This is a genomic window from Streptomyces sp. SID13726 (genome assembly GCF_010548375.1).
In the GTDB taxonomy this organism is placed as follows: domain Bacteria; phylum Actinomycetota; class Actinomycetes; order Streptomycetales; family Streptomycetaceae; genus Streptomyces.
The window spans coordinates 743545-858887 of the sequence record NZ_JAAGLY010000002.1 but is presented as its reverse complement, the minus strand read 5'-3'; the positions used below and the strand labels follow the sequence as shown (position 1 = coordinate 858887).

The window sequence follows — 115343 nt, the reverse complement described above, 5'->3', positions numbered from 1 at the left end:
CCAGCCGGTCCAGGAGGTCCAGCGCCTCATGCGCTTCGACACCGTCCCCCGAGCAGACATCCTCGACCGCATCCAGACCGAACCCGCCGGAAAAGACCGACAGCCGGTTCCACAACAGCCGCTCGACCGGGTCGCACAGGCTGTAGCTCCAATCGATCATCCCGCGGAGCGTGCGCTGGTGTCGCGGGGCGGTGCGGCTGCCGCGGCCGAGCAGTCCGAAACGGTCAGGCAACCGGTCCACCATCTGATCAATGGTGAACGACCGAAGCCGGGATGCGGCCAGCTCGATCGCCAGCGGCAGCCTGTCCAGACCGGCACACAACCGGGAAGCTCCCGCGCAGTTCGCGTCAGTCACTCGGAACTCCGGCCGGATGGCGGCGCCCCGGTCCCGCAACAGGCAGAGCGCGTCATCCTCGGACAGCGGCGGAACCAAGAACACATGTTCGCCCGTGATGCCCAGCGTGTGGCGGCTCGTGGCCAGGATGCGCAGCCCGGGGGCCGCCGAGAGCAGAGTCTGAGACAACTCGGCACAGGCGTCGAGCACATGCTCGCAGTTGTCCAGCACGACCAGCGCCCGTCGCGTGGCCAGGAATCCCGCAAGCTGCCGCAACGGTACCTGGGTGGCCACGTCCGGGACTCGCAGCGAGGCCGCAGCCACCTCGGCGACTGCGGCCGGCTCCTGCACGGGGGAGAGGTCCACCATCCACACGCCGTCCGGGTACGCCGTCACCAGTCCGGCGGCCACCTCCAGCGCCAGTCTGGTCTTGCCTACACCGCCCACCCCGGTAAGGGTCACCAACCGTGCTGCATCCAGCAGCCCGCCGACGCTCTCCGCTTCGCTCCGCCGCCCCACGAAGCTCGTGAACGCCGCGGGCAGATTGCCCGCTCGTGACGCTACGGCGGTCACATCGATCACCCTCCCGCCGCGCCCGTACGGTGCCCATCCTCCGGTTCTTCACGGACCAGCGACCGTAACGGACGAAAGCCCTGAAACCTTTCCTTCATCGTACCCAGGGACGGCTGTCAGGAAGGAACCCGGTGGTCCGGTACTGGTTCGCACGGTATCTGTGGGGACGGGGTGTCGCGGAGAGGGGAGGCGTGACCAGGGAGGTGTTCCGCGGACCCAACGGTTCGCGGGCCGCTCCCGCGGCTCCGCATGGCGATCGTGGGCCGGCACAGACGGGAGGGCGTCACTGCTTAAGCGGCTCCGCCGAAGCAGCGACGCGGGTTCTTCACAAGGATCGTGTCGATGTCGTCTTCGCTGAGCCCCTTGTCGAGCAGGGCGGGGATCACGTCCTCGCTGATGTGGCGGTAGTGCCAGCGGGGCGCGGCCTGTGCCTTGTCCTGTTCGCTGATCCAGTCGAAGAAGCAGGCGGCGTCGTGTGCGATGGTGATGTGCCCGACGTAGCCGCGCCGAACCAGTTCGACGATGGTGCGGATCCTGTCCTCGAACGGCAGGAGTACGTCGAGGCCGAACCGGTCCATTCCCAGGAAGGAGCCGGCCTCGGCCAGCTTGCTCAGGTAGTCCACGTCAGTGCTGTCGCCCGAGTGCCCGATGACCACCCGGGACAGGTCCACGCCCTCCTCGCTCAGCACGCGCTGCGCCACGAGCCCGGATTCGGTGTGCGGGTTGGTGTGGACCGTGATGGGCGCTCCCGTCCGGACGGAGCTCTGGCCGACCGCGCGCATGACCCGCTCGACCCCGGGGGTGAGACCGGGTTCCTCGATGGCGCACTTGAGGAACGCCGCCCGCACCCCGGTGGCCGCGATGCCCTCGGTGAGGTCCTTGACGAACAGGTCGACCATCGGCTCCGGGCGGTCGAACATCAGCCCGGGGCCGGTGTAGTGGAACTGGAACGGCACGTCGTTGTACGTGTAGATCCCGGTCGCGACCACGATGTTCAGATCGACCTGCTCGGCGATCCGCTTGATCCGCGGGATGTAGCGGCCCAGGCCGAGGACGGTCGGGTCGAGGATGGTGTCGATGCCCAGGGACTTCAGCTCGTTCAGCCTGGTGACGGCGTCGGCGACGCGGTGTTCCTCGTCCCAGGCCCCGTAGTTCTGCCGGTGCTCCTCACCGAGGACGAACACGTGCTCGTGGACGAGTACGCGGCCCAGGTCGTCGGCGTCGACGGGGCCGGTGGCGGTCTGTACGTCGGGCATCGCGACTCCGATGTGAAGTTGACGTCGAATTCAAGCCAGAGTCGACAGGGTCGTGGTCTCCTGTCAAGCATCGCGGACGAGTTTGTTGAATCCGGCTTCGAGTTCGGATTACAGTCCGGGCGGCGTCGCTCACCGACGTCCCACAGTGCCGTGATGGACCGGAGGGTCACCCATGCCGAAGCCGCTGACGTTGCACCCCACCACCGCCGCCGATCTGAAAGCGCTGGTCGGCGCCGAGCTAGGCCCCACCGACTGGCATACCGTCGACCAGGACGCCATCGACGGCTTCGCCGATCTCACGGGAGACCATCAGTGGATCCATGTGGACCCCGAGCGCGCGGCGGCCAGTCCCTTCGGTTCCACGATCGCGCACGGGCTCTACAGCCTGTCGCGGTCGCCCCGGTTCATGGAGGAGTTGATGGCGTTCGACGGCTTCGCCCACAGCCTGAACTACGGCTACAACAAGGTGCGTTTCGTGCATCCGCTCCCCGTGGACTCGCGGATCCGGATGCGTGCCACCGTGGTCTCCGCGGATGAGGCGGCGCCGGGCCGGGTCCAGCTGGTCACGCTGTTGATCATCGAGGCGGAGGGCGTCGACAAGCCGATCTGCGTCGCGGAGTCCATCGGGCGGTTCACCGAACACGGGGCCTGACCGCGGGCCCGCCGGTCACGGGTCAGGAGCCGGCCGGCGGGTGCAGGGCGAGCGCGTTGAACCACAGCCGGTTCAGGTTCGTCACCAGGCTCTCGAAGGGGATGTCATGGCCGTAGACGTACACCAGGTAGGCCATGCGGCTCATCATCGCGGACAGGGCCAACGAGCTGATCTCGGCGTCCAGTTCGGAGTCGGCCCGACCCTGTTCCTGAAGCCTGCGGATGAGCCTGGTGTTCCGCTCGGCGAAGGCCATGCTGCGGCCGAGCCGAACCGAGCGGAACCTTTCGTCGATCTGTGACACCTGCTCCAGCACGGCCATCAGCCGGGCGTTGCGCCGGTACGTCTGGAGGTACTCGCGGTTGGCCAGGTCGATCAGAGTGCGCGGGTCGTCGACGTCCGAACGCTCCCGGACGTGCGGATGCAGCATCTCCTCCTGTACCTGCGCAACGACCGCCGTGAACACCTCTTCCTTGCTGTCGAAGTAGGTGTAGAAGGAGCCGGACGCGGTGCCGGCGGCCTTGGTGATGTCGCTGATCTTGGCGTCGAGGAAGCCGTCCCGCTCGAACACCTCGCGCGCCGCGACCAGCAGCGCGTTGCGGGTGCGGATGCCGCGCTGGGTGCGGGGGGCGGGTCGCCCGGGCGCGCTGTCGGTCGCCTCGTCGGCACTCACTGCTGTCCTCCCGTCGCTGACGAACGCCTCACCTTATTGAACCCGGCACCGAAATCAAGTTCAGATCACCCTGTCCCAAGAGTTGAATCCGACGTCAAGTTCAGTAATGTGGGACGCACGCCCAGATCTGTCGCGGAAGGACTCCACCGATGCCCGAAGCCGTCGTCGTCGCCACCGCCCGCTCGCCCATCGGCCGCGCCCGCAAGGGTTCCCTCGCGGCCCTGCGCCCCGACGACCTGACGGTGCAGATGGTCCGGGCAGCCCTGGCCGAGGTGCCGCAGCTCCATCCCCGGGAGATCGACGACCTGATGCTCGGCTGCGGCCAGCCCTCGGCGGAGTCGGGGCACAACATGGCCCGGGTGGTCGCCGTGCTCGCGGGCCTCGACCAGGTGCCCGGCGTCACGGTGAACCGCTACTGCTCGTCGAGCCTCCAGACCACCCGGATGGCGCTGCACGCGATCAAGGCGGGCGAGGCGGACGTCCTGATATCGGCGGGCGTCGAGACCGTGAGCCGCTACGACCAGGGTTTCGCCGATGTGCCCGGCACCGAGAACCCGGCGTTCGCCGAGGCCCGCCGACGCACGGACAAGGTGGCCGAGGGCGGACAGGACTGGGCGGACCCCCGGGAATTCGGCGAGCTGCCGGACATGTACCTCACCATGGGGCAGACCGCCGAGAACGTCGCCCGGTTCATGGGCGTGTCCCGGGCGGAGCAGGACGCGTTCGCCGTACGCAGCCAGAACCTCACCGAGCAGGCGATCGCCGCCGGCTTCTGGGAGCGCGACATCACACCGGTCGTCCTCCCCGACGGCACCGTGGTCAGGGCGGACGACGGCCCCCGTGCCGGGGTCACGCTGGACGCGGTGGCCCAGCTCCAGCCGGTGTTCCGGCCGGACGGCACGGTGACCGCCGGCAATTGCTGCCCGCTCAACGACGGCGCCGCGGCACTGGTGATCATGTCCGACGTCAGGGCGCGCGAGCTGGGCATCACCCCGCTGGCCCGCATCCTGGCCACCGGGGTCAGCGGCCTCTCGCCCGAGATTATGGGCCTGGGCCCGGTGGAAGCCTCGCGCCGGGCGCTCGCCCGCGCCGGCATGACGGTCGACGACGTCGACCTGGTCGAGATCAACGAGGCGTTCGCCGCCCAGGTCATCCCCTCCGCCCGGGAACTCGGCATCAGCGAGGACAAGCTGAACGTCAACGGCGGTGCCATCGCCGTGGGACACCCCTTCGGCATGACGGGCGCCCGGATCACCAGCACCCTGATCAACTCCCTGCGGTTCCACGACAGGCAGATCGGGCTGGAGACGATGTGCGTCGGCGGTGGCCAGGGGATGGCCATGGTGCTGGAGCGGCTGTCCTGAGCCGTATGCCCGGAGCCCGGAGCCCGTGAAACCGACGGCCGTACGGCCGGAGGTGCTCGAAGCCAGCGGTGAGGGAGAGCGAGCGCCCGCCGAACCCGGGTTCGTCCGCCTCGCGGCGAGCCTGTCCCCGAAGGAGGTCCCATGCCGAACGTCGCCGATGCCGTCTGGCGCCACGCAACCGAACGCCCGGCGGCGGTGGCACTCCGGGCGCGCGGCCGTACATGGTCCTTCGCCGACCTGCGCGAGCGTGCCGCGGCCTTCGCCGGGCTGCTGCGCGCGGAGGGAGTCAGACCGGGGCACCGGGTCGTCCTGGTCGCGCCCAGCGTGCCCGAGTTCGCCGTCGTCTCCACCGCCGTGCACGCCGTCGGAGCGGTCCTGGTCACCCTGAACACCATGGCGACCGCACCCGAGATCGGGTACGTGCTCGACGACTCGGGCGCCCGGCTGGCGCTCGCCTGGCACGAGACGGCGACCGCCGTCGAGAAGGCCGCCGCCGAGCGCGGACTGCCCCTCCTCGTGCTGCGGCCAGATCTGCCGGTGGGCGGTGGAGCGCCGCTGTCCGAGCCCGTCGGGCGCGGCGCCGACGACACGGCCCTGCTGCTCTACACCTCCGGAACCACCGGCCGTCCCAAGGGAGTCGAGATCACCGTCGACAACCTGGACTTCACCGCCGCGGCGTTCGCCGAGCAGCTGGCCCTGACGCCGGACGACCGGTTCGGCTCCGGCCTGCCGCTCTTTCACGTCTTCGGGCAGGCGGTCTGCCTCAACGGCGCCCTCCGCGTGGGCTGTTCCCTGTCGCTGCTCTCGCCGTTCGAACCGAACGCCATGCTGCGCATGGTCCGCGACGACCGGGTGACCGTTCTGGCGGGCGTACCGACGATGTGGAACGCGATGCTGCACGCCGACGACGACTTCGGCGCCGACGACTTCCCCGCCCTGCGGCTCGCGGGCTCGGGCGGAGCCTCGCTGCCGGGCGAGGTGATCCGCGAGTTCCAGGAGCGCTTCGGCTGCACCATCCTGGAGGGCTACGGCCTCACCGAGTCCACCGGCGCGGGCTCGTTCAACTCACCCGCGCTCGGGCCCCGTACGGGCTCCGTCGGACCGGCGCTGCCCGGCACCACCGTCGAGATCCGCGACCCGGCCGGCGAGATCCTGCCCACGGGCGAGGTCGGGGAGGTCCACCTCAGGGGCCCGCACGTCATGAAGGGCTACTGGAACCGGCCCGAGGCCACCGCCGCGGACCTGCCCGACGGCCGGCTGAGGACCGGGGACCTCGGCCGGCTCGACGAGGACGGCTTCCTCTACATCGTCGACCGCCTCAAGGACCTCGTCATCCGCGGCGGCTACAACGTCTACCCGCGCGAGGTCGAGGAGGTCCTCTACGGCCATCCCGACATCGTGGAGGCCGCCGTCATCGGCGTGCCCGATCCGCACTACGGCGAGGAGGTCGCCGCCGTGGTGACCCTGCGGCCCGGCGCCGCCCTCACCGCCGAGGAACTGCGCGGCTGGGCCAAGGAGCGGCTCTCCGCCTACAAGGTGCCTCATCTGGTGCGGTTCGTGGACGCCCTGCCCAAGGGGAGCACCGGAAAGATCCTCAAGCGCGCCCTCGACTGGGACACACTCCCGGACTGATCCCGGCCTCCCCTTCACACCTCTCGAACCCGAACCGACCGAGGAGCAGCCCCGTGTGGGAACTCACTGACAGGGCCAAGCGCTACCGCGAATACCTGCTCGCCTTCATGGACGAGCACGTCTACCCGGCCGAGCCGGTCTACTGGGCGCAGATGGCGGCCTCCGGCGATCCGCACCACTACCCGCCGATCGTCGAGGAGCTGAAGACCGAGGCGAAGAAGCGCGGCCTGTGGAACCTCTTCCACCCGCACCCGGAATGGGGCCCTGGGCTGACCAACCTGGAGTACGCGCCGCTCGCCGAGATCATGGGACGCAGCCTGCACATCGCCCCCGAGGCGACCAACTGCAACGCCCCCGACACCGGCAACATGGAGGTGCTGACCCTCTTCGGCACCGAGGAACACAAGGAGAGGTGGCTCAAGCCGCTCCTCGCCGGCGAGATCGCCTCCTCGTTCGCCATGACCGAACCCGCCGTGGCCAGCTCCGACGCCTCCAACATCGAACTGCGCATGGAGCGCGACGGCGACGAGTACGTCCTCAACGGCCGCAAGTGGTGGACGTCCAACGCCCTGCACAAGAACTGCCGGGTCCTCATCGTCATGGGCAAGACCGACCCCGACGCGCCCCGGCACCGGCAGCAGTCGATGATGGTCGTCCCGCTGGACACCCCCGGCATCACCGTCCTGCGCAGCCTTCCGCTCTTCGGCTACCAGGACCGTGAAGGCCACGGCGAGCTGCTCTTCGAGAACGTCCGGGTGCCCGCCACCGCGCTGCTCGCCGGCGAGGGCGACGGCTTCATGATCGGCCAGGCCCGGCTCGGTCCCGGGCGGATCCACCACTGCATGCGCTCCATCGGCGCGGCCGAACGCGCGCTCGACCTGATGATCGACCGTGCCCAGGCACGCGTCAGCTTCGGCGAGCCGCTCGCCAACCGGGCCAACATCCAGGACTGGATCGCCGAGGCCCGCGTCGAGATCGAGATGGCCCGCCTGCTGACCCTGAAGACCGCCTACCTGATGGACACCGTCGGCAACCGCCAGGCGCGCACCGAGATCGCCGCGATCAAGGTGGCCGTACCGCAGATGGCGCTGAAGGTGATCGACCGCGCCATCCAGGTGCACGGTGCGGGCGGCCTCAGCAACGACTTCCCGCTCGCCGACATGTACGCCCAGCAGCGCACCCTGCGCTTCGCCGACGGCCCCGACGAGGTGCACAAGCGGACCCTCGCGCACATGGAACTGCGCCGCCGCGACCCCCGGTGGGGCCGGACCGCCTGAGACGACGACCACGACGAGGGAGCACACCATGAGCACAGCCACAGCACACCGCGTCGCCGTCGTCACGGGCGGCGCCCGCGGCATCGGTGCCGCCACGGCCCGGCGACTGGCACGGGACGGCATGTCCGTCGCCGTCCTCGATCTGGAGGAGACGGCCTGCAAGCCGGTGGTCGACGAGATCGAGTCGACGGGTGCCCGGGCGCTGGCCGTGGGGGCGGACGTCGGCGACGAAGAGGCGGTACGGGGCGCGGTGGCCCGGATCGCCGCCGAACTCGGCCCGCCCACCGTCCTGGTGAACAACGCCGGCATCCTCCGCGACAACCTGCTGTTCAAGATGACGACGGGGGACTGGGACGCGGTGATGGACGTGCATCTGCGGGGCTCGTTCCTGATGAGCCGCGAGACCCAGAAGCACATGGTCGACGCCGGATGGGGCCGCATCGTCAGCCTGTCGAGTACCTCGGCACTGGGCAACCGGGGCCAGGCCAACTACTCGGCCGCCAAGGCCGGACTGCAGGGCCTCACCAAGACCCTGGCCATCGAACTCGGCCGCTACGGCGTGACCGTGAACGCCGTCGCCCCCGGTTTCGTCGAGACCGAGATGACCGCCGCGACGGCCGCCCGCATGGGCCTGTCCTTCGACCAGTTGCGGGAGGTGGTGGTCGCGACCATCCCGGTCGGACGCGGCGGCAGGCCGGAGGACATCGCGGCGACGGTGTCCTTCCTCGTCTCCGAGGAAGCCGGATTCATCTCCGGACAGGTGCTCTACGTCGCCGGCGGACCGACGGACTGAGCGCGAACAGCCAAGCGAGAAAGGCGAGATGATGGTCGACCTGGAGCTGGACGAGCTCACCCCACGCGTGTCGGACTTCCTGGCCGGGCACGATCCGCGCGCACTCGGCCGACGGGACTTCCTGCGGGCGCGGTTCGACGCCGGACTGGCGTGGGTGCACTTCCCCGAAGGGCTCGGCGGACTGGGACTGCCCCGAGAGTCGCAGACCCATGTGGACGCGCTGCTCGCCGAGGCGGGCGCGCCCGACAACGAACCCGAGCGCAACACCATCGGGCTCGGCATGGCCGCCCCGACGATCCTCCGCTTCGGCACCGACGAGCAGAAACACCGCTTCCTGCGCCCCCTGTTCACCGGCGAGGAGGTGTGGTGCCAGCTCTTCAGCGAGCCCGGCGCCGGCTCCGACCTGGCCGGGCTCGCGACCCGCGCGGTCCGCGAGGACGACACCTGGGTCGTCAACGGCCAGAAGGTGTGGACCTCCGGGGCCCAGACCTCGCAGTGGGCGATCCTCGTCGCCCGCACCGACCCCGAGGTGACCAAGCACGCTGGCCTGACCTACTTCCTGTGCAACATGAGCGACCCGGGCATCGAGGTACGGCCGCTGCGCCAGATCACCGGCGAGGCCGAGTTCAACGAGGTGTTCCTCACCGACGTCCGCATCCCCGACGCCCAGCGCCTCGGCGCCGAGGGCCAGGGCTGGCAGGTCGCCAACGCCACACTTATGAACGAGCGGGTGACCATCGGCGCCCTCCAACGACCCCGCGAGGGCGGCATGATCGGCGTCGTCGCGGGCACCTGGCGGCGCCGTCCCGAACTGCGCACCCCCGAACTCCACACCCGGCTGATCCGCTTGTGGGTGGAGGCCGAGGCCGCCCGGATCGCGGCGACCCGGCTGCGGCAGAAGCTGGCGGCCGGACAGCCCGGCCACGAGGGCTCGGCGATGAAACTCGGCTTCTCCAGCCTCGCCCAACGGTTGTCCGGCCTGGAGCTCGAACTGCTCGGGGCCGACGGCCTGCGCTACGCGGACTGGACGATGCGCGTCCCCGACCGCTCCGACTTCACCGGCCACGACGCCGGCTACCGCTATCTGCGGGCCAAGGGACTCTCGATCGAGGGCGGCACCTCCGAGGTGTTGCGCAACATCGTTGCCGAGCGGGTGCTGGGCCTGCCGGCGGAACCGCGCGTCGACAAGGACATCCCGTGGAAGGACCTGCCCCGATGAACGACGATCTCGACCTGCTCCACACCGATGTGGAGGAGTCCCTGCGGGACGCAGTACGCACCTTGATGGCACGTCGATGGAGCCCCGAGCGCGGTGTGGCCCGCTACGACGGCGACACCACCGACGAGGGCCTGTGGCCGGCCCTGTCCGGTGAACTCGGCCTGGCGGGGCTGCTGGTGCCGGAGGGGTTCGGCGGCGCCGGTGGCACCGCCCGCGAAGCGGCCGTCGTACTGGAGGAGTTGGGGCGCGCGGTCGCACCCGTGCCCTATCTGACCTGCGCGGTGGTGGCCGCGAGCGTGCTCGTGTCGGTGGGCGACAAGGAACTGGCCGGTGCGATTGCCGACGGCCGGGTGGCCGCTCTGACAGTTCCCCTCAGCGCCAAGCCCGGTGGTCCGCCTTCGCCGGTCACGGTGGCCGGGGACGGCCGTTTGAACGGCGAGGTCCGCGGAGTCGCCGGGGCGCTGGACGCGGAGGTGCTGATCGTCCCCGTTACCGGCGCGGCAGGGACGCAGCTGTGGGCGGTGGAGCGGAACGCCGTACGGGTCACCCCCGTGACGTCGCTGGACATGACCCGGCAGGTCGCGGACGTCGACCTCACCGGTGCGGGCGGCCGCCTGCTCGCCGAGGGCGACACAGCCGTACACGCGGTGGACGACGCCCTCGAACTCGGCGCTGCCCTCCTGGCCTCCGAGCAGGTGGGGCTGGCCCAATGGTGCCTGGACATCACCCTCGACTATGTGAAGACACGTCGTCAGTTCGGCCGGGTGGTCGGCGGGTTCCAGGCGCTCAAGCACCGGCTCGCCGATCTCTACACACAGGTCGAGACGGCCCGAGCGGTGGCCCGGTACGCGGCCGCGACCGCGGCCGTCGGTGATCCGGACCGTGCCGTCGCCGCGTCGGTCGCCCAGGTGTACTGCGCGGACATCGCGGTGCTGGCGGCCGAGGAGTGCGTCCAGTTGCATGGCGGCATCGCCATGACCTGGGAGCACCCCGCGCACCTCTACCTCAAGCGGGCCAAGGCGAACCAGCTGGCCTTCGGCACACCCGGGGACCATCTCATCAGGCTCGCCCCGCTCATCGACCTGCCGGCTTGAGACCCGGTCCGCCGACCGGGGCCATTCCGCCGTGACCGTCTGGCATTGCGCCTACCACAGGCCGCTTTTCCCGTTGGCGCGCAGCACCTGGCCGTTCATGAAAGCCGATGCCTCGGAAGCGAGGAACAGCACGGTTCCCGCGACGTCGTAGGGGAGGGAGTTCTCTCCTCGCGGAGGAGCTCCCTCGGTGTCGCTTCGTCGGCTGGGGACGACGGCGTTGGCACGGATGCCGTGCGGGCCGAGTTCGGCGGCCAGGGCTCGGACGAGGGGTGCCACGGCCGCCTTGGAGGCGCCGTAGTACGTCAGGTCCTCCGTGTCCGCGTCGGTGGTGTCCGAGGCCGTGGTCACTATGCAGCCCGATTTCTGTTCGACCATGGGACGGGCGGCTTCCCGGGCACAGTGCAGGACACCTTTGAAGTTGACGTCCAGCAACCTCTCCACGTCGGCGTCGCAGGTTTCCAGGATGGGGGCCGCGTGGTCGACCTCGTCCAGCGCGGCCAGCACGTCGAGGCGACCGTAGGCGCTCACCGTTCCGTCGACCGCGGCGGCTACCGCTGCGCGGTCGGTCACATCGAGAGCGAGGGACCGTGCGGTGCCGCCCAGCGCGGCTATGAGGGAAGCGGTCCGGCGTGCGGAGGGTTCGTCCTTGTCCGCACAGGCCACCGAAGCTCCGGCAGCGGCGAAGGCGAGCGCGGTGGCGCGGCCGATACTGCTTCCGGCACCAGTGACGAGGACGACACGGCCGGAGAGGTCGTAGAGGTGGGGGGATGTACTCATGTATGGCTCTCTAATTGTTCGTCTTCACCCTTCAAGGCAAGGCGGGGTGTTTGCCGAGAAGGGGCTCTGTGCGTAGGGGGGGGCGGGCAGCCGCAATCGACGGACAGCTGCGTCACGCAGTCACCGGATGCCCGAGAGATGATCTCTCTTTGGGGAAATATGATCACAGGTACGGCATATGGCGAGATGGTCTCCGCGTGAAGTTCTTGTAGGGGATATGTTGATATGTCAACTCGGTCAGGTCACCCGAAGGGGCACCGAATTCCTTGGTCGAGGTGATCGATGGTTTGCTCGTCGGCGGAGCCACCTTGGCTGTTCTCTCCAGAGTCGTGGTCGGGGAGGAACAGAGCCCGACGCGGGTCGCTTCGCGCATCGGGTCCGGCATCGGATTTCTCGGCGGCTCTCGGTCTGTCTGCGTCCCCGGAAGGAGTCGCGGCCGTGGCGACTCCACGCGGCCCCTTCGGGGAAGTGGCGGGCGACGGTTCGGCTCGCACGAGGAGGACTCCAGGAACCGAATGCCCTGGGCAGGGCGCTGTTGCGGGGAGGGCGTGGAGATCACCCGGAAGTCGCGGTGGTCCGAGGAGCCCAGTCACTTGAGGCCGGACGTCGCGCCGCTCGTGACGAATCCGCGTTGCAGGATCAGGAAGAGCACCAGCACGGGCACGATGTACATCACGGAGCCCGCCGCGACCAGGTGGTAGAGGCCGGTGCCGTGTTCGTTGACATAGCCCGTGGCGATCTTGACGGCGAGCGTGGTGCGGTCGTCGTCGAGGAGCAGCGCGGGCGCGATGTAGTCGCCCCAGCTCCAACTGAAGGACAGGATCAGGCTGGTGGCGATGACCGGCCAGGACTGCGGCAGGAAGATTCGCCAGAAGATGCGGATCTGCCCGCAGCCGTCGATGATCGCGGCCTCCTCCAGTTCCTTGGGCATGTTCGTGAAGAACTGCCGGAAGAGGAAGATCAGGTAGGGCGCCCCGCAGAGGCCCCACAACACCCACGGGATGTAGGTGTTGACCAGGTCCGCCTTCGCGAACAGCAGATAGGTCGGGATCAGGGTGATGATCTGCGGGGTCATCATCGTCGACAGCACCAGGCCGAACACGATCCGCTTGCCGGGCGCCTGGAGGCGTGCGAAGCCGTAGCCGGCCCAGGCCGAGGCCAGGGTGATCAGGCTGGAGTAGATGCCCGCGATCACCAGGGAGTTGCGTGCGTAACCGAGGTAGTCGAAGAGGGTCAGGGCCTGGCGGAAGTTGTCGGCGGACGGGTGGTGCGGCCACCAGTGGATCGGTACCGCGCGCAGTTCGGACTGCGCCTTGAATGCGGTGATCAGCAGCCAGCCGAAGGGGCTCAGGAAGAGCATCAGGGCCGCGATCAGCAGCATGTAGACGACCTTGCGTCGGGCCAGCACCATCACTTGCCCCCGATCGTGCGGGACTTGGGCTGCGCCTGCTCCGGTTCCACCGAGTAGAAGACCATGCCCTTGCTCAGCCGGAAGACGAGGAAGGTGACGGCCATGATGAACGCGAACAGCACCCACAGCAGGGCGGAGGCGTAGCCGTAGCGGCCGTTGGCGAAGTACTGCGAGAAGACGTCGATCATGATCAGGTAGTTGCTCTCGGGTACGGCCCCGACGCCCTTGGGGGTGGGGTCGAGCGAGATGAGGAGCGGGACGAAGGTCTGGAGCGTGGCGATGAGCTGGGTGACGACCTGGAAGAACAGCACGGGGGAGAGGAGCGGCAGGATGACCCGGGAGAAGGACTGCCACTGACTCGCCCCGTCCACCCGTGCCGCGTCGAGCAGTTCGCGGGGGATGTCCTGGAGCCCCGCCAACGAGATGATCATGACGTTTCCGCAGCCCCAGACTGTCAGCATGATCAGTACGTAGCGTGCGTAAGGATCCGCCAGCCAGGCGACGCCGTTGATGCCGAGCAGGTCCAGCACGCCGTTGGCCGAGCCGGAGTCCCGGTCGAAGATCAGCTTGAAGGTGAGGGCGGCGCCGACCGGCGGGACCACCGCGGGCAGATAGAGCAGGGTGCGGAACACCCCGCGGCCGCGGATCGGCTGGTTGAGCAGCACCGCGAGGATCAGCCCCGCGATGATCGTGAGCGGTACGGTGATCACGGCGAACAGGCCTGTGCGGGCCAGGGAGTCGAGGGTGTCCGGATCGCTGAAGACCTCCCGGTAGTTGGCGAGGCCCACGAAGCGGGCGTTCGGCGACAGCCCGTCGGAATTGGTGAAGCTCAGCCACAGCGCGTAGCCCAGCGGGAAGACCGTCAGGGCCAGGAAGCCCAGCAGCCAAGGACCGGCGAAGAGATAGAAGGTCCCGGCCCGGCGAGTGCGCGACCGGCGGCCGCCGGGGCGGACGGCCCCTGCCCGCAGCGGGGCATGCGCTTGCGCATCAGGTTCAGTGAGCTGGTCGGTACTCACCCCACCAACTCCTTGCCCCGCGCCAGCTGTTCGTTCATCCGCGAGTTCAGCGTGTCGGCGATCCTGCCCGCCTTGGCACCGGACTTGACCGCGTCGGGCACCACCTTGCTCAGTACGGCGTTCAGGGCGTCCGTCTGCGCGTACGGACTGACCGGCAGCACCGAGAAGTACGGCAGCTCCTTCTCCTGGACCGCGTAGGCCTGCTTCTGGAGTGCGGTCTTCACCGGCAGCTTCGCGCGCAGCGAGTTGAGGGACGGCATGCCCCAGCCATAGTCCGCGCGGTCCTTGGCCGGCTGCCCGGCGAAGTACCACTCGAAGAGCTTCCAGGCGGCCTCCTTGTTCTTGGCGTCCTTGGGCATCCAGAACCCGGTGCCGCCGAAACAGGGGCTGACCCGATGACTGCCCAGCTGCGGGGCGGGCGCGAACCGGGAGACCGCGGACAGCTTCGCGTCGCCCGCGATGATGCCGCCGAACCAGTGGCCGTTGCAGCTCATCGCCATCCGGCCGGCCTGGTAGGTCGGACCGTCCCAGCCGTCCGGGTTGGGGTTGACCAGGTTGGGGCCGATGTCGGCCTTCGTGTAGTCGAGGTACCACTGAAGAGCCCTGAGCGCCTCGGGCGAGGAGAAGTCCACGGTGGCCATGCCGTCGCCGAACAGGCTTCCGCCGGCCGACGCGGTCATCCACATCAGCTGGGAGAGGGCCCCCATACCGGTGGCGTTGAGGCCGTACACCTTCACCTTGCCGAGCCGGCGCTTCGTCAGCCGCTCACCGAGGTCCAGCCACTCGTCGCAGGACAACGGCTCGGTCTCGCTGGGGAGTTCGAGGCCGGCCTCATCGAACAGGTCGGCGCGGTACCAGAACATGGAGTCCTGGGAGTAGTCCCGGGCGAGGCCGTACCGGGGGCCCGAGCCCTGCTTCTCGCCGTCGTAGCGCCACACGTCGTCGGCCGCGGCGAGGTCGGACGCCTTGAGCACCGTGCTCTTGGCGAGGTACGGATCCAGGTCGGTCATCAGACCGCGTGCGGCGAAGTAGGGGGCGTCGGTCGCGCCGATGCCACGGACGACGTCGGGCGGGTTCTTGCTCGCCAGCATCGCGTTGAGCTTGGTGACGTCGTACGTCATGACCCGCAGGGTCACGTCCAGCGTCTTCTCGATGCTCTTCTTGGTCTTCGCGTCCCACTCGTCCGCCTGTGTCATGACGGTGAGCGTCCTGCCGCTCGTGCCTCCGCTCCCGGAGTCGACGGAGGCGGCACAGCCGGACAGGGCGGTGGTGCTGAGGGCGGCGCCCGCGGAGGCGGTGAGGAATCCGCGCCGGTCGAGTGAGCCTCTGGCTGAATCGGGCATGGCGATGAAGCCTTTCAGGAGAACAGGCGAGGGGAGCGGCAGAGGAGAGGGGATGAAGCGCTGGTGCGCACTCGGCTGCCAGGGTTCTCCCGCAGCGCTTCACCGCACGCCTCGCCCACCGCAGGGTGCCGTCGGCACACAGGGGTGGATGTCGAGGGATGAGGGACCGGTCGTACGGCTGTGGCGTCGCGCCCCGCGAACGCCTGCAGCAGAACCGGTTGGAGAAAACTTCGGCGAACGCTAAGGCGGACCCGAGCGCGGTGTCAAGAGGTCGGAACATCCCCGTAACGACCGGGTCGTACCGCCTGCCGAGCCCGCCGGGAACAAGCTTGCCGCAACACTCTTGACGCATCCGGTGTCGCGGTGGCACCGTTTTTGTACCGCTACAAGAAACCGGTTGTTAAACCTGGGTGACGCCTCGAACCAGACGCGCCGATCAGAGACCGGCCAGGGGAGTGCCCTACCTCCCCACGCAGGAACGCGCCGCATCCCCACGCGCACCCCGCATCACCCCAGCGCCCCATCGCGTCACCCCCGACCATTCCACCTGCGCAGGAGTACGTCCGTGCCCAACGCCACCGCGGTCATCAACCTCGACATCGAGGGCCCGACGATCAGCCGGCATCTCTACGGCCACTTCGCCGAGCATCTCGGCCGCTGTATCTACGGCGGGTTCTGGGTCGGCGAGGACTCGCCGGTCCCCAACGAGGGAGGCATCCGCCTCGACGTCGTCGAAGCCCTGCGTGCCCTGGACATCCCCAACCTGCGCTGGCCCGGCGGCTGTTTCGCCGACGAGTACCACTGGAAGGACGGCATCGGCCCGCGCGAGCAGCGGCCCCGCATGGTCAACACCCACTGGGGAGACGTCGAGGAGAACAACCACTTCGGCACCCACGAGTTCATGGCCCTGTGCGAACTCCTCGGCACCGAGCCCTACATCAGCGGCAACGTCGGCTCCGGCACCGTCCAGGAGATGAGCGAGTGGGTCGAGTACCTCACCCGCGACGGCGACAGCCCGATGGTGCGGCTGCGCAAGGCCAACGGGCGCGAGGCACCCTGGCGCGTGAAGTACTGGGGCATCGGCAACGAGACCTGGGGCTGCGGCGGCAACATGCGCGCCGAGTACTCCGCGGACCTTGCCCGCCAGTACGCCACGTACTGCCGTGACCACGGCGACAACAAGCTCTACCGCATCGCCTCCGGTGCCTCGGACGCCGATTACAAGTGGACCGAGACGCTGATGCAACAGATCAGCTGCTTCGGCTGCGAGGCCACCCCGAAGAACTTCTTCCAGGGCCTGTCCGTGCACTACTACACGATCGCAGGACCCTGGGAGGCGAAGGGCAGCGCCACCGTCTTCGGCACCGACGACTACTACCGGACGATGGTCCAGGCCCGAAGGATCGACCGCATCCTCGCCGGACACTCCACGGTCATGGACCTCTACGACCCCGCTCGCACGGTCGGTCTGGTGCTGGACGAGTGGGGCACCTGGTGGGACGTCGAGCCGGGGACCAACCCCGGGTTCCTGTTCCAGCAGAACACCCTGCGGGACGCCCTCGTCGCCTCCACCCACTTCGACATCTTCCACAAGCACGCGGCGCGGCTGCACATGGCCAACATCGCCCAGACCGTCAACGTTCTCCAGGCGATGGTCCTGACGGACGGGGACGCGCTGGTCCTGACCCCGACCTACCACGTGTTCGAGATGAACAAGGGCCACCAGGACGCCACTTCACTCACCGTCCACCTGAACACCGACGACGCCCGACGCACGGTCGGAGACACCGAGCTGGAAACACTGTCCGTCTCCGCCAGTGTCAAGGACGGACAGGTCCTCGTCTCGCTGTCCAACCTGGACGCCGAGGAACCGGCCGAGGTGACGCTCGACCTGCGCGGTCGCGGTATCGGCACCGCCGGCGCCCGCATCCTGACGGCGGACCGGCTCCAGGACCACAACACCCCGGAAGCTCCCGCGGCGGTCGCCCCGCGCCCCTTCGACGACATCAAGGTCACCGAACGCGGTCTGAGCCTGACGCTGCCGCCGCACTCCTTCCTCACGCTTCGGGCCCCGCTGGACTGACCGGGCCGACACGGCCCCCTGCCATGAGTCCGCGCCGTGCCGGTGTCTCTCAGCGGAGCGGATCGCCGTCACTGCGGCTGCGCCCCCAGCCCAGGCGCGGGCGACCCTGTCGGCTCGCCGACTTCGCGGACATCACACCTCACCTCCCTTCGTCGCACCCGCAAGGAGTCACCCATGTCCTCGCCCCTGTCTCGCCGCACCGCGCTCCAGGCCGCCGGTGCCACGGCTCTCGCCGCCGGACTCACCAACCTGACGGCCACGTCGGCGTGGGCCGACGAGGCGGCCGCGACCCCCGCCCCCCAGCTCGTCACCTACCCGGTGCCGACCGGCGTGGGGACCAACACGACCAGCTTCAAGGTGCGGGTGCGCACCGCGCCCGACGGCGAGTGGCAGACCCTCGACGTCTACGCGATGGGCGCCAAGGAGATCAACCCCACCACCGGCTCCGGCAAGGTCTGGGGCTCGTCGATGGCCTACTTCGACTTCCGGGGCACCGTCGAGATCGAGGTGACCTACGTCAAGGGCGGCACCACCAAGGCCCGGGTGCGTCCGGACTCGTACGGCATCACGCCCGAACTCCTCGGCGACACCCTGCGGTTCACGCTCGACCGGCCGAAGGACGTCGTCGTCCAGATCAACGACGAGATCTTCGACTGCCTGCACCTCCTCACCAACCGCGTCGAACACCACGCGCCGGCCGCGGACGACCCGGACGTCATCTACTTCGGCCCCGGCCTGCACTCGATCCCCGGCGACATCCTCTACGTCCCCAGCGGCAAGACCGTCTACCTGGCGGGCGGCGCCGTCGTCATCGGACAGATCAACTTCAACCAGGCTGAGAAGTCCTGTCTCCGGGGCCGCGGCGTGCTGGTGCCGAGACGCACCGTCGGTGGCGTCCAGCTCCAGCAGAGCAAGAAGATCCGGGTTGAGGACGTCATCCTGCTCGGCAACGGCCTCGGCTGCTGGGAGGCCGACGGCGGCCTGGTGAAGAAGGTCCGCGTCTTCACCTGGGGACAGTGGGGCGACGGCCTCCCCCTCTACAGCTCCAAGAACATCACCTACGACGGCTGCTTCGTCCGCAGCTCCGACGACAGCCACTCCATCTACGCCCACCGCGGCGAGTGGTACGGCGACACCCGCAACATCACCATCAAGAACGCCACCCTGTGGGCGGACGTCGCGCACCCGATCAACGTCGGCACGCACGGGAACAGTGACGACCCGGAGGTGATCGAGAACCTGGTCATCAAGAACGTCGACATCCTCGACCACCGCGAGCCCCAGATGAACTATCAGGGCTGCATCGCCCTCAAAGCCGGCGACTCCAACCTGATCAAGAACGTCCGCATCGAGGACGTCCGGGTGGAGGACTTCCGCTGGGGCCAGCTCCTGTGTTTCCGGGTCATGTACAACACGAAGTACAACACCTCGGTCGGCCGCGGCGTCGAGGACGTCTACATCAAGAACCTCAGCTACACGGGCACCCACGCCGAGCCCTCGCTCTTCCTCGGCTACGACGCCGAGCACGCCATCAAGAACGTCACCTTCGAGAACCTCGTGGTCAACGGCGTGGTCATCGCCGACACCATGCGCAAGCCCACCTGGTACTACACCACCGACACCGTGCAGTGGTACGCCAACGAGCACGTGATCAACATGAAGTTCCTGACCACCGCCGAGGCCGAGGCGGCCGCCACGTCATGACCGCCTCCCCGCCGAGCCGCCGGGGTTTCCTCGGCGGCACGGCGGCCCTGCTCCTGGTGGCGGGTGCGAGCGGTCTGCTCGCGCCCGGCACGGCCCGGGCCGCCGACCGCTACAGCATCAGGGCCTTCACCCACCCGGGCCTCCTGCACACCGCGGACGACCTCGCGCGTATGAAGTCCGCCGTCGTGGCGAAGCAGTCCCCGGTCTACGACGGGTACCTCGCCCTTGCCGCGCACCCCCGCTCGAAGTCGACGTACACGGTCCAGAACCTCGGCCAGATCACCTCCTGGGGCCGCGCCCCCAGCAACTTCATGAACCAGGCCGTCGCTGACTCGTGCGCCGCCTACCAGAACGCCCTGATGTGGGCCGTGACCGGTGAGCGCGCCAACGCCGACAAGGCCCGCGACCTCCTCAACGCCTGGTCCGCCTCCCTGACCGTGATCACGGGTGCCGACGGCCCCCTCGGCGCGGGCTTGCAGGCCTTCAAGTTCGTCAACGCGGCCGAACTGCTCCGCCACACCGGCTACGACGGCTGGACGGCCGCCGACATCGCCCGCTGCGAGCGGTCCTTCCTGGACGTCTGGTATCCCGCGGTCTCCGGCTACATGCTCTACGCCAACGGCAACTGGGATCTGACGGCCCTTCAGACCATCCTGGCCATAGGGGTGTTCTGCGAGGAGCCCACGCTCTTCGAGGACGCCCTGCGCTATGCGGCGGCCGGCGCGGGCAACGGCTCGATCGCCCACCGGATCGTCACCGGCGCCGGCCAGGGTCAGGAGGCCGGCCGCGACCAGGGCCACGAGCAGTTGGCGGTCGGGCTGACCGGGGACATCGCGCAGGTCGCCTGGAACCAGGGCGTCGACCTGTGGGGCTACGACAGCAACCGCGTCCTGGCCAACTTCGAGTACGCGGCCCGCTACAACCTCGGGGGCGACGTCCCCTTCACGCCCGACCTCGACCGCACCGGCAAGTACATCAAGACGACCGTCTCCGCGGTCAGCCGCGGCAACCTCCCACCGGTCCACGAGATGGCCTACGCCCACTACGCCGGAGTGCGCGGCCTCGACACCCCGTACACCAAGGCGGCCGTCTTCCGGGGCTCGGGCGGCGCTCGCACAGTGGAGGGCGCCAACGACGACCTGCCCGGCTGGGGCACCCTCGCCTACGCGGGCGCCACAGCATCGGCGCCCAGCGTGCCGACGGCTCCGGCGGGCGTCACGGCGACCGGTGACCGGACGGCCATCACGGTGAGCTGGCTGCCGTCCACCTGGGCCACCGGCTACATCGTCCACCGCGCGGAGAGACCCGGCGGCCCGTACGAGGAGATCGCGACCCGGGTCCAGGGACCGACGTACACCGACACCGACGTACGCCCCGGCCGGATCTACCACTACACCATCACTTCCACCAACTCCCTCGGAAGCAGCGGTCGTTCAGCGGTCCTCTCGGTGGCCGCCGGTCTCCCGGAACCCTGGTCGACCCAGGACATCGGGGATGTGAAGAGCCCCGGATCGGCAGGCTTCGACGGCGAGCGGTTCGTGCTGGAGGCATCGGGAACCGCCGACACGTACCGCCATGCGCACCTGCCGTTGCGCGGCGACGGCAGCGTCACCGCTCGGATCGTGTGGCCGCTGAGCTCCCAGTACTCCAAGATCGGCGTCGGTCTTCGGGCCTCCCTCGACGAGGACGCCGCCCATGCCTCGATGCTGATCCAGGGCCTGCCGCTGCACACCTGGAGCGGTGTGTGGACCGTACGGCCGTCGGCAGGCGCCTCCGTGTCCGCGACCGGCAGCACTCCCGTCCCGTCCTCGCAGCAGACGGCGATCACCACGGGCGCGGGCTTCCCGATCTCGAACCTCGGAGCCCTCCCGGAGTCGGCGACGCCGCTCCGGGCCCCGTACGTCGAGGGCGCGGGCGACGGTTACCGACTGCGGAAGCCGTACTGGGTACGGGTGACCCGCAAGGGCCGCCGGTGCACCGGGGCCATCTCACCGGACGGCATCCGCTGGACCGAAGTCGGCTCCACCGAGGTCGAGTTGGGGCACACGGCCTACGCGGGCCTGCTCCTCACCTCCTGCCTCGGCGTGGACGAGGGGTACGCCGAGACGGGCACGGGTGCGTTCGACAACGTCCGCGTGACGTCGGCGTACGGCCCGGCCTGGTCGGAGCAGAAGCCGACCCGCGTCGTCGGCGACCTGACAGCGGTCTCGGGCGCCGACGCCATCGAGCTGGCCTGGACCGACCCCGACCTCTCCGCCCGCTACAAGGTCCTGCGCGCCACCGACGCGGACGGCCCCTACGCCACCGTCGCGACCGGTGTCGGCCCGGTCGGGTCCGGCACCCGCATCCGGTACGCGGACGCCACCGGCACCCCCGGGACGACGTACCACTACGCCGTCGCGAAGACGAACACCTCCGGACGCGGCCCGCTCTCGGAGTCCGCCGCCGCCACGATGCCAACCCCGGCGGCACCCCAACTCGCCTCCGCCACCGCGGCGTTCACGAACCAGGGCGTCCCGTTCAAGCACCTCCTCCGGGCCTCGCACGAGCCGACCCGCTTCACCGCCGAGGGTCTGGCGGACGGCCTCCGCCTCGACAGCCGCACCGGCCTGGTCCACGGAACCGCCGACGAGACCGGAGAGTTCACCGTGACCACCACCGCGGGCAACGCGACGGGCACAGGCAGCGGAACCCTCACCCTCACCGTGGGCACGCCGCCACCCGCCCCCTGGGCGTACGGCGACCTCGGTGACGCGGTCCTCGACGATCGGTCCTTCGGGACCCTGGGCGTGGTCGCGATCCGCACCCCCGGCAGCACGTCGTACGAGGACGGGACGTTCACCGCGCGCGGCGCGGGTGTCGATCTGTCCGTCAACAACCAGGCCATGACAGGGCAGTTCGTACGGCAGCCCGTCACCGGGGACTGCGAGCTCACCGCCCGGCTGGTCTCCCGTACCGGCGCCGGTGCCGATCAGGTCGGCCTGCTCATGGCCAAGTCCCTGTCGCCCTTCGACCAGGCCGTCGGGGTAATCGTCACCGGCGGGACGACCGCGCAGCTCATGCTGCGCAGGACCGTCGCCGGAAGGTCCCTCTTCACGGGCAGCGCCACGGTCACCACCCCCACCATGCTGCGGCTGAAGCGTACGGGGACCGCCTTCGCCGCCTACGTCTCCACCGATGACGGCGTCACCTGGACCGACCTCGCCTCGGGCGAGCTGCCCGGCTTCGGCGACGCCCCCTACTACGTGGGCCTGGTGGTCTGCTCCCGCACCCCCCTGGCCCTCGCCACCACACAGTTCGATCAAGTCAGCGTCATCCCCGATCAGAGCCGTTCGGACCCCACTTGATTGGAGAAGCACCTCCGATGAGCCGCAACGAACTTCCCCCCACCTCTGGCCAGACCCCCTCCCGCCGCGTAGGCCCGAGCCGACGAGGCGTGCTGCGTGCCGCCGGCGGGCTGGCCGTCGTCGGCGCGCTCGGGGCCGTCGGCACCGGGTCGGCCGGTGCCGCGCCGACGGTGTGGAACCACCCCGGTGGGATCCACCACCCGGGCGACATCAACCGCGCCCGGGTCAAGGTGGCCGCGTTCGCCGACCCGTGGTACTCGACCTGGCAGGTGCTGACCGCCAACGCCCACTCCGCGTCCACCTGGACGGCCAACCCGCAGACCACCGCCTACCGGGGCGCCGGGACCAACAACAACTACACCTACCTGTACAACGACATCGCCGCCGCCTACCAGAACACCCTGCGCTGGCTGATCACCGGCGACACCGCCCACGCGGACTGCGCGGCGGCCATCTGCAACGCCTGGTCGAGCACCCTGACCGCGATCGACGGGCCCACGGACGCGTGTCTGCTCGCCGGTCTCCAGGGCTGGCAGTTCGCGAATGTCGGCGAACTCCTGCGCGACTACCCGGCTTTCGACCTCCCGGCGTTCCAGCAGATGATGCTCAACGTCTTCTACCCGTGGAACAACGGGTTCCTCACGTACCACAACAACACCTGCATCACCCACTACTGGGCCAACTGGGACCTGTGCAACCTCGCCTCCCTCATGGCCATCGCCATCCTCTGCGAGGACGCCGACAAGTTCGACGCGGCCGTCACCTACTACCAGAGCGGCGCGGGCAACGGCGCCGTCGGCCACGCCGTCCCGTTCCTCCACACCGACGACGACGGCTACGCGCTGGGCCAGTGGCAGGAGGCCGGCCGCGACCAGTCCCACAGCGTCATGGGGATCGGCCAGATGGGCGCGGTCTGCGAGATGGCCTGGAACCAGGGCGTCGACCTGTACGGCTACGACGACAACCGGTTCTTCAAGGGAGCCCAGTACGTCGCCAAGTACAACGTCGGCCTGGACGTGCCGTTCACCACCTACAGCTGGGGCAGCGGCCACAACTGCGCGTACAACGAGCAGACCGTGATCAACGACTACGGCCGCGGCACGATCCGTCCGATCTGGGCGATGCTCCACTACCACTACAACCGGATCAAGGGCCTGGACGACAAGTACATCGCCGCCATGTGCGATCTCGTCGGCATCGAGGGCGGCGGCGGAGACTACGGCGCCAACTCCGGCGGCTTCGACCAGCTCGGCTTCGGCACCCTCATGTACCCCAAGTAGCCACCCCACCGCGACACAAGGAACGAGAACAACCATGAGCGGAACCCGCCGCCCCGCCGAGACGGTCATCGAAGTGGACACCAGCGCCCCCGGCACCCCCATATCGCCCGACCTGTTCGGCGTGTTCTTCGAGGACCTCAACTACGCGGCGGACGGCGGGCTCTACGCCGAACTCGTGCAGAACAGGTCCTTCGAGTACAGCTCCGCCGATCATGCCGACTGGCACTCCCTCACCGCGTGGGAGCGGCAGTCAGGATCGCTTGCGGTCTCCACCGACGACCCGCTGCACCCGGCCAACCCGCACTACGCGGTCCTCACCGACGGCACCCTGCGCAACGAGGGCTTCGACGGCATCCCGGTCGCGGCCGGGGCGTCGTACGACCTCGGTCTCCACGCGCGAGGGGAAGGCCGACTGACCGCGCGCATCGAGAGCGCGGACGGACAACGAGTCTACGGAGAAGCGGAATTGGGGCTCCGCACGCCTCGCGCCGACACCTGGACGCAGTACCGGGCCGTCATCACCAGCGGTGCCGAGGACCCCGACGCCCGCCTCGCCCTCACCGCGACCGGCACCGTCCACCTCGACCTGATCTCGCTCTTCCCGCAGCACACCTTCCGGGGCCGACCCGGCGGTCTGCGCGCCGACCTCGCCCAGGCCATCGCCGACCTCAGGCCCAAGTTCGTCCGCTTTCCCGGTGGTTGTCTCGCTCACGGGCAGGGGCTCGGCAACATGTACCGCTGGTCCGAGACGATCGGGCCGCTGCACGAGCGCCGGCAGCAGTTCAACATCTGGCATTACCACCAGTCGATGGGGCTCGGCTACTTCGAGTACTTCCAGTTCTGCGAGGACATCGGCGCCAAGCCGCTGCCCGTCGTCCCGGCCGCCGTCTGCTGCCAGAACAGCGCGGGAACGGGCCAAGTGGGCCTCCCCGAGGAGGAGATGGACGCGTACATCGCCGAGGTGCTGGCCCTGGTCGAGTGGGCGAACGGCCCCGCCGACTCCCGGTGGGGCGCCCTGCGTGTCGCCGCCGGTCACCCCGAGCCCTTCGGCCTTGAATACCTGGGTGTCGGCAACGAGGACACCATCACCGACACCTTCCGCGACCGCTTCTCCCGTATCCACGACGCCCTGCGCGAGCACCACCCCGAGATCACCGTCGTCGGCACCCTCGGCCCGGCCACCTTCGGCGAGGACTGGGAGAAGGGCTGGGCGTTCGCCCGCGAGCGCGGCGTCCCGGTAGTCGACGAGCACGCCTACAAGTCGCCCGCCTGGATGCTGGAGAACACCCGCCGCTTCGACACGATGGACCGCGGGGGCCCGCACCTGTACATCGGCGAGTACGGCAGCTGGCGCAACGACGGGCGCAGCGCGATCGCGGAGGCGGCCTACATGATCGCCATGGAGCGCAACGGCGATGTCGTCCGGCTCGCCTCCTACGCCCCGCTGCTCGCCAAGCAGGGCCACACCCAATGGCTGCCCGACCTGATCTACTTCGACAACACCCACGTCTGGCCCACCCTCAACTACCACGTCCAGCAGATGCATTCGCTGAACTCGGGCGACACCGCCCTGCCCGTCACCGTCACCGACGCGCCCGAGGCTCCGCCGACGACCCCGGACAACCGCCGGTTCACCGTCCACCTCGGCACCGGCGCCGACACCCGCGCCGAGTTCGCCGACGTGGCCCTCGGCCCGCTGGGCGCCGAGCCCGAACCGGCCCCGGACTTCGGTGCCTGGCATGCCGGGTCCGGCAGTTGGGAGTCCGCGGGAGAGGGCCGTATCCGCCAGACCGAGGTGGGCGGCACCTGCGCCGGGCTGCTGCTCGCGGACGCGGCGCCGGGACCGTCGTACACCTTCTCCGTGCGGGCCAGGAAGACGGACGGTGCCGAGGGGTTTGTGCTGGGCTTCGCCGGGACCTCGCCCGGGAACCGGTGCCAGTGGACGCTCGGCGGCTGGGAGAACCAGTCGACCTGGTTGCAGCGTGTGGACGACGACGTACCGGACGACCTCAGCGAGCGTCTGCCCGAGGGGGTCGAGACCGGGCGTTGGTACGACCTGCGGATCGACGTGGATGGCCGGCGCATCCGGTGTTATCGCGACGGTGAGCTGGTCCACGACGTCGAGGACATCCGGCCGCGGCCCGAGCTCCTCGCCGTGTCGGCCGTCCGGGACAGCGCCTCCGGAGACACGATCGTCAAGATCGCGAACGCCACGGCCGATCCCGTCCCGGTGCGGGTCCTGCTCGCCGGTTCGGAGGGTGCCGACTGGTGCGAGCGCACCACTCTCGCCGTGCCGCCGGACGCGGACAGCGGATTCGGACCCGCTCCCGCCGTTCCCGCCGACGACCGGCCGACCGGACCGGTCCATGAGGTGCCGGCCCACTCCTTCACCGTCCTGCGGACCCGCCGGTGAGGCGGGACATAGCATCGGGTGATTCCGAGAGTGCGGACCAGGGGCGAGTGTGACGACGATCCAGGACGTGGCGAAGGCGGCCGGTGTCTCACCGATGACGGTGTCCAACGTCATCAACAACCACCCGAACGTGCGCCCGTCCACACGGGAGCGGGTCCTGGAGGCGATGACCCGGCTGGACTACCGGATCAACGTCGCGGCCCGCAACCTGGCCAAAGGCCGCACCGGAACCATCGGTCTCGCCGTGCCGGAGGTGAACAGCCCGTACTACGGGCGGCTGGCGGCCGGCATCATCGCCGCTGCCGAGCGCCGCAAGCTCCGGGTGAGCATCGAGCAGACCGCCTCCCGGGAGAACGAACTGGACGCGCTGTCCTTGTCCCGTAACCGGCTGTACGACGGGCTCATCCTCAGCGCCGCGGGCATGGGTCAGGCCGACGCCGAGCGACTGAGGGTGGACCACCCGCTGGTCGTCCTCGGCGACCGGATCTTCGGCGGCCCTGTGGACCATGTCGCCATGCCCAACCTGGAAGCATCCCGGGCAGCCGTGGGACACCTGATCGAACGGGGCTGTCGGCGCATCGCCATGCTGTGCGGGGCGGTGGACGAGGTCGACACCTCCAGCCTCCGCCTCACGGGTTACCAGCAGGCGCTGCGGGAGGCGGACCTGGCCCCGGACCCGGCACTGATCCAGCGGGTGGACCGGTTCGGCATGCGTGAAGGTGCCCGGAGCGCCCGGGAGATGGCGGCGAGCGGCCTCGACTTCGACGGAGTGTTCTGCGTGACCGACTCCCTGGCCATGGGCGTACTCAGGGGACTGGCGGACGTCGGCGTCCGGGTGCCCGAGCAGGTGAAGGTGATCGGCTTTGACAACGTCACGGAGAGCGAGTTCTTCATCCCCTCCCTTTCCACCGTCGATCCGGACCACGACGGCATGGCCGAGCGGGCCGTCGACCTGCTGATCAGGCTTATCGAGCGGACCGGGCCCCCGGCGGTGCACGAGGAGCTGGTCGGCGGATTCTCGGTGGTGGTCCGGGAGTCGACCGGCGGCTGACCTGGCTGCCGATACGTCCTCTTCAAGAGCATCACAAGCAAGGGAGATCGCCGTGACTCGTGTGGCCCCGGCCCCGCTCTTCCGTGATCCGGTGTACGACGGTGCCGCCGACCCTGTGGCCGTCTGGAATCGTCAGCGCGCCGAATGGTGGCTGATCTACACCAACCGCCGCACCAGCGTGTCCGGCCCCGGTGTCGCCTGGGTGCATGGCACCGAACTGGGCGTGGCCGCCTCGCGTGACGGCGGCCGCACGTGGACCTATCGCGGCACTCTCACCGGCCTGGAATTCGAAGGGGGACGCAACACCTTCTGGGCGCCGGAGATCGTCTGGCACGAGGGGCTCTATCACCTGTACGCCAGCTACCTTCCCGGCGTACCGGACTCCTGGAGCGGACCCGCCCGTATCCACCACTACACCAGCTCCGACCTGCTGGACTGGACCCACTACGGCGCCCTGGACCTCGACTCCGAGCGTGTCATCGACGCGTGTGTGTTCCCGCTGCCGGACGGCGGCTGGCGGATGTGGTTCAAGGACGAGATGCGGGGTTCCCACACCCATGCCGCCGACAGCCCCGACCTGTACCACTGGGAACCCACCGGACTGGTCGTGGGCCATCGTCCGCACGAAGGTCCCAATGTCTTCGAACTCGGTGGCCACTACTGGATGTTGATCGACGAATGGCGCGGCCAGGGCGTACTGCGCTCGGACGACCTGACCACCTGGGAACACCAAGGGCTGATCCTGGACACGCCTGGCATCCGCCCGGACGACGGCACCATCGGTCTGCACGCCGACGTGGTCGTCCAGGACGGGACGGCGTACGTCTTCTACTTCACCCACCCCGGCACGACCACCCCCTCCGCCGGGGACCGCAGCACTCTCGCCAGCCGCCGATCCTCCCTCCAGGTCGCCGTCGCACGGGTCATCGACGGACGACTGCACTGTGACCGCGACGAGCCCGTACGACTCGACTTGGCTCCCGCGTCCGAGTGACACAACCGCCCGCCGGCAGTTCAACGCGAGAGTCAACGCCGAGGAGTTCCGCCGCTGTGTCTTGTGGCGCCTGCGTGACGAGGGGTGGCTCCGCCCTCATCCACAGGTTTTGACGCAGACCTCGGCGGAACGGCCCGAGTCGCCGTCAGGCCCCGGCTGTTCGGCCGCCGGGGGCGGCTGCCCGGCCGGGTCCTGAGCGACGTCCTTCGGCCCAGCGACCTGGCCGCTACGGAAGATCGGCCATCGGGCTCTCGACCTCACCCGAGGCGACCGCGCCCTCAGAGAGCGGCACGACGATGTCGTCCGCCGCCGAGGCGAGCCCGCGGTGGTTGAGCTGGGCCTGGACGTCCTTGCGGAACCGCACCATGTCGAAGCCCGGGTCGGACTTGCGCTTCGTCCACTCGCTGTGGCCGATCACGCTCTTGGCGGTCCACCGGTAGTGCCGGCAGATCGCGGCCGCCCACCGCACCGCGGCCTGGTACTGGGCGGGAGGGAACGCCTGCCCGTTGCCCGGGTGGGAGATCTCCAGACCGTAGAAGTGGGTGTTGCCGTCGATGGAGTCCTTCACCGGCCGAGAAGGCCGGTCGCCGTAGTTCTCGCGGACGACCTGACGGTAGACCTCGGCGTCGCCGGCGCCCGCGTGGTTGGCCCGGCCGCAGCTGATCATGGTGGCCACGCCGTTCTTCGCGAGGTAGCAGTGGCAGAGCGGGCCGGGCAGATCCGGACGTCCGTGCCAGACGACGTTGAGGTCGGAGGGCGGGTTGCCGCCCGTGTGGTGGATCAGTACGCCGTTCATCGGCGCCCAGTTGCCGGGACGGTGGTGGCTGCGCCATCCGGCGTGCTCGCTGATCCGGAGACCTTCCGCACGCAGCGCCGACAGCAACTGGGCGGCGGTCATGGGAGTGGTGTTGGACATGGGGTGGCTCTCTTCCTGTGTGGGTGATGTGGCGCAGCGGTCGGTCCGGCGCCCGGTGAGTCCGGGGCGAGTCCGCCGCTCGGTCCGCCTGTCGCCGTCGCGGCGTCGTCGGCGGAACCGGCTCGTGTCCTGATGCTTCGGCCGCCGAGGCCCACCGCGGAACCGGTTGCCCGTTGCCTGATCGGGCTGGCCCGGACAACACCCCGCCGAGCTGCGGAAATCACTCAGTGTTTTTGATCGATCACGTTGAGGTGCGCTACGTTCAGGAGCCGTTCGTCCGGAACGCACAGCCCAGGACTCCGGACCGCCGGGGAGGGTGGTGTCGCAGATGGACGACGAGCACGGCGGCGAATCGGCCGGTACGGGCGCGGCCGGCGCGGAGAGCTTCGGTGCCGCACTGCGCCGCCGTCGTGGCCTGGCGGGACTGTCGCTCACCCGGCTGGCGGTACTGATCCACTACAGCCGCAGTCACATCAGCCGGGTCGAGAACGAGGAGAAGCGTCCCAGCGAGAAGTTCGCCCGAGCCTGCGACCAAGTGCTGGACGCCGGGGGTGAGCTGCTGGCCCTCGCGGCGGTACCCGGGCCCACGGAGTGCCCGTACCCGGGGCTGGTGTCCTTTCGTACCGAGGACGCCCGCTGGTTCCACGGTCGGGACCGGCCTCTGGCCGAGTTGCTCGGACTGCTGGGCGACACCGACAGGGCCACCGAGGGTCACCCGGTGATCGTGCTGGGCGCCTCCGGTGTGGGCAAGTCGTCCCTTCTGCAGGCCGGTCTGGTGCCCGCCGTAGTACACGGCGCACTGCCCGCCCGCTCCTGTGGAGCCCCGGCGGTGCTGTACCTCACGCCCACCGCTCACCCGTTGGCCGAGCTGGACCGGCACGCCGCCGTCCGGGCTCTGGACAGCTACGCCCTGGTCGTCGTCGACCAGTTCGAGGAGGTGTTCACCCTGTGTGCCGACACGGAGGAGCGCACCGCGTTCATCGACGAACTGTGCCGTCTGGCCGCGGACGGTCTGCCCGTGGCCGTCGGGATGCGGGCCGACTTCTACGGGCACGCCCTGGCCCACCCCGGCCTCCTCACCGCACTTCGGGTCCGATCCATGCCGCTGGGCCCGATGACGGCCGCCGAACTGCGCACGGCGATCACCGAACCGGCCGCGACGGCCGGGCTGGCCCTGGAACCGGGACTGACCGAGATCCTTCTGCGCGACCTCGGTGCGGGCGGCGACGGCGACCTCGCCTGTGGTGCGGGTGTGCTGCCGCTGCTCTCCCACGCGCTGCGGGCGACCTGGCAGCGGCGAACCGACGGCGTGCTCACCCTGGCCGGCTACGAGCGCACCGGCGGTATCCGGGGCGCCGTCGCCGCCACCGCCGAACGGGCCTACGGTCAGCTCACGGCCGACGAGCGGCTGATCGCCCGGCGAGTGCTGCTGAGCCTGGTGCGCGTGGGGGAGGGCGCGGACGACACCCGGCGCAGGGTCGCCCGCCAGAGCATCGCTCCGGCGGCCGAACCCGCCGCAGTGGCGGTGGTGGAGAGATTCACCTCGGCCCGGCTGCTGACCGCGGACACCGAACACGTCGAGATCAGCCACGAGGCCCTGCTGCGCGCCTGGCCCAGGCTGCGCGGCTGGATCGACGCCGACCGGGTCGTACTCCGCCTTCGCCAACGGCTGGCCGACGACGCCGCGGCCTGGTCAGCGGAGGGCCGCGACGACGGCCTCCTCTACCGGGGCGCCCGCCTCACCGCCGCCGAGGAGTGGGCCACCGGTCACCCCGGCCGGCTGAGCCAGGGCGAGGCCGACTTCCTGCGCACCGCCCGCCGGTACCAGCAACGCGGCGTCCGACGGCTTCGCCGGCTGGTGGGCGCGCTCGCTTTCATCGTCGTGGTCGCGCTCACGGCCACCCTGCTGGCTGTCCTGAAGGGGCGCGAGGCCGCGCAGCAGCGTGACGAAGCCCTGTCCGGTGGACTCGCGGCCCATGCGGACCTGGTTCGGACCACCGACCCGGCCCTCGCCCTGCTCCTGGGGCTGGCGGCCTTCCGCGCGCAGAACACGGAAGCGGCGCGCAGTGCCGTGCTCAGCTCCTCCGCGGTCCCTCACTCGACGCGCTTCCTCGCGGGACAGTGGGCCGCGCGGGCGGCGGCCATGAGCCCCGACGGCACCATCGTCGCCTCAGGCACCCATCAGGGCGCGGTGAACCTCTGGACAACCGCCGCCGATCGGAGCACTGCACCCCCACACCTTCTCCAGGGCACCGGCAGAGCGGTGACCGGGATCGCCCTCGACCGGCGTCACCTCCTCGCGGTCGCGACGGAGCACGGACCGGTCCGGCTGTGGAACGCGCACGACCCCGAACACCCGGTCCCCCTGGGCGTGCTGCCCGACGGGATCACCGACGTCTCGGCCCTCGCGTTCGGCGGCACCGGCCATACTCTGGTCACCGGCGACACCTCGGGTCGGCTCGCGCTGTGGGACCTGACCAGGCCTGGGCACCCGGTTCGGCTCGCGCGGTGGCGGGGTCACAGAGGGCACGCCAGCGCGGTGAACGACCTGGTACTCAGCCAAGACGGCAGGACCCTGGCCACGTCCGGCGGGGACGGAACCACCAAGGTATGGACGATCAGCGGCCGTCGGCCCCCCGTCAACACCGCGACCGTGTCCGACGTGGGCGTCGTCTTCAACCCCGTGACGCTCAGCGCCGACGGACGCACCCTGCTCTACGCCCGGTACGACCTGATGCGCTCCATCCGGGCCGTCGATCTGGACACCGACGGCCGGGCGCTCCGCAGCCGTACCCTCCTCGATCTGCCCAACGCGGTGACCGACCTCGCTCTCAGTCCCGACGGCAGGACCCTCGCCGTCGGCACCCTCGACTCCGAGGCGCGCCTCCTCGACCTCGCCCGAGGAGGGCAAGCCCTGTCTCTGCCCCAGACCGGGCGGGTGGTCGCCGTGGCCTTCGGCCCGGACAACAGATCCCTCGCTGTCGGCACCGCCGACAGCGGCGTCCATCTGTGGACGCGGCTGCCCCGGCTCGCCGGACACCACGGCGCCATCGGCAGGTTTCGGCTCAGCGCCGACCGCAGACTCGGCGCCACCGCCGGCGCGGACCACATCGCCGGCGTCTGGGACCTGTCCCGCCCCGCCGACCCCGTACTGCTCTCCCGAACCCGCTGCCGGGGACGCGCCATCCAGAGTGCGACCTTCAGCCCCGACTCCCGCCTGCTGGCCTTGACCGCCTACGGCCTCGGCAAGGGGAAGAACCCCCAGACCCCCATCTGCCTCTGGGACATCGCCGATCCCCGCGCACCCCGCCTGCGGGGCCAGGTGACGTCCAACGGCCGTAGCAGCGTCAACTGCGCCGCGTTCAGCGAGAACGGCCGCCTCCTGGTCACCGGAGGCAACGGCGGCAACCTCGTCGTCTGGGACATCAGCGACCCCGACGCCCCACGCCAGGTGCAGGATCTCGGCGATGGCCGCTTCGGTGACGTGATGAACCTGCGCTTCCTCCCGCACAGCGACACGCTCGCCGTCGGCACGTACGACGCCGGGGTAGAACTGTGGACGGTCGCCGCGGGTCACCCGGCCCGGCGTATCACGGCATTGCCCGACGCCGTCCAGACCACGAGCCTCGCCGTGAGCGACGACGGCCGGCTGCTCGCCGCCGGAGGCCCCGACCGCCGCACCCGCCTGTGGGACATCGGCGACCCGGAGCACCCCCGCACCCTCGCCTCGCTCAGCGGTCACACCGCCACCCTCGCCGCTGTCGACTTCACCCCGGACAGCCACAGCCTGATCACCTCGACAGGTGCGGCCAGCGACCCCGTACGCCTGTGGTCCCTCACCGCGGATGACCGCCGTCCCCGGCTGACCGCCCGGCTCCACGGCCCCCTGGGCGCCGCCGGTTTCGCCTTCGACGGCACCACCGTCCTCGCCACCACCTCCGGCCGTGTACAGCCCTGGCAGACCGACGTCCCCGCCTTCGCCGACCGGATCTGTCCCCTCGCCGGCGCCCCCATGACCGACCAGGAGGCCTCCCTGTACCCGACCGGGCCACATCGGGCGCCCTGTACGCCTGATGTCAGGAGCCGCTGACCGACCGCGATGAGGTCGTACCAGGTGCGGGTGACGGCTGCGGTCGCTGACATCGGCACCGGACGTTCCTTTCGACGAGTGGCAGGACGCCGCGATCATCGCCCTGCACCGGCCGGGTGGTCCGGTCCCGGGCTAAGGGCAGACGGCACCCACCCCCCACCCTCACCCCCTCCGCCCCGGAAACACCGCCCGAACCTCCCACCCCGCCCCACCCAACGGCCCGGCATCGAGTTCGCCTCCCAACGCCGTGACCCGTTCCTTCAGGCCGACCAGGCCGAAGCCGCCGCCGTGGGCCGCTGCGGGGAGTTGGGTGCCGCCGCGGCCGTCGTCGGCGATGGAGACCTTGAGGCGGCCAGTGTCGTTCTGGAGGCGGACGTCGATGTGGGTGGCGTCGGCCGCGTGGCGGCGGATGTTGGTCAGGGCCTCCTGGACCACCCGGAACGCGGCGGCCTGGATCTCGTGGGGGAGGGCGTCGGAGACGGCCGGGTCGCGGTGCAGGACGGCCTGCTGGCCGGGGAGCGCGAAGCCGTCGATGAGTTCGGTGATGCCCGCGAGGTCTCCGACCGGGCGGTTGTCGGAGGCGTCGGGCCCGGTGTGGCGCAGTACGCCTACCGTGCGGCGCATCGAGGCGAGGGCTTCGGTGGCGGCGCGTTCGATGCCGGCCAGGACGGGGTCGAGTTCGCCCGGCTGGCCGGTGGCCATCATGCGGGCCACCTGGGTCTGCACGAGGATGCCGGTCACGTGGTGGGCGACGAAGTCGTGCAGGTCGGCGGCGATGGCCAGGCGTTCGCTGCGGCGGGTCTCGCTGACGGCGACGGTACGGCGGTAGTCCAGCGAGCGCAGATAGCCCGCGAGTCCGGCGACGAGGCCGATCAGCAGCAGGCCGACCACCTCAAGGCCCAGCACGTCCTCCTCCAGTGAGACGTCGCCGCGCATCGGTGTGAGGAGGAGCGCGACCGCGTCGAGGACCCCGCACACCATGGCCCAGCGCGGCGGACAGTGCCGTACCGCGATGAACAGCAGGCACAGCAGGACGATGACCTCGCCCGGGCCGAGCACGACCGCCCCGTGGATCAGCAGCGAACCGACCGTGATGAGCAGGGAGAGGACCGCGGGGGCGGCCGTGCGCAGCTGCGGTGTGAGCCACTCGGGGCGCCGTCCCACCGGCCACAGCACGGCGGTCTGCCCGACGATCATCAGGGCCAGCGTCGGCCACACCGGGTCCGCCGTCGGCAGCACGCTCGTGCCGTCGGCTCCCGCGTACAGCACGTCGACGACGCCCGCGGCGAGCAGGAGACCGACCCCGAAGCCGCGGGCACAGCCCTGCGCGGTAACAGACCTCATGCGGATCACCGTAGGGCAGAGGCCGTGCGGCGGGATCGGCCGAATGGCCGAGGGGCCAGGGCCGCGCTACGAGCCGTTCGGCCGAGGTGCGCGCCCCCGTGCCCGGGCGAGGGTGGAGCCCGCACCCTCACCACGGACACCAGGAGTACGCGATGCAGCGCAGCAAGTTCCTCGTCGGCGCGGTCGGCGGCGCGACCGCCGTGGTCGCGCTGGGCGGCCTCGGCACCTATCTGCTCGCCGGCACCGAGTCGACCAGCGGCCTGGACAGGTACAGCACCGCCTCGGTCGACGGCCACAAGGCGCTCGCGGCGAACATCGTCGAGGGCCGCACCCAGAGCAGGTACCACCCGCTGCCCTGGGTCGGCGACAAGCTCTCCGCGGTCAGCTGCCCGACCGGTCTCAAGGCCGTGGCCGGAGCCACCCTCACCTGCACCGGCAAGAAGAGCGACGGCGACACCGTCCGCATCCCCGTCCGCGTGACCAAGGCCGACGACAAGAGCGTCACCTGGAAGTTCGAGCGCTGAGAGAGATCATGATGAGCACTGTTCTGGCCGGCCACGGCCTCGTGAAGAAGTACGGCGCCACCACCGCCCTGGCCGGGGTGGACGTCGAGGTCGGCGAGCGCGACTCGCTGGCCATCATGGGCCCCTCCGGCTCGGGCAAGTCCACGCTGCTGCACACCCTCGCCGGGATCGTCCGCCCCGACGGCGGCCAGGTGCTGCTGCGCGGCGAGCGGATCGACAAGCTGGGCGAGAACCGGCTCAGCGCACTGCGCCGCAAGCGGTTCGGGTTCGTCTTCCAGTCGGGCCAGCTGCTGCCTGAGCTGCCGGCCGAGGAGAACGTAGCCCTGCCGCTGATGCTGGAGGGCATGCCCCGCAAGGACGCCGTCGCCCGCGCCCGCCGCTGGTTCGCGCCGCTCGGCCTCGACGGACTGGAGCACCGCCGCCCCGGCCAGCTCTCCGGCGGCCAGGCCCAGCGGGTGGCGATTGCCCGCGCCCTGGCCGTGGAACCGGACGTCGTATTCGCCGACGAACCCACCGGCGCCCTGGACCAGGCCACCAGCACGGAGGTGATCCGGCTCCTGACCTCCGCGACCCGGGACACGGGCGCCTCCCTGGTGATGGTCACCCACGACGCCGACGTCGCCGCCCACTGCGACCGGGTCCTGCACGTCCGTGACGGCCGGATCAGCGGCCACAGCCAGTACACCGTCGCCTGAGCCCGCTGGAGAGGCCGTCATGCGTTCCCCCGTCCTGCCCCTGACCTGGCACCTCGCCAGATCCTCCGGCCGCCGAGGCCTCCAGTCCCAGCTGCTGGCGGCCGGTGCCGCGGCCGTCGGCTCGTTCCTGCTGCTGGTGATGATCGCCGCCGCCCTCGGCTCCGGCACCCGCGCCGACCACACCACCTGGCGCACCCCCGACGCCGTAGCGGCCGACAAGGCGACCGCCGTCCAGACCACGACCACCACGTACGTACGACAGGACCCCGTCACCGTCGTCAACCTGGCCCAGCTCGCCGGCCGCGAGCCCACCCCGGCCCCGCCCGGCCTGAGCGCCTTCCCCGAGCCGGGCGAGGTGTACGTCTCGCCCGCCCTCGCCGAACTGCTGCACAGGTTCCCGGCCGGCCAACTCGCCGACCGCTTCCCGAAGGTGTCGTCCTACGGCACGATCGGCGCCGCAGGTCTCGCCTCCCCCGACGAACTGGTCGCGGTGGTCGGACGGGCGCCCGGCGACGCGGCGGTCTCCAAGAGCGCGGGGGAGCAGAACTACTACGACGAGAGGGTGACGGCACGCGCGACGGTCGCCGGGTTCACCGGGACCAAGGCGAGCGCCTTCACCGCCCTCGACCAGGGAAGCGTCCTGCTCGGCGTGGTGCTCCTCGTCATGCCGGTCGTCGTACTGGCCGCGGCCGCCGGACGGCTCGGCGCGGCCCGGCGCGAACAGCGGCTCGCCGCGCTGCGGCTGGCCGGTGCTACCCCGCGCCAGATCCTCGCCATGACCGCCGTCGAGGCGGCCGGGGTCGGCGCGGCCGGAGCCCTGGCGGGCGCGCTCGCCTACACGGCCCTGCTGCCCGCGCTCGCCCAGCTGCCGTACGGCATCGGAGCCTGGTACACCGGCCAGTTGTGGGTGGGACCGCTGTGGCTCGCGGGTGTGGTGCTCACCGTCACCGCGCTGATCACGGTGAGCGCGGTGACCATGCTGCGCCAGGTGGTCACCTCGCCCCTGGGCGTCGCCCAGCAGTCCGATCCGCGCCGCACCCGCGCGATCCGGCTCGTGCTGTTCGTCGCCGTCCTGCTCTACATCTGGATGTCCACGGGCGACGGCGGCCAGCTCAAGACCCGCCAACTCCTCGCCCTGCTGGCCCTCTTCTACGGCGCGTTCTGGCTGTTCGGCCCGTGGGTCGTGGACCGGCTGGGCCGGATCGTGGCCCGCCGTGCCAAGCGTCCCGCCACCCTGCTGGCCGCGCGCCGGCTCAGCGACGACCCGCGCGGCGCCTGGCGCACCGTCAGCGGGCTGGTGCTGGCCGGGTTCGTCGCCGGGTTCTTCTCCGTCAGCAGCCTCGGCCTCGACGGGCCCAGCCACCACGGCCAGGTCGCCGTGATCACCGCGAACGCCGCCGACGCACGGCACACCGCCGCCGAGGCCCGAACCGCCCTGCACCGGGCCGGTGTCACGGCCACCGTCACCGTCACGAGCGAGGACGAGTACGACAGCCTGCTCGGCGGAGTCCCCGGGGTCACCGCCCAGGTCTCCGGCGGACAGGAAGGCGTCGACACCGCCGTCACCGCGCTGACACCCCTCGGCTCGGGCCGCTACCCCGTCACCCAGGAGTACGTCTCCGCCATCGACGACACGTCCACCGCCCGCATCGCCACCGTCAGCACCGCCACCCTCGTCCTGAGCTTCCTCGTCGCGGCCGCCTCCGCGGGCCTCACCGCCGCGGCGAACGTCCTCGACCGACGCCGGGTCTACGGCCTGCTGCGACTGTCCGGCACCCCGCTGAAGGTGCTGGACCGGGCCCGCATCCGCGAGACCGTGATCCCGCTGGCCGTCCTGGCGGGCGGCACCACCGCGATGGGCGTCTTCGGCGCGGTCCAGCTCAACAAGGAGGCCGGCACCACGATCAACACGTCCGGCGCCGTGCAGTTGGTGCTGTGCCTGGTCGTCGGTGCGATGGCCATGCTCGCCGCCATCGCCGGGAGCAAGCCGCTGCTGCGGAGGGTTACGGAGGGGCCGGTGCAGACGTCGGACTGACCCGGGTCGGGTAGGGGCGGAGTCGGGGCGGCGGCGGGGGTGCGCGGTGCTCTTTGCCAAGGTGCTCTTTGCCAAGGCGCTCTTCGCCACGGCGTGCTTCGTCACGGCGTACCTCGCCACGGCGTGCTTCGTCACGGCGTGCCTCGTCCGCGACGGGACGATCGACCGTGGTTAGCATCCGAACATGGCATCCGACCGTGCGAAATCCGTCTTCGACACCGTCGTGGACCGCAAGAACTCCAACTCCATGAAGTGGGCCAGGGCCGACCAGTTCCTGGCCGCCGACGAGATCGCGGCGGACCCGTTGCCGATGTGGGTCGCCGACACCGACTTCAGAGCCCCCGAGGCCGTGATCGACGCGCTCCACCGGGCCGTCGACCACGGCGTCTTCGGCTATCCCGGCGGTGCGACCGACAGCTATCTCGACGCCGTGACCGGCTGGCAGGCCCGGCGCTTCGGCTGGGAGGTGCCACCGGAGTGGGTGCTCCAGACCGCGGGCATCATCACCACCCTCAAGACCGTGGTGCAGGCCTTCTCCGCGCCCGGCGACTCCGTCCTGATCCAGCCGCCCGTGTACGTGCACTTCCACGAGGACGTCCTGCTCAACGGCCGCCGGCTCGCGTACGCCCCGCTGGAACGGACCGACGACGGCTACCGCTTCGACGCCCGTACCTTCGAGGCCGCCATCCGCCCCGACACGAAACTGTTCATCCTCAGCCACCCGCACAACCCCACCGGGAACGTCTGGACCGAGGACGAACTGAGAACCATGGGCGAGATATGCGCCCGCCACGGCGTCCTCGTCGTCTCCGACGAGATCCACCAGGACCTCGTCCTCGACCCCGGCCGCAAACACCTCCCCTTCGCCTCCCTCGGCGAGGAGTTCGCACGCAACAGCATCACCTGTACGGCACCCAGCAAGACCTTCAACCTCCCCGGCCTCCAGAGCGCCAACGTCTTCGTCCCCGACCGAGGGCTGCGCGAGGAACTGGCCCGCCAGTACGAGCGCAACGTCTTCCCCGTCGTCAACATCCTCGGCATGGTCGCCGCCGAAGCCGCCTACACCCACGGCGAGCCCTGGCTGGAGGACCTGCTCACCTACCTCCGCGCCAACCACGAGCACTTCGCACACTCGGTCAACACCGCCACCCCGAAGCTACGAGTCCTGCCGGCCGCCTCCCTCTACCTGGCCTGGATGGACTGCCGGGGCCTCGGGATGGACGCCGAGACCCTGGACCGGTTCCTGCTCACCCGGGCCCGCCTCTGGTTCGACAAGGGCCCGAAGTTCGGGGCCGAGGGCCATGGCTACATGCGGGTGAACCTGGGCTGCCCCCGCTCGACGGTCGACGAGGCGCTACGGCGACTCCTCTCGGCCGTCGAGGGGCTGTGAGCGCGAACTGCACGGGGACGCCTCCGGTAGTTGCTGCCACCACCAGGCGATCGAGGCAAGCGCGGGCGGTGGCCCGGGGTCGACATCCGCGGGGCCGGTGTCGACCCAGATCCGATCCAGCAGCTCCCGATGCCCGGGTTTCAGCCCGCGCCGGTAGTGCGGCATGCGCAGGTGGTACTCCAGGGCTCCCGCGATCAGGCGCCCCAAGTCGCGTAGATGGAGCCGCAGTGCGTCCGAAGCCTGCGCCCGGGTGTGATCCCTCAGCCGTACGAAAAGCGCCATGACCTGGTTGCTCAGGGCCAGCGCACGGGTCAGTGCCTCGTCGAGGTCGCCGTCGGTCTCGCGGGCCAGCACCGTGACCGCGTTGATGTCGGGCGAGTCACTGGCCTCCTCCTTGGCCCACGAATGGACGTCGTTGTGCAGGCCGATCAGCCAACTGGTCATTTCCGTGAGTGCTCGTACCGGCGGTGTGGCCAGTTCCCCTCCGTCAAGGCGGTAGCCGTGCACGATCTCGCACAGCGCCGCATAGACCGGAACGAACGTGGCACCCAGCCGCAGGGTCGCGTATTCGTTCAGATCATGTTCCTCGCCGTCCTCCAGCAGCGAGCGCTGCCAGGCCCAGCAGAACATCCCATGGCGGAACCGTTCCGCGAACCGGGCCAGCTGCGCGGACGTCGCGCACCGGGACAGCCGTACGGCGACGTCCGCCAGGGCCGCGCCCAGAGGCGAGCCGTCCAGTGGCGCCGACTCGGGCGCCTCGGCGGGCCGAACCAACTGGGCCAGCCGCACGGTGGCCTTCGCGGCGTCCCGGGCACCGCCGGGCAGGTCGACGTGGTCGTCCATCGCGTTCACCCAGACGTTGAACTCCGCGGCGATCTGGAGCTGTTCCAGCGGAGCGTCCGGGCAGAGCAACGCCGTGCACCGGCAGATCCACACCGACAGGGCCAGCCGGTCCTGATCCGGTGTCTCGACGTCCAGCCTGTGGCGGCGAATCCATGCCGCTGTCCCCTCCTCGACCTCGGGGCCCAGGGGGTTGTGCTCCGCCGGGATCGGACACCACAGCCGTAGCCGCGGATCGCGGCCGTCGGCCTCGCGGGAGGACAGGAAAGCGCCGTCGACCATGCCGTTGTCTCCTCAGGGCTGACTCGGGTGGTGATGTGTGTCGGCAGGCGTGCCCCTGGACCGGACATCGGCAGGCACGCCCCCGGGCCGGACACAGGGCGCGATGATGGGGTCCGGGTTGGACGGAGCGTATTTCTCGGTCTCGGCGAGCCAGCCGAGAACCCCGGCGATCATGTCCTTGAGGGCGGCGGTGTACTGCTGAACGGCCGTCAGGTTCCGCGTGCGCAGACGATCCGCCAGGACGAGGAAGCGTTCGGTGAGCCGGCGCAGTTCGGCGGCGGCGAGTTCCATGCCTTCCTGGACCGTGGTGTCGTTCTCCCGCGCCAGGATGACGGCCAGGTTGCATGCGTCGCCGAGGCGGACGTCTCTGGGGCAGGTGACGATCTCGTGGGCGGTGGCGAACGTCTGGATGGCGAGGATGGTCAGGGCCGCGACGTCGGGGTCCTGGGCGACGGGCAGCGGCAGTTCGAAACCGTTGCCGACCTCCAGCAGCACCACGAAGATCGAGAAGGTGCTGGTGGCATGGCGGATGAACCGGTACTCCTCGTAGGTCGGGGGCCGGCCCGCGGCCACGTGAGCGGCGTCGGCGGTGAGACCGAGGAAGGAGACCAGGAACGCCTGGTGCAGCCGGGCGATCTGTCCAGGAGTCGCCACCTCACGCAGCCGCAGCCACAGATCGCGCACCGCCCGCTGTGCCACACCGTCGAACTGCGGCTCGGCGCGCGGGTCGGTCAGGACCCGGTCGAAGGCGAGCCAGTCCCCGGCGAGCCCGGCCAGGTCACCGGCGCGGGCAGCCGGATCGGTGACCCGGTCGTCCATCAGAGTCGTGCACACCGCGAGGTGGCTGACCAGAAGAGTCCGCTCGAAGGACCCGTCCGGGCACAGCCAGGCGCCGACCCTGCCCAGCTTCTGCGGACGGCGGAAGTCCTCGTCCTCGGCGCCCTCGGTCAGACGGTGCTGCCGCATCCAGTCCAGGGTGCGCTGTTCGAGAGCGTCCGCGTCCGGGTGCAGCCGGGCGGGGAACGGGAACGACAGCGGCGGCACCACAAGGGCCGCGGCTGCCCGGCGCGGTGTCACAGCTCTGCTCCGTCCTGGCGGTCAGAAGGCTTCGGATCGCGGGGCATGCGCATCCGGCGCGGTGGCCGGGGTGCGCAGGACGTCCTTGAGTTGCGTGAGGGCGTTGAGCACATGGATGTCGGCCAGCACCGGATAGTCGAACGGCAGGGGGCGCGGGCCGACTTGGTCGGGGACCGACGTGTAGCCGCCGTCGGCGTTCTGGCGGGCGAGGAGGTAGTGCAGTCCACGTCGAAGGGTGTGGTGGTCGCCGGTGCGGGCGATGACCGGCAGGGCGTGTGCGGTGGATATGACGTCGCTGTCCTTGCCCGGCTGGTAGCCCCAACCACCGTCCGCGTTCTGGGACTTGGCAAGGAGTCCGGTGCTCGCCGACACGGCACGAGCGATGCGGGCGCTCCGGTCCGCGGGGGCCGGGGGTGCCGGGCCAAGGGCGTCCAGAACTCGGTGGACCGCGCTGGACCTGCTGCGAGTCCAACTGTTCTCGAAGGTGCCGTCGTCCCGCTGAGCTGAGAGGAGGAACTCGACGCACCGGTCCAGGAGCGGGGCGTGATCCCGCCAGGAGGCGGACAGGGCCGTGACGGCTCCGGCGGTCACATCGGCCTCGGGCTGATCGCCGCGCAGGTAGGTGGGAAAACCTCCACGGGGGTCGGCCATCGCGGCCAGGTACTCCTCCGCCCGGGCGAGCACGTGCCGGTAGCGGGCCGTGTCCGTGACGCGCAGGAATTCGACGCAGACCGCGGTGTCGTCGACGTCGGTCTGGGAGGCGGCCTCGGTGAATGCCCAGCCACCGTCGCGCTGTTGCAGGCCGGAGATCCGGTCACCCATCCGGATCAGGAGTGACTGCGGGGCCTGGGCTGCGGTGAGCGCCTTGCCGGCCAGGGCGGTCGCGAAGATGTCCTGGCCGGAGACGAAGGGCAGGCCGCCGTCGCCGTTGCGGATCCGGCACAGGGCGGCGATGCCGTGATGCAGGAGGGGACTGTCCGGCCGGCAGGTGTGCAGGGCGTGCAGGGCGATCAGGTGCGCGAGCGCGTTACCCTCCCAGACCTGATCGGGGCCGGCGGACTCGAGTCTGCCGGCCAGGTAGTCCTGGTCTGCGGTGCGCACGGCAGCGCGCCCGCCGTGTGCATGGCCATGGAGGATCTTGACGGCGCACAGGGACAGCTCGGTCCATGCCGCGTATCCCCGGTAGCGGAGGGTGCGCGCGTCGGTGTTCGTGTCGAGGGGTACGGCACCCGTCAGGGACAGCAGTGTCCTGAGCAGGAGGCGTTTGCGGGACCCCGTGTAGTGCCGGAACTCATCGAGATGGACTGCTTCCCGGTCCTGCTGTCCGGAGTGGCCCATGACCGCTCCGACGATCATGGTGTCCATGGGACCGTCCAGGCGGGCGTCGCGCAGATAACCCGCGAGACCGTCCTGGACGCCGGGTAAGGAACGCGTCTTGCGTAACAAGGACAGCAGCAACGCCGACTCCAGCACACGGCTGCCGCATTGGTCCCTGACCAGGCCGTCCTCGTCGACTTGGCCGGCCAGGTGGTCACGCAGGCGTTCTGCTCCGGGCCAGATCCGCGCCGCGAGGCGGTCCATGTCCGGCTGCGCGCCGTCCGTGGGTGTGGTGGGGGTGCTGCCGTCGTCGTAGGCAGGCGCCTCGCGCCCGGTGACGCTGCTCATGAGGCCGTCCTTTCGGTGGGGTCCAGCGGCCCTGCGGACTTCTACGACTGTGCAGGTCACACCAGTTGTCAGGAAGGCGCATCCACCCCGGTGACGACGCGTGCACGCCCCCACGAAGTGCGCCCGTCGGCCGAGTGCGCCTCCGAGCGGCCCCACGCAACGCCCACGCCCCTCTCCACCCCGCACCTCTGCACGCCCCCACCCACACCACACCCCGCCCTTGACCCTGTCCTACGGCGACTGCCGCACCCGGCACTCGCGCTGTGCGCCGTGCTCCCGAACCCCGGAGCGAGCCCGAGCAACTGCCCCGTTTCCGCCGGAGGTAAGCGTTGGGTAAAGCCGGACTCCCCAGCCTCGGATCGGTATTGGTCATGTACCGGACCAGGGGTATCGTCGCTCCGATATCGACGACGGCAGGACGGAAGCCGGTGAGAATCCGGAACGGTCGCGCCACTGTGTGCCACCCCTTCACCGGGGGGCGAGTCAGACCCGTAGCCGTCGTCATGTGCACCACCGAGATGGGACGCGAACTCCCAGAGGAGGCCCTGCCACATGGCGCAGCATGTCGCCCCGCCGACCGCCGATGCCCCCGTTCTTCCCGCGAAGCTGCCGATCGGTGCGATCGTCCCGTGGGCGGTCTTCTTCGGCATCCTGATGCTGGTCCTGCTCTACTTCGTCGGCGCCGAGCAGGGCGCCACCTCCGTCGTCTCCGGCGAGGACGTCCACGAGTGGGTGCACGACGCCCGCCACCTGCTCGGCTTCCCCTGCCACTGACCCGAGGGGAAACCAGCACAGCCATGAACTCCGCAACCGTGCGCAACCTTCTCGTACGGGGCATGCTCGCCGGCCTCGTCGCCGGTGTGCTCGCCCTCGTCGTCGCCTACGTCCTCGGTGAACCCAACGTCGACAAGGCGATCTCCTTCGAGGAGGCCCACGCCCCGGCCCACGAGCACGAGGTCGAACTCGTCTCCCGCTCCCTCCAGTCCACCGCGGGCCTCGCCACCGGTGTCCTGATCTACGGCGTCGCCTTCGGCGGCATCGCCGCCCTCGCCTTCTGCTTCGCGCTCGGCCGGGTGGGCCGCTTCAGCCCGCGGGCCACCGCGCTGCTGCTGTCCGGCTGCGCGCTGCTCGCCGTGTACGTCGTGCCGTTCCTGAAGTACCCGGCCAACCCGCCCGCCGTCGGCGACCCCGACACCATCGGCAAGCGGACCACCCTGTACTTCCTGATGATGGTCCTCAGCGTGCTCCTCGCGATCGGCGCCACCATTCTGGGCCAGCGGCTCGCGCCGCGGCTCGGCACCTGGTGGGCGACCGTCGTCGCGGTCGCCGCGTTCGCCGTCGTGATCGGGCTCGCCTACGAGTTCCTGCCGGTGATCAACGAGGTGCCGGGCGACTTCCCGGCGACCGTGCTGTGGCGTTTCCGGCTCTCCGCGCTGGCCATCCAGATCACCCTGTGGACCGGATTCGGCCTGGCCTTCGGTGAGTTGGCCGACCGGGTCCTCAACCCCCGGCCCGCCAAGGCCGCCGCCGCGGGCCGGACAGCGGTCGCCTCCAACTGATATGCACGTGACAGGGCCCTCGGAACCATCCGAGGGCCCTCTCGCGTTCTCCTGACACCTCCAGGCCCCGGTCTCCAGCAGTCACGGCTCTCACGGCGTCCCGCCCAGCGGCCGCCCCAGCCCCAGATTCCAGCGCCCGGCCCGCCCGCTGAGCTCCGTCGCCGTCAGCGGAGGCACGTCCAGTCGCCAGAAGGCCGCAGTGGGCAGACCCAACGCGCGGACCACGATCCCGCGCACCACCTCCGGCTCGACCACGGCGAGCGTGCGCTCGTCCCTCTCCCCGGCGGTCTCCAGCCAGCGCGCGACCCGGTCGCAGAACCCCTCCACCGACTCCCCGCCGTGCGGCGTGGACGCCGGGTCGGTGAGCCAGTGGGCCAGCGCCTCCGGTTCGGCCGCGCCGACCTCGTCCAGGGTCAGGCCCCGCCAACGGCCCACGTCCAGCGGAGCCAGCCCCGGCGCGTCCTCGCCGTCGAGACCGAGCGCCGCCGCCGTCTCACGACAGCGCACGCTCGCCGAGGTGACGACCCGGGCGGCGGCCGGCAACGACCCGGCCGCCGCCCGCGCCCGCGCCGCCCCGGCCTCCTCGATCGAGCCGCCGTCGTCGAACCGGGCCTGCCGCAGGGACCGGCTCATGGCGGGCGAGACGAGGACGACACGGCTGGTCACGGGAAAGGCCTCCTGCGGCGGTCGGTGGACCCGGTACCGCACATTTTCGTGCACGCGCGGACCGGGGTGTGCGTGAGGCCGGGGCACGCGAGGGTGAAGTAGCCGTCCAGGGCGTCCGCGTCGACGGCGGCCCGGTGACGTTCCGGGATCGCGCCGACCATGACGGTGGTGTCGAGGACGTGGTCGTAGGGGGAGAAGTCGCCGGTGGGCACTTCGTGGACACAGGCTGCGGCCGGCGACTGCCAGTCGGCGCGGCGCAGTTCGGCGGCCACGGCCTCCTTCGCGAGACGAATCCCTGAGATCCCGGCGACGGCACGAGAGCGCGAAGGGGTGACGGACCGGACGGCCACAACTCCGCGCGGGGAAGGCACGGTTGGTCCGTCTGGTGGGTATGCCGACCCGCCCACGAGGTCACCAGGATGTCCGCGCGCGGACACTGGGCAGGTCGTCGGACTCACGGGCACGTCCCGGTCGTACGGGCGAAGCCGTACGGGACACCTACTGGCCGTCGCTTCCCAGACCCTGTTCCCTGTCCGGCGGACAGGGCGAGCCAACTGCCCGGGTCAGCCTGGCGGGCGGCACGGACAGCGGCTGTGCCGGGCCACCCGGACCGGGGCACGCGGGTCCGGGTGGCCGCGAGGGTCAGACGGGCAGTGACCTCTTGAGGATCTTGCCTGCCGGGTTGCGGGGCACCTCCTCGATGAAGCGGATGTGGCGGGGGCGCTTGTACGTGGCGAGGACGCCGGCCAGATGGGCCAGGACCGACTCCGGGGTGGTCCCGTCCTCGGCGACCACGAAGGCCAGCGGGACCTCGCCGTAGTCCGCGTCCGGCACCCCGACCACGGCGGCGTCGTGCACGGCGGGGTGGGTGCGCAGGGCCTGTTCGATCTCCCGGGGGTAGACGTTCTGGCCCGCCCGGATGATCAGGTCCTTGTGCCGGTCGACCAGGTGCACCCGGCCGTCGCCGTCGATGAAGCCGAGGTCGCCGGTGCGGGTCCAGCCGTCGGTGGTGATCTCGGCGGTGGCCTGGTCGTCGTTCCAGTAGCCGTGCATCACACCGGGGCCGCGCGCGCAGATCTCCCCGATGACACCAGGGGCCACCTCCTGGTCCTTGGGGTCCAGGGCCTTGACCGACATGCCGGGGATCACCCGGCCGGCCGGGATCACGTCGGTGGTGCCCGGCGCGGGGTGTTCGTCCGGGCCGAGGGTGACGAACGGGCCGCCCACCTCGGTCATCCCGTAGACCTGCCGGAAGCCGCAGCCGAGCCGTTCGACGGCCTCCGCGTACACCTCGGGCGGCATCGGCGCGGCGCCGTAGAGCACCTCGCGCAGACTCGACAGATCCGTGCTCCCCAGCGACTTCGCCTGGGTGAGGAAGCGGATCATCTGCGGTACCAGCCAGACATGGGTGGCCCGGTTGTCCTCGATCGCGGCGAGCGCCCGCTGCGGCTGGAAGCCCGGCATCAGGACCACGGTGGCGCCCGCGGCCAGGTAGGTGAGGGAGACCACCATGCTGCCGTGGTACAGAGGACAGCAGTTGACCAGCACGATGTCGTCCGTGGGCCGCGCCAGCACGAGCCAGCCGAGCGCGATGGCCCGGAACGAGGCGTGGTCGACGACGACCCCCTTGGCCCGGCCGGTGGTCGCCGAGGTGTGCAGGATCGCCGCCGGGGCGTCGTCCGGCACGGACGGCAGTGTCATGGCGGGGGCCTCGGGGCCGTCCGTCTCGCACAGCGCGGCGAACTCCGCGTCGTCCAGCGGCAGCCGGATCGGCACCGGCAGGCCCGGATGCCGGTCCAGCAGGGCCGTCTCACCGATCACGGCCACCGGGTCGCAGCGCTCCACGATCCCGGTCACCTCGGCCGGGGTGAGGCTGTGGTTGAGCGGGACGAACAGCGCGCCGAGACGGGCCAGCGCGAAGTACGTCTCCAGCACCTCGATCCGGTCAAGGGAGAGGACCGCCACACGGTCGCCGCCCCGGATGCCGCGTTCGTGGAGCCCCTGGGCGAGCCGGGCCACCCGGTCGTGGAACTCGGCCCAGGTGACCGAACGACGCGAGTCCACCAGGGCTTTGCGGTCCGGGAAGCACTGGCGGTTGCGCTCCAGCAGCTGGGTCAGCCACATCAGGCACTGCCCTGCCGCGGGGCGGCCCCGGCCCGGTCGGCGAGGAACCGCTCGTAGTCCCCGATCGTGGCCAGCTGCTCCATGTCCTGGGCGGTGATCTCCACGCCCGTGCGCTGCTCGACGAGCAGGATCAGCCGGACGAGGTCCCCCGAGTCGATGCCGCTGCCCGCCAGATCGGTGTCGTCGGCGAGTTTCTCGGCGTACTCCGACGTCCCGGTCAGTTCGGTGAGTAGCTCACGTATGGTGCTCATTCCCGTCCACCTTTCACGACGCACAGCGGTCTCTCGGATCGGGAAGGAGGTCGGGGAAGGCGCCCGCAATCCCTGCCACCCCTGTGGTGTTGCTCACGCCGCCGAGCCGGCGGGCGAGGGATTGCACCCGCCGTGCGCCCACTCCTTTCGTGGTGAGGCCCTTGCGCAGGAGTCCGGGCCGGACACAGCGGAGGAGGGGAGGTTCCAGGTGACCACCGAGGCAGGTCCTACGGCCGCCGCCGCGGACGACGGCAAGCACCGCGAGGAGTACTTCGAGGCGCTCCTCGCGGCCGGTGAGGGCATCGAACCGAGGGACTGGCTGCCCGACGGCTACCGGCGGATGATGATCCGTCAGATCGCCCAGCACGCGCACTCGGAGATCATCGGGATGCAGCCGGAAGGTGCCTGGCTGACCCGGGCCCCCTCCCTCCAGCGCAAGGCCGTCCTGCTCGCCAAGGTGCAGGACGAGGCGGGACACGGCCTGTACCTCTACGCCGCCGCCGAGACGCTCGGCGTCACCCGGGCCGAACTCCTCGACGCCCTGCACAGCGGACACCAGCGGTCCTCGGACACCTTCAACCACCCCGCGCTCACCTGGGCCGACACCGGGGCGATCGCCTGGCTCACGGACGGCGCCGCGGTCATCAACCAGGCCCCGCTGTGCCGCACTTCGTACGGGCCGTACGCCCGGGCCATGCAGCGGGTGTGCCAGGAGGAGACCTTCCACGTCCGGCAGGGATACGACCTGCTCGCGGCCCTGTGCCGGGGCACGCGGGAGCAGCACGAGATGGCGCAGGACGCCGTGAACCGGTGGTGGCTGCCCGCCGTGGCCCTGATGTTCGGCCCGCCCGACACGGTCGCGGGCGGCGGGGACGCGCGGGCCGCGGCCCTGGGCGCCGCGATCAGCCGCCGCTCGATGGCCTGGGGCATCAAACGCCACACCAACGACGAACTGCGCCAGCGCTTCGTCGACAACGTCGTCCCGCAGGCGCGGCGGCTCGGCGTGACCCTGCCCGACCCGGCGATCCGCTGGAACGAGGAGCGCGGGCACCACGACTTCACCCCGGTGGACTGGCAGGTCTACCGCACGGCCCTGGCCGGCGCCGAGCAGACCGGCCGGCAGCGGCTCGCGCACCGCGTGGCCGCCCAGGACGACGGCGCCTGGGTACGCGCGGCGGCCGACGCCTACGCGGCACACCGGTCGACGGAGAGGCAGGAGCGATGAGCCGCGACAGCGCAGGGGCGCAGACGCCCTGGGAGGTGTTCGTCAGGCCCCGCCGCGGCCTGTCCCACCAGCACGTCGGCTCGGTCCACGGCGCCGACTCCGACATGGCCATCGCCAACGCCAGAGACCTCTACACCCGGCGCGGCGACCCGGTGTCGATCTGGGTGGTCCGCTCCGAGGCGGTACGGGCCTCCTCACCCGCCGAGAAGGACCCCTTCTTCAGCAACGGAGCCGACAAGCCCTACCGCTATCCGCAGATGTACGTCCCGCTCAACGACGGGGCCGACCATGACGAGTGAACTCCACGACGCCCCCCTCCCTTTGCGGAACGACGACGTCGCCGCCTACGCCCTGCGCCTCGGGGACGACGCCCTGATCCTGTGCCAGCGGCTGTGCGCCTGGGTGACCAACGCCCCCACCATCGAGGAGGACCTGGCGCTGTCGAACATCGCGCTGGACCTCCTCGGGCACGCCCGGACCCTGCTCGACCTCAGCGGCCGGGCCGACGGAACCGGCCGCCGCGACGACGACTTCGCCTACGGCAGGACCGAACGCGCCTTCCGCAACGCCCTGTTGACGGAGCTGCCCAACGGCGACTTCGCCGTCACGGTCGCCCGGCAGCTGGCGTACACCCACTACACGTGCCTGCTCTACACGGAGCTGGCGGCCTCGGCCGACGAGGGGCTGGCCGCCTTCGCGGCCCGCGCGGTCAAGGAGGCGGAGTACCACCGCATGCACGCGTCCCAGTGGACCGTACGGCTCGGCCTCGGGACCGAGGAGAGCCGGCGGCGGATGCAGGCGGGCCTCGACCAAGTCTGGCCGTACGCCGCCGAGTTGTTCGAGCGGGACGAGGTGACGGACCGCCTCGACAGCGCCGGTACGGCCGTCGCCCCCGCCCGTCTGAGGACCGCCTGGCAGCGGGAGGTCACCGACGTCGTGACGGAAGCCGGGCTCAGTGTCCCGGCGCCGAACTGGCAGGCCACCGGCGGACGTTCGGGGCTGCACACTGAGGCGTTCGCCCCGCTGCTGGCCGAACTCCAGTCCGTGCGCAGGCAGTACCCCGGCGGTGTCTGGTGACCGAACCCCTCGACCGGGTACGCGCACGCGTGGAAGCCGTACCGGACCCGGAACTGCCCATGATCTCCCTGGCCGACCTGGGCGTGATCCGTGCCGTGCGGCAAGGACCGGACCAGGTGGTGGAGGTCGTCGTCACACCCACCTACCTCGGCTGTCCCGCGCTCCCGGTGATCGAGGCCGACCTGCGGACCGTACTCGAAGAGTGCGGGCACCCCGAAGGGCGGGTGACGTGGGCGCTCTCGCCCGCGTGGACCAGCGACTGGATCACCGGGACGGGCCGCCGCAAGCTCGCCGAGCACGGCATCGCGCCCCCGGCCGCCGCCGGAGCACCCCTGCCGGTACGGCTCGGCCTCGGCCGGCCCTGCCCACATTGCCGTTCCGTGGCGACCCGGCCGCTCGGCCCGTTCGGGTCCACCGGCTGCCAGACAATCCTGGTGTGCACCGCCTGCCGGGAGTCCTTCCCCCATCTGAAGGCGGTGTGACCGCGCCCATGACGACCACCGAGCAGAACCCGGCGGCCCACACCGGCCGGGCCACCGGATGGCACCGGCTGCGCGTGACGACCGTACGGCCGCTCACCGAGGACGCCGTCGCCGTCACCCTGGACCTCCCCGGCCGCCTCACCGACGCCTTCACGTACCGGCCCGGCCAGCATGTGACCGTCCGTCACATCCTGAACGGGGCCGAGATCCGCCGCAGTTACTCGATCTGCCCGCCCCTGCACGGCCCGCCCGCACTGCGTCTGGTGATCAGACGGCTCGGCCCCGGCGGCTTCTCCGCGTACGCCACGACCGCGCTGGCCCCCGGCGCCGAACTCGACGTCACCCCGCCGACCGGAGCCTTCGGCCTCGCGGCACACCCCGGAGCCCACCATGTGATGGTGGCCGCCGGCAGCGGCATCACCCCGCTGGCCGGCATGGCCGCGAGCGCGCTGCGGGACGATCCGCGCTGCCGGGTGTCGCTGCTCTCCGTCAACCGCACGGCCCGGTCGGTGCTGCTCGCCGACGAACTGGCCGACCTCAAGGACGCCCACGTCGGCCGGTTCCACCCCCTGTACCTGCTGACCCGGGAGACCCGCGAGGCCCGGCTGCTCTCCGGCCGCGTCGACACCACGAAGCTGCCGGGCCTGCTCCGCGCGGCCGGCGCCGAGCCCGGCGACGACACCTACTTCTACCTCTGCGGACCCTGGGAAATGGTCACCTCCCTGCGGACGGCCCTCGCCGACCTGGGCGCCGACCCGGCACGGACCCGCTGCGAACTCTTCTCCCTCGCCCCGCGGGACCCCGCACCGGACCGGCCCGAACCACATGCCCGGGCCGCCCGCATCACCGCCTCCGTCGGGGGACGGACCGCGGTCGCCGTCATGGCCGACCACGACCGGGTCGTGCTGGACGCCCTGCTGCGGGCCCGCCCCGACATCCCCTACTCCTGCCGCGAGGGCCTGTGCGGAAGCTGCCGCGCCAAGGTCACCCACGGAGCCGTCACCACCGGACGCCAGTACGTGCTGGGGCCCGAGGAGATCGCGGCCGGATACACCCTCGCCTGCCGCGCCCGCCCGGAGTCCGACGAGACCCGGCTGGACTTCGACCTCTGAGCAGACGCCGAATCTCACCGCGCCGAACAGCGCATGTGCTGAGGAGATCCGATGACCGACACCACGTCACCGCCCCGCGACCCGGGGACGGACGACCCGCTGGTGACCTTCCGGGGCAAGACCCCCTACGACGACTACGTCCACGCCTCGGTGCTGTCCTCCCTCCAACGGCCCCTCACCGACGACCCGCACGAGATGGTCTTCCTGGTCACCACCCAGGTCATGGAACTCTGGTTCACCCTCGTCGTCCACGAGTGGCAGGCCGCCCGGGACGCACTGGTCAAGGACGACCACGAGCGCGCCATGAGCGCCCTGCGCCGCAGCATCAGCGCCCACCACGCCCTCAACGACTCCCTGCGCCCGATCGCACGCATGACCCCGGCCCAGTTCAACGGCTTCCGCGCCGCGTTCGGCGCCGCCTCCGGCTTCCAGTCCGCGAAATACCGGCAGTTGGAGTTCCTCCTCGGCGACAAGTCCCGCTCCCTGATGAACCCGCAGCGCGCCGACCCCGCGGCCTACGCCGAACTGGAGGACCTGCTCAACCAGCCCTCCCTGTACGACGAGACACTGCGCTATCTCCAGCGCCGGGGCCTGCCCGTCCCCGAGCACGTCCTCGACCGTGACGTGACCGCCGCCTACGAAGCCGACCCGGAGGTCGTGGAGGTCTGGCGGCAGATCTACGCCGGTCCGCAGAACGACCCCCTGCTCGACCTCGGCGAGGCGCTCACCGACATCGCCGAACTGGTCCTGCGCTGGCGCGACGACCATCTCCTCGCCACCCGCCGCGCGATGGGCGCCAAGGTGGGCAGCGGCGGCTCCTCCGGGGTCGCCTGGCTGGAGAAGCGCGCCGCGCGTCCCGTGTTCCCGGAGATCTGGACGGCGCGGGGCCATGTCTAGGCGGGGCGCGGGACATCCCGGCCGGGCCGGGACCGCCGTAGTCGCACCGCCGCCGCGCGACGAGAAGGGCTGACCATGACCGCATCCACCGAGACCGAGACCGAGACCGAGACCGACATCGGCTCCGGCACCGGCTCTGGCTCCGGCACCGTGCTTGCACCCGGCCTGGACGAACTGCGGGACCGTGCCACCGCCCTCGACACCGCCGACCCGCTGGCCGCCCACCGCGACCGGTTCCTGCTGCCCGACGGAATCGTCTACCTGGACGGCAACTCGCTCGGCGCCCTGCCGGCCGCCGTGCCGGACGCCCTGGCCGACGGGGTCCGACGGCAGTGGGGCGAGGGGCTGATCCGCTCCTGGAACGAACACCGGTGGTGGCAGGCGCCGTTGCGGGTGGGGGAGACGATCGGACGGCTCCTGGGCGCGGCACCGGGGCAGACGCTGGCGGGCGACTCCACCTCCGTGCAGCTCTACAACGGCCTGACGGCGGCGGCTCGACTGCGTCCCGGACGGCGGCTGCTGCTCACCGACCCGGGGCACTTTCCCACCGACCAGTACATCGCCGACGCGGTGGGCCGGCTGCTCGGCCTGGAGGTCCTCCGGGTCACGGTCGACGACCTGCCGCGCTGCCTGGCCGACCGCGGAGACGAGATCGCGGTGGCCGGCTACTCCCCGGTCGACTACCGCACTGGCGAACTGCACGACATGGCCGCGGTCACCCGGGCCGTCCAGGACACCGGGGCACTGATGCTGTGGGACCTGTGCCACGCGGCCGGCGCGCTGCCCGTACGGCTCGACGAACTCGGCGTCGACCTGGCGGTGGGCTGCGGCTACAAGTTCCTCAACGGCGGACCGGGCGCCCCCGCCTTCCTCTACGTCGCCCGGCGCCACCAGGACGCCTTCGACCAGGCGCTCACCGGCTGGAACGGACACGCCGACCCCTTCGGACTGAGCGGCGACTACACCCCCGCCCCCGGCGTGGAACGGGCCCGCGTGGGCACCCCGCCGATCCTCTCCCTGCTCGCCCTGGAAGCCGCGCTCACCGCCTTCGACGGCGTCGACATGGAACAGGTCAGGGCCAAGAGCCTGTCCCTGACCGGGTACTTCATCGACTGCGTCGACACCCTGCTCGACGGCCTCGGCTTCACCGTCGTCACCCCGCGCGCACCGCACCGGCGCGGCAGCCAGGTGGCCCTGCGCCACCCCGAGGCCTACCCGCTGGTGCGCGCCCTCGACGCCCGCGGAGTCATCGGCGACATGCGCGCCCCGGACCTGCTGAGGTTCGGCGTCAACGCCCTGTACGTCTCGCACCACGACCTGCTGGACGCCGTACGACACCTGCGGGCGGCCGTGGTCGGCGAGGAGTACCTGGAGCCGCGCTTCCGGCAGCGGGCCGCCGTGACCTGACGGTCTGTCAAAGAGCCTTGTCAGGCGGACTGTTGGTGCCAGGCGTCGTGGAAGTTCCGCCGGGCCCGGTACAGCCGGGAGCGGACCGTGCCGAGCGGCAGGGCGAGCGCGGTCGCCATCTCCTGCTCGTCCAGGCCGTAGACCGCGCGCAGGGTGAGCACCTCGCGATGGTGGTTCGGCAGCCGGTCCAGGACGTCGCTGATGTGGACGGCGGCCAGGGGATTGGCGTCCTGCACCAGGTCGGGCAGGTCCTCGGCCGCGAACTCGCCCAGCCTGCGCCGGGTGCGGACGGCCTCGCGCACCGCTATCGCGCGGGCCCAGGAGTAGAAGGCACGTGGCTCGCGCAGTCCGTGGATACCGCGGTAGATCGCGAGCATCGCCTCCTGTGCGGCGTCCGAGCCGTGCCGCTGGGTGACCCGCCGGCACTGGCGCACGACCAGGGGCGCGACATGCCGCAACAGGTCGTCCATGGCCTGGCAGTCGCCGGCCTGGGCCCGTGGCAGCAGCGCGTTCACCTGCGGGGCGTGGCGGTCGCGGAGGGGGATGACGTCGGCGTCGCAGGGCTCGGCGCCGGACTGGGACGTGCTGGACATGGGGCCTCACGAGTGCGGCGGGCGGTCGGGGACGGGCGGCTCTCCTGAGGGGCGTCCCCCGGCGTCGGCCGCCGTGGTCAGGGGCGGGGGCCACGCGACGCACCGGCGCGGACACCGGGACTCCTCATGCTCCGAAGTCTCACCAGGCCACCTGGAATCTGCCTCGAACCCGGCCGTACGGCCACCAGGTGCCCGCCCGGCCTCGAGCGGAGCTCCGCCGAAGCACGACTCACCGATGGTGTGATCCGGTCGGGCCCCGCGTCCCCCGACTGGGGACGAGCCGTTGTGAGTCGAGCTGGAGGAAATCCCATGTCTTCTCTGACCGAGGCCGTGCTGGCCGGCGCAGGTCCTGACGAACTGCGCGGGGAGGAGGTCCCGGACGAGTACCTCGCCGCGCACCTGCGCAAGGAGGACGTGGACATCTTCGCGGGCGTCGAGGACAAGGACGTCCGCAAGTCGCTCCACGTGGGCATGGTGCCCATGCCCGAACTGGCCCCGGACGAGGTGCTGGTGGCCGTCATGGCCAGCTCCGTCAACTACAACAGCGTCTGGTCGGCCATGTTCGAGCCGCTGCCGACCTTCGGCTTCCTGGAGCGCTTCGCCAGGGAGGGCGGATACGCCGCCCGCCACGACCGGCCCCAGCACGTCATCGGCTCCGACGCCTCCGGTGTCATCGTCCGCGTGGGCTCAGGCACCCGCCGGTGGCAGGTCGGCGACCATGTCGTGGTCAGCCCCATCCAGGCCGACGACCAGGAGCCGATGACCCACTCCGACGGTGTCCTGGGCACCGGGCAGCGCGCCTGGGGCTTCGAGACCAACTTCGGCGGGCTGGCCCACTACACGGTGGTCCGGGCGAGCCAGCTGCTGCCCAAGCCCGCCCACCTGACCTGGGAGGAGGCCGCCGTCAACCTGCTGACCGCCGGCACCGCCTACCGGATGCTGATCAGCGACCGGGGCGCCCGGATCAAGCTCGGCGACATCGTCCTCATCTGGGGCGCGGCCGGCGGACTGGGCGCCTACGCCGTCCAGTTGGTGAAGAACGCGGGCGGCATCCCGGTCGGCGTGGTCGGCTCTGAGGAGAAGGGGGAACTGGTACGCGCGCTCGGCTGCGACGTCGTCGTCAACCGCGAGGAGATCGGGCTCGGCGGCGACCCCACGCCCGAGGAGACCATCACCCTGGGCAAGCGGCTGGGCCGGATCATCCGCAAGGAGACCGGCGAAGACCCCCACGTGGTCTTCGACTTCGTCGGCCGGGCCACCTTCGGGATCTCGGTGTTCGTGGTCCGCCGCGGCGGCACCGTCGTCACCTGCGGCTCCAGCACCGGCTACCAACACCAGTACGACAACCGGTACTTGTGGATGAACCTCAAGCGCATCGTGGGCAGCCACGCCGCCAATCTCCAGGAGATGGCCGAGTGCAACCGGCTGTTCGGCCTCGGCAAGCTGCTCCCGGCGCTCTCCGAGACCTACGCGCTCGACGACGCCGGTACGGCGATCCGGCTGGTGCAGCGGAACCAGCACGTCGGCAAGGTCGGCGTGCTCTGCCTGGCCCCGCACGAGGGCCTCGGCGTCACCGACCCCGAACTGCGGGCGAGCATCGGGGAGAAGCGGATAGGCGTGCTGCGCAAGCCCGCCCGGACAGCCCTCTGAACACCCTTGCCGAGGCAACACCCTTGCCGAGGCGCCGGGTTGTTCCACCCTGTGAAAGGAGCCCCTCCATGACGCAGGTCTCCACCACCGAGACCTGGCTCACTCTCTACTGCGTGCCCCACGCGGGCGGCGGCGCCCAGCCGTACGCCCGCCTGGAGGCCGCGGTGCCACCGGGAGTGCGGGTGGTCCCGCTCGAACTGCCGGGCCACGGAACGCGGTTGCGCGAACGCCCGCTGCCGGACATGGAGCAGGTCGTGACCGAGGTGGTCCGGCTGATCGGGGAGGGCCGGGAGCGGCCCTTCGCCCTGTTCGGCCACAGCTTCGGCGCCCTCGTCGCCTACGAGACCGCGCGTCGGCTGCGCGAGCGGGGGACACCGCCCGAACTGCTGCTGGTCTCCGGCCGCATCAGCCCCGAACTCCCACCGTCCCACGAGCCGTTGCACCAGCTTCCGGACGCGGCGCTCGCGGCCGGCCTGAGCCGGATGGGCGGCATCCCGCAGGTCCTGCTCGACACACCGTCGGTCCTGCGGGTGTTCCTGCCCGCGCTCCGCGCCGACCTGCGGATCGTCGAGACCTACGCCCACCCGCACACCGAGCCCCTGGACGTGCCGATCGCCGCCTACGCGGGCCTCGATGACCTGCTGACCGATCGGGACGGCATGGCCGCGTGGGCCGGCCTCACCGCGGAGCGCTTCGAGCTGACGCTGCTGCGCGGAGGCCACTTCTTCCTCGACGAGCCGGAGTTCCGTACAGCGCTGACGGACCGGCTGGAGCGGATCGCCCCGCGCTCCGCACGGGCGGCGACCTAGCCGGGCCCGCTCCGCACGGGCGGCGACCCAGCCGGGCCCACCGCGGGACCGTGCGCCGACCCGTGGCGTCGATCGGCCCGCACGGTCCCGCGTACGGCCTCTCAGGCGGCGTTCGTCCGGCTGTTCAGCCGGCCCGCGGCACGGCCGTGGGGTGCGGCGAAGCCGCGGTGATCGGTGAACTCCTCGCCGGCGAGCACCGCCTGGTGCAGCCGCTTCAGCCGCTGCGAGGGCTCAAGGCCCAGCTCCCGCACCAGGGCCGTGCGCAACCGCTGGTAGGCCTCCAGGGCCCGCCATGCGCCGCCGGACCGGTACAGGGCCGTCATGAGCTGGGCGCAGAACGTCTCGTGCATGGGGTGCCGGGCGGCCAGCACGGAGAGCTCCGGCACCAGTTCGCCGTGCCGGCCGAGCCGCAGATCGGCGTCGACTCGCTGCTCCAGGACGGTCATCCGGATCTCCTCCAGGCGGACCACGTCCAGTTCGAGAACGCGGCCCACCTTCACGTCCATCAGCGCGGGCCCGCGCCACAGCCCCAGGGCCTGGCCGAGCACCTGGGACGCCGTGTGGTCGTCACCGGCCTCGAAGGTCCTGGCCCCGGACGCGGCCAGCTTCTCGAACTCCCGCGCGTCGACGTGCTCGGGCCTGGCCCGCAGGAGATAGCCGCCGTGCTGGGTCACCAGTACGTCCTTCGCCTCCACGGCGTCGCAGTCCAGGGCCGCGGAGAGCAGGCGGCGCAGCTGGAGGATGTAGGTCTGCAGGGTCGTCGCGGCGCTGCGGGGCAGATCCTCGCCCCAGATCTCCTCCATCAGGGTCGGTGCGGTGACGACGCGGTCGGCCTGGAGTGCCAGGAGTGCCAGAACCTGGCGCGGTTTGGTGGCACTTGGGGCGAACGACGACTGCCCGTAGGTGGCTGTGAACGGCCCGAGCACCGTGATGTTCGTCATCTGAGTCCTCTGCTGTCTGGCGGAACCTGCCTCGAAGACTGGCAGGCGTGCCTCGCGGGGCCCAGTGATCCCGTCACGAGTTGGCATGTGAATATGTCATGTCTTGGCTCGAGCGCGGCTCCGGTGCGGTCGGCCGCGCGGCCGACCGTTCATCGGCTGTCCATAAACGTAAGATCTGTCCTCGAAGACCTTAACTTCCTTAATTCTTAAGGATCTTGACACGATAGCCAGGTCCGTCATTATGGAGCCATGAGCATCCCCCCACTCACGGCTCACCCTGATTCCGTGCCGGAGTTATCCGTGTGCGGGGCATCACTGAATGAGGGGCGTCGGGTCGGGGTAGTCATGGTGGCCGCGTTTTTACCATGCTCCGATTACTTCAGGCGACGAATATCCGCCACTCGTCGGCCGCACTCGACGTGGCCGGTTCCGGGTGACTGGAAATGCCATTCATGAGACCTGGGTTCGACCTCGGAAAGGTCGGGGTGCGGCCGCTGCCGGACCAGGACATCCCGACGTACTGGCTGACCCGGGCCATCGCCTTCGTCCCGCTCGCCTACATCGCCTCGCAGCTCCTGCTCGACCTGGTGAGCGGACGCACCGCGCGCCCCGGTTCCGGCAGCGCGCTCCTGGCGCTCTTCGCGTTGGTCGCGCTGGTGTTCACGGCGCAGAGCGTCATCATGCGGACGGGGACCCGGTACCGCGGCCGCGGCCGGACGCTGGCGGTCCTCGGCGCGCAGGCCGTACTGACGTATCTGCCGCTGCTCTGGTTCGGCCACGCCTGGAACCGCATGACGGGTCCCCTGGCCGCCTCGGTCCTGCTGGTCAACATGCGCGGGGTCTGGCTTCTGTGGACCCTCGTCGTGGCCGGATCGCTCGGCGTCGCCTGGACGGAGGGCTCGCTGGCCCTGGCCGTCTCGTGCGCCGTGAACACGGTGCTGACGGGCTGGATGATCTGGGGGTTCAGCCGCCTCTCCAGCCTGGTCGCCGAAGTGCACGCGGAACGCGAGGAACTGGCCAGGGTCGCGGTGACACGTGAACGCCTGCGCTTCTCACGAGACCTTCACGACCTGTTGGGGGGAAGTCTGTCCACCATCATCCTGAAGGGGGAAGTGGCCCGACGACTGGTCCCCGCGGAGGAGTGCCGGGCCCGCCAGGAGATCACGGCGATCCTGGCAGCCTCACGCCAGGTCCTCGCCGACCTCCGGGTGCTGGCCAGGGGCTACCGCTGCCCGCTCTCCTTCGAGGCGGAACAGGAACTGGTGCGGTCGGCCCTGGCCATGGCGGATGTCGAGGTGACCATGGTGACGACCGGTCAGGACGGGCTGGACCCGGCGCTGGACGCCGTACTGGCCGTCGTGCTGAGAGAAGGGACCACCAACGTCATCAGACACAGCGAGGCCAGGACCCTCGACGTCACGTTCACCGCGTCCGACGACTGCGTACGGCTCGTCATGGTCAACGACGGCGTGGACCCGGACACCGCCGGACATCCCGGTGGCCAGGGACTGGCCAACCTCGCCGCCCGGCTCGCCGAGCTGGACGGGCGCGTCGAGTCGGGGGCGACCGGGGACGGGCGGTTCCGCCTCGTCGCCGAGATACCACTGCGGCCCACGCACGCCTAGGCGGCCGCTGTCCTGAGCAACGGGGGTGGAGGAAGCGTTCCGGAGTGCGGCCGGAGCGCAGGAAACGAGCGAAAGTACACGATCATGCACACCAGAATCCTGCTCGCCGAGGATGTCCACATGGTCCGCGGGGCGCTGGCCGCCCTGATGGAGATGGAGGCGGATCTGCTCGTCGTGGCCTCGGTGGGCCGGGGGACCGATATCGTGCCGACCGCTCTGGAGACCCGGCCCGACGTGGCGGTCCTCGACATCGATCTCCCGGGTACGGACGGGCTCACCGCGGCGACCGAACTCCACCAGAAACTGCCGAGCTGCCGCACCCTGATCCTCACCTCCTTCGGCCGCCCGGGACTGCTGCGGCGCGCCCTGGCCGCGCACGCCCAGGGCTTCCTGCTCAAGGACGCGCCGCCGGCCCAGCTCGCCAAGTCGGTCCGCGCGGTGGCCGCGGGCCGTACCGCCATCGACCCCGAACTGCTCCTGGGTGCCTGGGACTGCCTGGAGAACCCGCTCTCGATCCGGGAGACGGAGGTGTTGCGGCAGGTCGCCGGGGGTGCCGATGTCGGTGAGATCGCCGACAACCTGTGCCTCTCCGGAGGAACGGTGCGGAATTATCTGACTTCCGTCGTCTCCAAACTGAGCGCCCGCAGCCGTATCGACGCGGTCCGCATCGCCTATGAGCAGGGCTGGCTGCCCTGAGCGGAGACCGTCGGGAAAAGCAGGGGAAACAATTCCGGCTGGGCCGACGGCGGAATGGAAGGTCGCTTCCACGTCGGCCGGGCCATTCGGGGACGGTCGTTTCCGGCCCTGTTCAAGTGAATGTCGAGGACCGCGCCGCAGGCTGAGAGCGTCGCGTCCTCGGCGGGCCCGTGATCCGGGCGGCCGCCGAGCCGGACGACACAGGCCGACGACGACCGGCACCGCACCCTGGGTGTCGGCGTCGTCGGCTGCTCCCGCGCGCCGGTCAAGGACCATGGTGTCCTTCGGTGCCATCGGCGGTCTCAGCGGTCTCGACGCTCTCGGCGGTTCCCGCGCCACCGGTCGCCGCCGCTGCTTCCTTCGCTTCGTTCGCTTCGTTCGCGAGGCGGCGCATGGTGCCCGCGACCGCCACCGCGCCCGGCGCGTCGGGCTCGATCAGCGTGTAGTGGCCGATGCCGGGCAGGACGACCGTCTCCAGGTCGCCGTGGACCGCCGCGTAGTCCGCGAACTGCGACAGCGGCACCTCCTCGTCGACCTCGCCGTGCAGCAGCACCGTCCGTACGTCCGTCGTCCCGGGCCCCTTGAGCAGGGTCAGGGGATCGACGTACGGCAGTCGTCCCCCGAACAGTTCGGCGCCGCCCAGCAGTTGCAGCGCCGCGTCATTGCTGAGCCGGTCCCGGCGGGTGGCCTCCAGGTCGGTGATCGGGGCGAGGGCGAGCACGGCCGGCGGGAGGGATGTCGTGTGCCAGGGCGAGTCGGTGGGCAGCAGCGCGCGGGCCGCGCACCACAGCGCGAGATGACCGCCCGAGCAGTGTCCTGCCAGGACGTACGGCCGCCCCTGGGGAAGCGTGTCGACGATCAGGGCGATGTCGTCGAAGGTCTCCGGATATCCGCCGGCGCCCCCGGAGCGCCGGAAGCCCGGCAGCAGCACGGAGAAGCCCTGCCGGGACAGCCAGGCGGCGAACGGCGTCAGATGCATCCGGTCGTAGCGCCAGTACCCGCCGTGCAGCAACAGCACCAGCGGTGCCTCGGGGTCCGCGGCGGGCCAGGCGTCGTAGACCTGGTGGGGATGGTCGCCGTACTTCCCGTGCACCGGCGCGAGGACCGGTCTGAGGCTCAGGACGCGCTCTTCCTCCTCGGCGGCGAAGGCCGAGATCTCCCGGGCGGTCACGGTGCGCCACCCGCGCGCGTGCGGTCGTTCATGGACTGCTCCTTGCGACTGCCGGGCTCGTGCGGCGGGGGAGTCACAGACCGAGGTGGACGCCGCCGGACGCGTCGAGGCACTGCCCCGTCACCCAGCGGGCGTCGTCGCCGGCCACGAAGGCCACCACGTCGGCGATGTCCGCCGGGGCGCCGAGCCGGTCGAACACCGAGTGCGCGGACAGCGTCCGGCGGATCACCGGGTCCTTCAGGGTCGGGTTGATCTCGGTCTCGGTGATGCCGGGGGATACCGAGTTCACCGTGATGCCCCGCGGGGCCAGCTGCACGGCGAGGGACAGCGTCACATGGTCCAGGGCCGCCTTGGTCATGGCGTACGCGATGATCGTCGGCCAGGCGATCCGGGCGGCCGCCGACGAGACCGTGATGATCCGGCCCCCGTCCCGCAGCCGGTCGAGACCCTGCTGGAGGATGAAGAACGGGGCCTTGGTGTTGATGGCGAAGACCCGGTCGTAGTCCTCCTCGGTGACATGCTCGATCGTCCGCGGCAGCGTGATCCCGGCGTTGTTGACCAGGACATCCAGGCCAGGGGCGGCGTCCGGGGCGTACCGGACCAGCTCGCGGTCGAACGCCGACCACAGGGTGGCGGCGTCACCGGGGACGCCCAGCACCGCGTGGACCGCGAACGCCCGGCCGCCGTCCGCCTCGATCTCCTTGACCGTACGGTCCGCGGCCGCCTCGTCGTGCCCGTAGTGGACGGCGACCAGCGCGCCCTCCCGTGCCAGCCGTGCGCTGATGGCCCGTCCGATGCCGCGGCTGCCTCCCGTGACCAGCGCGGTCCTGCCCTGGTGTCGTCCGGTCCCTGCCAAGGTCGTGCCTCCTCATTCGGGCGCTGCGGATAAGGAAATGCGGGCAGCCGGCACCCCGCATTCCGAATGCTCACACTGCTCGACGGGGAGTTGGCCGGTCAAGGTGTTCGAGGTCGATTCGAGTGACGCACGAACAGAACTCAAGGGAAAAGGAGAGGGAGGGAATCCGGCGCTGGAGAATCCCTCGAATCCTTGTCGAGGAGCCGATTTGGCGGTCTCCCGGAGCCGGAATCGGATTTATCCTGCGGTGAGTCGACCAGGCAATGGAGAAAGGCTGACTGCATGCGACGCGCGCTGTGCCCCGCGGAAAACCTCTACGTAGCCCAGCGAAGCAGGGCGGTCCTCTCCTGCGTCCTCGACGGACCCGTCGACACCGCCGCCCTCACCGCCGCGTTCGACGCGGTCACGGCGGAGCAGCCCACACTGCTGACCCGCATCGTCCCGGACGGCGACGGCCACGCCCTGGAGACCCTCCCGGCGGCCGAGCGGCCCCGGCTGCGGCTGCGCACCGGCGGCGAGGAGGTGTACGGCGAAGAGCTCAACTCCCCGCTGCCCGTGGGCGGTCCACTCACCCGGGCGGTGCTCGTGAGCGACCCCGTCGAGCAGCGGCACACCCTGGTCCTGAGCGTCGACCACGTCATCACCGACGGACACAGCGGGATAGCCCTCCTCAACGCCCTCTGGGACCGCTACCGCGAACTCGTCGACGGCGCCGGGACCCCGCACCCGCCCGCGGCCGAACTCCCCGCCCCCATCAGTGCGTTGCTGCCCCCCTCCGACGCCGACGAGACGGCGAAGTACCTGCGACGACGGGTGGAGCAGATCGGCGGCCATCCGGCCGAACTCGTCCCGTACGACGTGAAGTCCACGCACGACGTGAAGTCCACGCACGCCGCGAAATCCACGTACGACATGAGGTCCACGGACACCGAGCCCGAGCACACCCACCGCATCGAGGTCCAGCGACTGCTCCTCGGCACCGAGCCGACCGCGCGGCTGCGCGCCCGGGCCCGCGCGGAAGGGGTGTCCGTGCACGCCCTGGTCAGCGCCGTCATGCTGCTCGCCGCCCGCCGGCGCCTGGACGGCACGGGACCGCGTGCCCTGCGCTGCGTGTCACCGGTCGACCTGCGCTCACGGCTCACGCCGCCGGTACCCGCCTCGGTCATGGTCGCCGCGGTCACCATGCACCTCCAGACCCGCACCGTCGCCACCGACACCGACGTGCTGGAACTGGCGCGCGAAGTCGGTGACGAGGTACGGCAGTTCCTGGACCGCGGCGAGCAGTTCCAGGAGCTGCGGATCATGGAGTCGGCGCCGCTGCATCCGACGCTCCACCTCGGCACGGTGATCGTGACCAACATGGGCGCCGTGTCCGGCCCGCGCCTCCCGGCCGGCACCTACCTCACCGACGTACGGCTCGTACCCGCCCGTGAGCACTACTTCCCGCACCTCGGCCGCAGCCCTGTCATGGCCTGTGTGACGTCCTTCGACGGCCGCCTCGCCATCGAGTTCCCGCACCACACGGCCTGCTTCAGCCGCCGCTTCATGCGCGAGCTGCGCGCCGAGGTCCACGCGAGCCTGCTGGCCCTCGCGAAGGCGGGCGAGGAGGACTGAGAGCGCGTCACGTACGAAGGACTCGGCCCCGTGTCCCGGTGTGTGAGACCGGGACACGGGGCCGAATCCGTCAGCGGGACGGCCCTCAGCCCTCCGTCGCCGCCAGCGCGGCCGCCACGACCTCGCCGATCAGCGCCATCGGCTCCGGCTCGGTCATCTCGTAGTGGCCGCACGGCACTTCGTGGTCCTCGATCGAGCCGTCGACGTACGCGCTCCACTCCTCGGCCTTGTCCTGAGCGTCCGAGGGATCGTCCGAGATCCTGGCCCCGGCGCCGCCGACCGCGGTGAAGAACAGGACGTCGCCGCGGAACACACCGGGGCTGAACTCGGGCGCGATACGCAGGTTGTTGCGCATGACCCGGGCGATGTCCGCCGCCTCCGCGGCCGTTACCTCCGAGGCCGCCGCCGGGCCGGACGAGTCGAGCAGCTCCAGCAGGTCGGCGACGTTCGGCGGGGCGTCCTGCGGCAGATGGACCCCGGTCAGCCGGGAGAGCAGGGCCACCACCTGGCGCTCACCGACCTCCGGGGACGGCGGGTGCAGATGCAGCAGCGGACTGTCGAGCAGGGCGAGCAACTCCACCCGCTCGCCCGCCTCCTGGAGCGCGGTGGCCATGGCGTGGGCCACCATCCCGCCGTAGGACCAGCCCAAGAGCCGGTAGGGGCCGGTCGGTTGGATCTCGCGTACCAGTTCCAGGTACGACTCGACCATGTCCTTCGGATCGGCGGCGGGCGGTGCCACCCCGTCGAGCCCGCGCGCCTGGACGGCGTGGACCGGCTGCCGTTCCCCGAGATGGGCGAGGAGCCCGGCGTACCGCCAGCCGATGCCGCCGCCGGGGTGCAGACAGAACAGCGGACGCCGGTCGCCCTCGGTGCGCAGCGGCAGGATCGGCGCGAAGGCGTCCCGGCCGCCACCACGGCGGCCCGCACGCTCCAGCAGACCCGCGACGGTCGGAGCGGCCAGCACGGCCGATCCCGGCACGTCGAGCACCCCCGCCTTGCGCAGCCGGCCGGCCAGGATCACCGCGCGCATGGAGTCGCCGCCCAGGTCGAAGAAGTTGTCGCGGACGCCGATCGGCTCCACGCCCAGGACCTCCTGCCACTGCTCGGTGACCGCGTGTTCGAGGTCGCCGGCGGGAGCGGTGTACGCGGTGCGGAGATGCGGCCGGGGCGCGAGGGCGCGGGCCACGGGAGCGGCGACGGTCTCCGGGGCGTCGGTCGTGTCCCTGGCCGACGGCAGGCCGCCGTAGGCCACGGACAGGCGCGGCGGGTCGATCCAGTGGCTGCGGCGGTCGAAGGCGTAGCCCGGCAGAGGTGTGCCCGGGCCGTTCTCGCGGGCCCCGCTCAGCGGAGCGAGGTCGGCCGGTACCCCGGCGGTCCACAGCCGGGCCAGCGCCTCGGTGAAGACCTGGACGTCGGACCGCTCGGACCTGGCGTGCCGCATGGTGACGACCGTGCCCGGCGCCGACTCCGGCAGACACGCCCGGGCCAGCTTCGACAGCGTGTCACCGGGGCCGACCTCCACCAGGAGCGGTTCGCCGCGCTCCCACAGGGCGGTGATGCCCTCGGCGAAGCGCACGGTCCCGCGGAGCTGGTCGACCCAGTGCCGTACACCGGTCGCCTGCTCGTCGGTGGCCCAGGTGCCGGTGGTGCTGGTGACGTAGGGGAGGCGGGGCGGGCGCAGGGTGACACCGCGTACGGCCTCGGCGAAGTCGCCGAGGATCGGGTCGAGCAGATGGGAGTGGGCGGCGACCGACAGGGCGAGACGCCGGTGCGGGATCTCCTCGGCCGTCAGCCGCCGCTCCAGCTCGGCCACCGCCGCCTCGTCACCGCCGACCGTGCAGGCCTCCGGACTGTTGACCACACTGAGCGAGAGGCCGCCGGTCAGCAGGGGGCGCACCTCGGCCTCGCCCAGGGCCACACTGACGGTCGCGCCACGGGTGGTGACCATCAGCCGCCCGCGCTCGGCGACCAGCAGCAGCATGTCCTCCAGGTCCATGACCCCGGCGAGACAGGCCGCCGTGTACTCGCCGAGCGAATGCCCGATCAACGCGTCCGGACGGACCCCGCGCTCCATCAGCACAGTGGCCAGGGCGTACTCGGTGACCACCACCGACAGCAGCCCCGGCACATCCGAGTCGGCGGTGCCGGCGCCGAACAGCACCTCGCGCAGGTCCCGGCCCAGCACCGGACGCAGGATCCCGGCACACCGGTCGACGACCGCGCGGTACGGGGCGCACTCCTCGTACAACTCCGCGCCCATGCCCGGGTAGTGGACGCCACCGCCGGGCAGCAGGAACGCCACCCGCGGCGGCCGTTCCGCGCCCCCGGAGGGAGTGTCGGACAGCGGACGGCCCAGCAGTTCGACGGCGTCCCGGCCGTGCTCGGCGACCACCGCGGCCCGGAACGCCATCGCGGGACGGCGGGTGCGCAGGGTGTGGGACACGGCGGCCAGGTCCGCGCCGGGGTGGTCCGACAGATGCCGGGCCAGGGCGTCGCACTGACCGGGAAGGGCGCCAGGCGTACGGGCGGACAGCGGCAGTACCTGCCACCGTGCCCCCGGATCGCCGTCCACGCGGACCGGCCGGTCCGGCGCTTCCTCCAGGACCACGTGCGCGTTCGTCCCGCCGATCCCGAAGGCACTCACACCGGCGCGGCGCGGACCGCTTCCGGCGGGCCACTCCTCCAGGCCGGTCGGCACCCGGAACGGGCTCCCGGCCAGGTCGATCAGCGGGTTCGGGCGGCGGAAGTGCGCGACCGGCGGGATCTGCCGGTGCTCCAGGACCAGCACGGCCTTGATGAACCCCGCCAGACCGGCCGCCGCCCCGACATGGCCGATGTTGGACTTGACCGACCCGAGCGCGCAGAACTGCCGGCGGTCGCTGCTCTCCCGGAACACCCGGGTCAGCGCCTCCACCTCGATCGGGTCGCCGAGGCTGGTGCCGGTGCCGTGGGCCTCCAGGTAGCCGATCGAGTCCGCGTCGACCCCGGCCAGCGCCTGTGCCATCAGGATCGCCTCGCACTGCCCCTCGGTGCTGGGCGCGCTGAAACCGACCTTGCGGCGGCCGTCGTTGTTGACCGCCGAGCCCTTGACCACGGCCCTGATCCGGTCCCCGTCCGCCAGCGCGTCGGCCAGCCGCTTGAGGACGACCACGCCCACGCCGTCACCCGGTACGGTGCCGCCGGCGTCCGCGTCGAAGGGGCGGCAGCTGCCGTCCGGGGAGAACACCCCGCCCGGCACATGCCGGTAGCCGAGCTTCGCCGACGGGTTGACCGACACCGCCCCGGCCAGCGCCATGTCGCAGGCGTGGTTCAGCAGGTCCTGGCAGGCGGTGTGGATCGCCACCAGACCGGTCGAGCACGCGGTCTGCAACGACAGGCTCGGGCCCGTCAGGCCGAGTTCGTACGACACCCTGGTGGCCAGCGTTCCCAGCGAGTTCGCGGCGGTCGTGTGCACCAGCTCCACCGAACCCGGCTGACCCGCGAACCTCGGGTACACATGGGACGCGTAGTACCGGCTGTCACCGGCGCCCGCGTACACACCGACCGCGCCCTCGCCCTGGTCGGCCGCGTACCCCGAGGACTCCAGGGCGAGGTAGGCGCACTCCAGCAGCAGCCGCTGCTGCGGGTCCACGATCGCCGCCTCGGCGGGGCTGTAGCCGAAGAAGCCCGCGTCGAACAGGTCGATCCCCTCGATGACGGACGCCCTGCGCACCAGCGAGGGGTCCGCCAGGTCCGCCGGGTCCCCGCCCGCCTGAAGGAACTCCTCCTCGCCGACCGGGCGCACCGACTCCCTCCCGGCGGCGACGTTCTCCCAGAACTCCTCCACCGTCTCGGACCCGGGGAAGCGCGCCGCGAGGCCGATGACGGCGATGTCGTTCTCCGAGAACCTGGTCTCCGCGAACTCGTTCTCCGGCGTGTCGCTCATCGCCGTCATTCCCCTTGTCCTGAGTCACGCTCGTCCTGTGGTCCCGCGCCGCGTACGTCCTGCCGGACGGTCCGGTTCCGCGCGGCCCGCTGCCGCTGCGCCTGCTGCCGGGCACGGGCCAGGGCTCCGCCGTTCGGCGACGGGCCGTCAGCGGCCGGTACGGCGTCCACGGGCACCGTCACCCGGTCGCCGAGGTGCCGGGCCAGCGCCCCGACCGTGGGGTGGCTGAACAGGTCCACGACGGTGAGTTCGCAGCCCAGTTCCCGGTTGACCTCGGTCATCGCGCGGACCAGCAGCAGCGAGGTGCCCCCGAGGTCGAAGAAGCTGTCGTCGACCCCGACCTGGTCCCGGTCCAGGACCCGCCGCCAGACACCGCACAGCGTGTCCTCCAGCGCCCGGCGCCGGTCGCTGTCCGGATCGGCGGCCGGTACGGCAGGGGCCGTACCGGTGGACAGTGCTCCGGCCGCCCGCAGAACCCACCGCTCGCCTGCCCCCACCTGCCGGGCGCTGTCCTCGGCGGCGCCGTGCAGCGCCCCGAGGTCCGCGCCGTCGCGCAGGGTCACACGAGCCGCCGGCCGGTGCAACGGGCGTGCCGGGCCCGTCAGATGACCGCGCACCCAGGGCGCGCCGCGATCGACACCGACCAGCACATGCGGCTCCGCCAGGCCCCGCGCGAGGTCGAGCGAGCGCAGGGCGGCGGTGTGGTCCAGGACCCGGTAGCCGCGCGCCTCGGTCAGCGCCCGCAGCCCGTAACCCCGGCTCATGCCGATGTCGTCCCACATGCTCCAGGCCAGGCTGTGGGCGTCGAGCCCGTCCCGGTGCCGGCGCACGGCCAAGGCGTCCAGGAAGGCGTTCCCGGCGGCGTACGCGCCGGTCATGGAACCGCCGAAGTAGCCGTTGACCGACGAGAAGGACAGGAACGACGGCGCGGAGCACTCCTCGGCCAGCCGGTGCAGCACCCAGCCGCCGGTCACCTTCGCGGCGAGCGCGGCCCGCCACTCCTCCAGGTCGTACTCGGCGACGGGCCGCTGGTCGAACGCCCCCGCCAGATGCAGCACCCCCGCCAAGGGCGCCGACCACACGGCGGCGGCCTTGTCCGCGGCCGCGCGGACCTGAGCCGGGTCGGTGACGTCGGCGGACTCGTAACGCACCGCACCGAGTCCGCGCAGCCTGCGGTACGCCTCGACCCGGCGGGCCGGCTCACCGTCCCGCTCGGTCAGCGCGTCCCAGGTGTGCTCGGGCGGGAGTTCGCCGCGGCCGACCAGCAGCAGCCGGGTGCCCGGCGTCCTCAGCAGATGCTCGGCGACCAACGCGGACACCCCGCCGAGCCCACCGCTCACCAGGAGGAAGCCGTCGGCCGCGGCCGGCCGCCTGCGGGGCAGCGGGTCGGGCAGCGGGGCCAGCCGGCGCACCCAGCGCTCTCCGTCCCGGTAGGCCACCTCGGGGTCGGTCACCGGACCGGCCGTCTCGGCGAGGACCAGCCGGGCGGCCGCGGCCGGATCGGCGACCGGCAGATCCAGCCGCGAGGCCGTCAGCCAGGGCAGCTCCTCCCGCAGACTCCTGAGCAGACCGCCCGCGGCGGCGTGCAGGCAGGACGGACGCTCCTCGGCCAGCACGTCCTGGGTACCGCCGGTCACCAGATGGAGGCTGACGGAACGGTCCGCGTCATGGCTCGACGACAGCGCCCGTGCCAGACACACCAGGCTGTCCACACCGTCCCGTTGGGCCTCGCGCAGCTCGTCCGCGCCCTCCGGCTCGACCCCGGCGGTCAGCGCCCCCAGGTGGAGCACCGCGTCCACCGGACGGCCGTCCCCGGCCAGTGCCGCGAGCAGCGCCTCGTAGTCCTCGGGCCGGTCGACCCCCACCTGGTAACGGGCCGCGCCGAGACGGCGGAACCCCTCGGCCGCGGTGACGACCGTGCACAAGGCACCGTCCTGCCACAGCCGTTCGGCCACCGCCTCGGCCAACTCCGTGCCCAGCGCGTCCCGTCCGGCGAGCAGCAGGGTGTGCCGCGCCGGACGCGCCGAGGCGTGTGGCCGCCGCGCCCGCTGCCACACCGGGCGCAGAAACCAGTCCGGTACGGTCGCCGCGGTGCCCAGGAGCACCTCGGTGCGCCGTACGTCCTCGTCGAACTCGCCCGCCTCGAACCGCTGCCGCAGCTGCGTCCGCTGGATCTTGCCGATCTCCGTCTTGGGCACGGCCCCCGGCTCCACCGGGACCAGATAGGCGGGCGTGATCCCGATCTGCCGGGTCACCTTGCCCCGCACCGCGCGCAGCGCGTCCGCCAGGTCGGTGCCGGGCGGCACGTGGAGGAAGAGGGCCAGCTCGTCGGTGTCCGCCGCCGGGTCCGGCCGTACCGCGACCGCGGCCGTGAACGACCGCTCCACGGACGGCAGTTCCTCCACACACGCCTCGATCTCATGGCTGTAGTGGTTGACGCCGTTGATGATGATGACGTCCTTCGCGCGGCCCGTGATGTACAGCTCGCCGGAGCGCAGGAAGGCCAGGTCACCGGTGTCGAACCAGCCGTCGTCGGTGAACGACTCGGCGTTCTTCTCCGGGTTGTCGTGATAGCCCGAGGTCACCGACGTGCCACGGACCTGGAAGAGCCCGACCGTGCCCTCCGGCACGACCCGGCCCTCACCGTCCACGACCCGCATCGCGAACCCGGGGTAGGGCAGCCCGCAGCTGACGAACGTGCCCTCGCCCGCCGCAGGTTGGGCCGGCAGCACGGTGTCCGTCACCACCGAGCAGGTCTCGGACATGCCCCAGCCGGGGTGCACCACCATGGCAGGCAGACCGAACGGTTCGAGGACCTGGAGGAAGCGCCGGGCGGTGGCCGCGACCACCACCTCACCGCAGTTCATGACCAGCCGCATCGGCGACAGGTCCCACCGGCGGTCGCCCATCCGGTGCGCGTGCTCGGCGGGCAGCCCGAAGGCGAAGTTGGGGGCCCAGGTGACACTGACCCGGTACCGGTCCGCCAGGTCCATCCAGCGCAGCGGGTCCTCCAGGATCCAGGAGGTGGGCGCGTGTACCTGGCGGCAGCCCAGGTACACATCCCTGAGGTGGAACATCACCACGCCGGTGACATGGTCGAGCGGGATCCAGTTCAGCGAGACGTCGTGCTCCGTCAGGCCGTTGACCTGCGCGGTGGCCGCGGACCGGGTCAGGACGCCCCGGTGGTCGATCCGGACCGCCTTGGGCAGACCGGTGCTGCCGGAGGTGAGCAGCATCAGGATCAGGTCGTCCGGCCGCGCCGCATGCCACTCGGTGTCGGCAGGACCCGAGCGGAGCGCGTCCGCCGTGGTCAGCCGGGACTCCGCCCAGGCACGGCGGTCGGCGAGGGCGCGCAGCCCCTCCTCGTGCGGGCCCGAGGTGATGATCCAGGGGCGGCCCAGCATCCGCCAGACACCGTCGAGCTTGTTCACCGCCGCCGAGTCCTCCGCGTAGGAGGCCGGGACGGTCAGCGGCACCGTGACGAACCCGCCGAGGACGCAGCCCCACAGGACGGCCAGGAAGTCCTCGGTGTCGTCGCACTGGAGGATCACCTGGTCACCGGGGCGCAGCCCCAACTCGCGCAGCCCACCCAGGACATGGGACGCCTCCTCGGCGAGGCTCGCGTAACTGCGGCGCACGGTGCTGCCGTCGGCCCGCACATGCACCACCTCGGCGTGCGGTCCGCCCGCCGCGGCCCGGCGCAGGGCCTCCGCCCAGGTCCGCACGGCCGGTTCGGCCAGCGCGGGCCCTTCGCTGAGCGAGGGAACCGCCTTTCGCCCGGTGTCGCCGGAGACCACGGCGGACGGCTCCACGGGCCCGGCCGAGGACCGGCCCGACACGGCGGGCCCGGCGTGCAGACGGCCCAACGGCTCCTCGTGCTCCTCCAGTTCCACCGTGACCGCGTCGACGCCGGGCACCTCAGCGAGCGCCCGCTGCCACCGCTCGGCCTGCTCGGTGCCGATCCGCGGCAGATGCCGTAGCGCTACGGCGTCCAGGTCCCCGTCGGCGGTGCGGGGCAGGTCGGAGACGGCCACGACCCGCGGTGCCCCCCCGTCCGGGGCCGTCCGCGCGAGGAGCCGCTCCGCCTGCCGGGCCGCGTCAGCCCGGGTGGGGACGGCGAGCACGGTCGGCCGCCCGGCGTCACCCTCGTCCGGCGGCAGCACCAGGCACTCCCGGATGCCGCCCGCCGCGAGCACCGAGCGTTCCAGCCCGGCCTGGTCGAACCGCTCCTCCGCCGCGCCGGAACGCGTCGGCCGGGGGCCCGGGTCGGGCAACTCGCTGATCCGCAGGGCCGGTTCCGCCGCGACCGCTGCGAGCGTCCGGTGCAGGGTGTCGGCCAGCCGGCGCACCGTGGCCTCGTCGAAGAGGTCGGTGCTGTACTCGACATGGCAGGTCAGCCCCTCGGCGCCCGGGGCCTCGGCGAACTCGACGAACAGGTCGAACTTCGCGGTCCCGGTTGAAGTGGGATGCAGCGGGGCCTCGTTGTCGCCCAGCCGTACGACCGCCTCCGTGTTGTTCTGCAGAGCCAGCATCACCTGGAACAGCGGATGCCGGGCGGCTGCGCGGGGCGGGTTGAGCTCCTCCACCAGCCGGTCGAACGGCAGGTCCTGGTGGTCGTAGGCGCTCAGGTCGAACGCCCTCACCCGGGCCAGGAGTTCGGCGAAGGCCGGATCGCCCGAGGTGTCGGTGCGGGTGACGAGGGTGTTGGTGACGACGCCGATCAGGTCGTCCAGGGCCGCGTCGGTGCGTCCGGCGACCGGAGTGCCCAGCGGGATGTCGGTTCCGGCACCGCAGCGGGTGAGCACGGCGGCGAGGGCGCTCTGGAGCACCATGAACAGACTGGCGCCCCCGGAGTCCGCCAACTCCCGCAGACCGCGATGGACTTGGGCGTCGATGGCGACGGCCAGGGCCTGGCCACGGCGACTGGGCGCGGCCGGACGCTCCCGGTCGGCGGGCAGTGGGATCTCCTCCGGCAGACCCGACAACACCTCGGTCCAGAAAGCCAGTTGGCGGCCCAGCGGGGTGGCGGGATCACGCAGTCCGTCCAGCAGGCGCTCCTGCCAGAGCGTGTAGTCGGCGTACTGGATCACCGGCGCCGCCCAGTCCGGGGCCCCGCCCGCCAGACGGGCCGCGTACGCCGTCGAGAGGTCCTGCGCGAACGGCACCAGCGACCAGCCGTCGGCCGCGCTGTGGTGCAGCACCAGCACCAGCGCGCGGGCCCCGTCCCGGGGGCCGTACAGCCCGGCCCACACCGGGAGGTCCCGCGTCAGGTCGAACGGGCGGCGCCGCGCGGCGGCCACGTACGCCTCCACCTCCTGGGCGGGACAGTCCACCACCTCAAGCTCCGGGTGCGCGGTGCCCGGAGCCCGGACGTCCTGGTACGGGGTGCCGTCGGCCTGCGGCAGCACGGTGCGCAGGCTCTCGTGCCGGTCCACTACGTCCGCCAGCGCGGCCCGCAGCACCTCGTCGTCGACGGGCCGGGACAGCCGTACGACGAGCGGCATGTTGTAGGTCGCCGCCGTGGTGTCGAGCTGGTTGAGGAACCACATGCCCTGCTGGGCGGCGGACAGGGCGATCCGGTCGCCCCGCTCGGCGGGCACGAGAGGGGGCAGTGCGGGAGCCGCGGCCTCCGCGGGCACCGAGACCTGTGCCGCGATCCCGGCGGGCGTCGGCTCGGTGAAGATCGTCCGCAGGGACACCTCGGCTCCGGTGACGGCCCGCAGCCTGGCCCGCAGCTTGGACGCGAGCAGCGACTGCCCGCCGAGACCGAAGAAGTCGTCGTCCGCCCCGACCGCGCCCGCGGGCAGCCCCAGCAGCTCCTCGAAGAGCCTGCGCACCACGGCCTCGGCCGCGGAGACCGCACCGCCAGGGCCCTCGGAATCCGGAGCGGGCAGCGCCTTGCGGTCCAGCGTGCCGTCGGCGGTGCGCGGAAGGGCGTCCACCGGGACGCAGGCGACCGGCACCTGGTGCTCCGGCAGCAACTGGGCGAGGTGCGCGAGGAGTTCGGCACGGCTGGGGCTGTGTCCCGGCGCGGGTACGGCGTAGGCGACAAGCGCCCGGCTGCCGGTACCCGGCCTGTCCCGGGCGACCACCGCCGCCTCGGCGACGGCCGGATGGCGCACCAGCGCGGCCTCGACGACACCGGGCTCGGCCCGGAACCCGCCGGCGCGCACCTGCTCGTCCGTCCGGCCGACGTACTCCACGACACCGTCGCCACACCGGCGGACCAGATCCCCGGTCCGGTACATCCGCGCGCCCGCCCCCGCGAACGGATCGGCGACGAACCGCCCGTCGTCCGCCGCCGTACGGCCAAGCCGGGATCCGGCCACATACAGCTCGCCCACCCAGCCGGACGGCACCGGCCGCAGATGGCGGTCGAGCACATGGAACCGGGCACCCGGCAACGGAGTGCCCAGAGCCCGCCGCCCCGGCCCGCGCCGGACAGCGACCGTTCCCGAGGTCTCGGGGTCGCCGTACAGAGTCGACAGGGCCGGGGCCTCGTCGCCGTACCGCTCGATCCAGGGGCCGAGGTCGGCCGGTTCCGGTGCCTCCGACGCGACGAGGAGGTGGCGCAGCCCGAGCGGATCGCTCCCGGCCGCCACCTGGCCGGCCCCCGCCAGCGCGGGCAGGGCGGCGGACGGCTGGACGAGGACCGTGACGCGCTCACGCACCAGCAGGTCCAGCAGTTCCTCGGGCGACCGCGTGGCCTCCTGCGGTACGACGACCAGCCGGCCGCCGTACGCCAGCGCGCCCCAGATCTCCTGGACGCCGAGGTGGGAGGCGCCCGAGTGGAACAGCGCCCAGGAGTCGCCCGGGCCGGACGACAGGTGCGCCACCTCGGCGAGTCCGCAGGGGCCGCCGTGTGCGAGGAGCACGCCCTGCGGGCTTCCCGGGGCCTGGAGGACATACGCCGGGTCGCTCGGGGTGAGCGGGCCACCGCGGTCGGCGTCCGAGAGGGGTGCGGGGGACCGTGTCGCCAACTCACCTGCTGTGGCAGGGGAGTCGAGTACGAGGGTGGGTATCTCGCCGCCGGGCAGCGCGCCCGTCGTGCTCAGGTCGGTCAGCACCAGTGCGGGTGCGACGGCGTCGAGCGGCGCGGTCAGGTGCTCGGCCGGATGCGCCGGGTCCAGGGGCAGACAGGCGGCGCCGGACTTGAGCACGGCCAGCTGTCCGGTGACCAGGTCGGCGGAGCGGGGGAGCGCGGTCGCCACCGTACGGCCGGGGCCCGCGCCGTGGGCGATCAGCAGACGGGCCAGGCGGTTGGCGCGGGCGTCGAGCTCCGCGTAGGTGAGGTCGGCGCCGGTGTGGGTGACGGCGGTCGCCTCGGGGTTGCGGGCGGCCTGGGCCTCGAAGCGTGCGGGCAGGGTGGCATCGGGCGCGGCGCCTCCCGGCTCCGGTACGAGGGACGTGTAGGCCGGGTCCTCGTCCGGCAACAGGAGGTTCGCGCGGCCCACCGTGAACTCCGGGTCCGCCTCGGCCAGTTGGTCCAGAAGGAGCAGGAAGCGCTCCAGGTGACCGGCGAGCACCTCCTGCGTGTACAGCGCCGGGTTGGCGTCGAAGGCGAAGCCCAGACCGGTGCCGTCGGCTCCCGGGCGCACGGTGATCAGCAGGTCGTCGACCGCGCCGCCCGACAGGTGGTGCGGGGTCGCCGGGTGGGCGCCGAAGCTCAGCCGGTGCGAGAAGGGGACCAGGTTGACGAGCGGTCCGAACAGCCGGCGGTCACCGCCGAGCAACTTCACATCGCGGCGCAGGTCCTCGCCCCGGTACTGCTGATGCCGGCGCACGGCACGCAGCTCGGCTGCCGCCGCCGCGACCAGCTCGGCCGCCGTGAGACCGGGCCGCACGGACAGCCGTAGCGGAAGGTTGTTCGACACCGTGCCCGGGGTGCGCAGGGCCGCCGAGCCGAGGCGGCTCATGGTGGTCACACCGAGGACCACGTCCTCGCTGTCCGTCACCCGGTGCGTGTACGCGGCGACGGCCGCGAGCAGCAGTTCGGCCCGGTTGACGCCCAGCGCGGACGCGGTGGCCGACAGCCGGTCGGCGGCCGACGCCGACAAGGCCGCCGTGCGGCGCAGGAACGCGGGCGCCGGCAGGGCCGTGCCCTCGGTCAGGCTGAGCGCGCCGTCGAGGTCGGCGAAGCGGCCGGTCCAGAAGGCGCGGTCACGTGCGTGGCGGTCCGAGTCCCGGTAGGCGGCCTCCTCGGCCAGGAGGGTCCGCACCGGGGCGAACGTCGTACCGGGGACCTCCTGCCCGGACGCCAGGGCGGTGTAGATCTCGGCGGCCCGGCGGAAGACGAGGAGGTAGCCGTAGCCGTCCAGCAGGATGTGATGGGCCCGCATGTACCAGAGGTACCGGTCCTCGGCCGCCTTGAAGAGGACATGCGTGAACAGCGGCTCCTCACCGCCCACCGGCACGGCGGTGGCGAGGTCGGCGCGGATCAGCTCCTCGGCCGCCGCCGTGGGATCGGGCGCGGAGCTCACGTCCTCGATCCGCAGCGGCCGGTCGGCCGGGGGCGCCGGAGCGCAGCGCGGCCCGTCGGGCGTGTCGGTGAACCGCAGCCCGAACGCCTCCGCCTCGGCGACGGTCCGGCGCAGCGCCCTCCCGAACAGGCCTGTGTCGACCGAGCCGTGGATCTCCAGGTACTCGCCCGTGTTGTAGGCCGGGCTGCGCGGGTCGAGCTGCTGCCCGTACCAGATGCCCTCCTGGGCTCCGGTGAGGCCGGCCAGTGGACCGCCGGCCTCGGTCCGTGGCGCGGGAGCGCTCCGCGGCGGCGACGTGGAAGCGTTGGATCCGGCTGCGTCTTGGAGCACGGTTATCACCCTCGTCGGACAAAGGGACTACGGTCTGCGCGGACTCGCACAAGGGCTCGCGCGCGGCGGCGGAGCGGCACGGGGGCTGTGGCCGTTTCGGGTCGGTCTCCGGGGGCCTCGGGTCTCCCGGAGCACCGGGGGCCCCGGGTTCCCGGAGATCCCGGAGTCTCCGGACTTCCCGGCGTCCACGGAGACGGAAGGCCCGGGGCAGCCAGCTTCGGCAGACCGGCTCGAGGTCCGGTCAAGGAGCGGTGGACGGGCCGCCCCGGGCGGGTGTCCTCCAGGAAGGCTCAAGTGCGCCTGTGCCACGGTGAATCCGCCTCGCGCGCCGTGAGCGGGCCCTCCGTCGCCCGAGGACGCCCCGACCGACCGCATGTACAGGCGACCGACAGGAGCCCCGCCCACCATGACCGTCCCGCTGTTGTGCTTCCCCTTCGCCGGAGCAGGCGCGAGCTTCTTCACCCCCTGGCAGCGCTACGACCTGAAGGCCACCCGGATCCACCCCGTCCAGCTCCCCGGCCGCGAAAGGCGCCTCGACGACCCGCCCTTCCCGGACGTCCGCACCGCGGTCGAGTCCCTCGCCGGAGAACTCCGCACTCAGAGTGACCTGTCGGCCGGACCCGTCGCCCTCTTCGGCCACAGCTTCGGGGCGGTCCTCGCCTACGAGATGGCCCGCCACCTGAGCGCCGAGGGCATCGCGGTGGCCCACCTCTTCGTCAGCGGCTCGGCGGGACCCACGACCAGGCGCGAGGTCGGCGCCACCGGGCTGCCCGACGACGAATTCCTCGCCCGCGTCAAGGAGTTCGCCGGATACGACCACCCCACCATGGCCGACCCGGAGCTGCTGGAGCTGCTGCTGCCGACGCTCCGCTGCGACGTGGAGATGCACGAGGCGTACGTCTCGGCCGCGACCGACCCGCTCGACGCACCGCTCACCTCCCTGCGCGGCCTGGAGGACGGACTGGTCTCGGCCGAGCAGGCCCAGCAGTGGGAGCAGGTCGCCGGGTCCGGGTTCCGGTTCGAGGAACTGCCCGGAGGACACATGTACTTGACCGAGTACCCGGGGCCGCTGCTCAAGCTCGTCGACGACGAACTCAAGGCCTGGGCATGAGCCTGCACGGCAGGACCGTCATCGTCACCGGCGCCGCCCGCGGCATCGGCCGCGCCTGCGCCGAACTCCTCGCCTGTGCCGGCGCCGACCTCGTGCTCGTCGACCTCGCCGACGATCTGCCCCTCGTGCCCTACTCCCTCGGCACCGAAGGGCAGTTGGCGCACACCGAGAAGCTGTGCCGCGCGCACGGCGCCACCGTCCTCTCCTGCCCGGCCGACGTCCGTGACCTCCGCGCGGTCGAGGCCGCGGTGGCCGCCGCCGTCCAGCGCTTCGGACGCGTGGACGCCGTGGTGAACAACGCCGGCATCGCCGCCCCCTCGGGCAAGGCCGTCCACGAGATCGGCGAGGACGAGTGGAGCGTCATGCTGGACGTCGACCTCTTCGGTGCCTGGCGCATGACACGGGCGGCCGGGGAAGTCATGGCACGGCAGCGCTCCGGCAGCATCGTCAACATCTCCTCCACCGCGGGCCTGGTCGGCTACCGCAACTTCGCCGCCTACGTCACCGCCAAGCACGGCCTGATCGGCCTGACCCGCGCCGCCGCCCTCGACTACGCGCCGCTCAAGGTCCGCGTGAACGCGGTCTGCCCGGGCTCGGTGCGCGACGACCCGGTGCTCGAGGGCCGCATGCTCTCCGAGATCGCCAAGTCCCTGGACGTGCCCGTCTCCGAGCACGAGGAGATCTTCGTCCAGGCCCAGCCGACGAACGAACTCGTCGAGGCGGGCGAAGTAGCCGAAGCCGTGCTGTGGCTGGTCGGCGACGGCTCGCGCGGGGTCACCGGCAGCGTGGTCACCGTGGACGGCGGCTTCACCGCCAAGTAGGCACGGCAGCGCCGCGCCCGCACCTCAGACAGGGAGCCCAGATGTCAGCGGTCCTGACCGCCTACGAGTCGTTCAACGCCCTTACGCCCACCGAGCGTTCGAGGCCGCTCGACCAGCACGCGATCGTTCTGGACAGCGGCACGCGCGTGGACCCGCGGATCCTCGCGGAGCGCCTGCGGGAGGTCGTCGCCGGGTGCCCCATGCCCGAAGAGGCGGTTCGGGAACCCCGGGCGGTCTGGCTGGAGCAGGTGCCGCACCCGTCGGACGACCTCCGCGCGGTCCGGCGCCTGCACCGCGAACTGCTGCGCCCGGTACCACGGTTCGGCCCGGCACCGGTCCGTGTCGTCGTCCTGCGCTGCGAGGACCGCGACCTGCTTGTCTTCAGCGCGTCCAGGCGGCACCTCGACCGGACGTCCCTGACGAAGGTCGCGGGGGCGGTGACGGGCGGTTCGGAGAATCCCGCGCGAGGGCTGTGGTGGGATCTTCCCGCCCCCGGAGACCGAGATGGAGAGGGAGGCGGAGGCGGTGTCTCGGGGGCGGCTGTCGGCGCGGGCCCTCGTGGGGCACACCGATTCACCGTTCCTCTCGTTCCCGCGGCCTCGGACACACCGGACCTCCGAGCCGCACAACTGGCCGCTGTCGCCTACACAGCGATGCGCTACCTGGACCGCGCCGAAGCGACCGTGGGCGTGGTACGCCGCCGCCACCGGAGCGACGCGATCCTCGGCGCGGCGGAGGACGCCGTACCCCTGACGCTGACGGAGACCGACACCACGGGCGAACTCCTGGCCCAGGCACGGTCCGCACTGGCCCCGGCACCGGACGAGGCGACAGGCGGCGGCCCGCCACGGATCACTGTGGCCTTCCACGAGGACGACCCCGGTCAGGAGTCGTACTTCCCCGGCACCTGGCCCGGCTCACCCCTCGTCGTCCACTGGTCCGGCGAAGGCCCCGAAGGCCCGGAAGCGGTTTGCCTCTTCGACGAGAGCCGCTACGGCAGGGACCTCATCGAACAGTTCTGCCGACACCTCGCCGCGATCGTCGCCCAACTCCTCGAACAGCCATCCACCACACCCACGGACCGGCTCCGGCTCCTGGACGACGGGGAAGAGACGTCACTCCGGGAGCTGTCGGACGGTGGCCGCCTCGACTCCCGACCCACCTCCATCCACAGCGACTTCGAGCAGATCGCCGCAGCCCAGCCGGACGCCGTCGCCGTCACCCACAAGCAAGCAACGCTCACCTACCGGCAGTTGGACACGCGGGCCAACCGCCTCGCCCACGCGCTCAGATCACTCGGCGTGGAGCACGGGGACCGCGTCGGGGTCTGCATGGAGCGCTCCACCGACCTGGTCGCCGTACTCCTGGCCGTGCTGAAGAGCGGAGCGGCGTACGTCCCCATGGACGTCGGCTATCCGGCGGAGCGGCTCGCCTACACGGTCAAGGACGCCGGGCTGCGGCTGGTGATCGGCCCCGAGGAAGCGCCTGATCCCGGCGATCCCACGGTCCGTACGGTGACCGTCGCCGAACTGACCCTGCGCGCCGAGCCGGAACCTGACACCCCGGTGACCGGCCCGGCCGACCCCGGGCAGCCCGCCTACGTCATCTACACCTCCGGAACGACCGGACACCCCAAGGGAGTTGTCGTCCCGCACCGGAACGTCACCGCGCTCGTCGAGGCCACCCGAACCGACTTCGGGCTCTCGGCCGGCGATGCGTGGTCGCAGTTCCACTCGGTGGCGTTCGACTTCTCCGTGTGGGAGATCTGGGGGTGTCTGCTCACCGGGGGGCGGCTGGTGATCGTGCCGTACTTCTCGGCCAGGTCACCGCACGCGTTCCTGGACCTGCTGGTCACGGAGCGGGTGACCGTCCTCAGCCAGACACCCTCGGCGTTCGGCGAACTCGCCCGGCTGTGCGGCTCCGGCACGGACACCGAGACGGCGGACGGCACGGTGTCGGTGCGGCTGCTCGTCTTCGGCGGCGAGGCGCTCGACCCCCGCGTCCTGAGGCCCTGCCTGGACGACGAGGGCTGGTCGCGTTGTCGCTTCGTCAACATGTTCGGCATCACCGAGACCACCGTCCACGTCACGGCCCAGACCGTCACCAGGACCGAGATCCTGCACGGCGACCGCTCGGTGGGCCGTCCGCTGCCGGGCTGGAGCATCACCATCCGGGACAGCCGGGGGCGGCTGCTGCCGCGCGGTGTGCGGGGTGAGATCCACGTCGGCGGGGCCGGGGTGGCGCTCGGCTACCTCGACCGCCCCGAACTCACCGGTCAGCGATTCCTGGACGATCCGGCCGGCGGCGGCCGCATGTACCGCAGCGGCGACGCAGGCAGGCTGCTGCCCGACGGCCGGGTCGAACACCTGGGACGGCTCGACAACCAGGTCAAGATCCGCGGCTACCGCATCGAGACCGACGAGGTGCGGGCCGTACTCCTGGAGGACCCGGCGGTGGCCGACGCTGCGGTGGTCCCGGGCCGGGACAACGTCGGCGGGCTCCGGCTCGACGCCTACCTGATGTTCCGAGACGGGACGGCGACGGCGTACGGCACGGCGAGCGCGTACGGCACGGCGGAGGTGCGGGAACGCGCTGCCAAGGTGCTGCCGCAGTACATGCTGCCCAGCACCTGGACGCCGATCTCCGAACTGCCCCGCACGATCAACGGCAAGCTGGACGTCGGCAGACTCCCCGCACCGCAACCAGCCGTGCCTGGCCGCCAGTTGTCCGCACCGGCGGAGACGGAGGAGCAGTCCGGGCTGCTCGCCCAGGTGTGCTCGATCTGGAGCGAGGTGTTCGGCTTCACCGTCGGACCCGACCACGACTTCTTCGGCATCGGCGGGAACTCCCTGCTCGCCACCCGCCTGTCCGCCGTCTTCCGGGAGAGGGGCCTGCCGCCCCTCCAGACCCGCGACATGTACCGCAACCCCACACCGAGAGCGATCACCGGCCTCCTTGAGCGGTGACCCGGCCGCACAAGAGGGGCGCGACCCGGGTCGCGCCCCTCAGCCGTTCCTGACGGATCATCAAGACAGCTTGATCGTGGGGTTGTAGAGGTCCATCCACACGGCCAGGTCGAGAACCCGCTCGAAAGCGTCACGCTCCTCGCGCCGCACAGCCTCCGGCTTCCCCCGCACGGCCGTCGCGAGCGCCGCCCGCTCGAAGAACTCCACCGCGCGGTGGTCGTCGGACAGCAGCTCGCCCACCTGGCGCTGCAACGCGCCGACGTAGCTCAGCTCCTGGGTCAACGGGTAGTGCCCCTTGGGCCGGTTCGCCACCGAGGCCGGCAGCAGATCGCGTACGGCGGCCCGCAGCAGGCTCTTCTCGCGGCCGTCGAACGTCTTCATCGACCAAGGGGTGTTGAACACGTACTGCACCAGCCGGTGGTCGCAGATCGGCACCCGCACCTCAAGACCGACCGCCATGCTCATCCGGTCCTTGCGGTCCAGCAGCGTGCCGAGCGCGCTGGTCACATGGACGTAGCACAGCTCCCGCATCCGGCGTTCGTGCGCGTCCTCGCAGGGCCGGGACGGCAGTCGGGCCACCGCGTCGGACCAGCGCTGCGCCAAGTAGCCCGGCAGATCCAGGGTGTTGAGGGTCAGCTCCTGCCGGTACAGCTCGGTCGGCACCAGCGGCGCGACCCACGGGAAGGTCGCGGAGCGCTGTATCTCGGGCTGGTGGAACCACGAGTAGCCGCCGAAGGTCTCGTCGGCGGACTCGCCGGACAGGGCCACCGTCGAGTGCTCGCGGATCGCCTTGAACAGCAGGTAGAGGGAGTTGTCGCCCTCGCCGAAACCGAACGGCAGATCACGGGCCCGGATGACGGCCCGACGCACCTCGGGGTCGGCCAACTTCCGGTGGTCGAGCCGGATGTCGCTGTGCAGCGTGCCGACGTGGTCCACGACCTCCCGCGCGAACGGCGCGTCCGGCGAACCGCGCAGCTCGTCCGCACGGAAGGCGTCCGGCTGCTCGAAGTCCACCGTGAACGTACGGACCTGCCTGCCCTCCTCGGCGAGCCTGCGGCCCGCCAGCGCCGTCAGCGCGCTGGAGTCCAGACCGCCGGAAAGCAGCAGACACAGCGGCACGTCCGCGACCAACTGCCGCTCGACACTGTCCTCCAGCAGCTCACGGACCCGGCGGACCGTGGTCTCCGTGTCGTCCTGGTGCTCGCCCACCTCCAGCCGCCAGTAGACCCGCTCGCGTGCGCCGGACCGGTCGACGATCAGCATCGTGCCCGGCCTGACCTCCCGCATGCCCCGCCACACGGCAACCCCGGGCTCCTTGACGAAGCCCATCATCTCCCGGAAGCCGTCCTGGTCGACGACGGCCTCCACGGCGGGGTGCGCGAGCAGCGCCTTGGCCTCCGAGCCGAACAGGACACCGTCCTCGGTCTCGTACACGTACAGCGGCTTGATGCCGAGCTGGTCGCGCAGCAGGACCAGCCGCTCCGTACGGCCGTCCCAGATGCCCAGCGCGAACATGCCGAGCAGATGGTCGGCGACCTCCTCGCCCCACTCCAGGTAGCCGCGCAGCACCACCTCGGTGTCACTGGAGGTACGGAACTCGTGGCCACGGCGCCGCAGTTCGTCGCGCAGCTCGCGGAAGTTGTACGCCTCCCCGCTGTACGTCAGCACCACCGGGCCGTCCGGGGTGTCCACCGTCATGGGCTGGACACCGCCCTCCAGGTCGATGACCGACAGCCTGCGATGCCCGAGCGCGGCGCGCGGCGACACCCAGGTGCCCCCGGCGTCCGGGCCGCGGCAGACCATGGTGTCCGTCATCGCGTCCAGGGTGGGGCGTTCCTGCTCCAGGTCGTGCCGGAAGGCGATCCAGCCGACGATCCCACACATGTGCGTCCTCTCCTGCCGATTGCTCGGTTGCTCGGATTGCTCCGATTGCTGGTCCGGTGCTGGTCCGGTGTCGATCCGCCGTGCGGGTGTCAGCGGTTGGCGGCCATGTGGGCGCGCAGTCCGTCGATGTGGGAGCGGGCCGTCGGCTCCAGGACCGCCCGCATCAGCAGGGGCTTGAAGTACGACCAGGGGCGGTGCAGTTCGGCCGCCCACTGCCAGGTCAGCCGCGAGCCGTCCGGGGTGGACTCGACGACGTAGTCCTCCACCAGGTGCCGGAACATCCGGACCGTGCTCTCCACACCGGTGAACGTCTTGCGGCGGCCCTCCTCCCAGTGGAAGAAGCGCTCACGCAGCACGAGCCCGCCGTTCAGCTCGACCTCCCGTGTCGTACCGGGACCGAACGGCCGGGGAGAGGTCCAGGTCAGCCGCTTCACCCCCTTCGTCCAGTGCGCCGGGCCACTGTCGTCGGTCAGGGCCGCCCAGGTCTCCTCGGCGGGGTAGGGGACGTCGACCGAGCGCGTCAGATACAGGGGCGCTCTGGTGAAGTAGGAGTCGTCGACCTCTTCGATCGGGTGGAAGCGGGGCATGGCGGGGGTCCTTCCGGAGCGGGGGCTTGCAAAGGGGAGCCGGCAAAGGGGAGCCGGGCCTAGGAGAGGTGGGCGCGTACCGCGTCGAGCGTGGTCCCGGCATGCTCGGTGATCATCGTGAAGTGGTCGCCGGGAACGTCCACTTCGGTGGGTGACGGGAGTGCGGGCCACCGCGCCTGCCAGTCGGAGTCCGGGAACCCGGGCTCCCGCAGCGGCTCGGTCGCCCGGATCTGGAGGACCGGGACATCGAGGTCGGCCGGGCGCCGGCCCGCGAAGATCAGGCCGTAGCCGCCCATCGCGGTCAGCGCGATGTCGTCCATGAGAGCGGCGGCGCCCTCACCGGGAGCCTCGGCCAGCGAACGCCCGATGTACTGCCCGACATACGGCAGTACGGGACTCCCCGGCGCGTAACTGTCTAGCAGGACCACGGCCGTTGGACGCCGGCGGCCCCGACGCACCAGCTCCTCGGCGACGACGTTCGCGAGCCAGCCGCCGGCCGAGTGTCCGAGGAGGGCGAAGGGAGCACTGTCGTCCGTGCACTGTTCGACGTCGTCGGCGTGCAGGCGGACCAGGGCGTCGAGGTCGGAGGGGATCGGCTCGCCCGCCACGAAGCCGGGGGCGGGCAGCACCCACAGATCCTGTCGGCCGCGGGCACCGGCCGCGAGGCGAGCGTACTGGTGGGCGCCGGACTTGCCCGCGAAGGAGGGGAAGCAGAGCAGCGCGGGGCCGCTGTCGCCGCGAGCCAGTCGCACGGGCGCGGGTCGTCGTACGGTCCCGGCCGCCACGTCCGCCGTACTGAACGTCTCCCGGAAGCGGGCGGCGCCCTCCAGGAACGTCAGGAAGTCGGCGAAGCGGCCGTCCTGCGCGGCTTGCGAGGCGAGGGCGGTGAGTGCGGTGAGGTCGGTGAGTGCTCCGGACGCCAAGGGAGCTGTGGGCTCGGGGGAGTTGGCGGGCGCATCGGCGCCGGGAGCGGGGGAGGAGTCCGCGGGGACCTGGTCCTCGTCGCCGGGCGGCGGCAGGAGCGAGGCGGCGGTCAGCATGGCGTGCAGGTGGGCGGCGAAGCCGTCGAGCGTGGGGTGCTCGAAGAGGGCCGTGGCGGGGAGTGGGGTGCCGGTGGCCGTCTGGAGGCGGACCCTGATCTCCGCGGCCATGACGGACTCGATGCCCAACTCCGGAAGACTGAAGGCGGCTTCGACCTCCGTGGTCTCGGTGTGTCCGAGGGCCGTGGCGACATGCCGGGCGATCAGGCCGCGCAGTACGGCTTCACGGGCGCGTGCGGTGAGCGGGTTGAGCTGTGCGTGGAGTCGGGCGGCGGGGGCCGTGGTCGGCTCTGCCTTCGGGGCAGCCGTGGACACGGCCCGGAGCGTGCCGTCCGGCCAGAAACGCCGGCGTTGGAACGCGTAGGTGGGGAGGTCGACATGGGCGCCCGCTGGTACGTCCAGGACGGCGGACCAGTCGATACGTACCCCGCGGACGTGCAGCCGGGCCAGCGCCTCCAATGCGCTCTGCGGTTCCGGCAGGCCGGGGTCGAGCAGGGGTACGGCCGCGATGTCCGGGCGGCCTGGACGTCCGGCCCCCGACTCCCGCGAGAGCGCCGTGAGTTCACCACCGGCGCCCGCTACGAGCACTGTCGTGACGTCGGCCTTCAGCAATGCGTTCACGATCTCGCGGGCGCCGGAGGGCTCGCGCAAGTGACTTGTCCAGTACTGGGGTTCGGCCGCAGGGTTCGAGAGGAGGGCGATCCGGGGCGGTTGGAAGGCGATCGCGCTCGCCAGCTCGCCGAACTCCGCCAAGGAACTGTCCGACAGGACCGACTCCTTGCCGGATGCTGAGCCCATCAGCCGGGCCCGCGCCACCACCAGCCGGCAGGCGTCCTCCGCCGACAGCACGCCCGCCGCGTACAGGGCCGTCAGCTCGCCGACCGCGTGGCCGCCCAGCACGTCCGGGACGACGTCCCACGACTGCAACAGCCAGAACGACGCGGCACCGACGGCGAACGACGCGGCCTGGGCGTACCCGGTCTCGTCCAGCAGAGCCGCCTGCGGGGTGCCGGGCTCGGCGAACAGCGCCTTGCGCAGCCGGGGCCGGTCCGGGTCGGCCTCGGGGTTCAGCTCGCGGTCCAGGGTGTCGCAGAGTTCGTCGAGCGCTCCCGCGAAAACCGGGTACCGCTCGTACAACTCCCGCCCAGTGCCATGGACTTGGTCCGCGTCGCCGGGGAAGAGGAGACCGAGGCGGCCGGGGACGGCCGTACCGCGCACGAGGCCCGGGGACGAGGCGCCGGACTCCAGGGCGGCGAGTCCCGCCCCGAGGGTCGCTTCGTCGGCACCGACGACCACAGCGCGATGCGGCAGGGCGGCACGGTTGAGGGCCAGGGTCCCGGCCACGGCCGGAAGGTCCGCGCCGGGCCGCTCGGCGAGATACCCGAGCAGCCGCTCGGCCTGGGCTCGCAGGGCCGCCGCGCTGTGCGCCGACAGCAGCCAGGGGAGGGGCGTCGGGGGCGCGGTAGTTCCGGGAGACGGGGCGGAGGGCGCCTCGGCCGGTTCCGACACGTCCTTCGAGGGGGCCTGCTCCGGTTCCGAGGGCGCCTGCTCCAGTTCCGAACGTTCCTGCTCCGGTTCCGAAGGCACCTGCTCCGCATTCCAGGGCGCCCGCTCCGGATCCGAAGGCGCCTGCTCCAGAATCACATGCGCGTTCGTCCCGCTGATCCCGAACGCCGACACCCCGGCCCGCCGTGGCCGCCCGGTCTCCGGCCACGGCACCGCCTCGGACAGCAGCTCCACCGCACCGGCCGACCAGTCGACGTGCGGGGTCGGTTCGGTGAGGTGCAGGGTGCGCGGCAGGACGCCGTGTCGCATCGCCTGCACCATCTTGATCACACCGGCCACACCGGCCGCCGCCGCCGTATGCCCGATGTTGGACTTCACCGAGCCCACCCACAGCGGCAGGCCGGAGGACCGGTCCTGGCCGTAGGTCTCCAGCAGGGCCTGGGCCTCGATCGGGTCGCCGAGCGTGGTGCCGGTGCCGTGGGCCTCGACAGCGTCGACGTCGGCGGCGGTGAGACGGGCGTTGGCCAGGGCCTGTCGTATGACCCGCTGCTGGGCGGGGCCGTTGGGGGCTGCGAGGCCGTTGCTGGCACCGTCCTGGTTGGTGGCGGTGCCGCGCAGGACGGCCAGCACCCGGTGTCCCTTGCGCCGGGCGTCCGACAGCCGCTCCAGCAGTACCAGACCGACGCCCTCGCCCCAGCTCGTACCGTCGGCGGCGGCCGAGAACGGCTTGCAGCGGCCGTCGGGGGACAGCCCGCCCGTCCGGCTGAACGAGATGAACGCGTCCGGCGTCGCCATCATGGTGACCCCGCCGGCCAGCGCCAGCTCGCACTCGCCCGCCCGCAGGGACTGCGCCGCCAGATGCAGCGCCACCAGCGACGACGAGCACGCGGTGTCCACGGTCACCGCCGGACCCTCAAGACCGAAGGTGTAGGAGAGCCGCCCGGACAGCACGCTCGCCGCGCTGCCCGTCATCAGGAAGACCTCGATGCCCTGCCGCGCGGACGTCCCGGCCACCAGTTGCGGATAGTCCTGCCCGGCAACGCCCGCGAAGACCCCCGTACGGCTGCCGCGCAGGCCCGTCGGGTCGATGCCGGCGTGCTCGAACAGCTGCCAGGAGGTCTCCAGGAGCAGCCGCTGATGCGGGTCCATGGCCAGGGCCTCGCGCGGGCTGATCCCGAAGAACGCCGCGTCGAAGCGGTCGGCGTCGCCGAGGAAGCCGCCCTCGCGCGTGTAGGTGTGGCCGACCCGCTCCGGGTCCGGGTCGTAGATCGCGTCCAGGTCCCAGCCGCGGTCCTCGGGGAAGAGGGAGATCGCGTCGGAGCCGTCGTCGACCAGCCGCCACAGGTCCTCGGGACCCCGCACGTCCCCGGGGTAGCGGCACGCCATCGCGACGATCGCGATCGGGTCGTCGTCCGGGACCGTGCCGGTGCCGGACACCGGGGCGCGGTCACGGGTGCCGGCCAGCCGGTCGAGCACATGCCCGGCCAGGGCCTGCGGGGTCGGGTAGTCGAAGACGACGGACGCGGACAGGCGGGCGCCGGTCGCGGCCCGCAGCCGGTTGCGCAGCTCCACGGCGGTCAGCGAGGCGAAGCCGAGGTCGTTGAAGGTCCCGGCGGGGCCGACGGGCGTGGGCCGGCCCAGTACGGCGGTGGCCTCGTCCACCACGAGGTCGAGCACCAGCTGCTGCCGCTCGCTCTCCGGCAACTCGGCCAGCCGGCGCGCCAGTTCGGTGCCTTCCGAGCCGCTGTCCCTGTCCGCGAACGCGGGCACTCCGCCCATGACGGGCCCGGGCACGGTGTCCGTGGGCCGGCGCTCCACCCAGTAGCGGGCCCGCTGGAAGGGATAGGCGGGCAGGTCCAGCACCCGGCCGGGCGGTGTCGTGAACCCGCTCCAGTCCACCGGCACCCCGTGACTGTGGACATGGGCCGCGGACGTGAGCAGGCGCGGCCAGCCGCCCTCGTCCCGGCGCAGGGTGCCGGTGACGAGGATGTCCCGCTCCGCCTCCTCGGCGATGGCTTCGAGCGCGAGGGTGAGCACGGGGTGCGGGCTGCACTCGACGAACGCGGAGTGCCCCTCGGTGAAGGCGGTGCGGACCGCGTCGGTCAGACGCACGGTCTGCCGGAGGTTCGTGTACCAGTACTCGGCGTCCAGCCGTGCGGTGTCGACGGGTTCACCGGTGACCGTCGAGTAGAAGGGGATCGTCGCGGTGCGCGGTGTGATGTCCGACAGCGCGCGCAGGACATCGTCCCTGACGGGTTCGACGTAGGGGGAGTGGGAGGCGTAGTCGGCGTCGATACGGCGGGCCCGGATCTCCAACTCCGCGCACCGGGCGACGAGTTCGTCGAGGTCGCCGGGCTCCCCGGCGACGACGGTGGCGCCGGGGCCGTTGACGACGGCCACGTGCATCCGGCCCTGCCACGGCTCGATCAGCTGCCGGGCCCGCTCCTCGGACACCGCCAGCGGCACCAGCCCGCCCCGCCCGGTGACCGCCAGCAGGGCCTGCGCGCGCAGGGCGACGACCTTCGCGCCGTCCTCCAGGCTGAGCGCGCCCGCGACCACGGCGGCGGCGATCTCCCCCTGGGAGTGGCCGATCACAGCGGCGGGCTCGATGCCCAGTGACCGCCACAGGGCGGCCAGGGAGACCATCACCGAGAACAGGGCGGGCTGCACGTCGACGGACCGCGTCAGCCGCTCCCCGCCGCACAGCAGCTCCGTCAGCGACCAGTCGACGTACGGGGCCAGCGCGGCCTCGCAGTCGGCGATCGACCGCGCGAACACGTCGGAGGTCTTGAGCAGTTCGGTGGCCATGCCGATCCACTGCGAGCCCTGGCCCGGGAAGACGAACACCGGCCGCTCGTACGCCCCCTGCCCCGTGACCACACCGGGAGCCGCGGTTCCGGCCGCCAACGCCCTCAGCCCGGCGAGGAGTTCGTCCCGGTCGGCGCCGAGGACCACCGCGCGGTGGTCGAGCGTGGCCCGCTGGGCGAGGAGGGCGTGCGCCACCTCCCGTACGCCTTCGAGTGGATGCTCGGGTGTGTCCGGGAGCGTGTCGACAAGCGCGGCCAGCCGCTCCGCCTGCGCCCGCAGCGCGGCACCGTCACGGGCCGAGAGGGCGAGCGGGACGACGGCTGCGAGGGGTGCGACGGAGGCGGCCACCGGCTCCGGTGTCTCGGCGGGCGCCTCCTCCAGCACCACGTGCGCGTTGGTGCCGCTGACACCGAAGGACGAGACCGCGGCACGCCGGGGCCGGCCGGTGGCGGGCCACTCCCGCCGCTCGGTGAGCAGTTCCACCCGGCCAGCCGACCAGTCGACGTGCGGGGTGGGCGCGTCGACATGGAGGGTCGCGGGCAGTACGCCGTGACGCATCGCCATGACCATCTTGATGATGCCGCCGACCCCCGCGGCGGCCTGCGTGTGCCCGATGTTGGATTTCAACGAGCCCAGCCACAAAGGCTGTTCACGCCCCTGACCGTACGTCGCGAGCAGCGCCTGCGCCTCGATGGGGTCGCCCAGCCGGGTGCCGGTGCCGTGCGCCTCCACCACATCGACGTCGGCGGGGGAGAGGTGGGCGTCCGCGAGGGCCTCGTGGATCACGCGCTGCTGGGAGGGCCCGCTGGGCGCGGTCAGTCCGTTGGACGCGCCGTCCTGGTTGACCGCGCTGCCCCGCACGACGGCCAGCACCCGGCGCCCGTGCCGGCGCGCGTCCGACAGCCGCTCCAGTACGAGGACCCCGGCGCCCTCGCTGAATCCCGTGCCGTCCGCGGCGGCGGCGAACGCCTTGCAGCGGCCGTCGGCGGCGACACCGCGCTGCCGTGCCGTCTCCGTGAACATGAACGGCGTCGCCATCACCGTCGCCCCGCCGGCCAGCGCCAGCTCGCTCTCCCCTCGCCGCAGCGACTGCACCGCCACGTGCAGGGCGGCAAGGGACGCCGAGCACGCCGTGTCGACGGTGAGCGCCGGACCTTCGAGGCCGAACACGTACGCCAGCCGGCCCGAGAGGATGCTCGCGGTGAGACCGCTGATCAGATAGCCCTCCAGGTGCTGCGGGTCGTGCCGCAGCAGGGTGCCGTAGTCCTGCTGGCCGGTGCCCATGAACACCCCCGTGCGGCTGCCCCGCAGCGTCGTCGGGTCGATCCCGGCGTGCTCGAACGCCTCCCAGGAGGTCTCCAGGAGCAGCCGCTGCTGCGGGTCCATGGCGAGGGCCTCCTGCGGCCCGATGCCGAAGAACCCGGCGTCGAACCGGTCGGCCCCCTCGACGAAACCGCCCTCGCGGGTGTTCGTCGTCCGCGGGGTGTCCGGGTCCGGGTCGTACAGCGACTCCACGTCCCAGCCGCGGTCGGTCGGGAACGGGGACGTCGTGTCCCGGCCCGCCACGACCAGGTCCCACAGCCCGTCCGCGGACTCCACGCCCCCCGGATACCGGCACGACATGCCGACGACGGCGATCGGCTCGCCCTCGGCGGACTCCAGCTCGGTCAGCCGCTCCCGGGTCTGCCGGAGGTCGGCCGTGACCTTCTTCAGGAAGTACCGGAGTTTGTCCTCGGTGGTCTCGCTGGTCGCCACGGTGGTGCTCCCCTCTCTGTTCCGCACGGGTCAGGAGATCCCGAGTTCGTTGGTGATGAAGTCGAAGACCTCGTCGTCGTCGGCCGACTCCAGGTCCGCATCCGCCACCTTTGGCGGTGTCTTGGACGATGCCGTCGCCGTCAGGCAAAGACCCCAGTCGGCGACGAGCGCCCGCAGCCGCGCGGCGACCCGGTCGCGGTCGGGGTGATCGGCTGCGACACCGGCCAACGCCCGCCCCAGCCGGTCGAGTTCGGCGAGTACGGGCTCCGCCGAGGGCGCGTCGCCCCGGGGCAGTACGCCGTCCACGTAGCCGGTGAGCGCCTGGGCCGTCGGATGGTCGAAGACGAGGGTCGCGGGCAGCCGTAGCCCGGTGACGGCGGCCAGCCGGTTGCGCAGCTCCACGGCCGTCAGAGAGTCGAGCCCCAGGTCGTTGAAGGTGCGCCGCGGAGACACCGCGGAGGCGTCGGCGTGCCCGAGCACCTCGGCGACCGTACGGCGCACCAGGTCCAGCACGATCCGCTCCCGCTCCTCCCCGTCGACCCCGGTGAGCCGCCGCCGCAGCACACCCGAGGCGTCCTCCGGTGCCGGCGCCCCGGCCGCCGCGGTCCGGGCCGGCGGCCGCACCAGCCCGCGCAGCAGTACGGGCACGGCGTCGCCGGCACCGCGCAGCGCGGCCGTGTCGAGGCGCACCGGCACCAGCGTGCGGGGCGCCCCGGGCACCGCAAGGGCGGTGTCGAACAGGGCGAGTCCGTCCTCGGGGGACAGCGACAGGACGCCGGAGCGCCGGAAGCGGCGAAGAGCGGTGTCGTCCAGGCGCGCCGCCATCCCCGCGTCCCACGCGCCCCAGGCCAGCGAGAGCGCCGGGAGCCCCAGGGCCGCGCGGTGCTGGGCGAAGGCGTCGAGAAACGCGTTGGCCGCCGCGTAGGCACTCTGGCCCGCGGCCCCGAGCGTGGCCGTGGTGGAGGAGAACAGCACGAAGAGCGGCGACGCCGCCTCCCGGGTCAGCTCGTGCAGATGCCAGGCGGCGTCCAGCTTCGGCCGCAGGACCGCGTCCACGGTCTCGGGAGTCGCCGAGTCCAGCACACCGTCGTCGACGACACCCGCCGCGTGGATCACCGCCGTCAGCGGATGCGCGGCCGGAATCCGGTCCAGCACGGCAGACAGGGCGTCGCGGTCGGCGGCATCACACGCCTCTACGACCACGTCGGCGCCCAACATGCCCAGCGCGTCCGTCAGTTCCCGGGCCCCGGGTGCCTGTGCCCCGCCCCGGCTGAGCAACACCAGCCTGCGCACGCCGTGTTCGGTCACCAGATGCCGGGCGATCAGACTGCCGAGGGCGCCGGTGCCGCCCGTGACCAGGACCGTACCGTCGGGGCCGAGACCCGGGACCGGTGCCGGTTCGCCCGAGGGGATCGCCGGCGAGCGCAGCAGTCGGGGTGCCAGCAAAGCCCCTTCACGGAATGCGAGCTGAGGTTCGTCGCTGCCCATGGCCGTGTGCCACCGGCCCGTCGCCTCGTCCACGTCGAGGAGCACGAACCGGTCGGGATGCTCCGCCTGTGCGGCCCGCACGAGCCCCCACACCGGTGCCTGTTCAAGTCCCCGTACGGCGTCCGAGGCGGCCGCGGCCACCGCGTCCCGGGTGACCACGAACAGCCTTGTGCCGGTGAGCCGTTCGTCGGCGGCCCAGGCCACGAGCACGGACCGCACCGCCTGTTGGACGGCACGTGCCGCCGTCGGGAGGTCCGCGCCGGCGGGCACCGCAGCCGCGCAGTCCCAGAGCACCGCGTCGGGAACAGGTCGTCCGTTCGCCACGGCGTCCCCCAGCGCGGCCGGGTCGGTGAACGTCTCGACGGCCAGACCTTCCGGCAGCGCGCCGGCGCCCAGGGCGACGACATCCCGGACCGCCCGCGCGGCTGAGGCCGGCGGCTGCCACCCGACCTGGAAGAGGCTGTCCGTGTCCCGGTGCCGTGCGGCGGCCCGCAGATGCTCGGTGGTGACCGGCCGGAACCGCAGCGACTCCACCGAGGCCACCGGAGCCCCGTCCACGTCCGTCACCAGCACGGACATCGTGTCCTCGCCGAGCGAGGTGACCCGGACCCGCAACGAGTCGGCACCGGAGCGGTGCAGCCGCACACCCTGCCAGGCGAACGGCAGCGCCACCCGCACGCCGGTGTCGCCCAGGCTGGTGTGCAGCGCGGCGTCCAGAAGCGCGGGATGGACGCCGTAACGGGCCGCCTCCGCACGGAACGGCTCGGGCAGCTCGACCTCGGCGAAGACGTCTCCGCCCGAACTCCACATCGCGCGCAGGCCCTTGAACGACGGACCGTACGGGTAGCCGTCGAGCGCGATGGCGTCGTAGAAGCCGCTGAGGTCCACCGGCTCGGCCCCGGCGGGCGGCCACACACCCGCCAGTCCAAGGCCCTCGGAGGCGTCGGCGGCCGACAGCACACCGCCCGCATGGTGGGTCCAGAAGCGTGCGGCGGCCTCGTCCTCGGACTGTGCCGCGGACGCCGGGCGGGAGGCCACGGTGAAGCGCCTGCGGCCGCCGTCGTCCGGGCCGACGGTGAGCTGGATGTGCACGGTGTCGTCCTCACCGAGGACCAGCGGATGCTCCTGGACCAGCTCCTCCACCGTCCCGCAGCCCGTCAACCGGCCCGCGTGCAAGGCCAGATCGAGATACGCGGTGCCCGGGACCACGATCGAACCCAGCAGCACATGGTCGCCGAGCCAGCCCGGCGCGCGGGACGACAGCCGGCCGGTGAGGACCAGCCCGTCACCGTCCACCGGAGTGAGCACGGCACCGAGCAGCGGATGCCCGGCGGGTGCCAGCCCGAGATCACCCGGCTCCGTCGGCGCGTCCTCGCCGCCGTCCAGCCAGTAGCGCTCGCCCTGGAAGGCGTACGTCGGCAGCTCGAACGGCAGCGCTCCTCCGGCACCGGAGGCCGTCAGCAGGGCCCGCCAGTCCACGGCGGCGCCCCGGACGTGCGCCTCGGCCACCGCCCCGAGGACAGTGCGGACCTCGGGGCGGTCACGGCGCAGCAGCGGCACCGCGAGCACGTCCGCGTGCCCCTCCTCGGGCAGTACGGCGGCGGAGGTGTCCCGGGTCATCGCGGACAGCACCCCGTCCGGCCCCAACTCCAGGAAGGTGCGCACTCCCTGGCCCAGCAGCGTGCGCACACCGTCGTGGAAACGCACCGCCTCACGGACGTGCCGCACCCAGTGGTCGGCGGAGCGGAGCTCGGCCGAAGTGGCCGTACGGCCGGTGACGTTGGAGACGACCGGGATCCGCGGCTCACGCAGGTCCAGCGACGCCACGACCTTGCGGAAGTCCTCCAGCATGCCGTCCATGCGCGGTGAGTGGAACGCGTGGCTCACGGACAGCTCCTTCGTCCGCCGCCCGCGGTCCCGAAGTGCGGCGGCCACCGCCCGCACCACGTCCTCGTCACCCGAAACGACCACGGAGGCCGGTCCGTTGACGGCGGCGATCCCGGCAAGGTCCGCCCGGCCCGTGTGGTCCGCGCGCTGTGCGAGCAGTTCGGCGACCTCCTCCTCGGTCGCCTCGACGGCCGCCATCAGCCCGCCGGCCGGCAGCTCCTGCATGAGCCGTCCGCGCGCCGCCACCGCCGTGACCGCGTCGTCGAGCGAGAAGACCCCCGCGACATGCGCGGCGGACAGCTCGCCGATGGAGTGACCCAGCAGATGACCGGGCCGCAGCCCCCAGGACTCGACCAGCCGGTACAGGCTCACCTCAAGGGCGAACAGCGCGGCCTGCGTCCACTGCGTACGGTCCAGCAGCTCCGCCTGCCGCGAGCCCTGGTCGGCGAACAGCACCTCCCGCAGCCGTAGATCCGCCCGCTCCTCGAACAGCGCGCAGATCCGGTCCAGGGATTCGGCGAACACCGGCTGGGCGGCGTACAACTCCCTTCCCATGGCGGCTCGTTGCGCGCCCTGCCCGGTGAACAGGAACGCGGTGCCGCTGCCCGCCGCCTTTCGGCCGGTGACGACCTGACCCGACGACCTGGCCGTTCCGCGACGCAACTCCTCCAGCCCCGCGACCAGTTCCTCGCGGCCGGTGCCGAGGATCACGGCACGGTGCTCCAAGCTGGCCCGCTCCACCGCCAACGGGAGGGCGAGCGCGGCCGGTTCGAGGTCCGGGTGCGCCACGACCGCCGCGTGCAGCCGTTCGGCCTGGGCGCACAGCGCCTGAGGGGTGGCGGCGGACAACTGCCAGGGCACGAGCGCCGGTTGACCGGTCCTGGCCTCCGGGCCCGTGCCACCGCGCGCGTCGGACTCCTCGGCCTGCTCCAGGATGACATGCGCGTTGGTGCCGCTGATCCCGAACGACGACACCGCCGCACGCCGGAGCCGGTCGGTGGACGGCCATGGGCGGCGCTCACCGAGCGGTCGTACGGCGCCCTCCGACCAGTCGACGTGCGGGGTCGGTTCGTCCAGGTGCAGGGTCGCCGGCAGCACCCCGTGCCGCAGCGCGAGCACCGCCTTGATGACCCCGGTGACACCGGCCGCGTGGGTGGTGTGACCGATGTTGGACTTCACCGAGCCCAGCCACAGTGGTTCCGTACGGTTCTTCCCGTACGTCGCCAGCAGCGCCTGTGCCTCGATCGGATCGCCCAGCTTGGTGCCGGTGCCGTGCGCCTCCACCGCGTCGACCTCGGCCGGGGTGAGGCGGGCGTCGGCCAACGCCGCCCGGATCAGGCGCTGTTGGGCGAGGCCGCTGGGCACGGTCAGACCGGCGGAGGCGCCGTCCTGGTTGACGGCGCTGCCGCGGACGACGGCCAGCACCCGGTGCCCGTGCCGCCGGGCGTCCGACAGCCGCTCCACTACGAGCATGCCGACACCCTCGCCCCACGCGGTGCCGTCCGCAGCGGCGGCGAACGGCTTGCAACGGCCGTCCGGCGCGAGCCCGCGCTGCCTGCTGAACTCCACGAACATGAAGGGGCGGGCCATCACGGACGCCCCTCCCACCAGGGCCAGTTCGCACTCGCCGTCCCGCAGCGACCGCACCGCCAGGTGCAGCGCGACCAGCGACGCCGAGCACGCCGTCTCGACGGTGATCGCCGGGCCTTCGAGGCCGAACGTGTACGCCAGCCGGCCCGACGCCACGCTGAGCGCGGTGCCGGTCAGCACATAGCCCTCGCCGCCCTCCGACGAGGTCGGCACACCGGGGCCGCCGTAACCGTGCGGGGCCGCGCCGACGAACACTCCCGTACGGCTGCCGCGCAGTGACGTCGGGTCGATGCCGGAGCGCTCGACGGCCTCCCACGAGGTCTCCAGGAGCAGCCGCTGCTGCGGGTCCATGATGAGCGCCTCACGCGGGCTGACCCCGAAGAACCCGGCGTCGAACCGGTCGGCGTCCCGCAGGAACCCGCCGTGCCGCACATAGCTGTGGCCCGGCCGGTCGGGGTCCGGGTCGTACAGCCCCGCGTCCCAGCCGCGATCGGCCGGGAACGGCGTGATCGCGTCCCGCCCCTCGTTCAGCAGCTCCCAGAACTCCTCGGGCGTGCGGACGTCCCCCGGGTAGCGGCAGCCCAACCCGACGATGGCGACCGGTTCGTGCCGGGCCTCCTCCAGCCGGCGGTTCCGCTGCTGGAGGCGCTTGTTCTCCCGCAGGGAGCGGCGCAGCGCCTCCACCATCCGCTCGGTCCGGTCACCGCCGGGAGCGCCCGTCCCGGCGCCCTCCTCGGCCCGAGTGCCGGGCAGGTCGTGCGTCACAGGGATTCCTTTCCGCCGCGAGGGAGGTGTTGCCGTCCGGGCCACGCGAGTGCGCTGCCTGTGAGACCGGTGGTGTGGAGTTCGCCGGACCAGCGGTTCACCAGGTCCCGCAGCCGACGGGCGACCGTCTGCCGGGTCTCGGCGTCCGCGCTCTCGGCGAAGGAGGTCAAGAACGCCTCCAGACGGGCGACTTCGGCCAGGGCGAGGGTGGGGCAGCCGAGGTGCGGAGTGGTCACCGGTGTCGCCGGGGCGTCCGCGGTGTTCCTGTCCGGCGAGTCTTCGGTGCCGGATCGGTGCGGGTCGGTCACGAGACCGTCCGACCCCGCCGACCCGAGTGCTCGTTCTCCGTCCTCCCGCCCGTACCTGCGCCGCTGGAAGGCGTACGTCGGCAGGTCGGCCGGGGGACGGTCCGCGAGGATCGGATCGCGGAAGGCGGCCGGCCAGGTCACGGTCGTGTCGGACACATGCAGCCGGGCCAGCTCACGCAACAACCGGTCCGCACCGCTCGCCCCGCCCACCGGCGAGCCGACGACCCGCGCGGTGTGCCCCTCCAGGGCCGCCGTGAGCCGGGGGGCTACGGCGGAGGGGGCGCCGACCTCGACGTACAGCGTGTGACTGTGGGCGCTCAAGGTGCGGACGGTGTCTTCGAGCGGGGATGAGGAGGTGAGGGACAGGGAAATACGGTCGCCGTCGGGCGGCGTGCCCGTGCCGCGCCCGCTCGACCCACCGTCCCCGCTCGACCCACCGTCCCCGCCGTCAAGCGCCGACGACAGCGAACCACCCCGCGCCACCACGAGAGCCCCCTCCGCCAAGGACAGCGCACCGGACACACAGGCGGCCGCGATCTCGCCGACGCCCTCGCCGATCACCGCCGCGGGGCGTATGCCGTACTCCAGCCACACCCCGGCGAGCGCCACCAGCACCGCCCACCGCGCGGTCGGTCGGGCTCCGGGGAACGCGCCGCCGCGCAGGGCGTGGTCGCCGGCCGCCGCGAGTGCTCGCTGGCACTCCGCGAGGCGGCGGGAGAACACTGGTGAGGTGAGGACGAGTCGGGCCGCCCAGCCGATGTCCCGGGCCAGACCTCGGTCGGAGAGGACCAGTACGGTACGGCGGTCGGTGGTGACCCGGCCGTGGAACACCGCGGGGGACGGGCGCCCCGCCGCGAGGGCCGCCAGTCCGACGAGCAGTTCGGCGCGGTCGTTGCCGAGGACCACTGCCCGGTGCTCGAACACCGACCGGCCTCGGGCCAGCCCGGCGCCGACCTCGGCTCGCGTCAGCTCGGGACGCTCCACCACATGGGCGGCCAGCCGCTCGGCCTGCGCCCGCAGTGCGTCGGCGCCGCGCCCGGACAGCACCCACGGCACCCCGGTGGGCCACGTCCGTATCTGGTCCGTTTCCGCGGGCGGCCCCGAGTCGGCGTGCCGTTCCGGCTGTTCGAGGATCACATGCGCATGGATGCCACCGACGTCGAACGCCGAGACACCGGCCCGGCGCGGACGTCCCGTGCCCGGCCAGTCGCAGGACTCGGTGAGCAACTGGATCTGTCCGGCAGCCCAGTTGACGTGCGGGATCGGCACGCCGACAGGCACGGTGCCCGGCAGTACGCCGTGCTCCATGGCCTTGACGGTCTTGATCACACCGGTCACACCTGCGGCGGCCTGGGCGTGCCCGAGGTTGGACCTGGACGCCCCGAGGAGCAAGGGCCGTTGGCGCTCCCGGCCGTACGCGGCAAGCAGCGCCTGCGCCTCGACGGAGTCACCGAGCCGGGTACCGGCACCATGTGCCTCCACCGCGTCGACATCGGAGGGGGCCAACCCGGCCGAGTCCAGGGCTTGTTGGATCACCCGACTCTGTACGGATCCCCCCGGCGCGACCGGCCCGCTCTCCGCTCCGTCCTCACCGACCGCAGTACCCCGCACGACGGCGAGGACCCGTCGACCACCCCGGCGCGCGTCAGACAGCCGCTCCAGCAACAGCATCCCCACGCCCTCGCCGAGCGAGGTGCCGTCCGCGGCGGCGGCGAACGCCCTGGCCCGGGCGTCCCCGGCCAAGCCGCACCCGCGCGCCAACCGCGACACGCTTCCCGGCGACGACAGCACGGCCGCCCCGCCCACCAGGGTCAGCTCGCACTCGCCCGCCCGCAGCGCCCGCACGGCCTCGTGCAGGGCCACGAGCGAGGACGATGAGCCGGTGCCGACGTCGAGGACCGGGCCGGCGAGACCGAGCACGGCCGCGACCCGGCCGGACGTATCGCTGTCCGTGAGGTGACTCCCGGACTCCATCTCGACGCCCACGAACACGCCGGTACGGCGTTCGCGCAGCGACCCGGGAGCGATCCCGGCCCGCTCGACGGCCTCCCAGGAGGTCTCCAACAGCAGCCGCAGCCGCGGATCGGCCGCACGTGCCTCCCGGTCGGTCATGCCGAAGAAGTCCGCGTCGAACCCGGCCGGATCGTCCGGGAAGCCGCTCTCCCGGACGGCCCCGGGGAGCGCGCCCACGGAGCCGTCCCACCCTCGGTCGGTCGGCAGCGGTCCGATGACATCCCGGGCCTCCGCCACCACCCGCCACAGGTCCTCCGGCGACTCGACCCCGCCGGGAAGACGGCAGGCCATCCCGACGACCGCAACCGGCTCACCGGCTGTTCCGTACCTCGCACCGCTCGTCATGGTGGCGTGGCCCTTCCGTGCGCGGGGGAGTGTTTCGGTGGCGCGTCGGCCATCTCGGTGGCGGGCGGACGCGTGCGCGCGTTCCTGCCTGCGGTGGCGCGCCAACGCCTAGCGGGGAAGCCGGAGTCCGCTCACCGCGTGCCCAACTCGTCGGCGAGCTCCAGTAGTTCGTCGAGCGAGGCGTCCTCGAACTCGTCCCCGGTGTCCGGCGTGAGCCGGTCGAGGAGCCGGCGTAGCCGTGCCGTCACCCGTTCCCCTGCCGGCCCGGAGCTGAGGAGTTCGGCCTCCAGCGAGTCGAGCCGGGCGAGGATCCCCGGTTCCCCTCCCGGTGCAGGGGCCGAGTCCCGCTCCGCCCGCCCGCTCAACAGCTCGCCCAGTAGTTCCGCGACGGACGCCGGAGTCGGGTGGTCGAAGGCCAGCGTCATCGGCAGCCGCAATCCGGTGGCCCCGCTCAGCCGGTTGCGCAGTTCCACGGCCCGCAGCGAGTCGAACCCGGCCTGGAGGAAACCCTGGTCCATGGCGACCGCGCCCGGATCGTCGTGCCGTAGCACGGTCGCCACGTGCAGCCGTACGAACTCCTCGACCGCGTGCGCCTGTTCACTCTCCGGGAGACCGGCGAGGGCCAGGTCTCGGGACCCGGTCGTGGGAGCCGCGTGCTCCACGCCCTCGACACCGAAGGGATACGTCGGCAGGTCGACCCGTCGGCCGGGACGGTCCCGGAAGACGGCGGCCCAGTCGACGTCGACCCCGCGCACGTACAGCCGGGCCATCGCCGTCAGCCATGCCGTGACCCCGTCCTGGTCGCGCCGCAGCGTGGCCACCACCGCCGACATGGCGTCCGCCCCGGCGTCCCCGCCGATGTCCTCCAGCGTTTCCTGCACCCCGCCGAGCAGCACGGGATGCGTACTGCTCTCCAGGAACGTGTCATGACCCGCCGCCCACAGCGCGCGTACGGCCGTCTCGAACCGGACTTCGGAGGTGAGGTTGCGCAGCCAGTAACCGCTGTCCAGGCCGGTCGTGTCGAACTCCCCACCGGTGAGGGAGGAGTAGAAGGGCATGGCGGACGGGGCCGGTGAGATCGTCGCCGTACCGTCGAGGAACTCGGCGGACTCGACTGTGAGGCCCGAAGTGTGCGCGGCGAGACCGAGGTTGAGTTCCTTGGCCCGCACGCCCTTGGCCGTGAGCGTCTCGACGACCTCGGTGACGGCGGCTTGCTCACCGCCGAGCAGTACGGAACGAGGACCGTTCGACCCGGCGAACTCGACCCGGCCGCGCAGGTGTTCGGCGTCGAGGAGCGCGAGGAGTTCGCCGGGGGACAGGGCCGCCGCGGCCAGTTCGCCCGTTCCGGCGGCCCGTGCCTGCATCCGGCTCCACAGGACGACGACCCGCGCGGCCTCGTCCAGCGTCAGCGCGCCCGACACGTACGCGGCGGAGATCTCGCCCAGGCTGGCGCCGATCGCCGCCGAGGGCCGTACCCCGCAGGAACTCCACAGCGCGGACAGCGACACGTTCACTGAGAACAGGACCGGCAGGACGACGTCCACGTCCTCCAGCGTCGGCGCGCCCGGGACGGTGCGCAGGACGTCGTGCAGCGACCATGGGACAAGGGGCTCCAGGGCTCGCGCGCAGTCGTCCATCCGGGACCGGAACACCTCGGAGGCGTCCAGGAGGTCGAGCGCCATGCCCGGCCACTGGGAGCCCAGGCCGGGGAAGACATGGACGGCCCGCCGCCCGCCCTCGACGCCGGTACCGGGTGCCGTACGGAACAGCAGCGGGGCGGCACCACCCTCGGCGACCGCCCGCAGCCCGAGCACCGCCTCCGCCCGGTCGGAGACGACCAGCACGGCCCGCCGCCCGAGCCCGGTCGTACGGGTCGAGGCCAACGAATGCGCGAGGTCGGCCGGCGACAGCGCGGGGTCTGCCGCGAAGCGGGCCAGAAGTTCGCGGGCGAGTACGGCCACGGCGGCGTCGCTGTGCCCGGCCAGCACCAGCGGTACGGCGGGCGTCCCACCCGGAGCGAGCGGATCGCCGTTCCCGAACTCCTCGACTGGCGCGAGCACATGGTCACCGGCCGATGCCGATGCCGATGTCGATGCCGAGGCAGCGGAGCCTCGCCGCAGTACCGCGATCGCGCCCGTGCCCGAACCGGCCACGGCCACCTCGCACTTGCCCCGGCGCAGCTGGTCGGCGGCCGACTCGACGGCGGCCCGCGCGGACCCCTCCGCCGCGAAGATCACCCGGGGCCCGCGAGCCCACCCGAGATCGGCCCCGACAAGCTCCGCCAGCGTGCCGGAACCCTCGACGCCCCCGCCCTCCGCCTGCACGAGAAACAGACCCACATCGGCGTCGCACAGCGAACCGGGCACGACCCCGGCGTCCTCTAACGCGGCCCACACCAGCTGGAGTACGCCCAGCCGCTCCCGGGACGCCTCACGCACGGAGTCCCCGAAGAACGCCGAGACCCCGTCGGGCGCGCGGCACACCCGCACACCGAACGGACCGACGGCCTCGGAAGCGCCTTCTGGGGCGGCCAGACCGACGATCACGACCGAGGGGTCGACGGCATCAGACGTGGGCTCGGGCTCGGGCTCGGGCTCGGGCGTGGGCGTGGGCTTGGGGTCGGCCGCGGGCTCGGGCTCTGGCTCGGACGAAGGCAGTCTGCTGGTCACGGCGTACTCGACCTTCTGTCACTGGCGTCGTCGGGCGCGTCCGCCGGTCGGCCCTCTTGCCGCCGTTCCCGCCGGACCGCGCCCGCCGCGCCAACGCTTGCTCGATCGACAACACCCTGACGGTGACGGCTTGACCAGACCTTGATAGTGGCTCGATGCCACACCGCAGCCCGACCAGGCGACGTAGCCGGCGCGGTCGCGCAGCTACCTGTACCGGATCAACACCGGTCGCTCCGTGACGAGTTCCGTGTCCCCGGTGCCGACCTCACGGGTGGTGCCGTCGAGCCGGTGGACCGTTCGCGCCCCGGCTCCGACCGGAACGTCCGCCGTCCCCGCGTGGGTCCAGCGGATGCGGGCCGGCACGAGGGTGCCGCGCTCGTCGGGGACGAGGAACTCGCACTGCCAGACGTTCTCGGGCAGCGCGATCTGACCGCCGTGACCACAGGAACGTATCCGGGAGCCGGTCAACCACTGCTGCAAGCGCCCGACATGGATACCCGCCTTGGTCGGCCGCTGCCCCTCAGCCTGGATCACCACGGGGATCTTGCCGTTGCCCCAGGCGTAGAAGTACATCCGCTCCAGGTTCCGGTTGCGGGCGTACAGACCGGTCAGGAAGAAACGGACCGCGTGGTCGGCCGCCGCGTCCGCGTCCAGCGGATCGTTGAGCTGGATGGTCTGCACGGTCCCCGTACTCCACAACGGCAGGTGATAGCCCGCCTGTTGGAAGGTCCGCTCCACTTTCTGCACCGCCTCCAGCATGGTCTCCGGAGGATCGGTGACCTTGCGTTGGAAGAGCTTGACGCCCGCCGCGTCGCAGTGCTGGTAGCCGCCCAGCTCGGCGAAGCGCAGCAAATACCGGTGCGCCTCCTCCTTCCACAGATCGGTGATCGGCGGACAGACCACGGTCGCGTCCGGGTCCCACCGCTGAATGACCCGGTTCGCGCGCCGCGTCATGTCGACGAGCGTCTCGACACTGCCGTTGTAGTGGTGGGGGTGGTTGGCCGTCACCCACAGCTCATACGCGTCGATACGGTCGCCCGCGTGCCGGACCAGCGCACGCACGAAGGTGTCCCAGTCGGCGAGGTCGTCGGGCGGTGCGGCGCGCGCGCCTTCCGGGTACGCGGCCTTGCGGGCGTCCGGTGCCGCCCAGGCCGGCGCGCCACCGAAGGTGAACAGCGTCGGCAGACCGTCCCGCTCGGCGCCGTCGAGCAGCCGGTCGAGCACCGACCAGTCGAACTCGCCGCGCACCGGCTCCATTTGGGCCCACCGGGTCTCGCTGTCCCACAACCTCAGCGCACCCACCCTGAACGACGGCATGGCCCCGCTGAAGCTGTTCATGGTCACACCGAACAGCGCCGGATCGACGGGCAGCGGCGCCTGCGCCCAACTGGCCGCCCCGACCGGGACCGGCGGGATCTCCGCCCCGCGGTTCCTCGGCGCACTGGCGACCAGGGTGCCGAGCAGGACGAGCGCCGTCACGGCGGCCAGCGCGAGACGAAGCCGTACGAGAGGCGCGGATCCCGTGGCGGCGGACTTCACGGCAGCGGATTTCACAGCGGTGGGCGTCACGGCAGTGGATTTCAAGGCGGTGGGCGTCACGGCGGTGGGCGTCACGGCAACGGGCCGCGCACCGACACCAGTCGGGCCGGATGCGTGCTCCTCGTCCCGCCGTCCCGTCGCGCTCTCCCAGTACCGCAGCAACTCGTTGAGTTCGTCGGGACCGGCCCCGCACTCCTTGGCGATCCGCAGCACGACCCCGTAGTCACCCGGCACCGAATTGCCATTGCAGTACCGATGCAGAGTCGAGCTGCTAGTGAAGACTCTCCGCCCCAACTCCTCGTAACTGAGGCCGCTTCGCCGCTTCAACCCCGCCAACACCGCGGCCAGAGCGCGCGCTTCCGGCGTCCTTCCCAAGTCCCCCACCCCCGTGACGGCTCCTGCTCACACCTGTCCCAGCATGTCACGCCCGTCCCAACTCGGACGTGACATCGCAGGTCAATGGCGTGATGTGCATCCCGCGTCGAGTCGGGACGCGGTGATGTGGCGACCGTGGACGGCGGCCCGCCAGAGTTGTCGCCGTCGAGCCGACAGAGATCATCGGCGACTTCAGCCACGACCAGAGACAGGGGGAATGTCGCCATGGCCACGCCCGTCCGCCTCCGCATAGCTGTGCTCCTGGCAACGGTCACCGCCGTGACCGCCGTCACCGCGGTCGGCTGCGGAGCCACCAGTGATCAGGAGGCGAAAGGCGTACGCCAGGACCGGAAGACGCCCGGCGTGGAGAACACCAGAGAGCTGACCACCGAAGAACGCCTACTGATCGAACGGGCCGAACAGACCCTGGTCGAGCGGTGCATGGCGGCAGGCGGATTCAGGTTCTGGCCGACCCCGGCCGTCAGTGCCGCCGAGCGCCAAGGCCACGGATACGTCCTCGACGACATCCACTGGGCCCGAACCCACGGCTACGGCGGCCAGTTGGAGAAGAAGGCCGAGAAAGCCCGGCTGAACGACCCGAACACCGCCTACGCCAACGCGCTTCCCGCAACGGAACGCATCCGCTACTCCAAGACCCTCGACGGCGACCCCGCCAAGGGAATGCTGTCGGTGGAACTCCCTTCGGGAGGCACGGTCCAAACCCCTCGCTCAGGCTGCTGGAACAGGGCCGCGGAACAGCTCTACGGCGACATCGCGACCTGGTTCAGGGCGAAGAAGACCGCCACCAGCCTGACACCCCTCTACGTACCGGATCTCCTCAAGGACAGACGCCTGACCAGCGCGGTCACCGCATGGTCGCGGTGCATGCGCGAGGCCGGTCACGCCTACGCCGACCCCGACGAGATCCGCGCGAAGAGATACGAGCTGACCAAGGGAATGAGCCCCCGCCAGACCCACGCCACCGAGGTGGAACTGGCCGTCGCCGAGGCCACCTGCGCTCAGGAGACCTCCCTGGGCCGTACGGCACGCGAACTCGAACACGAATACCGGACCAGGAATCTACGGCGGTACAGCGACGACATCGCCACGTACCAGCGCCTCGGGCTGACCGCGGTGACCCGGGCGAAGAAGGTCACCGGCTCCACACCCTGACATCCCAACAGACCAGCCCCGTCCGACGAAAGCAACGAAAGAAACGAAAGAAGGAGTGACGCACCATGCGCAAAATCCCCGCACTGCTGACCACCCTCGCCCTCGCGGGCCTCGGAGCAGCCGTCCCGGCAACCACCGCACAGGCGGCCGCGACATGCAGCGACAACTACACCAGCGCACAGTCCGGATACATGTACGCGTACGACGGGACCTACTGCGAGAACCACATCGGCAACTCCGCGAGCTGGGACTCCGATTGGGGCAACAGCTCCGGCCCCTTCCAGGGCAATGACACCAACAGGGCCTCCTCGATCCTGAACAAGGGGAACAACTACGAGGTCCAGTTCTTCAACGGAACGGGACAGGACTGGGCCGGCGGTCACATCTGTCTGTCGAGGAACGAGGCCTACGCCTCGGACCTGTCCGACAACTACTTCCACAACGGGGTCAGCGCCAACAACGCGATCAGCTCCCACCGTTGGGTGAGCGCGGGCTCCTGCGACAGCTGGGCCACGTGATCGCCTCGGCGCTCGCCTGACACAAGCGGCCGGTCATGCCCTGGGGGGTTCCACCAGGGGGGGCATGACCGGCCTCCGCCTGTCCTTTGCCAGTTCTACGAGGCACCGCAGGCTGGGTTCGGCAGGCCTCTCTCAGGGGCGTCGCAAGTCTGCGGCGGCCCCGCGCAGGAGGCGGATCTGGGTGAGGGTTGAGTGGTGATCGGCCAGGTCCAGCGCGTGTCGGCCTCGGGGGTCAGGAACGCCTGCCGGCGCACGTCGACGTCCTCGGGCCTCACCGTACCGCCGTTTAGGAGGTGCTACTCCCGGTCTCCGAAGAGTCCCGCCGTGGCCCCTGGCAAGTCGATGATGTCGGTCAAGCTCCAGAGGCCGCCGCCTGCCTGGGGATCGCCTCCGTGCGGGGCCTCGGAGTGCTGCGCGGCCAGTGCCACCACTTGATGGGCGGGGTCGGGCAGGAAGGTCAGGCCCACAACCCCGAAGCGGGCGCGAGCACTTGCCTGGGCTGCTGGTCGGTCTGCCAGCAGTGCCATGGTGGGCGGCTGGGCGAAGGAGCCGGCGTAGAACTCGATTACCGGGAACTCGTTCGCGCCGTGCAGCTCGTGGACGAAGGCGGCGTGGAAACGGTCGGCGAGTTGGATGGAGACAACGTCGCCGGGGCGTAGGAATGTGACCGTTCCGGGATTTCGAGGCCGACGTGTCAGCGGTGTCGGAGCGGACTGCAGCAATGCCTTGATCGCAGGTGACTGTCTTTCGAACGCGTCGGACAGGACCACGTGACGGTTGAGCTCGTCGACCGAGGTCAATGCTCTCGTGGTGACGGCACTGTCCTGGAATCCGTACTTGTGCAGCAGAGTGGCCAGCGCAACCCACCCGATGTCCTTGGCCGCCGCCGTGGCATCAACGGCGTCGAACAGGCAACGCCAACGGGCGAGGACCGGTGGTATCACTGCCCTCTCGACCTCTGTATGCGACCGGCCGCGGTAGGACATCTGCGCACCGGTCCACCGAGCGACGTCCTCATTCATCGCCTGGACGATTTCCCGAGCAGCGAGTTTGTCCAGGATCTGCTGATGCCTCATTCCCCGAAGCATGACAGAGCGTAGTTGCGCAGAGCTCACGTACCCCTGGGCCAGGACGGGGGGCGTGCACACAGTGTTGCCTTAGGGATTTTGATTGGCGTCGGATGGCGTTCCGATGGCCGGGCAGTCCAGCTGGCCGGGCAGTCCAGCGCGGTCACCTGGGAGTGTGACTGCCTGGCTCACCGGTTCGGACTCGGACCATGAGGAACAACCTCAGCGTTCGACGAAGAACCCGAGATCGTCCGCCCCCGGCCGCAGCAGCCCGTCCCGGAGGGCGAGGGCCGTCGCCTCGGCGCGGGAGGTGGCGCCGGTCTTGCGGAGCAGATGCTCGATATGGCTGTGGACCGTGCGCGGGGAGAGGAACAGGGCTTGCGCGATGGCCCGGTTGGTCTGGCCGGTCGCCGCGCGGGTGAGGACCTCCAGCTCACGCGGGCTGAGACCGTACGGCAACTCGGTGGGCGTCTCGTGCACCAGCACCGCGTCCGCCGGGAGCCCCGCCTCTGCGCGGTGCCGATGGAGTGTGACCCGGTACCAGACGCCGTCGACCGGCCACAGCAGCCGCAGCCGGTGGCCGCCGGTGTCCGTGAAGGCGCGGAGCAAGGACTGGAAATCCGCGTCCCCCGGCACCCGGACACGCTCGCGGCCGGGCAGGTCGATCGTGCCGTCGGCGGTGACCAGCCCGGCCGCGCCCAGCTCGGGCAGGCCGTGCAGCTCACCCGCGCGGGCCGCGGGGTCGGCGAGCACGGCGAGGGCCGGGATGACGGAGGCGAGCAGCCGGCGCGCCTCGATGTCGTAGGCGTCGGCGCTCTCGGTGTTGAGGTGGACCAGCCCGACGAGACGGTCCCGGTGCCGCAGCGCCCCGGTGACACCGTCACGGAAACCCGCGGGCCGGACCCGCTCGGCGTAGAACCAGCCCTGCCGGAAACGGGGCCCGAGCTCCACCGGGTCCTCGGAGTCCTCGGAGATCGACGGCGGCAGCTCCCGTCCTACGACATTGAGGTACCACGGCGTCGTCACAAACTCCGCGGCCAGCGCCCGCGAGATCTCGGCTGTGTAGCCGATGCCCGCGACCTGGACGTGGGCTCCCGTCAGCGGATCGAGCGCGAGCAGGGTCGCGGCGTCGAACGGCAGGGCACGGGCGAGTTCGCGCAGCGCCTCGTCGCAGGCGGAGGCGGTGTCGCGCTCGCGGGTGAGCATGCCGATCCGGGTGGCCGCCGCGAGCTGGTGGTGGCTGAGCATACGAGCCTCCGGGAACGGCTCGGGACCACGATGGTCGTTTGGGGCCTAACGAAGTATGAGGGTCCACCATAGGGACGCCGGACCCGCCGGGCAAGACGTACGCCGAACCCCGGACCGTGAAGCCGACCCCCGGACCGCGAAGCCGCATCTCCGGACCGTGAAGCCGACCCCCGGACCGTGAAGCCGATCCCCGGACCGCGAAGACGCCCCCCCCGAACCCCGGACCGTGAAGCGGTGCGCCTCGCGCAGTCGGTATTTGTACGGATGGTGGCGCGGCACCCCCCGGGCTTTCCTGTTCGGCACAGCCGGACGCCCGCCGAAGAGCGGGCCCGCCCCTCGGAGAGCCCGCCATGACCACACGCCGGTCCACCCCCGCCCCAGTCCCCGCCGCCTCGCGCAGACAGTTCCTCGCCTACTCCGGAGCCGCCCTCGCCGCACTCACCGCGGCCGGCTGCTCGGCACCGCCGAGCGCGTCCACCTCGACCGGCGCCTCGGCCGCGTCGAGCGTCCGCCTCACGAAGATCGGACTGGACTACCCGTTCACCCAACTCCCGCTCTACAGCACGCTCGTCAAGCTCTCCACCGCCGCCGCCAAGAAGCACGGCATCTCCCTGCTCACCACCAACGACGGGGCGAACGCCGACACCCAGGCCACCAACCTCAACACCTGGCTCGCCCGCAAGGTGCCCGCGATCGTGTCCTTCCCGATGGTCTTCGAGGCCACCGAGGCCATCGCCAAGTCGGCCCTCGATGCCGGACTGATCTGGGTGACGTACGGCGGCTCGCTGGAGCATCAGAGCGCCGACATCCAGTTCAGCTTCCGGGAGGGCGGCACCCTGCTCGGCACGGCGGCGGCCAAGTGGGCCGAGGAACACCTCGGCGGCAAGGGCAAGGTCGCCTTCCTCACCGACAGCACCATCGAGCTGGGCCGCGAACGCACCAAGGGCATGATCGACGCGTTCACCAAGCTCGCGCCCGGCGTCGACGTGGTCGCCCGGGAACAGGCCATCGACCCCGACACCGGGCTCGCCAGGACGAACGCCATCCTCGCCAAGCACCCCGACCTCAACCTCGTCCTCGGAGTCACCGACGCCGCCGCGTACGGCGGGTACAAGGCGCTGCAGCAGGCGGGCCGCGAGAAGGACGACGCGAAGACCTTCGTCGGCGGCCAGGACGGCGCCGTCCCCTCCCTGCTCGCCGTCAAGCAGGGCACCTTCTACCGGGCCTCGGCCGCCCTGGCGCCCGACGACATCGCGAACGCCGTCGTCGACGTGCCCCGCGCGGTCGCCGCGGGCAAGTCCGACGCCGGCGCACAGGTGCCGATCACCCTGGTCGGCCCCGACGACACCGCCGTCATCGACGACCTCATCGCCCAGAACGCCTAGGGGCCTCCATGACACCCGTGAACCTGCGCATCCGCGGACTGACCAAGTCCTTCGGCGGGGTGCGGGCCCTGGACGGCGTGGACCTGACCGTGCCGATGGGCCAGGTCCACGCCCTGCTCGGGCACAACGGCGCCGGCAAGTCCACCCTCATCAAGTGCCTCGGCGGCGCCTACCCGCCGGACGCGGGCACGATCGAGGTCGGCGGGACGTCGTACGACCGACTGAGCCCCCGCGAGTCGATCGACGCGGGTGTGGCGATCATCTTCCAGACGCTCAGCGTGGTCGACGCGCTCACCGTGACGGAGAACATCTTCCTCGGCCAGGAGTGGACCCGGTTCGGCCGCATTGACCGGCGCGCCCAGGAACAGGTCGCCGCCGGGCTCCTGGAACGCGTCGCGGCCACCTGCTCCCCACGCGACCGGGTCGGCGAACTCCCTATGGGCCAGCGCCAGTTGGTCGAGATCGCCAAGGCCCTCAGTCGCAGCGCCTCCGTCCTCGTGCTGGACGAGCCCACGGCGGCCCTGTCCACCGCCGAGAGCGAGGCGCTGGCCCGCCGCGTCGAGGACCTGCGCACCCAGGGGCTGGCCATCGTCTACGTCACCCATCTGCTCTCGGAGGTCGAACGCCTCGCGGACGCGGTCACCGTGCTGCGGGATGGCCGGGTGGCCCACCACTCGGCGGGGGCGGGGCAGACGCGGCGCGAGCTGGTGGAGGCGATCGCGGGGCGACCGCGGCGCGCCTCCGGGGACGTGGCCGCGGGACGACCGAGGCGCGCCTCCGCGAGCGCGGCCGACGAATCCCGCACCCCCGGGCACGGGGTAGGAGGACCCCGTCTCACCGTCGACCGACTGCACGGCCCCGGCTTCGGCCCGGTGAGCCTCACCGTCGAAGTGGGCGAGCGCGTCGGCCTGTTCGGGCTCATCGGCTCGGGGCGGACACGGATCCTGGAGAGTCTGTACGGCGGACGCCGCGCCGTCGGCGGCACGATCCGCGTCGGCGACCGTACGGTGACCCCGGCCAGGCCCGCCGAGGCACTCGCCGCCGGGATCGCGCTCGTCCCGGCCGACCGGCACCGCCAAGGACTCTTCCCGGTCCTGAGCGCGCAGGACAACGCACTGCTGCCGACCGTACGGCCCCTCGCCCGCGCCGGTGTCCGGGCACTGGGCGCCGAACGCCGGGTGTTCGGGACGCTCGCCCAGGCGGTGGGGCTGCGACCTGCCCGGCCCAGGCTGCCCGCCTCCGCGTTCTCCGGCGGCAACCAGCAGAAACTCGTCCTCGGCCGGTGGATCAACGAGGCCCGGCAGGTCGACGTCCTGCTGCTGGACGAGCCCACACAGGGCGTCGACGTGGGCGCCCGCGAGGAGATCTACGACGTGGTGTCCGCGCTCGCGGCCGACCGGGGCACGGCCGTGCTCTTCGCCTCCAGTGACCCGGAGGAGGTCGTCGCGCTCGCGGACCGCTGCCTCATCGTCGCCGCGGGCCGGATCGTCGGCGAGCTCTCCGGCGCCGAACTCACCGAAGAACGCCTGCTGTCGGCGGTCCACGACACCGGGTCGGACACCGACTCCGGTACCCCCGTCCCCATCCCCGCCGAAGGAGCCGTATGACCACCGCCGACCCCCTTCTCGCCCGGCCCCGCCTCTCCCTCTCCGGCGGACTGAGCGCCCTGCGGCGGCAACCGCTGCTCGCCGTGCTCACCGTGATGGTGCTGGCCTTCCACCTGTCCACCGGCAGCTTCCTCGACCCGGCGAACCTGCGCGGCATCGCGACCGACGCCGCCACGCTGGCTGTCGTGGCGGTGCCGTCGGCGCTGCTGGTCATCAGCGGCTACCTCGATCTGTCGGTCGGCTCCACGCTGGCCCTCGGCGGGCTGGTCGCGGGGTGGCTCGCCGGGCAGGGGCAGAACCCGGCCGTCGCCATCGGGGGAGCGCTGGTCGCCGGTGCCGTGGTGGGTGCGGTGAACGGCGTTCTGTGCTGCTACTTCGGCCTGTCGGCGTTCATCGTCACCCTCGGCATGCTGACCGCCGTACGCGGGCTGGCCCAGCAGCTCTTCCCGCTGCCGCTGAGCGGGTTCGGGACCGGGTTCGCCTGGCTGGGCGGGGCGCGGATCGCGGGGGTCGCCGCACCGGTCGTCATCGCCGCGCTCGTGCTGCTGGCTGGCGCGCTGTTCCTCGCGCTCACCCCGGCCGGACGGCATGTCTTCGCCATCGGCGTCAACCGGGAGGCCGCCCGTCTCTCCGGCATCGACGTCCGCCGTACGCCCTTCGCGTTGTTCGTGATCACCGGCGTCGCGGCCGCCCTGGCCGGGGTGATCAAGGCGTCGGTGCTGGACAGCGTGGTCGCCGGGACCTCGGGCAGCGGCTTCGAACTGGCCGTGCTCACCGCCGTACTGGTCGGCGGTGTCGCCCTCACCGGCGGCTCCGGATCGATCCTCGGCGTGCTGCTCGGCGTGCTGTTCCTGGGCTGCCTCCAGAACGGCCTCACACTGCTGGACGTGCCGACGTTCTGGCAGCAGATGGCCCAGGGCTCCGCTCTCGTGGCCGGCGCGGCACTGGCGTACTTCGCACCCCGCGCGACACGCTGACCGATCCCGATCCCGATCCCGATCCCGATCCGGATCCCGACCCACCCTTTTGATCAACTCCGAGTCCCGAAAGAGGCATCCATGCACGGAACCGCGCCCACCCTCGTCCTGACGGGCGGTCAGGTCCTCACCGTCGACCGCGACTTCACGGTCGCCGAAGGGGTCGCCGTACGCGGGCGGGACATCGTCGCCACCGGCAGCGACGCCGAGATGCGCGCCCTGGCCGGTCCCGGCACCCGGGTCGTCGAACTCGGCGGCCGGACCGTCCTGCCCGGGATCAACGACTCGCATCTGCACGGTGCCGCGTACGGCATGACGAAGCCGCCCTTCGCCCTCGACGTCGGCCATCCCGCGATGAGTTCGATCGCCGACGTCGTGGCGGTGGTGCGCGCGGCGGTCGAGGCGGCCCCGCCTGGGGAGTGGATCGTGGGCCTGGGCTGGGACCCCGGCTACCTCGCCGAATGCCTGGACGACCCGCGCCGCTTCCCGCACCGCCGCGATCTGGACGCGGTCGCCCCGCACCACCCGGTGTGCCTGACGGACTTCTCCTCGCACATGGTGTGGGCCAACAGCGAGGCCCTGCGCCGCTGCGGCATCGACGCGGGCAGTACCCCTCCGCCCGGCGGAGTCATCGACCACGACGCCGACGCGGAGCCGACGGGCATCCTGCGCGAGGCGGCCCAGCGGCTCGTGCAGTCCGCGCTCCCCGCCGCGACGATCGCCCAGCGCCGCCTGGCCGTCCAGGGCGTGGTCCGCGAACTGCACACACGCGGCATCACCAGCTACACCGAACCCGGCCTCGGCCCCGGCGGTGCCGGCACCCTGTTCGGCGGTCTGAGCACCGACAACTGGACCGCGTACGCCGAACTCGTGGCGGCCGGCCAACTCGACGCCCGCGTCAGCGTGTTGCTGCTGCCCGCCCCCATGGGCGGCTCCGCCGACGACCTGCGCAAGGGGCTGGAGGAACTGCGCCGCCCCGCGACGGCGGACTCGCGCCGCCTCAACGCCATCGGCGTCAAGATCTTCGCCGACGGAGTGCCGCCGAACCGCACGGCCTGGATGAACGAGCCCTACCCCGACGGCGGTCACGGCGCCCTGTGCGTCCACGGCGACACCCCCGCACTGCAAGTCGCGGAACTGCGCGAGATGATCGCCGTCGCACACCGGGCCGGCTTCCAGCTCGGAGTGCACGTCACCGGCGACCGGGCCATCGACACCGTGGTGGACGCCTTCGTCTCCGCGAACACCGCCGCCCCGCGCCCGGACGCCCGCCACTACGTCATCCACGGCGACTTCATCGGCCAGGACAGCCTGGCGAAGCTCGCCGCGCACGGCTACGGCGTCAACATGAACCCCGCCATCAAGTGGACCATCTCCGACCTCATGGACGAGGTGGTCGGCCCGGAACGCTCCGCCTACCAGTGGCCCGTACGGTCCGCCCTCCAGGCCGGCGTCCACGTCTGCGCCAGCTCCGACGCCCCGATCACCCGGCCCGACTGGCGCCAGGGCGTCGCCGCGATGATGCTGCGCGAGTCCAAGGCCAGCGGCCGCACCAGCGGCCCCGAACAGCGCGTCACCCTCGCCGAGGCCCTGCGCGCCTACACCACCACCCCCGCCTGGCAGGACTTCGCCGACGACTGGAAAGGCAGCGTCGAACCTGGCAAGGCCGCCGACCTGTGCGTTGTGGACCGCCCGCTGCTGGACCTCGACCCGCACGAGATCACCGACGTACAGGTGGACATGACGGTCTTCGACGGCGAGGTGGTCCACGAACGCTGAACGCCACAGGGGGAGTTGACGCTCAGCCGGCACTGCCCTGCGGCCGGACGCCGGGTCCGGGCGCTGCCACCGCTCGCGGTCGGCCTACGGTTCCAGCACGTGCCGCAGATACGCGTGCGGGTCGGCGAGATAGCGCCGCCAGTGGTCCACGACCTCCAGGTCCCGCCAGCCGACCCGCCGCATGCCGTGCTCGCCGACCTCCACGATGTCCGCGCCCGGCAGGGCGGTCAGGAGCGGGGAGTGGGTGGCGCAGATGACCTGGCTGCCCTCCTTGGTCAGCCGGTCGATGTGGCCGAGCAGTTCGAGGCAGGAGGTGAAGGAGAGCGCGGCCTCCGGCTCGTCGAGGACGTAGAGCCCGGTGTGCAGGAACTTCCCCCGGAACGCGGCGAGAAAGCCCTCGCCGTGACTGACCGAGTCGGGGGAGAAGCCCTCCCTGCCCAGGGCGTCCAGCGCGGTCTCGGCCCGCAGGAAGAACCCCTTGCGGGCCGACCAGCTGGTGAGCATACGGCGACCCCGTGGGCCCGCGTCGAACCTGATCCGCTCGCCGAGCACCGACTTGGCGCGTGAAGGGGCGTAGCGCCAGTCGTGGGAGCCGCCGTAGGAGTCCAGACCGAACCCCTCGGCCAGCGCCTCCACCAGGGTCGACTTCCCCGAACCGTTCTCCCCGACCAGGAAGGTCACCGGCGCGGTGAAGCGCAGCCCCTCGTCGAGCAACTGCCGGACACAGGGCACGGACCAGGGCCAGGCCCCCGCCTCGTCGGAGTCGGGGGCGTCATGCGAGCCGTACGAGGGGAGATGGGCATACGCGCGTTCGACGATCACCCGACCAGTGTGCCCCGGACGTCAGAAACCCCCTGAGCGGAACTCGTCGTCCGAGTCGGTCGCGACCGTGGTCACGTTGTACCGGTCGTGGCCCGCGTCCCGGTCGCCCTTGGCGTGGTTGTACTGGAACTTGAAGACATAGGTACCGGCCGCCAGCGTGTTGCCCGCCTTCAGGGTCACCACGTAGTCCAGCTCGCTGCTGCCGCCCCCGGTGGCCACCGACACCTTGTCCCCGAGGTCGCTCCACACACCGGTGCTCGCGACCCCGCCGGTCTGGATGATCCTGACGACCACCTTGAGGCTGCTCAGGGCCTTGGTGGTTTTCACGGTGACCACGCTCTGGTCCCAGTAGCCGTTGTCCTCGGACGAGTCCACGCTGCCGTCGGACCACAGATAGCCGGCCGTCGCGGCGGAGCTGGTCTTCTGGTCCGCCGTCGCGGAGCCCTGCTTGCCCGTGCCGGAGGAGCCGGAGGACCCCGAAGCTCCCGAGCCGCCGGACGACCCCGACGACCCGCCCGCCCCGGACGTACTGGCCGCCCCCGACGAGCCACCCGTACCACCGACCGCACCCGCCACCGACGACCCGCCCGCCCCCGCACCGGCCCCACCCGACACCGGTACATAGACGACGCCCGGGGCCTTCTCACCGTCGCCGACCGGCGCCTTCTTCGGAGACGCG

75 protein-coding genes, 1 pseudogene and 1 riboswitch (2 of these 77 only partly in view) are annotated in these 115343 nt (G+C 71.6%); of the genes and pseudogenes, 43 read left to right on the top strand and 33 right to left on the bottom strand.

The window, feature by feature from the left end:
* On the bottom strand, positions 1–907 hold the 5' end (the start) of the coding sequence (locus tag G3I78_RS07580) for a LuxR C-terminal-related transcriptional regulator (protein ID WP_164422139.1). The gene continues 1358 nt to the left of window position 1, outside the view; only the first 907 of its 2265 coding nucleotides appear in the window; the start codon lies at positions 905–907; its stop codon lies off the left edge, out of view.
* Between the two features lie 290 nt (positions 908–1197).
* Entirely contained in the window at positions 1198–2163 is a 966-nt protein-coding gene (locus G3I78_RS07575; protein WP_164422011.1) for a phosphotriesterase, read from the bottom strand.
* Positions 2164–2335: 172 nt separating this feature from the next.
* Between G3I78_RS07575 and G3I78_RS07570 the strand changes: the two genes are divergently transcribed.
* Entirely contained in the window at positions 2336–2815 is a 480-nt protein-coding gene (locus G3I78_RS07570; RefSeq protein WP_164422010.1) for a MaoC family dehydratase, read from the top strand.
* 22 nt (positions 2816–2837) lie between these two features.
* On the opposite strand, the gene G3I78_RS07565 is transcribed toward G3I78_RS07570, so the two are convergent.
* The gene (locus tag G3I78_RS07565; RefSeq protein WP_343243669.1) at positions 2838–3485 is read right to left on the bottom strand and encodes a TetR/AcrR family transcriptional regulator; all 648 of its coding nucleotides are present in this window, start codon (positions 3483–3485) and stop codon (positions 2838–2840) included.
* A 149-nt stretch (positions 3486–3634) separates the two neighbouring features.
* Between G3I78_RS07565 and G3I78_RS07560 the strand changes: the two genes are divergently transcribed.
* The 6 genes from G3I78_RS07560 to G3I78_RS07535 all read left to right on the top strand — a co-directional run bounded on the left by G3I78_RS07560 (position 3635) and on the right by G3I78_RS07535 (position 10864).
* On the top strand, positions 3635–4849 hold the full coding sequence (locus G3I78_RS07560) for an acetyl-CoA C-acetyltransferase (protein WP_164422009.1): 1215 nt from the start codon (positions 3635–3637) through the stop codon (positions 4847–4849).
* A gap of 141 nt (positions 4850–4990) precedes the next feature.
* The gene (locus tag G3I78_RS07555) at positions 4991–6481 is read left to right on the top strand and encodes a long-chain fatty acid--CoA ligase (protein WP_164422008.1); all 1491 of its coding nucleotides are present in this window, start codon (positions 4991–4993) and stop codon (positions 6479–6481) included.
* Between the two features lie 53 nt (positions 6482–6534).
* Positions 6535–7758 carry an acyl-CoA dehydrogenase family protein gene (locus G3I78_RS07550; RefSeq protein WP_164422007.1) on the top strand — a complete coding sequence of 408 codons (1224 nt, stop codon included), beginning with the start codon at positions 6535–6537 and terminating at the stop codon, positions 7756–7758.
* 28 nt (positions 7759–7786) lie between these two features.
* Complete coding sequence (gene fabG, locus G3I78_RS07545; RefSeq protein WP_164422006.1) at positions 7787–8551, top strand: 3-oxoacyl-ACP reductase FabG; 765 nt, start codon at positions 7787–7789, stop codon at positions 8549–8551.
* Positions 8552–8579: 28 nt separating this feature from the next.
* Positions 8580–9770, top strand: coding sequence for an acyl-CoA dehydrogenase family protein (locus G3I78_RS07540; protein WP_164422005.1), 1191 nt, complete (start codon positions 8580–8582; stop codon positions 9768–9770).
* A complete protein-coding gene (locus G3I78_RS07535; RefSeq protein WP_164422004.1) occupies positions 9767–10864 on the top strand; it encodes an acyl-CoA dehydrogenase family protein in 1098 nt (365 codons plus the stop codon). The genes G3I78_RS07540 and G3I78_RS07535 overlap by 4 nt, the downstream gene beginning before the upstream one ends.
* Before the next feature lie 51 nt (positions 10865–10915).
* On the opposite strand, the gene G3I78_RS07530 is transcribed toward G3I78_RS07535, so the two are convergent.
* From G3I78_RS07530 to G3I78_RS07515, 4 genes are all read right to left on the bottom strand, one after another.
* Positions 10916–11641, bottom strand: coding sequence for an SDR family oxidoreductase (locus G3I78_RS07530; RefSeq protein WP_164422003.1), 726 nt, complete (start codon positions 11639–11641; stop codon positions 10916–10918).
* A gap of 589 nt (positions 11642–12230) precedes the next feature.
* Entirely contained in the window at positions 12231–13052 is an 822-nt protein-coding gene (locus tag G3I78_RS07525; protein ID WP_164422002.1) for a carbohydrate ABC transporter permease, read from the bottom strand.
* Positions 13052–14068: a sugar ABC transporter permease gene (locus G3I78_RS07520; RefSeq protein WP_164422001.1), complete on the bottom strand. Its 1017-nt coding sequence runs from the start codon at positions 14066–14068 to the stop codon at positions 13052–13054. Before G3I78_RS07520 ends, G3I78_RS07525 begins: the two co-directional genes overlap by 1 nt.
* Complete coding sequence (locus tag G3I78_RS07515; protein ID WP_164422000.1) at positions 14065–15411, bottom strand: extracellular solute-binding protein; 1347 nt, start codon at positions 15409–15411, stop codon at positions 14065–14067. The genes G3I78_RS07520 and G3I78_RS07515 overlap by 4 nt, the downstream gene beginning before the upstream one ends.
* Before the next feature lie 565 nt (positions 15412–15976).
* Here G3I78_RS07515 and G3I78_RS53130 point away from each other — a divergent pair.
* The 7 genes from G3I78_RS53130 to G3I78_RS07480 all read left to right on the top strand — a co-directional run bounded on the left by G3I78_RS53130 (position 15977) and on the right by G3I78_RS07480 (position 28283).
* The gene (locus G3I78_RS53130; protein ID WP_164421999.1) at positions 15977–17494 is read left to right on the top strand and encodes an alpha-L-arabinofuranosidase C-terminal domain-containing protein; all 1518 of its coding nucleotides are present in this window, start codon (positions 15977–15979) and stop codon (positions 17492–17494) included.
* 174 nt (positions 17495–17668) lie between these two features.
* Positions 17669–19198, top strand: a complete 1530-nt coding sequence (locus G3I78_RS07505; protein ID WP_164421998.1) for a glycosyl hydrolase family 28 protein — start codon at positions 17669–17671, stop codon at positions 19196–19198.
* Positions 19195–22545, top strand: a complete 3351-nt coding sequence (locus tag G3I78_RS07500; protein ID WP_164421997.1) for an alginate lyase family protein — start codon at positions 19195–19197, stop codon at positions 22543–22545. Before G3I78_RS07505 ends, G3I78_RS07500 begins: the two co-directional genes overlap by 4 nt.
* A gap of 92 nt (positions 22546–22637) precedes the next feature.
* Entirely contained in the window at positions 22638–23825 is a 1188-nt protein-coding gene (locus G3I78_RS07495; protein ID WP_239157696.1) for an alginate lyase family protein, read from the top strand.
* A gap of 34 nt (positions 23826–23859) precedes the next feature.
* Positions 23860–26238 carry an alpha-L-arabinofuranosidase C-terminal domain-containing protein gene (locus tag G3I78_RS07490; protein ID WP_164421995.1) on the top strand — a complete coding sequence of 793 codons (2379 nt, stop codon included), beginning with the start codon at positions 23860–23862 and terminating at the stop codon, positions 26236–26238.
* Positions 26239–26287: 49 nt separating this feature from the next.
* The gene (locus G3I78_RS07485) at positions 26288–27289 is read left to right on the top strand and encodes a LacI family DNA-binding transcriptional regulator (protein ID WP_164421994.1); all 1002 of its coding nucleotides are present in this window, start codon (positions 26288–26290) and stop codon (positions 27287–27289) included.
* 52 nt (positions 27290–27341) lie between these two features.
* Positions 27342–28283, top strand: coding sequence for a glycosyl hydrolase (locus tag G3I78_RS07480; RefSeq protein WP_164421993.1), 942 nt, complete (start codon positions 27342–27344; stop codon positions 28281–28283).
* A 226-nt stretch (positions 28284–28509) separates the two neighbouring features.
* Here the strand turns inward: G3I78_RS07480 and G3I78_RS07475 are convergent, their stop codons facing one another.
* Positions 28510–29199 (bottom strand): N-acetylmuramoyl-L-alanine amidase, encoded by a 690-nt coding sequence (locus tag G3I78_RS07475; protein ID WP_164421992.1) that lies wholly within the window; start codon positions 29197–29199, stop codon positions 28510–28512.
* 328 nt (positions 29200–29527) lie between these two features.
* On the opposite strand from G3I78_RS07475, the gene G3I78_RS07470 reads away from it, so the two are divergent.
* A complete protein-coding gene (locus G3I78_RS07470) occupies positions 29528–33289 on the top strand; it encodes a helix-turn-helix domain-containing protein (RefSeq protein WP_164421991.1) in 3762 nt (1253 codons plus the stop codon).
* A gap of 162 nt (positions 33290–33451) precedes the next feature.
* Here the strand turns inward: G3I78_RS07470 and G3I78_RS07465 are convergent, their stop codons facing one another.
* On the bottom strand, positions 33452–34633 hold the full coding sequence (locus tag G3I78_RS07465; RefSeq protein WP_164421990.1) for a sensor histidine kinase: 1182 nt from the start codon (positions 34631–34633) through the stop codon (positions 33452–33454).
* A gap of 152 nt (positions 34634–34785) precedes the next feature.
* Between G3I78_RS07465 and G3I78_RS07460 the strand changes: the two genes are divergently transcribed.
* The 5 genes from G3I78_RS07460 to G3I78_RS07445 are packed head-to-tail and all read left to right on the top strand — an operon-like array spanning position 34786 to position 39277.
* Positions 34786–35157, top strand: coding sequence for a DUF4333 domain-containing protein (locus tag G3I78_RS07460; protein WP_164421989.1), 372 nt, complete (start codon positions 34786–34788; stop codon positions 35155–35157).
* Between the two features lie 11 nt (positions 35158–35168).
* Positions 35169–35852 carry an ABC transporter ATP-binding protein gene (locus G3I78_RS07455; RefSeq protein WP_164421988.1) on the top strand — a complete coding sequence of 228 codons (684 nt, stop codon included), beginning with the start codon at positions 35169–35171 and terminating at the stop codon, positions 35850–35852.
* A gap of 19 nt (positions 35853–35871) precedes the next feature.
* On the top strand, positions 35872–37887 hold the full coding sequence (locus G3I78_RS07450) for an FtsX-like permease family protein (protein WP_164421987.1): 2016 nt from the start codon (positions 35872–35874) through the stop codon (positions 37885–37887).
* Between the two features lie 46 nt (positions 37888–37933).
* Positions 37934–38062 (top strand): hypothetical protein, encoded by a 129-nt coding sequence (locus tag G3I78_RS52785; protein WP_275424789.1) that lies wholly within the window; start codon positions 37934–37936, stop codon positions 38060–38062.
* A gap of 9 nt (positions 38063–38071) precedes the next feature.
* Entirely contained in the window at positions 38072–39277 is a 1206-nt protein-coding gene (locus G3I78_RS07445; RefSeq protein WP_164421986.1) for a MalY/PatB family protein, read from the top strand.
* Here G3I78_RS07445 and G3I78_RS07440 read toward each other — a convergent pair.
* Genes G3I78_RS07440 through G3I78_RS07430 form a run of 3 tightly spaced genes read right to left on the bottom strand, consistent with a single transcriptional unit; the run spans position 39242 to position 43141 of the window.
* Positions 39242–40399 carry a hypothetical protein gene (locus G3I78_RS07440; protein WP_164421985.1) on the bottom strand — a complete coding sequence of 386 codons (1158 nt, stop codon included), beginning with the start codon at positions 40397–40399 and terminating at the stop codon, positions 39242–39244. The genes G3I78_RS07445 and G3I78_RS07440 overlap by 36 nt on opposite strands.
* Positions 40400–40411: 12 nt before the next feature.
* Positions 40412–41476, bottom strand: a complete 1065-nt coding sequence (locus tag G3I78_RS07435; protein ID WP_164421984.1) for a hypothetical protein — start codon at positions 41474–41476, stop codon at positions 40412–40414.
* A gap of 21 nt (positions 41477–41497) precedes the next feature.
* Positions 41498–43141, bottom strand: coding sequence for a prenyltransferase/squalene oxidase repeat-containing protein (locus G3I78_RS07430; RefSeq protein ID WP_164421983.1), 1644 nt, complete (start codon positions 43139–43141; stop codon positions 41498–41500).
* A 370-nt stretch (positions 43142–43511) separates the two neighbouring features.
* Positions 43512–43653: riboswitch (cobalamin riboswitch) on the top strand.
* 40 nt (positions 43654–43693) lie between these two features.
* On the opposite strand from G3I78_RS07430, the gene G3I78_RS07425 reads away from it, so the two are divergent.
* Both G3I78_RS07425 and G3I78_RS07420 read left to right on the top strand, forming a co-directional pair.
* On the top strand, positions 43694–43915 hold the full coding sequence (locus tag G3I78_RS07425) for a CbtB-domain containing protein (RefSeq protein WP_164421982.1): 222 nt from the start codon (positions 43694–43696) through the stop codon (positions 43913–43915).
* 23 nt (positions 43916–43938) lie between these two features.
* Positions 43939–44700: a CbtA family protein gene (locus G3I78_RS07420; protein ID WP_164421981.1), complete on the top strand. Its 762-nt coding sequence runs from the start codon at positions 43939–43941 to the stop codon at positions 44698–44700.
* Between the two features lie 90 nt (positions 44701–44790).
* Here the strand turns inward: G3I78_RS07420 and G3I78_RS07415 are convergent, their stop codons facing one another.
* The 4 genes and pseudogenes from G3I78_RS07415 to G3I78_RS07400 all read right to left on the bottom strand — a co-directional run bounded on the left by G3I78_RS07415 (position 44791) and on the right by G3I78_RS07400 (position 47741).
* Positions 44791–45366 carry a histidine phosphatase family protein gene (locus tag G3I78_RS07415; protein ID WP_164421980.1) on the bottom strand — a complete coding sequence of 192 codons (576 nt, stop codon included), beginning with the start codon at positions 45364–45366 and terminating at the stop codon, positions 44791–44793.
* 86 nt (positions 45367–45452) lie between these two features.
* A pseudogene (locus tag G3I78_RS53125) lies at positions 45453–45656 on the bottom strand (hypothetical protein); the annotation flags it as partial.
* A 352-nt stretch (positions 45657–46008) separates the two neighbouring features.
* A complete protein-coding gene (locus tag G3I78_RS07405) occupies positions 46009–47490 on the bottom strand; it encodes an AMP-binding protein (protein WP_164421979.1) in 1482 nt (493 codons plus the stop codon).
* Positions 47490–47741, bottom strand: a complete 252-nt coding sequence (locus G3I78_RS07400) for an acyl carrier protein (RefSeq protein WP_164421978.1) — start codon at positions 47739–47741, stop codon at positions 47490–47492. Before G3I78_RS07400 ends, G3I78_RS07405 begins: the two co-directional genes overlap by 1 nt.
* 208 nt (positions 47742–47949) lie before the next feature.
* On the opposite strand from G3I78_RS07400, the gene paaA reads away from it, so the two are divergent.
* The 7 genes from paaA (at position 47950) to kynU (ending at position 53941) form a co-directional block, all read left to right on the top strand.
* The gene (gene paaA, locus G3I78_RS07395; RefSeq protein WP_164421977.1) at positions 47950–48966 is read left to right on the top strand and encodes a 1,2-phenylacetyl-CoA epoxidase subunit PaaA; all 1017 of its coding nucleotides are present in this window, start codon (positions 47950–47952) and stop codon (positions 48964–48966) included.
* On the top strand, positions 48963–49265 hold the full coding sequence (gene paaB / locus G3I78_RS07390) for a 1,2-phenylacetyl-CoA epoxidase subunit PaaB (RefSeq protein WP_164421976.1): 303 nt from the start codon (positions 48963–48965) through the stop codon (positions 49263–49265). The genes paaA and paaB overlap by 4 nt, the downstream gene beginning before the upstream one ends.
* Positions 49255–50043, top strand: a complete 789-nt coding sequence (gene paaC / locus G3I78_RS07385) for a 1,2-phenylacetyl-CoA epoxidase subunit PaaC (protein ID WP_164421975.1) — start codon at positions 49255–49257, stop codon at positions 50041–50043. The genes paaB and paaC overlap by 11 nt, the downstream gene beginning before the upstream one ends.
* Positions 50040–50525: a 1,2-phenylacetyl-CoA epoxidase subunit PaaD gene (gene paaD, locus G3I78_RS07380; protein ID WP_343243668.1), complete on the top strand. Its 486-nt coding sequence runs from the start codon at positions 50040–50042 to the stop codon at positions 50523–50525. Before paaC ends, paaD begins: the two co-directional genes overlap by 4 nt.
* A gap of 8 nt (positions 50526–50533) precedes the next feature.
* The gene (locus tag G3I78_RS07375; RefSeq protein ID WP_164421974.1) at positions 50534–51637 is read left to right on the top strand and encodes a 2Fe-2S iron-sulfur cluster-binding protein; all 1104 of its coding nucleotides are present in this window, start codon (positions 50534–50536) and stop codon (positions 51635–51637) included.
* A gap of 51 nt (positions 51638–51688) precedes the next feature.
* Positions 51689–52534 carry a tryptophan 2,3-dioxygenase family protein gene (locus G3I78_RS07370; RefSeq protein WP_164421973.1) on the top strand — a complete coding sequence of 282 codons (846 nt, stop codon included), beginning with the start codon at positions 51689–51691 and terminating at the stop codon, positions 52532–52534.
* A gap of 75 nt (positions 52535–52609) precedes the next feature.
* Positions 52610–53941: a kynureninase gene (kynU, locus tag G3I78_RS07365; RefSeq protein ID WP_164421972.1), complete on the top strand. Its 1332-nt coding sequence runs from the start codon at positions 52610–52612 to the stop codon at positions 53939–53941.
* Between the two features lie 20 nt (positions 53942–53961).
* Here the strand turns inward: kynU and G3I78_RS07360 are convergent, their stop codons facing one another.
* Positions 53962–54534: an RNA polymerase sigma factor gene (locus G3I78_RS07360; protein ID WP_164421971.1), complete on the bottom strand. Its 573-nt coding sequence runs from the start codon at positions 54532–54534 to the stop codon at positions 53962–53964.
* A gap of 309 nt (positions 54535–54843) precedes the next feature.
* Between G3I78_RS07360 and ccrA the strand changes: the two genes are divergently transcribed.
* Together ccrA and G3I78_RS07350 are read left to right on the top strand one after the other, a co-directional pair.
* Positions 54844–56184 (top strand): crotonyl-CoA carboxylase/reductase, encoded by a 1341-nt coding sequence (gene ccrA / locus G3I78_RS07355; protein ID WP_164421970.1) that lies wholly within the window; start codon positions 54844–54846, stop codon positions 56182–56184.
* 68 nt (positions 56185–56252) lie between these two features.
* Positions 56253–56993, top strand: a complete 741-nt coding sequence (locus G3I78_RS07350; RefSeq protein ID WP_164421969.1) for an alpha/beta fold hydrolase — start codon at positions 56253–56255, stop codon at positions 56991–56993.
* Positions 56994–57094: 101 nt separating this feature from the next.
* Here the strand turns inward: G3I78_RS07350 and G3I78_RS07345 are convergent, their stop codons facing one another.
* Entirely contained in the window at positions 57095–57934 is an 840-nt protein-coding gene (locus G3I78_RS07345; RefSeq protein WP_164421968.1) for an AfsR/SARP family transcriptional regulator, read from the bottom strand.
* Positions 57935–58386: 452 nt separating this feature from the next.
* Between G3I78_RS07345 and G3I78_RS07340 the strand changes: the two genes are divergently transcribed.
* Positions 58387–59559, top strand: coding sequence for a histidine kinase (locus G3I78_RS07340; protein ID WP_164421967.1), 1173 nt, complete (start codon positions 58387–58389; stop codon positions 59557–59559).
* Positions 59560–59643: 84 nt separating this feature from the next.
* The gene (locus G3I78_RS07335) at positions 59644–60255 is read left to right on the top strand and encodes a response regulator transcription factor (protein ID WP_164421966.1); all 612 of its coding nucleotides are present in this window, start codon (positions 59644–59646) and stop codon (positions 60253–60255) included.
* A 265-nt stretch (positions 60256–60520) separates the two neighbouring features.
* Here the strand turns inward: G3I78_RS07335 and G3I78_RS07330 are convergent, their stop codons facing one another.
* Together G3I78_RS07330 and G3I78_RS07325 are read right to left on the bottom strand one after the other, a co-directional pair.
* Entirely contained in the window at positions 60521–61426 is a 906-nt protein-coding gene (locus tag G3I78_RS07330; protein WP_164421965.1) for an alpha/beta hydrolase, read from the bottom strand.
* A 73-nt stretch (positions 61427–61499) separates the two neighbouring features.
* Positions 61500–62282 (bottom strand): SDR family oxidoreductase, encoded by a 783-nt coding sequence (locus G3I78_RS07325; protein WP_164421964.1) that lies wholly within the window; start codon positions 62280–62282, stop codon positions 61500–61502.
* Positions 62283–62564: 282 nt separating this feature from the next.
* Here G3I78_RS07325 and G3I78_RS07320 point away from each other — a divergent pair, with 282 nt between their 5' ends.
* Entirely contained in the window at positions 62565–63896 is a 1332-nt protein-coding gene (locus G3I78_RS07320) for a protein kinase (protein ID WP_164421963.1), read from the top strand.
* Between the two features lie 85 nt (positions 63897–63981).
* Here the strand turns inward: G3I78_RS07320 and G3I78_RS07315 are convergent, their stop codons facing one another.
* Positions 63982–67821, bottom strand: a complete 3840-nt coding sequence (locus tag G3I78_RS07315; protein ID WP_164421962.1) for a type I polyketide synthase — start codon at positions 67819–67821, stop codon at positions 63982–63984.
* A gap of 5 nt (positions 67822–67826) precedes the next feature.
* Positions 67827–76631: an SDR family oxidoreductase gene (locus G3I78_RS07310; RefSeq protein ID WP_343243667.1), complete on the bottom strand. Its 8805-nt coding sequence runs from the start codon at positions 76629–76631 to the stop codon at positions 67827–67829.
* 406 nt (positions 76632–77037) lie between these two features.
* Here G3I78_RS07310 and G3I78_RS07305 point away from each other — a divergent pair, with 406 nt between their 5' ends.
* Genes G3I78_RS07305 through G3I78_RS07295 form a run of 3 tightly spaced genes read left to right on the top strand, consistent with a single transcriptional unit; the run spans position 77038 to position 81529 of the window.
* Positions 77038–77742, top strand: coding sequence for an alpha/beta fold hydrolase (locus G3I78_RS07305; RefSeq protein WP_164421961.1), 705 nt, complete (start codon positions 77038–77040; stop codon positions 77740–77742).
* On the top strand, positions 77739–78563 hold the full coding sequence (locus G3I78_RS07300; RefSeq protein WP_164421960.1) for an SDR family oxidoreductase: 825 nt from the start codon (positions 77739–77741) through the stop codon (positions 78561–78563). The genes G3I78_RS07305 and G3I78_RS07300 overlap by 4 nt, the downstream gene beginning before the upstream one ends.
* 41 nt (positions 78564–78604) lie before the next feature.
* On the top strand, positions 78605–81529 hold the full coding sequence (locus G3I78_RS07295; protein WP_164421959.1) for a non-ribosomal peptide synthetase: 2925 nt from the start codon (positions 78605–78607) through the stop codon (positions 81527–81529).
* A gap of 60 nt (positions 81530–81589) precedes the next feature.
* On the opposite strand, the gene asnB is transcribed toward G3I78_RS07295, so the two are convergent.
* The 7 genes from asnB to G3I78_RS07260 form a co-directional block, all read right to left on the bottom strand.
* Complete coding sequence (gene asnB, locus G3I78_RS07290; RefSeq protein WP_164421958.1) at positions 81590–83413, bottom strand: asparagine synthase (glutamine-hydrolyzing); 1824 nt, start codon at positions 83411–83413, stop codon at positions 81590–81592.
* An 89-nt stretch (positions 83414–83502) separates the two neighbouring features.
* Positions 83503–84000: an SRPBCC family protein gene (locus tag G3I78_RS07285; protein ID WP_164421957.1), complete on the bottom strand. Its 498-nt coding sequence runs from the start codon at positions 83998–84000 to the stop codon at positions 83503–83505.
* Positions 84001–84059: 59 nt separating this feature from the next.
* On the bottom strand, positions 84060–91109 hold the full coding sequence (locus G3I78_RS07280; protein WP_164421956.1) for a type I polyketide synthase: 7050 nt from the start codon (positions 91107–91109) through the stop codon (positions 84060–84062).
* Positions 91110–91139: 30 nt separating this feature from the next.
* Entirely contained in the window at positions 91140–96839 is a 5700-nt protein-coding gene (locus G3I78_RS07275) for an SDR family NAD(P)-dependent oxidoreductase (protein WP_343243666.1), read from the bottom strand.
* Positions 96836–99505: a type I polyketide synthase gene (locus tag G3I78_RS07270; protein ID WP_275424788.1), complete on the bottom strand. Its 2670-nt coding sequence runs from the start codon at positions 99503–99505 to the stop codon at positions 96836–96838. The genes G3I78_RS07275 and G3I78_RS07270 overlap by 4 nt, the downstream gene beginning before the upstream one ends.
* Positions 99506–99636: 131 nt before the next feature.
* On the bottom strand, positions 99637–102174 hold the full coding sequence (locus G3I78_RS51745) for an acyltransferase domain-containing protein (RefSeq protein ID WP_164421954.1): 2538 nt from the start codon (positions 102172–102174) through the stop codon (positions 99637–99639).
* A gap of 204 nt (positions 102175–102378) precedes the next feature.
* Entirely contained in the window at positions 102379–104052 is a 1674-nt protein-coding gene (locus G3I78_RS07260; RefSeq protein WP_343243674.1) for a helix-turn-helix domain-containing protein, read from the bottom strand.
* A 261-nt stretch (positions 104053–104313) separates the two neighbouring features.
* Between G3I78_RS07260 and G3I78_RS07255 the strand changes: the two genes are divergently transcribed.
* Both G3I78_RS07255 and G3I78_RS07250 read left to right on the top strand, forming a co-directional pair.
* The gene (locus G3I78_RS07255; protein ID WP_164421952.1) at positions 104314–105261 is read left to right on the top strand and encodes a hypothetical protein; all 948 of its coding nucleotides are present in this window, start codon (positions 104314–104316) and stop codon (positions 105259–105261) included.
* A gap of 65 nt (positions 105262–105326) precedes the next feature.
* On the top strand, positions 105327–105779 hold the full coding sequence (locus tag G3I78_RS07250; protein WP_164421951.1) for a hypothetical protein: 453 nt from the start codon (positions 105327–105329) through the stop codon (positions 105777–105779).
* 296 nt (positions 105780–106075) lie between these two features.
* Here the strand turns inward: G3I78_RS07250 and G3I78_RS07245 are convergent, their stop codons facing one another.
* Positions 106076–106855, bottom strand: coding sequence for a hypothetical protein (locus tag G3I78_RS07245; RefSeq protein WP_164421950.1), 780 nt, complete (start codon positions 106853–106855; stop codon positions 106076–106078).
* 213 nt (positions 106856–107068) lie between these two features.
* A complete protein-coding gene (locus G3I78_RS07240; RefSeq protein ID WP_164421949.1) occupies positions 107069–108094 on the bottom strand; it encodes a LuxR family transcriptional regulator in 1026 nt (341 codons plus the stop codon).
* A 350-nt stretch (positions 108095–108444) separates the two neighbouring features.
* Here G3I78_RS07240 and G3I78_RS07235 point away from each other — a divergent pair, with 350 nt between their 5' ends.
* The 4 genes from G3I78_RS07235 to G3I78_RS07220 all read left to right on the top strand — a co-directional run bounded on the left by G3I78_RS07235 (position 108445) and on the right by G3I78_RS07220 (position 113842).
* Positions 108445–109479 carry a sugar ABC transporter substrate-binding protein gene (locus G3I78_RS07235; protein WP_164421948.1) on the top strand — a complete coding sequence of 345 codons (1035 nt, stop codon included), beginning with the start codon at positions 108445–108447 and terminating at the stop codon, positions 109477–109479.
* Positions 109480–109487: 8 nt separating this feature from the next.
* Entirely contained in the window at positions 109488–111086 is a 1599-nt protein-coding gene (locus G3I78_RS07230; RefSeq protein ID WP_164421947.1) for a sugar ABC transporter ATP-binding protein, read from the top strand.
* The gene (locus G3I78_RS07225) at positions 111083–112063 is read left to right on the top strand and encodes an ABC transporter permease (RefSeq protein WP_164421946.1); all 981 of its coding nucleotides are present in this window, start codon (positions 111083–111085) and stop codon (positions 112061–112063) included. The genes G3I78_RS07230 and G3I78_RS07225 overlap by 4 nt, the downstream gene beginning before the upstream one ends.
* Before the next feature lie 81 nt (positions 112064–112144).
* Positions 112145–113842, top strand: a complete 1698-nt coding sequence (locus tag G3I78_RS07220; RefSeq protein ID WP_164421945.1) for an amidohydrolase — start codon at positions 112145–112147, stop codon at positions 113840–113842.
* Positions 113843–113926: 84 nt separating this feature from the next.
* On the opposite strand, the gene G3I78_RS07215 is transcribed toward G3I78_RS07220, so the two are convergent.
* Together G3I78_RS07215 and G3I78_RS07210 are read right to left on the bottom strand one after the other, a co-directional pair.
* The gene (locus G3I78_RS07215; RefSeq protein WP_164421944.1) at positions 113927–114664 is read right to left on the bottom strand and encodes an AAA family ATPase; all 738 of its coding nucleotides are present in this window, start codon (positions 114662–114664) and stop codon (positions 113927–113929) included.
* Positions 114665–114685: 21 nt separating this feature from the next.
* Positions 114686–115343, bottom strand: partial view of a hypothetical protein gene (locus G3I78_RS07210; protein WP_164421943.1) — the 3' portion only. The gene runs 287 nt beyond the window's last position; the window shows 658 of its 945 coding nt (coding positions 288–945); its start codon lies off the right edge, out of view; the stop codon is at positions 114686–114688.

Excerpts from the sequence above, each read along its gene's own strand:
- G3I78_RS07375 (WP_164421974.1), top strand. The coding sequence starts at position 50,534 with ATGACGACCACCGAGCAGAACCCGGCGGCCCACACCGGCCGGGCCACC.
- G3I78_RS07270 (WP_275424788.1), bottom strand. The coding sequence starts at position 99,505 with ATGACGAGCGGTGCGAGGTACGGAACAGCCGGTGAGCCGGTTGCGGTC.
- G3I78_RS07575 (WP_164422011.1), bottom strand. The coding sequence starts at position 2,163 with ATGCCCGACGTACAGACCGCCACCGGCCCCGTCGACGCCGACGACCTG.
- G3I78_RS07535 (WP_164422004.1), top strand. The coding sequence starts at position 9,767 with ATGAACGACGATCTCGACCTGCTCCACACCGATGTGGAGGAGTCCCTG.
- G3I78_RS07240 (WP_164421949.1), bottom strand. The coding sequence starts at position 108,094 with ATGCTCAGCCACCACCAGCTCGCGGCGGCCACCCGGATCGGCATGCTC.
- G3I78_RS07225 (WP_164421946.1), top strand. The coding sequence starts at position 111,083 with ATGACCACCGCCGACCCCCTTCTCGCCCGGCCCCGCCTCTCCCTCTCC.
- G3I78_RS07560 (WP_164422009.1), top strand. The coding sequence starts at position 3,635 with ATGCCCGAAGCCGTCGTCGTCGCCACCGCCCGCTCGCCCATCGGCCGC.
- G3I78_RS07500 (WP_164421997.1), top strand. The coding sequence starts at position 19,195 with ATGACCGCCTCCCCGCCGAGCCGCCGGGGTTTCCTCGGCGGCACGGCG.
- G3I78_RS07540 (WP_164422005.1), top strand. The coding sequence starts at position 8,580 with ATGATGGTCGACCTGGAGCTGGACGAGCTCACCCCACGCGTGTCGGAC.
- G3I78_RS07430 (WP_164421983.1), bottom strand. The coding sequence starts at position 43,141 with ATGAGCAGCGTCACCGGGCGCGAGGCGCCTGCCTACGACGACGGCAGC.
- fabG (WP_164422006.1), top strand. The coding sequence starts at position 7,787 with ATGAGCACAGCCACAGCACACCGCGTCGCCGTCGTCACGGGCGGCGCC.
- G3I78_RS07570 (WP_164422010.1), top strand. The coding sequence starts at position 2,336 with ATGCCGAAGCCGCTGACGTTGCACCCCACCACCGCCGCCGATCTGAAA.
- G3I78_RS07470 (WP_164421991.1), top strand. The coding sequence starts at position 29,528 with ATGGACGACGAGCACGGCGGCGAATCGGCCGGTACGGGCGCGGCCGGC.
- paaB (WP_164421976.1), top strand. The coding sequence starts at position 48,963 with ATGAGCCGCGACAGCGCAGGGGCGCAGACGCCCTGGGAGGTGTTCGTC.
- G3I78_RS07285 (WP_164421957.1), bottom strand. The coding sequence starts at position 84,000 with ATGCCCCGCTTCCACCCGATCGAAGAGGTCGACGACTCCTACTTCACC.
- G3I78_RS07445 (WP_164421986.1), top strand. The coding sequence starts at position 38,072 with ATGGCATCCGACCGTGCGAAATCCGTCTTCGACACCGTCGTGGACCGC.
- G3I78_RS07245 (WP_164421950.1), bottom strand. The coding sequence starts at position 106,855 with ATGAGGCATCAGCAGATCCTGGACAAACTCGCTGCTCGGGAAATCGTC.
- G3I78_RS07440 (WP_164421985.1), bottom strand. The coding sequence starts at position 40,399 with ATGGTCGACGGCGCTTTCCTGTCCTCCCGCGAGGCCGACGGCCGCGAT.
- G3I78_RS07250 (WP_164421951.1), top strand. The coding sequence starts at position 105,327 with ATGCGCAAAATCCCCGCACTGCTGACCACCCTCGCCCTCGCGGGCCTC.
- G3I78_RS07405 (WP_164421979.1), bottom strand. The coding sequence starts at position 47,490 with ATGTGGCTGACCCAGCTGCTGGAGCGCAACCGCCAGTGCTTCCCGGAC.
- G3I78_RS07350 (WP_164421969.1), top strand. The coding sequence starts at position 56,253 with ATGACGCAGGTCTCCACCACCGAGACCTGGCTCACTCTCTACTGCGTG.
- G3I78_RS07305 (WP_164421961.1), top strand. The coding sequence starts at position 77,038 with ATGACCGTCCCGCTGTTGTGCTTCCCCTTCGCCGGAGCAGGCGCGAGC.
- G3I78_RS07465 (WP_164421990.1), bottom strand. The coding sequence starts at position 34,633 with ATGAGGTCTGTTACCGCGCAGGGCTGTGCCCGCGGCTTCGGGGTCGGT.
- G3I78_RS07230 (WP_164421947.1), top strand. The coding sequence starts at position 109,488 with ATGACACCCGTGAACCTGCGCATCCGCGGACTGACCAAGTCCTTCGGC.
- G3I78_RS07255 (WP_164421952.1), top strand. The coding sequence starts at position 104,314 with ATGGCCACGCCCGTCCGCCTCCGCATAGCTGTGCTCCTGGCAACGGTC.
- G3I78_RS07360 (WP_164421971.1), bottom strand. The coding sequence starts at position 54,534 with ATGTCCAGCACGTCCCAGTCCGGCGCCGAGCCCTGCGACGCCGACGTC.
- G3I78_RS07460 (WP_164421989.1), top strand. The coding sequence starts at position 34,786 with ATGCAGCGCAGCAAGTTCCTCGTCGGCGCGGTCGGCGGCGCGACCGCC.
- ccrA (WP_164421970.1), top strand. The coding sequence starts at position 54,844 with ATGTCTTCTCTGACCGAGGCCGTGCTGGCCGGCGCAGGTCCTGACGAA.
- G3I78_RS07455 (WP_164421988.1), top strand. The coding sequence starts at position 35,169 with ATGAGCACTGTTCTGGCCGGCCACGGCCTCGTGAAGAAGTACGGCGCC.
- G3I78_RS07450 (WP_164421987.1), top strand. The coding sequence starts at position 35,872 with ATGCGTTCCCCCGTCCTGCCCCTGACCTGGCACCTCGCCAGATCCTCC.
- G3I78_RS07400 (WP_164421978.1), bottom strand. The coding sequence starts at position 47,741 with ATGAGCACCATACGTGAGCTACTCACCGAACTGACCGGGACGTCGGAG.
- asnB (WP_164421958.1), bottom strand. The coding sequence starts at position 83,413 with ATGTGTGGGATCGTCGGCTGGATCGCCTTCCGGCACGACCTGGAGCAG.
- G3I78_RS07530 (WP_164422003.1), bottom strand. The coding sequence starts at position 11,641 with ATGAGTACATCCCCCCACCTCTACGACCTCTCCGGCCGTGTCGTCCTC.
- G3I78_RS07370 (WP_164421973.1), top strand. The coding sequence starts at position 51,689 with ATGACCGACACCACGTCACCGCCCCGCGACCCGGGGACGGACGACCCG.
- G3I78_RS07475 (WP_164421992.1), bottom strand. The coding sequence starts at position 29,199 with ATGTCCAACACCACTCCCATGACCGCCGCCCAGTTGCTGTCGGCGCTG.
- G3I78_RS07235 (WP_164421948.1), top strand. The coding sequence starts at position 108,445 with ATGACCACACGCCGGTCCACCCCCGCCCCAGTCCCCGCCGCCTCGCGC.
- G3I78_RS07555 (WP_164422008.1), top strand. The coding sequence starts at position 4,991 with ATGCCGAACGTCGCCGATGCCGTCTGGCGCCACGCAACCGAACGCCCG.
- kynU (WP_164421972.1), top strand. The coding sequence starts at position 52,610 with ATGACCGCATCCACCGAGACCGAGACCGAGACCGAGACCGACATCGGC.
- G3I78_RS07340 (WP_164421967.1), top strand. The coding sequence starts at position 58,387 with ATGAGACCTGGGTTCGACCTCGGAAAGGTCGGGGTGCGGCCGCTGCCG.
- G3I78_RS07295 (WP_164421959.1), top strand. The coding sequence starts at position 78,605 with ATGTCAGCGGTCCTGACCGCCTACGAGTCGTTCAACGCCCTTACGCCC.
- G3I78_RS07490 (WP_164421995.1), top strand. The coding sequence starts at position 23,860 with ATGAGCGGAACCCGCCGCCCCGCCGAGACGGTCATCGAAGTGGACACC.
- G3I78_RS07505 (WP_164421998.1), top strand. The coding sequence starts at position 17,669 with ATGTCCTCGCCCCTGTCTCGCCGCACCGCGCTCCAGGCCGCCGGTGCC.
- G3I78_RS07220 (WP_164421945.1), top strand. The coding sequence starts at position 112,145 with ATGCACGGAACCGCGCCCACCCTCGTCCTGACGGGCGGTCAGGTCCTC.
- G3I78_RS07345 (WP_164421968.1), bottom strand. The coding sequence starts at position 57,934 with ATGACGAACATCACGGTGCTCGGGCCGTTCACAGCCACCTACGGGCAG.
- G3I78_RS07525 (WP_164422002.1), bottom strand. The coding sequence starts at position 13,052 with ATGGTGCTGGCCCGACGCAAGGTCGTCTACATGCTGCTGATCGCGGCC.
- G3I78_RS07515 (WP_164422000.1), bottom strand. The coding sequence starts at position 15,411 with ATGCCCGATTCAGCCAGAGGCTCACTCGACCGGCGCGGATTCCTCACC.
- G3I78_RS07420 (WP_164421981.1), top strand. The coding sequence starts at position 43,939 with ATGAACTCCGCAACCGTGCGCAACCTTCTCGTACGGGGCATGCTCGCC.
- G3I78_RS07315 (WP_164421962.1), bottom strand. The coding sequence starts at position 67,821 with ATGAGCGACACGCCGGAGAACGAGTTCGCGGAGACCAGGTTCTCGGAG.
- G3I78_RS07335 (WP_164421966.1), top strand. The coding sequence starts at position 59,644 with ATGCACACCAGAATCCTGCTCGCCGAGGATGTCCACATGGTCCGCGGG.
- G3I78_RS07300 (WP_164421960.1), top strand. The coding sequence starts at position 77,739 with ATGAGCCTGCACGGCAGGACCGTCATCGTCACCGGCGCCGCCCGCGGC.
- paaC (WP_164421975.1), top strand. The coding sequence starts at position 49,255 with ATGACGAGTGAACTCCACGACGCCCCCCTCCCTTTGCGGAACGACGAC.
- G3I78_RS07425 (WP_164421982.1), top strand. The coding sequence starts at position 43,694 with ATGGCGCAGCATGTCGCCCCGCCGACCGCCGATGCCCCCGTTCTTCCC.
- G3I78_RS07320 (WP_164421963.1), top strand. The coding sequence starts at position 62,565 with ATGCGACGCGCGCTGTGCCCCGCGGAAAACCTCTACGTAGCCCAGCGA.